This is a genomic window from Pseudomonas sp. PDM09, from assembly GCF_014852305.1.
GTDB lineage: Bacteria > Pseudomonadota > Gammaproteobacteria > Pseudomonadales > Pseudomonadaceae > Aquipseudomonas.
On sequence record NZ_JACVBI010000002.1, the window covers coordinates 227773 to 343115 of the forward strand.

Consider the following 115343-nt stretch of genomic DNA (forward strand, 5'->3'; position numbering starts at 1 on the left):
TCCTTCAAGCTGACCAAGCTGTCCGGCGCCTACTGGCGTGGCGATGCCAAGAACGAGCAATTGCAGCGCGTTTACGGCACCGCATGGGCGGACAAGAAGCAGCTGGCGGCTTACATCCAGCGCATCGAAGAAGCTGAAAAGCGCGATCACCGCAAGATCGGCAAGCGTCTGGGCCTGTTCCACACCCAGGAAGAGTCGCCGGGCATGGTGTTCTGGCACCCGAACGGCTGGACTCTGTACCAGGTGCTCGAGCAGTACATGCGCAAGGTTCAGCGCGACAACGGCTATCTGGAAATTAAAACTCCACAAGTCGTTGATCGCAGCCTGTGGGAGAAATCCGGGCACTGGGCCAACTACGCCGACAACATGTTTACCACTCAGTCGGAAAACCGCGACTACGCCATCAAGCCGATGAACTGCCCGTGCCACGTGCAGGTGTTCAATCAGGGCCTGAAAAGCTACCGCGAGCTGCCGATGCGTCTGGCCGAGTTCGGTGCCTGCCACCGTAACGAGCCGTCGGGTGCACTGCACGGCATCATGCGCGTTCGCGCCTTCACTCAGGACGATGCTCACATCTTCTGTACTGAAGAGCAGATGCAGGCCGAATCCGCTGCGTTCATCAAGCTGACCATGGACGTCTATGCCGACTTCGGCTTCAAAGACGTCGAGATGAAGCTGTCCACTCGTCCGGAAAAACGCGTCGGTTCCGACGAGCTGTGGGATCGCGCCGAAGCTGCACTGGCTGCAGCCCTTGATAGCGCTGGCTTGCCGTACGATCTGCAGCCGGGCGAGGGTGCGTTCTACGGTCCGAAGATCGAGTTCTCGCTGAAAGATTGCCTCGGCCGCGTCTGGCAATGTGGTACCCTTCAGCTCGATTTTAACCTGCCTGTCCGTCTGGGAGCCGAATACGTCTCTGAAGACAACAGTCGCAAGCACCCGGTTATGTTGCACCGGGCGATCCTGGGCTCCTTCGAACGTTTCGTCGGAATCCTGATCGAGCACTACGAGGGTGCATTCCCCGCGTGGCTGGCTCCGACCCAGGCAGTGATCATGAATATCACTGATAAACAGGCTGATTTTGCCGCTGAGGTTGAAAAAACCCTCAATGAAAGCGGATTTCGTGCCAAGTCTGACTTGAGAAATGAAAAGATCGGCTTTAAAATCCGCGAGCATACTTTGCTCAAGGTTCCCTATCTCTTGGTTATCGGAGATCGGGAAGTCGAGATGCAGACTGTCGCTGTGCGTACTCGTGAAGGTGCTGACCTGGGCTCGATGCCCGTCGCCCAGTTCGCTGAGTTTCTCGCGCAAGCGGTTTCCCGGCGTGGTCGCCCAGATTCGGAGTAATTATTATTAAGCGTGAAATGAGACAAGATAAACGAGCTGCACCGAAAGCCCCGATCAACGAGAATATCTCGGCACGCGAGGTTCGGTTAATTGGAGCTGAAGGTGAACAGCTTGGGATTGTGTCAATTGAAGACGCGCTTCTTAAGGCTGAAGAGGCCAAACTGGATTTGGTGGAAATTTCCGCCGATGCAGTACCCCCTGTTTGCAAACTGATGGACTACGGCAAATCGATCTTCGAGAAGAAGAAGCAGATTGCCGCGGCCAAGAAAAACCAGAAGCAGATTCAGGTTAAAGAAATCAAGTTTCGTCCAGGGACGGAGGAAGGGGATTACCAGGTAAAACTGCGCAACCTGGTACGTTTCCTGAGTGATGGGGACAGGGCCAAGGTATCCTTGCGATTCCGCGGCCGTGAGATGGCCCACCAGGAGCTGGGGATGGAACTCCTCAAGCGAGTTGAAGGTGACTTGCTCGAGTACGGTTCGGTCGAACAGCATCCTAAGATGGAAGGACGCCAGCTGATCATGGTCATCGCCCCGAAAAAGAAGAAGTAATCAATAGGGCACGGCAGGCCTTCTGATTATGTTTATCAACTGAATGCGGAGTATCCGAACATGCCAAAAATGAAAACTAAAAGTGGTGCTGCTAAGCGGTTTTTGAAAACTGCTAACGGTATCAAGCACAAGCACGCTTTCAAGAGCCACATCCTGACTAAAATGTCGACCAAGCGTAAGCGTCAACTGCGCGGTAGCAGCTTGCTGCATCCGTCTGACGTGGCAAAAGTCGAGCGCATGCTGCGCCTTCGTTAATTTTAGTCAAGAATAGAGGAAGTAACTCATGGCTCGTGTAAAGCGTGGCGTCATTGCCCGTAAACGTCACAAAAAAATTCTGAAACTTGCTAAAGGCTACTACGGCGCTCGCTCGCGCGTATTCCGTGTTGCCAAGCAAGCGGTAATCAAGGCAGGCCAATACGCCTACCGTGACCGTCGTCAGAAAAAACGTCAGTTCCGCGCTCTGTGGATCGCTCGTATCAACGCTGGTGCACGTATCAACGGTCTGTCCTACAGCCGTTTCATCGCCGGCCTGAAAAAAGCGTCCATCGAGATCGACCGTAAGGTTCTGGCTGATCTGGCAGTGAACGAAAAAGCGGCGTTTGCTGCGATTGTCGAGAAAGCTAAAGCCACCTTGGCTTAAGTACCCCCGACAGTCACCCGGCCTCACCTCTGTGGGGCCAGGTGTTAAACGTCATAAATAGGGGAAGAGCCTTCAAGCTCTTCCCCTATTTTGTATCTGGAGTCTGTACATGGAAAACCTGGATGCGCTCGTCTCTCAAGCACTAGAGGCTGTGCAAAGCGCTGAAGATATCAATGCCCTGGAGCAAATCCGGGTTCACTACCTTGGCAAAAAGGGCGAATTGACTCAGGTGATGAAGACCCTGGGGAATTTGCCGGCAGAAGAGCGCCCGCAAGTCGGCGCACTGATCAACGTTGCCAAGGAGCGTGTCACAGAGGTTCTCAATGCGCGCAAGGCACTGTTTGAAGAGGCCGACCTGGCCGCCAAACTGTCCGCCGAGTCCATTGACGTGACCCTGCCTGGCCGTGGCCAGACCTCCGGTGGTCTGCATCCGGTTACTCGCACTCTGGAACGTATCGAACAGTTCTTCACCCACATCGGCTACGGCATCGCCGAAGGCCCTGAGGTCGAAGACGATTACCACAACTTTGAAGCGCTCAACATCCCAGGCCATCACCCGGCCCGGTCGATGCATGACACCTTCTATTTCAATGCCAACATGTTGCTGCGCACCCATACCTCTCCGGTACAGGTCCGCACCATGGAATCGAAACAGCCGCCGATCCGCATCGTCTGCCCAGGCCGTGTGTACCGTAGCGACTCCGATATCACTCACTCCCCGATGTTCCACCAGGTCGAAGGCCTGCTGGTCGATCGCGATATCAACTTCGCCGACCTGAAAGGCACCATCGAAGAGTTCCTGCGCGTGTTCTTCGAAAAAGAACTGGCCGTGCGTTTCCGTCCTTCGTACTTCCCGTTCACCGAGCCTTCCGCCGAAGTCGACATGGAATGCGTGATGTGCAGCGGTAAAGGTTGCCGTGTCTGCAAGCAGACTGGCTGGCTGGAAGTCATGGGCTGCGGCATGGTTCACCCGAACGTGCTGCGCATGTCCGGGATCGACCCGGAAGAGTTTTCGGGCTTTGCCTTCGGCATGGGCGTTGAGCGTCTGGCCATGCTGCGTTACGGCGTGAACGACTTGCGTCTGTTCTTCGACAACGACTTGCGGTTCCTCGCGCAATTTCGCTAGTCGTAACGAATTCTTAGGAGAGCAGGATGAAATTCAGTGAACAATGGCTGCGTGGCTGGGTAAGCCCGCAGGTAAGTCGCGACGAGCTGGTTGCCCGTCTGTCGATGGCCGGTCTTGAGGTCGATAGCGTTACGCCGGCCGCCGGCGTATTCAGTGGCGTGATCGTGGGCGAGGTGCTGAGCACTGAGCAGCACCCGGACGCCGACAAGTTGCGCGTTTGCCAGGTCAGCAATGGCTCGGAGACTTTCCAGGTCGTGTGCGGTGCGCCAAACGTGCGCCCGGGCCTGAAGATCCCGTTCGCCATGATCGGTGCCGAACTGCCAGGCGACTTCAAAATCAAGAAAGCCAAGCTGCGTGGCGTTGAATCCAACGGCATGCTGTGCTCCCAGGCCGAGCTGCAAATCGGCGAAGGCAACGATGGCCTGATGGAATTGCCGGCCGATGCGCCGGTCGGTCAGGACATTCGTGAGTACCTGAGCCTCGACGACGCCAGCATCGAGGTCGATCTGACCCCGAACCGCGGTGACTGCCTGTCGCTGGCCGGTCTGGCCCGCGAAGTCGGTGCACTTTATGCTGCCCAGGTCGTGCGCCCGGCGATTGCCAGCGTTCCGGCCGTGCATGATGAAGTGCGTTCGATTGAAGTGCTGGCACCGGCCGCGTGCCCGCGTTACCTGGGGCGCGTGATCCGTAACGTCGACCTGTCCAAGCCTACGCCGCTGTGGATGGTCGAGCGTCTGCGTCGCGCCGATGTGCGCAGCATCGACGCCGCCGTCGACATCACTAACTATGTGATGCTGGAACTGGGTCAACCGCTGCACGCGTTCGATCTCGCCGAAATCAATGGCGGCATCCGCGTACGCATGGCCGAAGAAGGCGAGAAACTGGTTCTGCTTGATGGTCAGGAAGTCAGCCTGCGCAGCGATACGCTGGTGATTGCCGACCACGCTCGCGCGCTGGCCATTGCTGGCGTCATGGGTGGCGAGCACAGTGGTGTGTCCGCAACCACTCGCGATATATTCCTGGAAAGCGCGTTCTTCGACCAGATTGCTGTCGCTGGCAAGGCTCGTTCCTACGGCCTGCACACCGATGCCTCGCACCGCTACGAGCGTGGCGTGGACTGGAAGCTGGCCCGTGAAGCCATGGAGCGCGCCACTGGCCTGCTGCTGGACATCACCGGTGGCGAAGCTGGTCCGATCATCGAAACCGTCAGCGAGCAGCACCTGCCGTCGATCGCGCCGATCACCCTGCGTGCCCAGCGCATCACCCAGATGCTGGGCATGGAGATGGATTCGGCCGAAGTCGAGCGTCTGCTCAGCGCTTTGGGCCTGACCATTACCGTCGATGGGGCAGGGCAGTGGCGCGTAGAAGTGCCAAGCTTCCGCTTCGATATCAGCCTGGAAGTCGACCTGATCGAAGAGCTGGCCCGTCTGTACGGTTACAACCGTCTGCCGGTTCGCTACCCGCAAGCCCGTCTGGCGCCGCAAGCCAAGGCCGAAGCGCGCAGCGATCTGCCTGAACTGCGTCGTCTGCTGGTGGCTCGTGGTTATCAGGAAGCGATCACTTACAGCTTCATCGATCCGAAACAATTCGAGTTGTTTAATCCGGGTGTCGAGCCGCTGCTGCTGGCCAACCCGATTTCCAACGACATGGCTGCCATGCGTTCGTCCCTGTGGCCTGGTCTGGTCAAGGCGCTTCAGCACAACCTGAACCGTCAGCAGGATCGCGTCCGTCTGTTCGAAAGCGGCCTGCGCTTCGTCGGTCAGCTGGAAGGCTTGAAGCAAGAACCGATGCTGGCGGGTGTGGTGTGCGGTAGCCGTCTGCCGGAAGGCTGGGCGCAAGGTCGCGATGTCGTGGACTTCTTCGACGTCAAAGCCGATGTGGAAGCGGTACTGGGCTTCGCCGGCGCACTGGACTCGTTCACTTTCGTGCCGGGCAAACACCCAGCATTGCACCCGGGTCAAACCGCGCGCATCGAACGTGAAGGCCGTTTGGTAGGTTTCGTTGGCGCGATCCACCCTGAATTGTCGAAAACCCTCGGTCTCGACCGTCCGGTCTTCGTATTCGAGCTGGTTCTGGCCGAAGTGGCGTTGGGCAAAATGCCTAAATTCCAAGAGTTATCGCGCTTTCCTGAAGTGCGTCGTGACCTTGCACTGCTGGCGGATAAAGACGTTGCAGCCACTGCCGTACTGGACGTAATCCGTGAAAATGCAGGTGAATGGCTGACAGACCTCAGGCTATTTGACGTGTATCAGGGTAAAGGTATTGATCCGCATAGAAAAAGCCTTGCAGTTGGCTTGACCTGGCAGCATCCATCGCGCACTCTTAATGACGATGAGGTGAATACCACGACGCAAAACATCCTCACCTCGCTCGAACAAAGGTTGAACGCCACGTTAAGGAAGTGACGTATGGGGGCTTTGACGAAAGCTGAGATGGCGGAACGTCTGTATGAAGAGCTGGGCCTGAACAAGCGGGAGGCCAAGGAATTGGTCGAACTGTTTTTTGAAGAAATCAGGCACGCTCTTGAAGACAACGAACAAGTCAAATTGTCCGGTTTCGGCAATTTCGACCTTCGGGACAAACGCCAGCGGCCTGGCCGCAATCCGAAAACGGGAGAAGAAATCCCGATCACGGCTCGCCGTGTGGTCACCTTTCGTCCAGGGCAGAAGTTGAAGGCCCGAGTTGAGGCTTATGCTGGAACCAAGTCATAACGACGAGCTACCCGTCATCCCGGGCAAACGCTACTTCACCATTGGTGAAGTCAGCGAGCTATGTGCCGTAAAACCGCACGTGCTGCGCTACTGGGAGCAGGAGTTTCCTCAACTCAACCCCGTCAAACGCCGCGGAAACCGCCGGTATTATCAGCGCCAGGACGTGCTGATGATCCGGCAGATCCGCGCGCTTCTTTACGATCAGGGGTTTACCATCGGCGGCGCACGCTTGCGTTTGTCCGGTGATGAAGCCAAAGACGACACTACCCAATACAAACAAATGATCCGCCAGATGATCGCCGAGCTGGAAGATGTGCTGGTGGTTCTCAAGAAATAAATTCCTGCTTTTAAATACTTCCAGTTTTCAAAAGCTTGCGATATATTCTTGAGCGTTCCTCGAGATGAGGAACAGATTCAACGCCTAGTCGGGGCGTAGCGCAGTCCGGTAGCGCACTAGCATGGGGTGCTAGGGGTCGAGTGTTCGAATCACTCCGTCCCGACCATATTATTCAATGAATTAGGCCAATGTTCACAGCATTGGCCTTTTTCATGCGCGTGACATTTGCGTAACTTCTCGATTTCTCACGCCTGCTTCCGCCTCAAAATGGTCAACACCGGTCCACGCGAGTCGCTTGCTGACACCGTGTTCGCAGCTTCAATCAAATGTCCAAGCTCAGCGCCCGGGTATGACTGGTGATGCTGCCGGTCTTCTATTGGTACTGACAGCCTGAGAGAACGATTTAGCTATGGGGGGCTGACCTTCGCCCTTACATGGCTCCGCATTCAATACGACGGAACCAAGCCAGTCCACCAGCTCATCGAAGCTGCACTAGGGTGTGCTGCCCGTTATGAGTATGTGAGATCAATTCTGACCAAGGGAAGGTTGTCGGCATCGTATGTACAACGATAGGACTCTCCAATGCCAGCGCTAGTCTTGGGTAGCAGTTCGCAAAAGCGTGTAAGTAATGCCGCCATCCGTGACCGAAAAGCCTTTGACTGCTGCCTGTGGCGAGAGAGCCGATGTATCCGCAGAGCACATCTGATTCTCAGACACAAAGATGCGCAATCAATCGCTGGTGAAACGAAGTAATTCAATGTTGCTAACGTGGTGCCGATACTCCTGTATCCATATACCAACGGAGTGACAACGCATGGAAATCAGCAACACCCAAAGCGAGTACCAGAAGCCCAAAAATCTGGCTGGCCTGGGACGTCGATGGGGAGGACAAATGATTGACTCCATAACCACCTTCTTTCTGTTCTATGCCGTAGGGCGAGCAGCCGAGTTTGTTGGTTTACCGCCAACCGTGGTCGCCCTTCTGGCTTTAGGCGCAGGTGCTGCGTATTACCTGTTTTCCGATGCAATGCCCAACGGTCAAAGCTTGGGTAAAAAGCTGCTGGGGATGTCCGTGATTGATGAGCAAAGCTACCTTAACTGCAATCTCTATCAATCTTTTATGCGCAACATCACTACGCCGTTTCTGAATATTTTTGACTGGATATTTATTTTCTTTGGCTCACGAAAACGGCTTGGTGACATGCTCGCATCTACGATCGTGATCCGATCCAAGTAAAGGAAAATGCTACGGTCCCCACTTTCCGGGCGAGAAAGAATCATGCGGTTTTTTGTGAGAGTAGTAGGCGTTCCGGCTTTGGCATTGATGCTTCTGTCTTTGCATACGGGAGCGGAAACCATCAGGATTTCAGGGGGGGCGGGCGGGTGCGAGCAGCCTGCTTTGACGGCAGCTTACATAATGCATGGCAGGCAGTACGAGCTTCCCATTGAAGAGACTAAGTCGCTAATCCCCGACTACGATCCGATTAAAGATGAAACAGGACTGACCAAGAAAATGTTCTCTGCTGCTGAGCTTTATCCAGTGGAGGAAACAAGGGAGGGTAAGGAAGCCTCAGTGAAGCAGTTTTCCACTTTCTTTCGGGTCCTGTGCTTTGATGCTTATAGAAAAATGCAGCAGGCAAATCAAAAGCAGGGGAGCGGACAATGAACATGCGGATTTTGACAGGGATGGTGGTCTGAAACTCCGCATGTCCTGACGTGAAAAGCCCAGCCTAAATGCTGGTTTTTTGCTAAGTGCAGGACTCGGATGGAATCAAAACGACTAGATCCGTATCGCCTACGTCGACACCCGCCTGCGAAAACAGAGTTGTAACTTGGCCGCGATGATGGGTCTGATGGTTAAAAAAATGCATGACCAGGCTGTAAAAATCCTTAGCGGACACTACACCCTTCATGTTTGCATAATTGAAGGGGCTGTCTAAATCGGACTCCGTAATGGATTGAGCCCATTTGATGATTATTCGGTCGAGCCATTCTCGATACGCTGAGAGCTCTCGAATATTAGAGAACAACAATTGATCGAGGCTTTTCAGATCAGGAAGCTGCCTCACCGGCTCCAGTGCCAAGTGGTTCGTTGGGTGCTTGGCGAATCGCTTCAGCCAGATGGTATCTCCGACCGCTAAGTGGTTCAGAGTCCCGAGAATAGAGCCAAAAAAAGCTTTCCTGTCCGCCGAGAGCACTTCATCGGACAAGCCCCTGGCTGCTTCATAGACCTTGGCACTCATCCACTCGTTATAGGTTGCCATCAGACAGATATGGCTAGTGCGGCTCATCGTGTTCATCCTTTGAGTGGTTTGATAAGCGATCCTCGCTCATCTAAAAGCCCAGTCTAGTGCTGGGCTTTTGTATTTTGGCGGGCTGTATCAAGCCTGGGCGGGCCGGGCAAGATTTTAGCAGAGACGGTGTCCACATCGTTTGAGGTCCAACGCAACGACATCCCCGATGACGATTACTACGACGAGATCTTCGGTTGTGTCGACACCATCGGCCCGCTGGCTGGGGCACATTGCCCGCACCCGTCGGCTCGCTGACATTGACCGAGCAGACTCGTCAGCTCGGCAAGCGCTGGGCTAGGGAAAAACCCCGCAAAAACAGCCGCTTCCAGATGGATGGCTGGCTGTGTAACTTGTTGATACAAATATGAATCTGTATCATTTAGTTTCATATCAAGGGTGCGAGGGAGTGCATTGCCCATATAAAAATAAGGTCAAGGTAATGCTCAAAATGCTACTCGTGTATGGTCATCTGATTGCCACCTGTATTGCTCTGGGGAGGGTGTTACAGGCGGATCAAAAGCTATGGAGCTGGCGCAAGGATGTGTTGAGTGAGATACAGCGTGAGTATCTCGACGAGACCCAAAAAATCGTCACGCTCGCGCTATTGGCTCTTTGGGGAAGTGGCTTGCTGCTGGTGCTACAGGGTTACCTCTATGAGGGGAGCGCGTATCTGCTCAATCAAAAGCTCTGGGCCAAGGTGAGTGTTGTCGCGCTGCTTAGCCTCAATGGTGTTTTGTTGCATCGGATCGGTTTCCCGCTGCTGCAGAAGGCCCCCTTTGTCTTGTTACGCAACTCCGGCCGCACTCGCCTGGCTCTCTTGGGCGCTCTCTCTATGAGCAGCTGGCTATTTGCTGCTTTCCTGGGGGTAGCTCGAGCGTGGAATCACGTACTTCCTTACTTGCATGTGATGGGTGCTTTTGCTCTGTTCTCGTTGGTTGCCTGTGTAGTGGCGCTGATAGTCGCCAGTGCAGCGGGCGTCAGGGGAGATGAGTTGTCACGTACTGGCAGCAAGTGAAGCTTGGTTGTGCCGGCCGCCGCTAAGGCGGCACGGTGGATCAAGAGGTTGAATACTCGATATACAGTCTTTCGAGCGCCTCTTGAAACCACCGCGTCCGAGAGCCTGACTGACACCTCCAAATTCGACGTTTTTTAGCCCCAACCGCAGTGTCAAACAGCTCTTGCTGTTTGGGTCACAAATCATTTTGCAGGTAGTTGGCACCTTCTTGCTTGACCTGGTCTCAGGAAAGGCCCACCAGCTTTGGCTCCAGCGATCTGATCTCAAACCTTTTAGCGTGGCCCGGTGGGTGTCGAATCCGCTGCTAACTCATACTCTCACATTTCCCTTCACGAAATTTATGACAGCTTAGACCGCCGTACGTTGGCGGCAATCCAACTGGTTCGACAGACCTTGCGGCCCATTGATATTCAGGCCAGTCGTTTGGGGCATCGACAACCCTGTATTGGCTGTGGCGAACAAAAAAAATACTCGACTGATCCGTGGTGCAATTGACAACGGCCTGGCGGCGAGCAGATCGACGGACTAGTATCCGATGCCTGCTACTTCGGCCTCGATGATCGCCGCGCAGAAAAGGTCTTGCGTAATTCCCCTCGCCCGTGCTGTGACCTAAAGGATATCCGCACCCCAACAGGGCAGCACCAGGTTGTCAGCCGGCGCAATATTAGGTCGCTCACAACGGAGGCTCTACAGTAAACTGTAGAAAAATGAATGCGAAGTACCTTTGATGGATGTTGATTTGCCGAATCTAGAACCAGGTGAAGTAAGCAGGAAAACACCATCAGTTAGGAGGAAGGGGGGGAGGGATCCTGGGCTTTTTTGGTCTTTGCGTATTGGCTTTTTCTGCGATGAATGTCGCTACCACCTGCGAAAGCGATCCGGCGTTCCAAGCATAGGAAAATCTCATGGCTGCCCCAACCCAAGAAACCACTGACTCAGCACATGGCCGCTGAAGCTATCTCTTAGTTGTTATCTGTAGAAAAAGTCGCTATTGCTGTGCGATGCTTACTCAACTTGTAACTGGATGCACCATGACCTACCAAGGAAATTTTTTTTTACGATTTTCACTTGCGATTTTGACGGTTGGATTTATTGCACACATCGCCGGAATGCTATTCATTATTGATGGCAGTCGCCACACGACGATTTCCAATGCCACGTTGTTCATACCAGCATTGATTCTCTGTATTTTTGACAAGCCATTACGCGAAAGCCTAATCAGCAAAAAATACCTGCTCACGGGTCTTATGTTGATCTTTACAATTGCGGTAGCTTTGACTAACAGCGGGTCGGAAAACTCGGTGTTTGTACAGTTTAAAATAGCCTTATATGTAATTTTATACTTGGCTACCATTAATCTGTTGGTCAGGGAAGGTAGATTGGAGGTATGTCTTAATATTCTTTTTGTGACGGCGGGAATAACGGCTATAGCAAGCATTGTCGTGCAATCGATAATGCAAGATAAGAGTATTTTTGTGAGTGAAAACCGCCTGTACAGCTTAGGTTACGGAAAGTACGCCAATTTTCAGAACCCTATTATTGCAGCACTGTACTACGGCTTTTTTGGAGTTTACGGTTTTTCGCAGTTACTCACTAAACGATACTCTCAAAACACAATCCTGCTGTTCAGCGCTTGCGTATTGGGTTTGTCCTTGTTCGTCTACTGCACTTTCGCTCGTGGGGTCTGGCTGGGGTATGGTCTCGCGATTTGCACCACGGCTATTCTCCATCATAATGAACGGTCGAAAAAATGGCTCCTTGCGGCAGCAGCATTAATAGTGGTCATATCGATTTCGCTGTTGCCAATATTGATTAATCAGTATTCACGGGGGCTAAGTCTCAGAGACCTCATCTGGGAAGGCTGGCTTGAGCGTATTGAGAAGTTTTGGTTAACCGGTGCCGGTGCTGCTCGCAGATTTGAAATATGCCTCTCTGGCGACCAGTGCTACTCTCAAGCTCACAATCTGTTTTTACAGTTTTTTTATGAGTTTGGGATCGTTGGGCTTGTGTTAATGCTATCCATGCTCGTCGTTGTATTTCGTCAATCTATGAATCAACGTGCCTGGATGATGCCATTGGGTTCAATAGGTTTACCTTTGCTTATATTTGGTATTGTGACCGCCCTATTCGATTATCATACCGTCCTGAGCAGGCCTGGCGTCTACTGGATGATCTTCTGGCTACCCATAGGGATTGTTCTTTCTACTCAGTTGATAATGGATTCTAAAGATAAAAAGGATCTCGCATGACCGCTAGCATTCTTAGCGCGGCCAAGCGCTATTGGCATGTCGAAATCATTGGTAGCCTGGATAAGCCTTTCAGTTGGAGGCGGGTTTTTCAAAAGTGTCGTCGGAGCAATAGATATCGTTATATCTTCTGGTTTCGCCTTGCCTATGTTTTACATGCGCAAGGCAATAAATTCTTGAAGCGTCGAGGCAAACTTCTTAATGAAAAAATAAGTCGTGAATTTAATGTGGAGATCATGTTGGGCGCCACCATTGGTGAGGGTTTGTGGATTGCCCATCCTACCGGGATCGTGATTACATCACATGCAGAGATCGGCAAGAACTTTAAAATATGGCAGAACTGCACTATCGGCATCAAAGGGCAGAGCGATGATATAAAGCTGGTCATAGGTGATGGGGTTCGAGTTCACGCCCACTCCTGCATTATTTCGGACAACTTGGAGCTGGGGGATAATGTTGTTGTCGGTGCGGGTAGCTTTATAAATAAAAGCGTGCCTGCGGGTCACGTTGTGTTTAACTCGCGCGATGTAAAAGTTCAGGAATACGACGTAAAATTAATGGGCCGCCTTCAACAATAAGTAATGGTTTTTCCCTTTGGTGTTCACCCTCGAGGCGTTCTTTGAACGAGAAGGACTATCACGGCGGCGCTTGTTCGCATCTGTGGAGCTCCATTCAGAGATGATGGGAGCTTAGTCGCTCTCAATACGCGAACAATGTGCCGCCGCTAAGGCGGCACAGGTGGATCAAGAGGTTGAATACTCGATATACAGCCTTTCGAGCGCCTCTTGGTACTTATCTCCCTTTAACGTTTTTTTCAGCACTGCCAGTGCCTCAAGCGCTGAAGCAGCAGCCAGCGCCTCGTTTTCTCCCCGGTAGGCGGCGCGCAGTCTTGCTGCTGCAATTATCGATTCTTCAGTCGTTGGCATGTTATTGCCCTCGAAGGATTGAACCTCACTGATAGTCGCAACCCTCAACGATTTCAAGTCCAGGGTGAGAGCTCCACCGAAAGGCCTTGGCCTGTTCATGAGGGCGACCTCGATCAGCTTTGCACCGCACCCACCCCACCCATTGCCACCGATTTAATCCGCACGCTCCTATACAACACACTGGACACCATGAATCCAACAATGGCCAACAGGCTCATCAAGCTGAAGACATAGTTGTAGCCTTGCTGACCCGGGAAATGGTCGAGGATTGCGCCGTAGATGACGTAAGCGAACATACCCGGTGCGTAGCCGATCAGGCAGCCAATACCGAAGGCTGAACCGGTGATGTGCGAAGGGATGCCGACTTCACCCATGGGCGCCCAGAACACGCCGCGCATGGAAAACACAATCAGCGCGAAGGACAGCGTGGCGGCCATGCCTGCGTAGATAAAGCTCGGGCTTTTCGGGATCAGCAGGATGACGCCCATCAGCGGCAGCAAGGCCAGGAATGCCCATTTCAGATAGCGGCTGGTGCTCTTGAATTGCTTGTCGGCAATGAAGCCGCCGGCAGGGCCGCCCAGGATTTTGAGGAAGTACTGATTGATGATGCCGTAGGCGCCCACCAGTGCCACGGGCAGCTCGTACATTTCCTTGAGGTAGGGAATGAAATAGGTCAGGCCGCAGTAGACGATGTAGACCATGAACACATTGAGGCTGACCAGCCAGATACCCGGCACCTTGATGGCTTCGAGCAGGTTCGCCAAACCGTTCTTCGGCTTGGCAATCGACTGTGCGCTGCCGCCCTTGAGCAGGAACCAGGTCAGGGTTCCGGCCAGAATGTCGATGACCGAGTAGAAGAGGATGGCCGATTTCAGACCGGTTTCACCGGAGCCCATGGCGACGAAAACGCCCAGTGCAGAAAAGGCGACCAGGGTATCAATGACGCCACGCCCACCTTCCAACAGTCCAAACAACCGACCCTGTTCCTGATCGTCACCCAGATTGCGGATGGCTTTGAGCAGCGAGGGCCAAAAGAAGCAATCAGCGCAGACGGCCAGCAGGCTGAACACGATCAGCAGATTGCTGAAGGGCGGAAAGGTCGCCAGATACAGCCCTAGGCCGCCGGTACCGATCAGGCCGATGGGAATCATTTTGCGCGTGTCGTAGCGGTCGGCGAGCATGCCGCCGACGACAAACAGTGCGGTGGCGATGATGGCGTTGGCGCTCAGCAGCAGGCCGATTTCAGTGTGGCTCAAACCCATGAATTCTTGCATGGGGATATAGAAGGCGTCTTTGAGGTTCGCCAGTTTGTAGATGGTGCCACCACCGAGGATGAGAATCAGGAATCTGAGCCATTTGGCCTTGTCACGAGTTGTCATTATTGTTCTCCAGGCGTAATTGGGTAAGCAGTGCCGGTTGTCACGTCAGGTTCAGGCGTTTTCGTGGTTGGCCAGGATCAACTCGGCCAGGGTTCGGAATTCGGTCAGCAGGCTTCGTACATAGGCGACCTGGTTGTTCGCCCAACGGTGTTCGTCGGCGAGCATTCGTTCGAGCGAGTAGCCGTCCGGGAGTGGCGTGTCACTCATTTCCCGGTACGCAATGAATGGATCGGCAACCTCAAAGGTCTGGCGGAATGCCGGGGCGACGTAGTGGTTTTCCTGCTCAAGAATGAAGGCGATCACTTGCGGGGTTGAGTCGCCGAGCATCAACAGCTCGAACAGCATGCGGGCGCTCGGCAGGTCGTCATCGTCGCTGCCCTGCAGCACGCCGTAATGGCCGAATCCGTTTTGTTCGGGGACGATGCGCACACCCTTGAGATGGGTCTGGCGTATGTGCGGCGCCAGAGTTCGCAGCGCCGGCAGGGGCTGTTCGCAGGCGTTGATCATGTTGCCGAAGTCGAACAAGGCGTGCAGCCGAGGGTGGTTTAGCCGGCTCAGCAGTTGCGCGATCTCGGCGCTCTTGAGTTCCTCATGCTGCTCGAAATCAAAGAACAAGTCGTGCTCATCGGCCTGCTGCGCGAGGTAATGCAGGTCTGACTCGATCACGTCCATGACCCGGGACAGCGTCCCCTCGTAACGTGAGTAAACGCGGATGTTGCGAACCCCAAGCGCCTTGGCAATGGCGATCACCTGATCGACATCTTTTTTCAGCGTGCTGCTGATTTCCAGGTGCACATCCAGTGCGAGCGCATTGGCCTTGTCGGCAAACGCTTGCAACTGTGCGGGCGTCATTTGGCTCAGGCTGTTTTCTTCGCCGTCGAGCAAGTGCAGGCTCAGACCCTGCAACTCGTGGCGATAGGCGAAGTCCAGCAGGTCGGCAGGCGTGACACGGCCATGGGTGAGGTTGGTCAGCAAGGGATAGGCATGAGCAAACAAGCGCATCTGCCCAAGGCGGTCGAGCAGTTGGCGGGCCAGTGCCTCAGTCAGTAGGGGAGGTGTTCCATCCTGGGCAGCCTTGTGGCTGAGCAAGGCATTGAATCGCTCTTGGATCTTATTGTTCATTCGAGTCGTTCCTGGTCAGACGCCGGGTCTACCGGCGCAGCCTTTATCGCGCCAGTCAGGAACTCTCGATAGATCCATTATCAGTTAAATCATAAGACCACTTGTCTTGATTCAAGTGGCCTGCAGGTACCCCATTTTGCTCAAGGCCCGGGCCAGTGCTTCGACGCGCTCCTGCGCCTGGCTCTCAGGTGTACCGGCGAAACCGATGAGCAGCGCAGGTGGCAGGACATGCTCGAGGCAGTAGTCGCTCAGGGCATAGGTGTGGATGTTGTGCCGGGCCAGTTCCCTGGCGATCACGTCGTCATCAAGCGTGGGTGGCAGCCAGGCGATCAAGTGCATGCCGGCTTCCACCTGAGTGATATTGAAGAAGCCGCCCAGCTGTTGCTGAAGTTGCTCGAGCAGTGCTTGCTGGCGAGCCTGGTACAGCGCACGCATGCGGCGAATATGGCCGAGGAAGTGGCCTTCGCGCATGAAGTCCGCCGTCGTCGCCTGGAGCAGCGTGGGCGGGCTGCGATCCATCACCGCGCGCAGGGTACAGAAGGGTTCGACCAGGGCTTGCGGCAATATCACATAGCCCAGTCTTAGCGAGGGGAAGAGCACTTTGCTGAAGGTGCCGACGTAGATCACTCGCGCCATCCGGTCCATGGCGTAGAGCGCGGGGAGGAGGCGGCCGCTGTAGCGAAATTCACTGTCGCAATCGTCCTCGATGATCCAGCTCTGATACTGCGCGGCCCAGTCGATGAGTGCCTGGCGCCGCGCATAACTCATGGTCACGCCCAAGGGATGCTGGCGAGATGGCGTGGTGAACACCAGTCGGGCGTCGGGGCACTCGGCCAGGCCTTGCTGAATATCTATTCCTTGTTCATCGATCCGCAACGGGACCACCTGAGCCCCCTGGGCCTGCAACGCAATGCGCGCCGCGATGTGTCCCGGGTCTTCCATCCATACGCTGTCCTGCGGATTGAGCAACAGCATGCCTAACAGGTTGAAGGCTTGCTGGGCCCCAGAAACGATCACCACCTGCTCGGCACTGCAATCGATGCCACGGGCATCAAAGACGTACTCGGCAATCGCCGCGCGCAAGGCCTGTAAACCTTGCAGTTCGCCATAGCCAAGCATGGCCTTGGTCGGCTTGAGCAGGTGGCGGTTCATCAAGCGCCGCCACACAGCGAGGGGGAACGCGTCGTAGGTACTGTGGCTGGGCAGGAATGAGGTGGGAGTCGCAGGATCCCAATCGGTATAGGAAACCCCGCGAAAGTGACTGCTGCGCAGCGACAGCATGGATTGGCTCAGGTCGGACAGGCGCGGTGGCTGGCGCTGCTCTTCGTCGGCAATCCCTCGGCTCTCCCACTCATTGCCGACATAGGTGCCCGCCCCAGTGCGCGAGGCCAAAAAGCCTTCGGCAATCAACTGATCGAATGCATTGAGAATGGTGATCCGCGACAGCGCCAATTCTTTGCTCAGGGTCCGCGTCGACGGCAGGCGCACGCCTCCTTGCATCTTTCCGCTGAGAATCTGCTTGCGAATCTGCAAATAGAGTTGGCGGTACAGGGGGATGGCGCTGGTACGGTCCAGCTCAATAGCCGACAGCAGCAAACCTGCAGGGGATTTCATTACATGCTCGTCTGGAGGGAGGTGGTTTGACCTGGAACACCATCAGGTACCCGCAGGGTATCGAGAGGCACTGGATAAGTCATCCATGGCAGCTGTTGATGCAGTGCCCGCTGTCATGAAATGAAAAGCCATTGTCGCCTGATGAGAAGCGACTCACCAGGCGGCGTCCTACAGTCCAATCAGCGCAATTCGACGCAGCACGCCCAACTTGAGACTGGAGAATAAGAAAAATGGCCAAAGCCGTACGCTTCTACGAAACCGGTGGTCCCGAAGTCCTTCGTTATGAAGAGGTCGAAGTCGGCGATCCCGGTCCAGGCCAGGTTCGTCTTCGTCATGTGGCGGTGGGTCTGAACTATGCCGACACCTACTTTCGCAATGGCACTTACCCTATCCCGATGCCCAACGGCATGGGGGTTGAAGCGTCCGGTGTGGTCCAGGCCATCGGTGCAGGGGTGACCAACGTACAAGTCGGTGATCGCGTCACCTACACCGGTTTTCTCAATACATTGGGCGCCTACAGCACCGAACGTCTGATCCCGGCCGCGCCGCTGATCAAATTGCCGGAAACCATCAGTTTCGAGACTGCCGCAGCCATGACCATGCGCGGCTTGACGTCCTCGTACCTGATGCGGCGCATTTATGATTTCAAGGCCGGCGACAGCATTCTGTTGCACGCCGCTGCCGGTGGTGTGGGCCTGATCGTTTCACAGTGGGCCAAGCTGCTCGGCCTGAACGTCATTGGCACTGTGTCCACCGAGGCAAAGGGTGAAATTGCCCGGGCCCATGGCTGCGAGCATGTCATCAATTACAGCCATGAAGACGTCGCCCAGCGCGTTCGCGAGCTGACGGACGGTGTAGGGGTCAACGTGGTGTTCGACAGTGTCGGCAAGAACACCTTCATGGGTTCCCTGGACTCGCTCAAGCGCCGCGGCCTGATGGTCTGCGTCGGCACGGCATCCGGCCCGATCCCGGCTTTCGATCCGGTATTGCTGGCGATGAAAGGCTCGCTGTTCCTGACCCGTCCGGCCCTGGCCGATTACATCGCCGATCCGGCGGAAAAAGCCGCGTTGGCGGGCGAATTGTTCGATCATGTCGGCAGCGGCCGGATCAAGATCGAGATCAACCAGCACTATGCTTTGCAGGATGCCGTGCAGGCCCATCGCGACCTGGAATCACGCAAAACCACGGGCTCATCGATTTTCGTCATTTAAGGGAGTTGTCTGCCATGAAAGTCGAACAATTGACCTGCAACATTGGCGCGGAACTGGTGGGCGTCAACCTCGCCGATGCAGTCCATGACGACGGTCTTTTTGCCGAGATTCGTGCTCAGCTGCTCAAGCATCGGGTGGTGTTCCTGCGTGATCAGGACATCACACGCGAGGAGCATGTGGCATTCGCCCGGCGCTTTGGCGAACTGGAGGATCATCCGGTGGCCGGCAGTGATCCGGATCATCCCGGGCTGGTGCGCATCTACAAGAATCCAGACCAGCCGATGGACCGCTACGAAAACGCCTGGCACACCGACGCGACCTGGCGCGAGGCGCCGCCGATGGGCTGTGTGCTGCGTTGCGTAGAGTGCCCTCCGGTGGGCGGCGACACCATGTGGGCCAACATGGTCGAGGCCTATGCACGCTTGCCCGAAGACGTGAAGGTGAAGATCGCCGACCTGCGCGCGCGCCATAGCATCGAGGCGAGTTTCGGTGCCGCCATGCCGATCGAAAAGCGTCTGGCACTCAAGGCGATGTATCCGGATGCCGAGCACCCGGTGGTGCGCACCCACCCGGAAACCGGGGAAAAGGTGCTGTTCGTCAACGCCTTCACGACGCACTTGAGCAACTACCACACCCCCGAGCGGGTGCGCTTCGGCCAGGACGCCAACCCGGGCGCAAGCGAGTTGCTGCGCTACCTGATCAGCCAGGCCTACATCCCCGAGTATCAGGTGCGCTGGCGCTGGAAACCCAACAGCATCGCCATCTGGGACAACCGCAGTACCCAGCACTACGCCGTCATGGATTACCCGCCGTGCCATCGCAAGATGGAACGCGCCGGCATCATCGGCGACAAGACTTACTGATCGACCGCCACTGCATTCGCACTCGTAAACACGTCTGCCCGGCACGATCCCGGGTGGGCGGAACAATCATAAGAATAGGAGTAACTCATGCAATTCTTCGACGATTCCCTGCACCCGGAAAACATGGAAAAGGTGGTGATCACCGTGGCCCCGTATGGCCCCGAGTGGATGCCGGAAGACTTCCCCGAAGACATCCCGCTGACCATGGACGAGCAGGTGCAGAAGGCGGTTGAGTGCTATGAGGCGGGTGCAACGGTATTGCACCTGCACGTGCGTGAATTGGACGGCAAGGGTTCCAAGCGTCTGTCCAAGTTCAACGAGTTGATCGCCGGTGTGCGTGAAGCCGTGCCGGACATGATCATCCAGGTCGGTGGTTCGATTTCCTTCGCCCCCGAAAGTGATGGCGAAGCCGCCAAGTGGCTGTCTGACGATACACGGCACATGCTGGCCGAGCTGACGCCAAAACCGGACCAGGTCACGGTGGCCATCAACACCACCCAGATGAACATCATGGAACTGCTGTATCCGCAATACCTGGAAGGCACGTCCCTGGCCAATCCTGCCTATCAGGCGGCCTACAGCGAAATGACCGTACCGGCCGGCCCGGCCTGGGTCGCCGAACACCTCAAGCGTCTGATGGACAACGGCATCCAGCCGCATTTCCAGCTGACTGGCATGCATGCCATGGAAACCCTTGAGCGCCTGGTGCGCAAGGGCGTCTACAAGGGCCCGTTGAACCTGACCTGGATCGGTATCGGCGGCGGTTTCGATGGCCCCAATCCGTTCAACTTCTTCAACTTCATCCACCGCGCGCCAGACGGTTGCACCCTGACCTCCGAGTCGCTGCTCAAAAACGTGATGCCGTTCAACACCATGTCGATGGCCATGGGTATGCACCCGCGTGTGGGCAATGAAGACACTATTATTGATCACAAGGGCGATCGTTTCGGCTCGGTTGCGCAGATCAAGCAGACCGTACGCATCGCCCATGAACTGGGTCGCGAAATCGCCACGGGTAAAGAAGCCCGTGAGATCTACCGCATCGGTGTGCAGTACCAAAGCATCGAAGAAACCCTGTTGGCCAATGGCATGGCCCCCAACCGCAAGGCCGGGCAGAAAGGTGTGCCGCAACGCGGCTGATCGGCAGACGAAGCGGGGGGCAATGGCCTCCCGCTCGCTGCACTGCAACACGCTTGATAACAACAATAAAACGAAGCTTTGAGGAGGCTGCATGGCCTTTCACCCAATCGCCGCAGACGATGATGACTGCAGTGGCGTCGGCGTTGCGCGCAAGTACGCCTGGATCGTCTTTGCGCTGACGTTCGGTTTGTTGATTTCCGATTACATGTCGCGTCAGGTGTTGAACGCGGTGTTCCCGATGCTCAAGGGCGAATGGGCCCTGAGCGACGGCCAGCTCGGCCTGCTCAGTGGCATTGTCGCCCTGATGGTGGGGCTGCTGACCATTCCCCTGTCATTGCTGGCGGATCGCTTCGGCCGGGTCAAGAGTCTGGCGCTGATGGCTTTGCTGTGGAGCCTGGCGACGCTGGGCTGCGCATTGGCGCAGGACTATCAGCAGATGTTCATTGCACGGTTCATGGTCGGCGTCGGTGAAGCGGCGTATGGCAGCGTTGGCATCGCGGTGGTGATTTCGGTGTTTCCCAAACACATGCGTGCAACCCTGGCCAGTGCCTTCATGGCGGGTGGTATGTTCGGTTCGGTGTTAGGGATGGCGCTGGGCGGTGCAATCGCCGCCAAGCTTGGCTGGCGCTGGTCGTTTGCCGGCATGGCGCTGTTTGGCCTGCTGCTGGCGGTGCTTTACCCGGTCATCGTCAAGGAAGCACGCATTGCGCCGCAACGTGCCGCTCAGGCGGCGAACAAGGCAGCTGCCGCGGTCAAGCGTCCGTTGCGTACGCTGTTTTCCAGCCGTTCGGTGATCGCTGCCTACATCGGCAGTGGCTTGCAACTGTTCGTCGGCGGCACCGTCATTGTGTGGATGCCCAGTTACCTCAATCGTTATTACGACATGGCCACCGACAAGGCTGGTGGCCTCGCGGCGATCATCGTGCTGTGCAGCGGTGCGGGGATGATCCTGTGCGGCATGCTCAGTGATCGACTGTGTCGCCATTCGCCGGAGCGCAAAGTCGCTTTGGCCATCGCCTATTGCCTGGGCAGTTGCCTGCTGCTGTCAGCGGCGTTCGCTCTGCCGGCGGGGGCTGGACAATTGGTGCTGATCTGCCTGGGCATGTTGATTGCCGCCGGCACGACCGGCCCTTGCGGAGCCATGGTTGCCAACCTGACCCATTACTCGGTCCATGGCACGGCCTTCGCCACGTTGACCTTGGCCAACAATATGCTGGGGCTGGCGCCCGGGCCGTTCATCACCGGCAGGGTGTCCGACCTTATCGGCTTGCAGGCTGCTTTTCAGCTGGTGCCTCTGGTCAGCATCGCGGCTGCGGCCGTGTTCTTTTATGCCAAGTGTCATTACCACAAGGACATTGCCCGGCTTAAGGGCGAGCAAGTCCTCGATTCGATTGGCAAAGCGGCGTTAGAGGTGAAGTTGTGAGTGGTCGTTTACGTATTGATGTGTTTTTCGATTTCATCTGCCCGTGGTGCCTGATTGGCAAGCGTCAACTGGAGCGCGCGCAAGACCTGCTGCGCGTGCAGCAACCCGACGTGGAAATCACCACGGTGTGGCACGGGGTGCAATTGCTGCCGCAGCTGCCGGCACAGGGTGAACCCTTCGCCGATTTTTACCTCAAGCGTCTGGGCAGTCCTGAAGCGGTAGCGATGCGCCAGGCCCAGGTGCAGCAGGCGGCGATGGCGGTGGGCGTGCCCATCGATTTGAGCCGTATTCCCAACATGCCCAATACCGCCGACGCCCATCGCTTGCTGGAGCGGGCGAGGGCGCTGGGCAATAGCGCCCAATGCGATGTGTTGCTGGAGCGTTTGTTCGCGGCTTATTTCCAGTTTGGCGAAAATCTTGGCTGCCCGGACACCTTGCTGGTCATCGCCCGCTCGTGTGGCTTCAACGCTGCGGCGATGGCCTCCTTTCTGCAAGGTGACGGCGATCCTTACGTCGGCAACGAGGCGGGAGCGGCCAGCGGTGTACCCAGTTTTCAGTTCGACCAGCGCCTGATGGTGGTGGGCGCACAGCCTGCCGAAGCGCTGCTGGACGCGATGTGCGAAGCCTTGCTCGAAAGTGCTCGCAAGCGGCAACCGGCATGAGTCTTCGTATTCCCGTGCCTGCCGGAAAACTCCCGCAGGCGGGTGGTCGTGCGCTGTTCGAATTCGATGGCAAAAGCCTGGCGTTATTCAACGTCGAAGGTGACCTGTTCGCCATTGACGACAGTTGCCCGCATCAGGGCGCCTCGCTGTGTGGCGGGCGTCTTGAGGGGCGGGTGATTCAGTGCTGCGCCCATGGCCTGCGCTTTGATCTGCGCAGCGGTTACTTGCTCAATTCAACCCAGCTCAAAGTCGCCAACTACCCCGTCGAGATCATTGACGGCCAGGTATTCATCGTCATCGTTCCCGAGGAGTCCGTGCCATGAGCACTATCGCTCTCACCCGTATCCACAGCCGAACGCGCGAATTGGCGCCAGGTTTTGTCGTCAGTCTGATCGTGGCGGCGGCCGCGTCCTTTTTGTCCGAGCATTACGGCGCGCCGGTGATGCTGTTCGCCTTGTTGCTGGGCATGGCGCTGAACTTTCTGGCCGGTGATGGCGCCTGCAAGGCTGGCATCGAATTCACGGCACGTACGGTGTTGCGCATTGGCGTGGCGTTGTTGGGCATGCGCATCACGCTCGAACAGATTGCCGCGCTGGGCTGGAAGCCTGTGGCGCTGGTGGTGATTGTGGTGGTGGTGACGATCGGCGTCTCGGTGATCGCGGCGAAGGCGCTAGGGTTCCAGCGTTTGTTCGGCATGCTCACCGGTGGGGCCACTGCGATTTGTGGTGCGTCGGCGGCATTGGCGCTGGCGGCGGCATTGCCGAACCATCCGCAGAAAGAACGCGCAACGTTATTCACGGTGATCGGGGTGTCGGCGCTGTCGACCCTGGCGATGATCGTGTACCCGATGATTGCCAACTGGCTGTCGTTGTCGCCGCAAGTGGCGGGCGTGTTCCTGGGGGCGACCATCCACGATGTCGCGCAGGTGGTCGGCGCCGGTTACAGCATGTCGACCGAGACCGGCGATACGGCCACGGTGATCAAGCTGATGCGGGTTGCCATGCTGCTGCCCGTGATCGTCTGCGCCGCTATGATTACCCGCATGCAGGGAGCCGACCCGGCCGGCAAACGGCCGCCGCTGCTGCCATGGTTCGCCGTCGGATTTCTGATTCTGGCCTGTATCAACAGCACCGGCTGGATAGCCCCGGTGGTGCAGGGATCGGTCAATGACTTGTCGCGCTGGTGCCTGGTGGTTTCCATCAGCGCCCTGGGCATGAAAACCCAGCTCAAGGAGCTGGCGGCGGTGGGCATCAAGCCGATCCTGCTGATGGTGGGGGAGACGGTGTTCCTTGTCGTGCTGGTGCTGCTGTTGCTGCGCTGGGGTCTTTAAGCCCGTTAAAAAATACTGTCAGCCGTAATGCTATCCCGTAGGAGCTGTCGAGCCTGCGAGGCTGCGATCGGCCGTAGCAGCTGTCGAGCTCCAGCGAGGCTGCGTTCGGCTGCGAAGCAGTCGTAAAATCAGAGATTGCGGTACATCAGGCAGACCGCATCAGCCGGATTCACGACTGCTTCGCAGCCGAACGCAGCCTCGCTGGAGCTCGACAGCTGCTACGGGCGATCGCAGCCTCGCAGGCAGCTCCTACAGGGCCGGACCTCGCTCCACATTGCAGTGGGACTCCTCGGCCGGTGTGTCATAACACCGGTTCTTTTGCGGCGACTGTGCCAGCAGTCGCCGTTTTTTTTTGCATGCCCTGCCTCCGTTGCGTCCGGTTCAGGGTTCGCTGGAGCCGGGCAGGGTACTCAGGTCCGACGGTGCTTTGACGGGGTGCTTTTGCGCGCTGCGCCATGCGGCGGGCGGCATGCCGAACTGGGTGATGAACCAGCGTGTGAAGGAACTCGCCATCGAATAGCCGAGCATGTCGGCAATGCGTCCTAGCGAATAATTCGGGTTTTCCAGGTAGCGCAACACCAGATCGCGGCGCACGTCATTGATCAGGTCGTTGAAGGCGCAGCCGTCGTCTTTCAGGCGACGTTGCAGGGTGCGTACGTTCATGCCCTGGGTCTGGGCGATCTGCTCGATGGTGGCGCGTCCCATCGGCAGCAGCAGGTAGATGGCTTTGCGCACCTCGAACAGCATTGATGGGCCTTCATGGCTGAGCAGCGAGTCGAGGTAGCTCTGGGCGTAGCGTGCCATGGCCGGGTCGGCATTGGGGTTGGTCACGTCGAGGCTGGCGTCGGAGCAGACGATGCCGTTGAACTCGCTGCCGAACTCCAGCTTGCAACCGAACAGGCGCCGATGCAGTTGCAGGTTGTCGGGAGGCTGGTGCGTGAAGTTGACGCTGTAAGGGTGCCAGTGGGTGCCGAGCAGCGCGGCGCACAGGCGGAACATCACGCCGATGGCCAGTTCGGTGGCTTGCCGGCTGGGCATCGGCGATTCGGTGACCACCTCTTCGCGAATGATCACCATCTTGCCGGCCTCTTCAATGAAAATGGCCAATGAATCGTTCATCAGATGACGGTAATGCACCACGACCTGCAAGGCATCTCGCAGCGTTCGCTGGTGGCTGAGCAGCAGGCTGACCACACCGAAGTCCGAAAGCTGACGCGACTCGGCCATGCTCAGGCCGAAGCTCTGGCAGCCACTGGCGGCGGCCGAATCTTCCAGCAGGCGTACGGCGGCATCAATGGGGATGCGGTGTTCGGGCGCTTGCAGCAGCGCTTTGCTCAGGCCGACGCCGGCCAGCACATCACGTGGGTTGAACCCCAGGTATTGGGTGACCTCCAGGTAGTTGGTCAAGACAGCGGCGCGAACAAGCTTGGGCATGCGAAGGTCTTTCCTGGGCCAGTTGCGATTCGGATGAGCGTGGCGACTATATCCAGCACATCAGCAATTGAACAGTTGTGACGTTGTCGGGGGCGCTCGCCCGATTCTGTCCAGAAGCCCCTGCGTTGTTGTCGAGCAATCGACGCTCACCCATTGATTACAGTGACCCGCAGAGAAGCTGCGGGGTTTTTCGACCAATGGTCGGGGCACACCAGCATCTGCAAATCTGTCATGAAAAGAAAAGTGCCTGACGTCCAATGAAAAGCACCTCGGGTGGGGGCTCTTTAATGTCAGTCCTACAAAAAGCCCCTGGCGTATAGAGCCAGTCGAGTCATCGAGAAAGCGAAGGTGTTGAAGTGGACAAACTGCAAACTGCCGCCACCGTTCTGATCGTACCGGGTCTGCGTGAGCACGTTGCCGAGCATTGGCAAACGTTGCTTGAGGCAAGGCTCTGCAAAGTGCGCAGTGTGCCGCCGCTGGAAACCGACAAGCTCGATTGCGCCAAGCGGGTCGAAGCGATTCAGCGCGAGCTGGAGCAGATCGGCGGGCCGGTGATTCTGGTTGCTCACAGCGCCGGTGTGCTGATGGTCGCGCACTGGGCTGCGCAGCACAGTCGGCCGATCAAGGGCGCGCTGCTGGCCACGCCTCCGGATCTCGATGCTCATTGGCCACAAGGCTACCCATCTGCCGAAACCCTGCGTACCCAGGGTTGGAATCCTCTACCCAAAAAGCCACTGCCGTTCCGCAGTCTGGTGGCCGTCAGTACCAACGACCACCTCGCCAGCCTGGATGCCGCCACTCGCCTGGCAGAAGGCTGGGGCAGTGAACTGCTCAACCTGGGCGAGGTGGGTCATCTCAATCCGGCAGCAGGGTTTGGCCACTGGCCGCAAGCCGAAGCACTCATCCTGGAGCTGGATCGCTAGTTCAGGCGCCGGTTGGTTCCAGCCATCCGGTATTTGCCCTCACTCCTGAAAAACGCAAACCCCTGAAACAAGGGTGCGCGAGGGCGGCTGCGCTTAAAACAAATACAAAAAGGCGGAGAGACAACGCAATGCACAACAATAAGAGTCACGGGTTCGCACCCTCGCGTTACACCTTGTTGGCCTCGGCCATTCTGGCCGCCGCCGTGCCGGTCGCGCAGGCGGTCGAACTCGACACAGGTAACCCGGACTGGACCGTGCGTGTTGATAACACCGTGAAGTACAACTACGGCGTACGCACCGAAAGCGCCGACAAGCGCATGTTGGCGACACCGAACAACAACGATGGCGACTACAACTTCCGCAAGGCCGGGACCAACATCACCAACCGTGTTGACCTGTTGACCGAAATGGATGTGGTCTACCAGAACCACATGGGCTTTCGCGTCAGCGCCGCCAGTTGGTACGACAAGGCCTACGAGAACACCGGTTCCAATTCCAACCCGTTCGTCAACGGCAATGACGCACGGTCGGGTCTGGTTGCCAACGATCCGCGCCTGGCCGGGGTCACCGGCGACAATGTCGGCAATGGCAGCCCGCACCTGAGCAACTACGCCCAGCGTTACTACACCGGTCCTTCCGGCGAAATCCTTGATGCCTTCGTGTTCTACAGCACCGAAGTGGGCGAGGAGTCGCTGTTGAGCGTCAAGGCCGGTCAGCACAACGTGTTCTGGGGCGAGACCATTCTCAACCCGGTGCACTCGAACAGTTACGGCCAATCGGGCCTGGACCTGGCCAAACTGGCCGCCTCGCCGGGTACCGAAGCCAAGGAACTGTTCGTTCCGCGTAACCAGTTGTCGATGTCGTTCACCGTCAATCCCGAGTTGACCGTGGGTGCCCAGTATTTCCTCGATTGGGATGCTGCGCGCCTGCCTGAAGCAGGCACTTATTACGGCGGTTCCGATCTGGTCGGTTTCGGTGCGCAATCTTTCCTGCTGGGCAACACCAATGGCGTGGTGCCGGGCAGTCCGCTGGGTTGTGGTCTGGCGCCCTGCAATGGGCTGACCAATGTGCGTCGCGGTCACGATCTGACGCCGGACAAGCGCGGAGACTGGGGCGTGATGGCCAAGTGGTCGCCGGCCTGGCTGGATGGCACCCTCGGTGTTTACTACCGCGAAACCTCGGAAATCCTGCCGCAAGCCTGGCTGGATGCCAGAGGCCTGAGTTCGGCCAACCCCAACGGCACCCGGCCGGCAGGGCAAGTGCCTGCGGTGATCAACACGCTCAACTCGCTGAGCACCGCCACCTATCAAATGGCCTATGCCGACAACATCAAGATCGTTGGCCTGAGCCTGTCCAAGGACGTTGGCGGGGTGAGCGTCGGTTCGGACCTGAACATTCGTCACAACATGCCGTTGGCCAGTATTCCGGCGGTTGTCAGCACTAACAGCCCACTCGGTCTGGGCGCGGGTCTTGGCCTGTTGCCGGCGCGTACGGCTGCCACCGGTGTGGTTTATGACACCCCGCAGAAGGGCGACAGCATGGCCGCCACCGGTGACACCTTGCACTGGACGCTCAACGGCCTGATGACCTTCCCGAAAACCCCGGTGTTCGATTCGGCCAGCCTGCTCGCCGAGTTGTACTACAGCAACTTGCTCAAGCTCGATAGCAAGAACGAAGCGCTCTACAAGGGCAAGGACACCTACCGCGGCATCGACCAGCCGACCCGGGACAACTGGGGCATCGCGGTCAACTTCACACCGACCTGGTATCAGGTGCTTCCCGGTGTCGACCTCAACGCACCGATGTCCATCAACGTCGGCCTTGACGGCGTGTCACCGGTGTCCGGTGGCGGTGCCAAAGACACCGGCAACTATGCCGTGGGCGTGGGTGCTGTTGTGTACAACAAATACTTCATCGACCTGAAGTACGTGGACTCCTTCGGCAAGACCGACAAGTGCGACGCCAGCGGTCTGAGCACCGGCTCGGCCAATGCCGGCAGCGGCGACGGCTCCACCCCCAATGCCTTCAGCGGCAATGAAAACTACGCGTGTTATGGCGGCGGCTACTCGGCCTTCTCCGGTGGTGGGGCCACGACTGAGGACCGTGGCGCCGTTTACCTGACTATGAAAACCACTTTTTGATGCACCACTGATTTGCTCAATGCAAGCAGGAGAATAACAAGATGAAATTCGCAAAAACCGTGTTGGCCGCTTCGCTGGCCATGGTCCTTGCCGCCCAGGCACAGGCCGCTGTTTCCACTCAGGACGCTGCCAGGTTGGGCAGCAGCCTGACCCTGGTCGGGGCCGAAAAGGCCGGGAACGCTGATGGCTCCATTCCCGCCTATGACGGTGGCTTGACCACGCCGCCGGCCAGTTTCAAATCCGGTGACAGCATGCGTCCGGATCCCTTCGTCAACGAAAAACCGTTGCTGGTAATCGACGGCAAGAACGTCGATCAGTACAAGGGCTTGCTCAGTGCAACCACGGTGGAATTGGCCAAGCGTTTCCCAAGCTTCCACGTCAATGTCTACCCGACCCACCGCACCGTTTCGCTGCCAAAAGCCATCCTCGATAACGGCGTGAAGAATGCCAGCGGCGCCAAGTCCCTCGAAGGCGGTCTGGCCATCGATAACGTGCTGCCGGGCGTGCCGTTCCCGATTCCGCAGTCGGGCAACGAGGCGATGTGGAACTTCCTGTTGCGTTACCAGGGCGTCAACATCAACTCCAAGTACGACTCCTGGAACGTCGACTCCGCTGGCGTGCCGAGCCTGGCGACCACCGGACTGGCGTTCATTTCCTATCCGATCTACGAAAACCTCGCGCAGCCGATCAGCAGCGCCGACGTGTACTACCAGATGAAGCTGTCTTACACCGGCCCTGCGCGCCGGGCCGGTGAAGCGGTGATGCTCAAGGACGCCGCCAACCCGCTGCAGCAACCGCGCCGCGCCTGGCAATACTTGCCGGGCCAGCGTCGGGTCAAGCTGGCACCGAACCTGGCTTACGACACGCCTAACCCTGGCACCGCCGGTGCCGGCACCTACGACGATGTTTTCGTGTTCAACGGTGCACTGGACCGCTACGAATGGAAGCTGGTGGGCAAGCAGGAAATGATCGTGCCCTACAACACCTACAAGCTGACCTATGCCCAGGATCCCAAATCGCTGACCACCGCCAATCACCTGGCACCGGATTACGTGCGTTGGGAAAAACACCGGGTCTGGGTGGTGGAGGGCAACCTCAAGTCTGGCGCCCGGCACATCTATCAGAAGCGTCGCTTCTACCTCGATGAAGACAGCTGGACCGCTCTGGCCTCTGACCAATATGACGCCCGTGGTCAGCTGTACCGTGGCTCCTTCGCATTCCTCAGCCAGAGCTACGACAAGCAGATCCCGGACTCCACGCCTTTCATGATTTATGACCTGGTGGGTGGTTCCTACAACATCAACGGTGTGGTCGGCCCTTACGGCGGCATCAAGTACATCGATCCGCTCTCCAAGGCGCAGTGGTCGCCTGAGTCCCTGGCCGGTAACGGGATTCGCTAAGCAAACCGTGACAAAGCGTCCGTGCGGTCCACTGCCTGCCAGGCAGGGGGCCGCACGACGGTCGGCGCATGCCGATCGTTTCGGGCGCCAGGTTGGAACGTCAGGCACACGGACGTGTGTCCCGACGCGGTTTTCCGAAGAGGACGCGGTATGTGTTCGTACAAAAATTATCTGCAGTTGGCGCTCGGCGCCTTGCTTGCAACGTTGCAGGGCCTGAGCCAGGCGTCCGCTTATGTCGACGTGCTGGATCTGCCGGCCAGGGTCAGCGCCTTGGCCGTCAACAGCCCATTATCGGGCATGGCCCGCGCTGGCGAGCGTCTGGTTGCCGTCGGGCAGCGTGGCCACATTCTGTATTCCAATGATGCCGGTAAACACTGGCAGCAGGCGGCGGTGCCGGTCAGTGCCGACCTCAATGCCGTGAGCTTTCCTTCCGCCACCCAAGGCTGGGCGGTGGGCGGTGACGGCGTGGTGTTGCACAGCAACGACGCCGGTGCGACCTGGCGCAAGCAACTGGACGGCCGCGAGATCGGGGCCTTGCTGGTCAAGCATTACGGCGCGTTGGCCAGTGCAGAACCGGGCAACGAACAATGGCCACTGCTGGTCGCTGAAGGTGAGCGCCTGATGGCGCAGGGCGCCGACAAACCGTTGCTCGATGTCTGGTTCGCCAACGAGCGCCTCGGTTATGTGGTCGGGGTGTTCAACCTGATCTTGCGCACCGAAGACGGCGGCCAGAGCTGGACACCGTTGCAGGACCGCACCGACAACCCGCAGGGCTTTCACCTCAACGCCATCGCCTCCACTGGCGATGCGCTGTACATCGCTGGAGAGCAGGGGCTGCTGCTCAAGTGGGATGACACCCAACAGCGCTTCGCCGCCGTGCAGACACCCTATCAAGGCAGTTTTTTCGGTGTGCTCGGCAAGCCCGGGGAAGTGCTCGTCTATGGCTTGCGCGGCAATGTGCTGCGCAGCACCGATGGCGGTCTCAGCTGGACTCCGCTGGACACTGGCCTGCGCGTCAGCATTACCGCCGGCCTGGTCGATGGCCGTGGCAACTACCGCTTGTTCACCCAGGGCGGGCAGATGCTGGTCAGCCAGGGCACAGGCGCGCAATTGCATCTGGTTCTGCAACAGGCACCGACACCGGTGACCGGCGCCACTCAGTCCGCCGACGGTGCGCTGGTGGTGGTTGGCAGCCGTGGTGCACGGACGCTGTCCGTTGATAAGCCCTCGAACCCTTAGAGCGAGAACCCAGACATGGGCAATATCAAACAAGAAACCATGCCGGTGATCCGCGATCTGCGGGATTTCGACCGCCATTCCGGCAACCTGCTGGAGCGGTTGGTGTTCAACTACCGTCCGTTGTTCATGCTGCTGATGGCGCTGGCCACCGTGGTGTTGGGCTACATGGCCGCAACGCGCCTGGAGCTGCGCCCCAGCTTCGAAAAGATGATTCCGCAGAGCCAGCCATACATTCAGAATTTCCTGGAAAACCGCCAGTCGCTGCGCGGTCTGGGCAACTCGGTACGGGTGGTGGTGGAGAACACCCAGGGCGATATTTTCGATCCCGCTTATCTTGACGTGCTCAAACAGGTCAACGATCAGTTGTTCGTTACCGAAGGCGTCGACCGTGCCTGGATGAAGTCGTTGTGGAGCCCGGCGGTGCGCTGGACCGAAGTCACCGAGGAAGGTTTCCAGGGTGGCCCGGTGATGCCCGATACCTACCAGGGCAAGCCGGAAGAAATAGAACAGCTGCGCCAGAACATTTCCCGCGCCGGTATCGTCGGCAGTCTGGTGGCCAGCGACTACAAATCGAGCATGCTCATCGTGCCGCTGCTGGACAAGGCCACGGCCAGCGGTCAGCGCATCGACTATCACGCCTTTTCGCAGATGCTTGAAGAGCAGTTGCGCGACAAGATCGAATTCGCCGGTGACAGCGCTGCGCGCAAGGCCGGGGAGGAGGGCAAGGGCCAGTATAAAGTCCGGGTGATCGGTTTCGCCAAACTGATGGGCGACCTGATCGATGGCCTGATCCAGGTGATGATGTTCTTCGGCCTGGCCGTCGTCACTTCGCTGATCATCATTTACGCCTACACCCGATGCGTGCGCAGCACCTTGCTGGTGGTCGGCTGCTCGCTGATCGCGGTGGTCTGGCAACTGGGCATCGTCGCCTGGCTGGGCTATGCCATCGACCCCTACTCGGTGCTCGTGCCGTTCCTGATCTTCGCCATTGGTGTGTCTCACGCGGCGCAGAAAATGAACGGCATCATGCAAGACATCGCCCGTGGCACCCACAGACTCATCGCCGCACGCTACACCTTCCGCCGTTTGTTCATTGCCGGCGTCACCGCGTTGCTGGCCGATGCTGTCGGGTTCGCGGTGCTGATGCTGATCGATATTCCGGTGATCCGGGACCTGGCGATCACCGCCAGCATCGGTGTGGCGGTGCTGATTTTCACCTCGCTGTTGCTGATGCCGGTGGCGCTGTCTTATGTCGGCGTTGGCACCAAGGCGGCCGAGCGTGCGCTGAAAATCGACACCCGTGCAGACGGGCACAAAGGCTTCGGCAAACTGTGGGACTTGCTCGACCGTTTCACCACGCGTAAGTGGGCCACGGGTGCGGTATTGGTCGCGGTGCTGATGGGCATCGGCGGCTTCATGGTCAGCTTGCAGTTGAAGATCGGCGACCTGGAAAGTGGCGCACCGGAGTTGCGTGCCGACTCTCGCTACAACCGTGACAACGCCTACATCACCAGCCATTACGCGCTGTCCAGCGACCTGTTCGCGGTGATGATCAAGACCGCGCCGGAAGGCTGCTTGAACTACAAGACGCTGGTCCTCGCCGACCGTCTGGCCTGGGAGCTGCAGCAGTCTGCGGGCGTACAGGCCACGGCGTCATTGGTCAACGCGGTGCGCCAAATCACCGCCGGTACTTATGAAGGCAACCCCAAGCTCAACAGCATCCAGCGCAATCAGGACGTGCTGAACTACGCCGCGCAGCAAGCCTCGGTCAACTCCCCGGAGTTGTTCAACACCGACTGTTCGCTGATGCCGGTGATCACTTTCCTCAAGGACCACAAAGCCGAGACCCTGGATGCCGTGGTGGGCATCGCCGAAAAGTTCGCCCGGGAGAACAACAGCGCAGATCGCCAGTTCCTGTTGGCGGCCGGGTCGGCCGGGATTGAAGCGGCGACCAACATTGTGGTGCGCGAGGCCAATCGCACCATGCTGCTTTACGTCTATGCGGCGGTCACGCTGTTCTGCCTGATCACCTTCCGCAGCTGGCGCGCGACCCTGGTCGCCCTGTTGCCACTGGTCCTGACCTCGATCCTTTGCGAGGCGTTGATGGTGGCCATGGGCATTGGCGTGAAAGTCGCGACCCTGCCGGTGATCGCATTGGGCGTTGGCATCGGCGTGGACTACGCGTTGTACCTGCTCAGCGTGCAGTTGCATTACCAGCGCCAGGGCCTGCCGCTGAGTCAGGCTTACCGCAATGCCGTGTCGTTTACCGGTCGGGTGGTGGGCCTGGTGGGCATCACTCTGGCGGCCGGCGTGGTGTGCTGGGTCTGGTCGCCGATCAAGTTCCAGGCCGACATGGGCATCCTGCTGACCTTCATGTTCCTGTGGAACATGCTCGGCGCGCTGATCCTGATTCCAGCCCTGTCGTACTTCCTGTTGCGTCACCCCGTTCCGCAAGCCCAAGTGGCGCAAGCCACTGAAACCGACACCTCTCAACGCCAGGGTATGCCCCATGCCCTGACCACTTCCGAGTAAGCCAACCATGTCTGATTACAAAGCTCCTTTGCGCGATATGCGCTTCGTACTCAACGAAGTCTTCCAGGTGTCCCGGCTATGGGCCCAGTTGCCTGGCCTGGCCGAGGTGATCGATGAAGAAACAGCCGCTGCGATCCTTGAAGAGGCCGGCAAAATCAATGGCGAAGTTATCGCGCCGTTGAACCGCAGCAGCGACGAGCAGGGCTGTACCTGGAGCAACGGCGCGGTCCAGGCGCCGGACGGTTTTGTCGCGGCCTACCAGGCATTCGCCGAAGGCGGTTGGGTGGGTGTTGGTGGCGATCCACAGTTCGGTGGCATGGGCATGCCCAAGGCGATTTCGGCTCAGGTCGAGGAGATGGTCAACTCGGCGAGTCTGTCGTTCGGCCTGTACCCGATGCTGACCGCCGGTGCGTGCCTGTCGATCAATGCCCACGCCAGTCAGGAACTCAAGGAACGCTATCTGCCGAACATGTACGCCGGCACCTGGACCGGTTCCATGTGCCTGACCGAGGCGCATGCCGGCACGGACCTGGGCCTGATTCGCACCCGCGCCGAACCTCAGGCCGACGGCAGTTTCAAGATCAGCGGCAGCAAGATTTTCATCACCGGCGGCGAGCACGACCTGACCGAAAACATCATTCATCTGGTGCTGGCGCGGTTGCCGGATGCACCGGCCGGTCCCAAGGGGATTTCGCTGTTTCTGGTGCCCAAGATGCTGGTCAATGACGATGGCTCGCTGGGTGAACGCAACTCGCTGTCCTGCGGTTCCATCGAACACAAGATGGGCATCAAGGCCTCCGCCACGTGCGTGATGAACTTTGACGGGGCGACCGGCTGGATCGTCGATGCGCCAAACAAGGGCCTGGCGGCCATGTTCACCATGATGAACTACGAACGTTTGGGCGTGGGGATCCAGGGTCTGGCGTTGGGTGAGCGTTCGTACCAGAACGCCGTCGAATACGCCCGTGACCGCCTGCAAAGCCGTTCGCCGACAGGCGCGCAGAACAAGGACAAGGCCGCCGACCCGATCATCGTGCACCCGGATGTACGACGCATGCTGTTGACCATGAAAGCCTTGAACGAAGGCGGGCGCGCGTTCTCCAGCTACGTGGCCCTGCAACTGGATACCGCCAAGTACAGCGATGACGCGGCAACCCGCACCCGCGCCCAGGAACTGGTGTCGCTGCTGACCCCGGTGGCCAAGGCGTTCCTCACCGACATGGGCCTGGAAACCACCGTGCATGGCCAGCAGATCTTCGGCGGCCACGGCTACATTCGCGAGTGGGGCCAGGAGCAACTGGTTCGCGATGTGCGCATCACGCAGATCTACGAAGGCACCAACGGCATCCAGTCACTGGATTTGGCCGGGCGCAAAATAGTCGGAAGCGGCGGGGCGCTGTACCGGCTGTTCGCTTCGGAAATCCGCAACTTTACCGCCAAAGCCTGCGCTGACCTCGGTGAGTTCACCAAACCGTTGAACGCCGCCGTCGACACCCTTGACGAACTGACCGCATGGCTGCTGGACCGAGCCCAGAGCAACCCGAATGAAATCGGCGCGGCGTCGGTTGAGTACCTGCACGTGTTCGGCTACACCGCGTACGCCTACATGTGGACGCGAATGGCCAAGGCTGCCATGAGCACGCATTCCAAAGACGATTTCTACGCCAGCAAACTGGCCACCGCGCGCTTCTACTTCGCCCGTCTGCTGCCACGCATCCACTCGTTGAGCGCGTCGGCCAAGGCTGGCAGCGAATGCCTCTATCAATTGGATGCAGAGCAGTTCTGAGCCCACGTAAAAAGGACCGGGAACCCCAACCATGATGGCGACAAAAATAATTCCGCCCGCCGATGGCGCCTATGCCTATCCCTTGCTGATCAAGCAATTGTTGCTGTCCGGCGTGCGCTACGAACCGGGGCGGGAAATCGTCTACGCCGACAAACTGCGCTACAGCTACCAGACCCTCAACCAGCGGATCCGCAGGCTGGCCAATGCCTTGACCGCTGCCGGCGTCAAGGCCGGCGATACCGTGGCCCTGCTCGACTGGGACAGCCATCGCTACCTGGAATGCTTTTTTGCCGTACCGATGATCGGTGCGGTACTGCATACCGTGAACATTCGTCTTTCGCCGGATCAGGTGCTCTTCACCATGAACCATGCCGAGGACGACCTGGTGCTGGTGCATGATGATTTCCTGCCGCTGGTTGAACAGATTCACGGACGGCTTGAAACCGTCAAAGGCTACCTACAGCTCACGGACGACATAGCCACTCGCACGTCGCTACCGGTGCTGGGGGAATATGAAAACCTGTTGGCCGGAGCCGCAGACCAGTACGACTTTCCCGATTTCGATGAAAACTCGGTGGCGACCCTTTTCTACACCACGGGCACCACTGGCGACCCTAAAGGCGTGTATTTCACCCACCGCCAATTGGTCTTGCACACCTTGAATGCCGTGGGCACGTTGGGCGTCTATCAAGGCCTGCCGTTGCTGCGTTCCGATGATGTGTACATGCCGATTACCCCGATGTTTCACGTGCATGCCTGGGGTGTGCCTTATGTCGCCACCCTGATGGGGCTCAAGCAGGTGTACCCCGGCCGCTACGAACCCAACAGCCTGGTCAGGCTGTATCGTGAGGAGAAGGTCACTTTTTCCCACTGCGTGCCGACCATTCTGCAAATGATCCTGAGCTGTGAAGAAGCAGACCAGACCCGTTTCGATGGCTGGAAAATGCTTCTGGGTGGCAGCGCACTGACGCTGGGAATTGCCAGCGAAGCGAGTGCCAAAGGTATTCAGGTACACAGCGGTTATGGCATGTCGGAAACCTGCCCATTGCTGTGCCTGACCTACCTGCGTGATAAGGACCTCGAACAGTCCACGCAAGCCCAACTGGCCACCCGCATCAAGACTGGCACGCCGGTGCCGATGGTCGACCTGAAAATCATCGATGCCAATGGCAATGACGTTGCCCATGACGGCGAGTCTCTGGGCGAGATCGTGGTGCGCGCCCCCTGGCTGACCCAAGGCTATTTGAAGGAGCCCGAAAAGGGCGCCGAGCTGTGGCACAACGGCTGGATGCACACCGGCGATCTGGCCTCCATCGACGCCTTGGGAGGGGTGGAAATCAAAGATCGAATCAAGGATGTCATCAAGACGGGCGGGGAGTGGATCAGCTCCCTGGAACTGGAAAGCCTGATCAGCGAACACGCGGCGGTGATGTCGGTCGCGGTCGTGGGCATTGCCGATGAGCAATGGGGCGAACGGCCGATGGCGCTGGTGGTGTGCGAGCCAGGGCAATATCTCGACCGCAAGATCCTGGAGGTGCATCTGCAAGGGTTTGTCGAGCGTGGGCGCATCAACAAATGGGCGATCCCCAAGCAGTTCAAGTTCGTCGCCGAGATTCCTAAAACCAGTGTCGGGAAGATTGATAAGAAGCTGATCCGGCAAAGTGAATTGGGGTGAAAGACGCGGTGCCCCTGTGCCAATTTCGTCATCCCTCGCGCCCAATCCCATCAAGCCACATCTCTGCGGATAGACCACCCTGACCGGTCTGTCCAAGGAGATGAGCATGATCCGACTGACCCTGATCGAAGCCCGCGAGTTGGCCGAATCGATCCTGTTGCACAACGGTTTTAATCTGGCCCACGCGCAAGCGGTGGCGGCGACGGTGATCGCCGGCGAGCGCGATGGCTGTGCCTCCCACGGTTTGTACCGGATTCTGGGCTGCGTGAATTCCCTGCGGGCCGACAAGGTGTCGGCCGATGCCGAGCCGCAGGTGATCGACCAGGCGCCGTCGATCGTACGGGTGGATGCCGCTGGTGGTTTCTCGCAATTGGCGTTTCAGGCGGGGCTTGGGTTGCTGGCGGAGAAAACCCGGGCCAACGGGATTGCGGCGTTGGCGATCAATCGCTGTGTGCATTTCTCGGCGCTGTGGGTGGAGATCGAGCAGTTGACCGCTGCCGGGTTGGTGGCGTTGGCCTGTAATCCGAGCCATGCCTGGGTGGCACCGGCCGGGGGACGTGTGCCGGTGTTTGGCACCAATCCCATTGCCTTTGGCTGGCCCCGTGCGGGGCAGGATCCGTTTGTGTTCGACTTCGCCACCAGTGCGATTGCCCGTGGTGATATCGAGTTGCATCGGCGTGCCGGCAAGGCGATTCCCGAGGGGTGGGGCGTGGACGCTGAGGGCCGGTCGAGCACCGATGCCAACGTCGTGCTCGACAGCGGCGCGATGCTGACGTTCGGTGGGCACAAGGGCTCGGCGCTGGCGGCCATGGTGGAGTTGATCGCCGGGCCTTTGATCGGTGATCTGACCAGTGCCGAATCGCTGGCCTATGACGCGGGCAGCAAGTCATCGCCCTACCATGGCGAGTTGATCATCGCGCTGGACCCGCGACGTTTTCTGGGTGCGGCCACCGAGGAACATTTGGCCCGGGCCGAAGTGTTGTTTCAGGGCATTGAAGGGCAGGGCGCGCGCTTGCCGTCGCAACGGCGTTATGCGGCGCGGGCGCGCAGTATGGTGGAGGGAGTACAGATTCCCGAGACGCTGTACAACGACCTGAACGCATTGCTGGCTTGAATGCGATGAAAATCCTGTAGGAGCGAGGCTTGCCCGCGAAGGCGGTGTATCAGACGACATCAATGGTGAATGTCGAGACGCCTTCGCGGGCAAGCCTCGCTCCTACGGGAGGTCATGTTTTTACAGCGGTTCGCGGTGGCTGTTGCCATCAACCAGTCGCGTAATGCCCAACGGGTTGGCGTTTTTCAGGGCGTCGGGCAGCAAGGCGTCCGGGCAGTTCTGGTAGCACACCGGGCGCAGGAAGCGCTCGATGGCCAGGCTGCCGACCGAAGTGCCACGGGCATCGGAGGTCGCCGGATAAGGCCCGCCATGCACCATGGCATCGCAGACTTCGACGCCGGTGGGGTAGCCGTTGAACAACACGCGGCCGACCTTTTGCTCCAGCAGTACCAGCAGATCGGCGTGTTCCTTCAGGTCCTGTGCTTCGCCAATCAACGTGGCGGTGAGTTGACCGTGCAAACTGTTCAGCGCTTGTCGCAACTCGGCCTTGTCGGCCACTTCGATGACGAGGGTGGTCGGGCCGAACACTTCTTCCTGCAACAGCGGATCACCCTTGAACAGCAGACTGGCGTCGGCCTTGAACAGTTGCGGCCACGCTTGATTGCCGTGCTGATCCTGGCCCGCCAGGCGGGTTATACCCGGATGGTCGAGCAAGGCCTGCACGCCTTTTTCGTAGCTGCCGAGGGTGCCGGCGTTGAGCATGGTTTGCGCCGGTTGTTCGGCCATCAAGGCACTGAGCCGCGCGATGAAAGCGCTGAAGTGAGGGGAGCGCATACCGATCACCAACCCCGGATTGGTACAGAACTGACCGCACCCCTGGACCACCGACGCCACCAGTTCACCGGCGATTTTCTCGCCACGCGCGAGCAGGGCTTCCGGCAATACCAGCACCGGGTTGATGCTGCTCATTTCGGCGAACACCGGGATCGGTTGCGGCCGTGCGGCGGCCATGTCACAGAGAGAGCGACCACCTTTTAGCGAGCCGGTGAAACCGACGGCCTGGATTGCCGGATGCTTGACCAGCGCTTCACCGACACCCGCGCCGTAGATCATGTTGAACACACCTTTGGGCATGTCGGTTTGCTCGGCGGCGCGGATGATTGCATCGGCCACGCGTTCGGCGGTTGCCATGTGTCCGCTGTGGGCCTTGAACACCACCGGGCACCCGGCGGCCAGGGCGGCAGCGGTGTCACCGCCGGCAGTAGAAAAGGCCAGCGGGAAATTACTGGCGCCGAATACGGCCACCGGGCCGACGCCGATCCGGTATTGGCGCAGGTCGACCCGTGGCAGTGGCAGACGTTCGGGCAACGCGCGGTCGATGCGCGCACCATAGAAATCGCCCCGGCGCAGAACCTGAGCGAACAGGCGCATTTGGTTGCTGGTACGACTGCGTTCGCCTTGAATGCGCCCGGTCGGCAGGGCGGTTTCGCGGGTGACCAGAGCGACGAATTCATCATCCAGCGCATCCAGTTGCGCGGCGATCGCCTCAAGAAATTCTGCGCGGCGAGTTGCCGGTAGATTGCGCAAGGCCGGGTAAGCGGCAGCAGCGGCCTGGGCGGCGGCGTCCACTTCTTCCACGGTGGCTTGCATGAAAGAGAAGGGCAGCACTTCGCCGGTGCTGGCGTCGTGGCTGTGCAGAGTGATGCTGCCGGCGGCGCTGCGGGCACCGCCGATGTAGTTGTGGCCGATGATCTCGGGCATGGAAAACTCCTATCAAAAAAGTGATCGGGACCTGTAGGAGCGAGGCTTGCCCGCGAAGGCGGTGTGTCAGACGACATCAATGGTGAATGTCCGACCCCGTTCGCGGGCAAGCCTCGCTCCTACAGGGCTCAGGCCAATGAATCACCCCGGCGTGTGGCCGGCGCGGCGCTATCCAGGGCAGCAATGCGCGCAGCGGATTCGGCATCCACCAGGTGCAACGACTTGCCACGGGTTTCCCGGGTCAGGCCGACGGCCACGATGGAAATCAACGCGGCGCCCACCAGATACCAGGCGATGGGTGTCGAGCTGTGATATTTGTTGAGCAGGGTGATGGCGATCAACGGTGCCAGGGAACCGGCGAAAATCGGCGCCACCTGGTAGCACAGTGAAAGGGCGGTGTAGCGCACGTGGGTCGGGAACATTTCGGCCATCAGCGCCGAGTAGGGCGCATAGGTCATCGACTCGATACCCAGGCCCAGGATGATCGCCGCCATGATCAGCCAGTTGTTGCCGGTGTCCATCATCGGGAAACCGATAAAGCCCCAGAACGCGGTGAGTACCGCGCCGGTCAGGTAGATCGGTTTGCGCCCAACGATATCCGACAGATACCCCATCAACGGAATCAGGAAGAAGTGCACCAAGTGCGCGCCGAACATCAGCAGCAGAATTTCCGAGGTGTCCTTGTGCACCACCAGTTTCAGGTAGGTGATCGAAAAGGTGACCACGGTGTAATAGAGGATGTTCTCGGCAAAACGTGCGCCAATCCCCACCAGCACAGCGCGCCAGTGATGACGCAGCACTTCGATCACGCCCAGCTGTTGCTGCTTGGTCTGCGCCTGACGGGCCTGGGCTTCCTTGAAGATCGGCGCGTCATCGACGCTGGTGCGAATCCAGTAGCCGATCAGCACCACCACCGCCGAGAACCAGAACGCCACACGCCAGCCCCAAGCGAGGAATTGTTCTTCCGACAGGTTCGACGACAACAGCAATAGGGCGACGGTCGCCACCAGATTGCCGGCCGGCACCCCGGCTTGCGGCCAGCTGGCCCAGAAGCCGCGACGGTTGTCGGGGCAGTGTTCGGACACCAGTAGAATCGCACCGCCCCATTCACCGCCAAAGGCAAAACCCTGGATCAGCCGCAGCAGCACCAATAACACTGGCGCGGCATAGCCGATGCTGTCGAAGCCCGGCAGGCATCCCATCAGGAAAGTGGTGATGCCGACCACAATCAGGCTCAATTGCAGCAGGCGTTTTCGGCCGAATTTGTCACCGTAGTGACCGAACACCAGACCGCCCAATGGACGAGCGAGAAAGCCGACTGCGTACAGGGCGAAGGCGGCGATGATGCCGTCGATGGGGCTGTCGGTCTGGCGGAAGAACAACTGGCCGAAGACCAGTGCGGAGGCTGTGCCGTAGAGAAAGAATTCGTACCACTCGGCAACGGTGCCGGCCATGGCGGCGGCCACTAGGCGTTTGAGTCCCGAGGGGGTGGTTGCGCTTTGCGTGTGTAGAGGATTGGACATGCTGGCGTTTCCTGTAGGGGCGCAAAAACAGGCAGCCGGGCCGGGTCCGCAAAGACCCGCCCGGCAATCACTCAGAGACCGACGTCTGGCAACTCCGGACGATTGGCCAAGGCCTTGGCCATGATCTGCTCGACGAACACCCGATCAGCTTGCGGCAGTGCCAGGCGTGGCGGACGGGTCAGCGCGCTGCCGCGACCGGCGATGGCTTCACAGAGCTTGATGCACTGCACCAGGTCGGCACGGGCATCGAGGTGCAGGATCGGCATCAGCCATTCGTAGATCGGCATGGCTTCGGCAAAGCGACCGGCCTTGGCCAGACGGAAGATGGTTTCGCCTTCTTTCGGGAACACGTTGGACATGCCCGAGACCCAGCCCTCGGCACCCACCGCGATGCTTTCCAGCACCACGTCGTCGAGACCTGCGAACAGCACGAAACGATCGCCGACTTCATTGCGCACGTCGATGAAACGACGGGTATCGCCGGACGAATCCTTGAAGCACACCACGTTGTCACAGTCGGCCAGGGAAATCAGGATGTCCGGGGTGACGTCGTTTTTGTAGATCGGCGGGTTGTTGTAGACCATCAGCGGTACGTCGGCGTTTTTCGCCACGTAGCGGTAGTGCTCGGCGGTCTCGAACGGCTTGGAACCATAGACCAGCGCCGGCATCAGCATCACGCCGTCGACGCCGACCCGGCGCACGGCATTGGCGACCTTGGCCGCTTGCACGCTGGTGAACTCGGCCACACCGCAGATCACTGGCACGCGACCCCGGGAGGCGTCGACCGCGACTTCGGTCACGGCGATTTTTTCTTCGGCGGTCAATGAGGTGTTTTCCCCCACCGAACCGCACACCACCAGGCCTGAGACGCCGTCACGGATCACGTTGGAAATCACCTGATGGGTTTTTTCCAGGTTGATGGAAAAGTCATCGTTGAATTGAGTGGTCACCGCGGGGAAGACGCCACTCCAGTTAATACGTTTGCTCATTGTTGCCTCCAGTTCGTTTTTGTATTTCGTATACGATATTTTAAATGCCAGTGACTCGGCTAGTGTTTTTTTCAATTGGTCAGGGGTTTTTGGTAGCCGTTGGTCTGGGGGCGTTTCAGGCACCCGGCCAGGTGTCTGACAAGCGATAGCCCTGTGGCCATGGATCGCTTGGATCGAGCAGCAATTGGTGGGTGCCGGTGATCCAGGCCCGGCCGGCAATGCACGGGTAGATCGCCGGGCGTCCGGCCACTTCGGTCAGGGAATCGATGCGGCAGTGGAATTCGGAACCGATGATCGAGCGGCCAATAAAGCGCTCGCCCACTTGCATCAAACCCTTGGCCTGCAGCACCGCCATGCGCGCCGAACAGCCGGTGCCGGTGGGCGAGCGGTCGATCTTGCCGGGTTGAATCACCACGGCGTTGGCACCGGTGGCAATGCCGTTCTCCATGACGATGGGCGCGGCAATCTGGCAGAAGGAAATGTGTGACCACTCGGGGTTCAGCGGATGGACGAAGCCCAGCTGTTCATTGGCCGCGCGAGTGATTTTCAGCCCGACCGCCACCAGGTCGGCAGCCTCATCAGGACGAATGGAAAAGCCCAGGCGCTCGGCGTCGGCGATCACAAAGCTGTCGCCGCCATACGCGGTGTCGACCTGCAACGAGCCAAGGCCTTCGACTTCGATCCAGGCGTCTAGGCGGTCAGCGAAGGAGGGCACGTTCTTGATTTCTACCCGCTCGACCTTGCCATCACGGCAATCGGCCACGGCCTCGATCAGGCCGCCGGGCGCTTCGAGTATCAGTCGGGTTTGCGGTTCGGTCATCGGCAGGATGCCGCTGTCGAGCAGCACCGTGGCCACGCACAGCGAATTGGAGCCGGACATCGGTGGTGTGTCCGCCGGTTCCATGATGATCCAGGCCATCTGCGCCCGCGGATCCTTGGCCGGCACCAGCAGGTTGACGTGGCGGAACACGCCGCCGCGAGGTTCGTTGAGGACGAAGTTGCGCAGGGTCTGATCCTTGGCGATCCAGCGCGATTGCTCCCACACTGTGGCGCCCGGTGGTGGGGCGACGCCGCCGACGATCACATCGCCGACTTCGCCTTCGGCGTGACAGCTGACTACGTGAATGACTTTCGATGAGCGCATGGTTTGCTCCTTGTTTTGTCTGTCAGGGCCCTTTCGCGAGCAAGCCCGCTCCCACACTGGATCTGTGTCGCACTGAAGATCAAATGTGGGAGCGGGCTTGCTCGCGAAGGGGCCATCAGTTACTTCACCGATTTCAGAAACGCCGCAGTCTCCGCATGCACCGGATTACCGATCACCTGATCCGGCGAGCCGATCTCGTGCACCAGGCCATTGCGAAAGAACGCCACGCGGTCGGACACATCGCGGGCGAAGCGGATTTCGTGGGTCACCAGCACCATGGTCATGCCGTCTTCGGCGAGCATGCGCATGGTGTCCAGCACCTCGCCGACCAATTGCGGATCGAGGGCCGACGTGGCTTCGTCGAACAGCATGTAGTCCGGCGACATGGCCAAGGCGCGGGCAATCGCCATACGTTGTTGCTGACCGCCGGACAACTTGCCCGGGAAGGTCTTGAGTTTGTCGCCAAGGCCCACATGGGTCAGTTGCTGCACCGCCAGCTCCTCGGCCTCGCGCTTGCTTTTACCCAAGACTTTGCGCGGCGCCAGCATCACGTTTTCCAGCACCGTCAGGTGCGGGAAGGCATTCCATTGCTGGAACACGATGCCGATTTTCTGCCGCAGGCGATTGAGGTCGGTGGCATTGTCGTGGACCTCGACGCCGTCGACGCGAATGCTGCCTTTCTGGATCGGTTCCAGGCCGTTGATGCACATCAGCAGGGTCGATTTGCCGGAGCCCGAACCGCCGATGATCGACACCACCTCGCCCTTGTTCACTGTCAGGCTGACACCCTTGACCACGGCGAGGTCGCCGAAGGATTTATGTACGTTGTCGATCTCAATCATTTTCTTGCCACCTTCTTTCCAGACGAGCGCCCAGGCGTGCGACCACCAGGCTCATGACGTAGTAAATAAGGCCCGCGATGCACAGCACCAGCAACGGTTCCTGGATGCGGGTGACGATGGTTTGCGAGGCGCGCAGCAGTTCGACGATGCCGATCCACATCACCAGCGCGGTGTCTTTCATCACGCCGAGCACCAGGTTCAACCAGCCGGGAAAAGCCACCCGGGTGGCCATCGGCAGGACGATCCAGCGCAGGTCCTGCAGGAAGCTCAGGCCCAGCGAGCGACTGGCCCGGCGCAGGGTGAACGGCACCGACAGCACGCCAGCGCGCACGATCTCGGTGAAGTACGCGGCGGCGTAAACCCCCAGCACAATGCAGCCGACGCTGAAGGCGCTGATGTTCAAGCCGACGATGCTTTTGAGCGAGTTGAACAGCACGAACTGGATCAGCAACGGCACGCTGCGAAACACATCCAGCACCCAGGCCAGGGGCAAACTGGCCCGCGGCAACAAGGCCCGCAGCAGACCGAAGAGCAAGCCGGCGAGGGAGCCGAGCATGATCGACCAGAACGTCAGTTGCAGCGTGACCCAGGCGCCATTGAGCAGGAACAACAGGTCATTGGAGGAAAAACCGGTGGCAAACATGGACAGCTCCTCAGTAACGGAACAACCGCCAGGCCATCAGCCGGGCTGCCGCGACGATCGCCTTGGCAATCAGGTAATACAGCACCGCTGCAATGGCAAAGAACTCAAAGGTGCGGAACGTTTTGACGTTGTAATCCTGGGTCACGCCGGTCAGGTCATTGTTCAGCCCGACGATCACCCCCAGCGACGTCATCAGCACCGCCCAGACCATTTGATTCGTCAGTGGGTAGAAGACGATCCGCAGCAGCTGCGGGACGATGATCATTCGATAGGCCTGAAAGGCGCTCATGCCCAGCGAACGTGCGGCGCGCACTTGGGTGTCCGGGACGGCCTTGAGGCCACCGCGAAAGTTCTCCGCCAGATACCCGGCATTGTTGAAGGTGATCCCGGCCAGCAGGGCGAGCCATGAACTGACGTGCAGGCCCAGCGAGCCGAGGCCGAAGTAGAGGACGTAGATCTGGAACAGCGACGGGGTATTGCGCGCGATCGATACCCAGCCGTTGCCGATGCCGCGCAGCAGCGGGTTCTTGCTTTCGCGCATCACGGTCAGGGCCAGGGCGATCAGTACGCCGAAGATCATCGACAGTGCCGCGGTCTCGAAGGTGACCAGGGCACCGGCGAGCATGTCCGGCAGGGCGCGCAGCGCTGAGCGCCATTGGAAGCTGTAGTCAAACATGCGCAGGGCTCTCCAGTAGGGCGGCAGGTTGTAGCCACGCCGGCAGGCGCCCGCTGGCGGTGGCATTGCAGGCGGCATCGACGCATTCTTTGATGCTGGCGAAATGCACCTTGCGGCCCACCAGGCCGGGTGCGTAATGGGCGTATTTGCCGGAGTTGGTCATCAAGGTTTTTGCGGCCAGCGGGATCACCGGTTCGCCGAGCATGCACCAGCAGGTATCGGTGACCAGGATGGCGCCGAAAGCTTCGATCACGGCGATATGCCCGGCTTCGCGAGCCTGCTCCAACACGGCGCGGCCGCAGGTAATGGCGAGGACCACGTCAGGGTGTTTGTGCCGACCGAGGCACAGCCGCGCGAGGTGGGCGAACTCGCTGAGGGAAAAGTGCGGGTTGCCCAGCGAGACCACATCCACCCGGCTGTCGCGGGCACTGTTGAGTTCGCGCCAGCTGACCAGCAGATCCTTCAAGAGGATGTGTTCCACCGGCATCGGGTTATCCGTGTCCAGCACTTGCGACGGGTCGATGGCCTCCGGGGTTATCCCGGCAATATGGAACAAGGGCGCGGCGGACGTGGTGGCAAATGCCGCGCCGAACGCTTTGAGGTCGTCCAGGCTCGGCTTGCGGTTTTCCAACCCGCGCACCAGTGGAATCCGGCTGCCCGCCAACGCGCCGATGTGGTAACCGAGCAGCGGGTAGAAGGCGTCATCCAGTTCACCCAAGGCGGGCAACTCGACTTGCAGGCCAGCCTTGCGTTGCGCGTCCAGGTGGCAGCCGATCAACGGGGCGCGACCAGTCAGCGCGATGCAGATGTCCAGGTAGTCCGGGTACTTCAGGGTGCGTGCGCCGAGCACGCTGTTGGCGTAGACCACCGCGTTGGATTCGGCCCAGACGATCTGCTCGCCAGCCTTCGGCGCGCTGTCGAGCAGGTAGGGCGCGCAGGTGAAACTCAGCTGTGCACCCATCGCCATATAGGCATCGCCCAAGGCACTGGCCGGTTCACCGAGGGCCGGGTCGATGCCCAGCTCGCGCCAGCGGCGCTGGTCCACGGAAATCGAATTGAGGGTGGTGGGCACCCGCACTGTTGCTCCCCATTGCACCAACTGTTGGGCAAAACGCAGGCTCGCAGGTCCCGTGTAGATGCAGCCGTCGATGTGCGCCTGGGTGACATCCACCAGATGGCGGGCACCTTGCAGTTCGGCCATGCGCAGGACGATCTGCATCGCCACCTGCGCGGCCTTGCCATGCTGGCCGTCGAGCAACGCCCGGTCGTGTTCGGTGAGTTCGATTGCGGTGGCGATATTGGTGCTTGGCAAAGGGTTGTCGAGTGCCTGCCAGGCATTGCCCGGCAGATGCTCGAACAGGCTCAGCGTTGTGTCCTCGACCCGAGCGAAGGCCTTGCCGCGCAGGGCGGCGAAGGCCTCCCGGCCGATGCACAGCACCGGCAGGGAACGCTCGAAAATGGTCTGTGCCACGAGCACGCCCAGGGTCAGGATCTCATCGGGCTCGGCCAGCACCAGTGCGGCCGGTGCGTGACCGTTGCTGATCAGTTCCATCAACACGCTACTGCCGGTGCACGAGCCGCGACCGCTGGGGATGGCCAGCACGCGGCCGGCCAGGTATTCGCCACTGAGCGGGTGATGACGGTCAATGATCTCGCCGCTATACGGATCGACCCCGCCCCAGAAACTCAACCCGATATCGGCGAACAGCAGGGCGCCCTCGGCGGCGCCCGCGACCAGGCTGCGACCGGTCAGAGAAGTGGGCCTAGGCATGCCGGACACCTTAGTAGTAGACCTGTGGCACGGTCAGGTTGGTCGGCGAGATTTCGGTGCCGACCCATTTGACGAACAACTCCTTGTAACGACCGGTGCGCACCTGCTGGTTGACGAACAGGTTGAGGTAATTGAGCAGGCCATACTCGTTGCGCTTGGCACCGAGGGAAACGTAGTCGATCACGTACGGCGCATTACCGGCGACTTTCAGGTTTTTGTATTTGCCCGACTTGAGAGTGGCGGCAGCCACGGTGTTGGTGACCACGGTGGCGGCGATATGGCCTTGGGCGACGGCAAGCAACGTGTCGTTTTGCGACTGATAGGCGCGGAAGGTGCCGGTGCCCCAGCTCTTCACGTCTTTCTCCAGGGCGATGGCCTCATAAGTGCCGCTGGTGTTGCCCACGGGTTTGCCCTTGAGGTCATCGAAGCTATTGATGCCGGTGTCGTCGCGGGTCAGCACCACCATCTGGAAGGCAAAGTAGGGCACGGTGAGGCCGACGGTTTTGGCCCGTTCCAAGGTGTCGGAGGTGGAGGCGACGATCACGTCGGCCCGTCCGGAGACCAGCGCCGGAATGCGATCCGGGAACGGCGTCTCGACCACTTCGGCATCGACCCCAAGGATTTTCGCCAGATCATGGCAGTAGTCCACGTCGAAACCGGCGGGGTTGTTACCGGCATCGCGAAAACCCATGGGCGGGAAATCCAGGGTCACGGCGCAACGCAGCTTGCCCGAACCGATGATGTCATCGAGCTTGTCGGCCTGGGCGGTGGCGATAAAGGAGGTACTGAGAACAGCGCTGAGGGCTACGGCAAATGCGGGGTTTTTCATAGAGGCCTCGTTGATGTGAAGTGCTGTTGGATATCGTATTGGGGATTTCGTATACGATATTAACAATAGCAATCAACGTGCCCATTTCCAGGTTGAGGCGCGAATTTAGTGTCAGGGCTTGAAGTAGAGGTATTGCGGTGCGTCAGGCGTGGTGCCGTGAGGGTCGAGGTCCGCAATGGCGGGTGTTACAGATGGGAGCAAAAGGTGTGCGGGGCGCCCCTTTAAGGAACACCGGCACCCTGCTGCATTCCCACGCTCCGCGTGGGAATGCAGCCCGGGACGCTCCGCGTCCCATCTAAAGCCGAACGCGGAGCGTCCGTTGAGGCATTCCTTTGCTGCGCGTGGGAACGATCATCCTCGCTAGCCTCGCGGGTCGAGGTTATCCAGCACCCGGTTCACCGCCAGCTCCCCGAGCATGACCACCGATTGAATCCCCAACATCATGTTGCGATGTGGCATGTCCATCAATCCGGCGAACTCACTGAGCATCATGCTCGCTGACGCCAGGGATTCGCAGGCGTTGACCAGCAGGGTTTCGTTATCGACCTCGGTGCCGACATGGTAAATGGTGCTGGGTTTGCGCTTGGTGTCTTTGGGGATGGGGGGCTTGAGGTAGTAATCGAGGGCGCGGTCGGCGGCTTCGTTGAGTTTTTTGGAATCGAGGGATTCGTAGGGGGAGGTTGGATCGGTTTCAGGTGGGTTGGGTGTAGGTTTGAACATAGATGAAGCTCCAAATCAGAAAAGAGGAGCCATCACCCTCGCTACCAAACGAAGGGGTGGTGGCCATGCGAAGGTTGGTAGACCGGTGACTTGGAAAACCGGCGCGCCCGAAGGCGCCCTGCGCATGGCCACCATAAACGCAGGCCGAAAAGGCTCTGCATCAGGTGCGCTATGCACGCAAGTCAAACCGGGCTACCAAACCCGATCGCTGTTTTTCAGCGACAGGCAAACGATAGAGCCCGGCCCTTTGGCGTACAAGCCGGCGGATTCTGGCGTAGTCGTAGGCAGCGGCGCAAGGATGTGTAGCCTGGGTGAGTGTCTGGAAGTGTCGATTAAACAGTGCTTGTTTAGCGGTCTGACACCGAGCCTTGTGGTGGCTGTACCGGCCTCTTCGCGAGCAAGCCCGCTCCCACAGTTGATTTGTGTCGGTCACAAATAATGTGTTCACAGAAGATCCAGTGTGGGAGCGGGCTTGCTCGCGAAGAGGCCCGGAAGAACACCCTTTATCTCCCGGCCAAACCACCAGAAAATGAATCCGGAACAAAAAATTGCGCACCTCCACCTAGCGTGGATTATCGCGAAACTGGCTCGGTGACAGGCTGGTCAAGGCACGAAACTGTCGGCTGAAGGCACTGTGGTCGGTGTAGCCGCAGCGCAGGGCGATTTCGGTGATGGGCAGGTCGGTGTGCAGTAACAGCCGCGAACCTTCTTCCAGATCCGAACGTAGAGCGTCCATTGAGGCATTCCCACGCGGGAGTGGGGGAATGATCAAAACCTGCGATCTTTTCATTCGGCTAGTCCGTTGTGGGAATACACCTAATGTGGCGAGGGAGCTTGCTCCCGCTGGGCTGCGAAGCGGCCCCAAACCCGGCAGTCACGGTTTTTCAGATACACCGCATGCTCAGGTTTTGCGACTGCTGCGCAGCCGAGCGGGAGCAAGCTCCCTCGCCACAAAAGCCCTATGGCCTCAGATCAATGGTCAGGACGGCGGATCGAGGTTATCCAGCACCCGATTCACCGCCAGCTCCCCGAGCATGACCACCGATTGAATCCCCAGCATCATGTTGCGATGTGGCATGTCCATCAATCCGGCGAACTCACTGAGCATCATGCTGGCTGATGCCAGGGATTCGCAGGCGTTGACCAGCAGGGTTTCGTTATCGACCTCGGTGCCCACATGGTAAATGGTGCTGGGTTTGCGCTTGGTGTTTTTGGGGATGGGGGGCTTGAGGTAGTGGTCTAGGGCGCGGTCGGCGGCTTCGTTGAGCTTTTTGGAATCGAGGGATTCGTAGGGGGATGTCGGATCGGTTTCCGGGGGATTGGGTGTGGCTTTGAACATGGTGAAGCTCCTTGATGACTGGAGCTGCCGCCGTTCGCGGTCAAACGAACAAGGTGGCAGCTGTACGCGGGTTGACCGACCGGACATCAAGGAATCCGGCACACCCGAAGGTGTCCCGCGCACAGCCACCGCGACACGATATTTCAGACAATGCCTGAATGAGGTCTTGGACGCTGGCGCGCCTTGATTGATTCGGACGGTCAAATCCGATCGCTGATTCGTCAGCGACCCGGAAACGATAGAGCCCGGCCACAAGGCATACAAGCCGGCGGATTCTGGCGTAGTCGTAGGCAGCGGCGCAAGGATGTGTAGCCTGAGTGAGTGTCTGGAAGTGTCGATTAAACAGTGCTTGTTTAGCGGTCTGACACCGAGCCTTGTGGTGGCTGTACCGGCCTCTTCGCGAGCAAGCCCGCTCCCACAGTTGATTTGTGTCGGTCACAAATAATGTGTTCACAGAAGATCCAGTGTGGGAGCGGGCTTGCTCGCGAAGAGGCCCGGAAGAACACCCTTTATCTCCCGGTCAAACCACCAGAAAATGAATCCGGAACAAAAAATTGCGCACCTCCACCTAACGCTGATTATCGCGATACTGGCTCGGTGACAGGCTGGTCAGGGCGCGAAACTGTCGGCTGAAGGCACTGTGGTCGGTGTAGCCGCAGCGCAGGGCGATTTCGGTGATGGGCAGGTCGGTGTGCAGTAACAGCCGCGAGCCTTCTTCCAGGCGCGCCTTGTGAATCATCTGCCGTGGGGTGAGCTGGAATACCCGCTTGCAGTGACGCTCCAGTTGCGCCACGGAATAGCCGGCGATGGCGGTCAGTTCGGCGAGGCTGATGGGGCGGGCGAAGTGGCTGCGGATGTGCGCATCCACGGCGGCGAGTTTCTGGAACGCGGGGTGGTTGGACTGGGGGGATTGCAGGTCGCGGGAGATCCCGGCCAGGCCAACGATCTTGCCCTGTTCATCCTGCAAGGCGAGTTTGTGGGTCAGGCACCAGACCGGTTGATTGCCGTAATACAGGTGCAGTTCCAGTTGGTCGGCCAGTTCGCGGCCGCTGGACAATACCCGTCGATCTTGTTCGGTGTACAGCGGGCCGAAGCGCTCCGGGAAAACCTTGTCGGCGGTGAGACCCAGCAACTCCTCGGGATGCTTGAAACCGCAACGCCGGGCCAAAGTCTGGTTGACGAAGGCGTAGCGAGCTTCGCTGTCCTTGATGAAAAACACCACATCCGACAGGGTATCGAGCAGCGGCGCGATCGGCTGCAGGCTGTTCAGCAGCGTTGGCAGGTCGCAGGGTTTGAAGGTGCTGAGCGAGGGATACATGGCGCTGGGGTCTGAGGGCGACCCCGGGATCATAGAGGCTCGGCAGCGTGGCCGAAACCCCCGAGGGGGAATCAGGCTGGCGGGGTGTCGTCCAGGCACATCAAGGTTTCGATTCGCGCCGGGCTGAAGGGTGGGCGGGGCGCCGAAGGTTGCCAGCCGAACAGGTGCTGCACCGCACCGCCGCACACCCGGCCCTGACAGGCGCCCATGCCGCAGCGACTGGCCAGCTTGGCTTCGCGCCAGTCAGTGTGCCCGGCCAATGCGGCGTAGGGCACGTCTTCGCAGCGGCAGACCAGGGTGTCGGGTTGGGCCAGGGACTTGAGTGGCGGGGCGAGGGCGAATGCCTGATTCAGTGCCTTGGCGAAACCCTGCCAGCGTGCCCGGCGTGGCCACAATTGGCGGGCCGCTTCAAGGTTACCGACCGCCGCGTGACCAGCAATTGCACCTTCGACCAACGCCAGTTCACTGCCACCAAACCCGGTGCATTCGCCTGCCGCATAATGATCGGCACGGCTGCTGGCCTGCCAGGCATCCACCGCCAACGCCTGACCCTCGATGGCATAACCCAGTGCCTGGCCCAATTGAATGTTCGGGATCAAGCCGAAACCACAGGCCAGCCGATCACATTCCAGTTCGACGATTTTGCCTTGCTGTTGCAGGCGCACGCCTTCCAGTCGATCAGTGCCTAGGGCGGCCAGCACGTGAGTCGCGGTGCGGTAATGGCGATCGAGCAAGCTGAACGATTGCAACCATTTGGCGGGCCAGCGGGGCAGTTGCGCGGCGAAACCGGCGACGGCGGTGCGTGAGGCTTGCTCGGCGATGCGTTGTACTTGGGCGCCCTGTTTTTTCGCGGTGGCGGCACTCGCCAGTAATAGCGGGCCGCTGCCGGCGATCACCACGCGCTCACCCTGCACCGGCACACCCGCCTTGATCAGCGCCTGCAAGCCACCGGCCCCGGTCACGCCAGGCAACGTCCAGCCGGGGAAGGGCAGCAGCAACTCGCGGGCGCCGGTGCACAGAATCAGTTTGTCGTAACTGATCAACCAGCCGTCGTCATCATCTTCGACCAACAGTTGTTTCGGACCGGGACTGGCGATCACCCGGGTGCCGGCGTGATGGCGGATGTTGCTGCAAGCCTGCAAACGCTCACGCAGGCGACGGGCCTGATCGGGCACGTTGGCTTGAGGCCCGTCACGCCAGATTTGTCCGCCCGGTAGCGGGTTGTCGTCGAGCATGACAATGCGTGCGCCGCTGGGTGCGGCGGCAAGGGCGGCGGCCATGCCAGCGGGGCCGGCACCGATGATCAGCAGATCGGCGTATTCGTTCATGAACGTGTCTCCACCTGCATGCCGTCTCGGCACAAAGTCTGGCAGGCCAGGCGTCGCCGGCCGTCGATGGTCACCCGGCATTCCTGGCAGATGCCCATGCCGCACAGCGGTGCGCGGCGCTGACCACTGACCGACGTGCGCGTGCAGCCGTCGCTGCCCAACGCCAAGGCTGCGGCGACGCTGGTGCCCTCGGCCACCTTCAAGGCGCGGCCGTCCAGCAGCAATTCAGGCATAGACAGGTTCTCCGAGGAAACGCTGGGGCAGATAGGGTTGTGCGGCCAGTGGCGGGGTTTCGTCCAACAGTTGCGCCACCAGCAAGTCGGCGGTGCCGGGGGCCGTGGTGACCCCCAACCCTTCATGACCGACCGCCAGCCACAAGCCCTGGCGCTGTGGATGCTGGCCCACCAGCGGCAGGCCATCGGGGCTGGCGGCGCGAAAGCCGGTCCAGGCGCGGATGCCGTTGAGCCGGGCCAGCCCAGGCATGTACTCGGCGGCGCGCTTGAGCATTTTCGCCAGCATCCAGCCTTCGACTTGCGGGTCGGTGGTGCCGAATTGCCGCGAGGCACCGATGAACAATTGCCCGGTGGGGCGCGGCTGAATATTGCAGGCCGTCGACGGCCCGGTGGCGTTGTGGGCGCTGGTGACGTAACCCAGTTCGACCAAGGTGTGGGTGACGGTGCGGGGGTAGCGGTCGGTAATCAGCAGGTGACCTTTTTTCGGCTCGATGGGCAACTCCGGGCACAGTTCGTTGGCCTGAATACCGTTGGCCAACACCACCGCTTCGGCACTCAACCAGTGACCGTCATCGAGGCATACGCGATTGCCATCGACTGCGCTGACCCGCGCCCGGCGCTGACGGATGTTCGGCGTGTCGAGCATCCAGCTGGCCGTCGCCGGCGCATAAAGAATGCCGTCGCCATTGATCAGCAAACCGCCTTCCAGACCTTCGCGCAGTTCCGGTTCACGCTGGCGCAAGGCACTGGCGCTGATCAATTCGCACGCCACGCCCTGGGCTTTCAGGTTCAGGTATTTGCCATGGGCGACCGCCATTTCCTCGGCGTTGGCCGCCAGCCACAGCGTGCCGTTGTTGCGGTAGGCGCAGCCGTCGGGCAGGTCCGGCGCCAGTTCGTGCCAGCGTCGCAAGGAATATTGACTCAGGGCCAGTTCGGCCGGGTTGTCGTCGAGCACCAGCAGGTGGCCCATGCCCGCCGCCGTCGCACCGTGCAGGCCGGCGTCCAGCACCAGCACCTGCAAGCCACGACGGGCCAGCGCCTGGGCACAGGCGGCGCCGATGATGCCGGCGCCGATCACGATCACATCGGCCACAAGGCCCTCGTTCATGGACGAATGCCCCAAGCGAACGGGTCATCCTGTTCGATGATCAAACTGGCTTCGGCGCTGATAAAGGCCCGGCCGCGAATGGTCGGCACAACGCGCTCGCCCTGCCATTCGTAAGAGCCTTCGAACTCGCTGCCGATGACACTGGCCTGGCGCCAGATCTGCCCCGGTTGCAACTTGTCGTCCGCGGCCAGGCACGCCAGTTTGGCACTGGTGCCGGTGCCGCACGGTGAGCGGTCATAGGCCTTGCCGGGGCAGAGGACAAAGTTGCGGCTGTCGGCGTGATCGTCATCGCTGAACAGCTCGACATGGTCGATCAGCCCGCCGTCTTCGCCGCGAATACCCTGGGCCTCCAGCGCCTGTTGCACGGCGTAGGTGTAAGCGGTCAGCGCGTCGAGGTTATTGCCGGCCACCCGCAGGCCATGCTCGGCGATCAGGAAAAACCAGTTGCCGCCCCAGGCGATATCGCCGACCACCTGACCGATTCCCGGCACCTGCACCACCAGCGCCTTGCGGTAACGGTAGGCCGGCACATTGCGCACGCTCACCGAATGGTCTTCGTGCAGGGTCGCCTGCACCGTACCCACCGGCGTCTCGATGCGATGGACGCCGGGGCTGATTTTGCCCAGATGCGCCAACGACGCCACCAGGCCAATCGTGCCGTGGCCGCACATGCCCAGGTAACCGGTGTTGTTGAAGAAAATCACCCCGGCACACGCACTCGGGTCCACAGGTGTGCAGAGCAGGGCACCCACCAATACGTCGCTGCCACGGGGTTCCAGCACACAAGCGGCGCGCCATTGATCGTGATGTTCGGCGAGCAGCTTGCGGCGTTCGGCCATGCTGCCGGTGCCCAGGTCAGGGAAGCCTGCGGTCACCAGACGGGTCGGTTCGCCGCCGGTGTGGGAGTCGATCACAGTGATGCGTTTCATGGGAGGGCCACGTCCGTTCAGATGAGTGAACGAAAGAGTGGCCTGTGCAACGGGGTGTCGGCTTGATGGATTTATCCTGTGCCGATGACGAAATCAGCACAGCATCCTGAAGGCTCAGTGCGCGTGAGGCAGGTGCTCGAACAGGGTCTTGCAGACCCCGGCAATGTGCTCGTCCAACAGCTTTACCGCCAGATCCACATCCCCGGCACGACAGGCTTTGATGATCTCACGATGCTCGTGATCAGCCCGTTCCTTGCCGGCCGACAGGCTCATCTGCATGCGCAGGTAGCGTTCCAGCTTGTCGTTGACCGAACGAATCAGGCTGACCAGAAACGGCCGTTGCGCCGGCTCATAAAGGCAGGCGTGCAGTTCCCAATTGAGCTCGGCCCAGCGGCCCACATCGTCCTCGCCGATGAACTCCTGACAGATACGCTCGGCACGGGCGAAGGTTTCTTCGGTCATGTTGGGAATGGCCAGGCGCAGTATCTTGTCCTCCAGCAACATCCGCACTTCGAACATCTGCGCCAGTTCGGCATCGGAAACCCGCGTGACCATTGCCCCGCGATTACGCTGGAACATCACCAGCCCCTCGGCCTCCAGACGCTTGAGGGCCTCGCGCACCGGGATCTTGCTGACGTTGAACTGGCGGGCAATGTCATCCTGGCGAATCGGCTCATCTTCGGCAAAATGCCCGGCGACGATCGCGTCCCGCAAATGACGGGTGATGATTTCCGAGGTCGAAGGTGTATTGCCAAGGTCGGGAGCGTTGAGTTTGGGTAGGTTCACGGCAGCGGTCGTTTGGAGTGAGATGGCGATAGGGTATACGAAATTCTTTCGCTGCGAAGTTCCAGGCGATGGCCGCCCCGAAGAATAGGCATCCGCGAGCGCTACCCAGACGCTTCGCGTGGAATTTCACGGGCCTGAATAGTCATTCGGCAGCGCGTCGGCCCGGGTCTGGGCGGGATGGCCGAGTGGATATCTGCGCGAAGCCGATTATGCTTCAAGAAACCTTGCAGCGATGCGAGGCCGTCAGCCTGTTTGCATGCTTTGCGCAATCCGTAATCCGATGACATAGCCCTAGGGCCTGGGTGCGGTAAAAAGAGAGTGAGGTACTCCGGCCTACAACAAGAGCAAGACGGAGAAGACTCATGGCCGCAATCGACAACACATCCACGGGCAGCGCGCCCCACCACGGGATCACCAGGGAGGAACGAAAGGTTATTTTCGCCTCGTCCCTGGGCACCGTGTTCGAGTGGTACGACTTCTACCTGTACGGCTCCCTCGCCGCGATCATCGCCAAACATTTCTTCGCCGGCGTCAATGAGACAACGTCCTTCATCTTCGCGCTGCTCGCGTTCGCCGCCGGCTTCGCTGTAAGGCCCTTCGGCGCCATCGTCTTCGGCCGACTGGGCGACATGATCGGGCGCAAGCACACGTTCCTCATCACCATTGTCATCATGGGTATCTCCACTGCCGTAGTGGGCTTCCTGCCCGGCTATGCGACCATCGGCGTGGCGGCACCGATCATCCTGATCACCCTGCGCCTGTTGCAAGGCCTGGCCTTGGGCGGTGAGTACGGCGGCGCGGCGACCTACGTGGCCGAACATGCGCCGAAGGGCAAGCGCGGTTACTTCACCTCGTGGATCCAGACCACCGCGACCCTCGGCCTGTTTCTTTCGCTGCTGGTGATCCTCGCCTGCCGAACCATTCTCGGCACCGAAGCCTTCGAGGCCTGGGGCTGGCGGATTCCCTTCCTGCTGTCGATCCTGCTGCTGATCGTCTCGGTGTACATCCGCTTGCAACTCAGCGAGTCGCCGGTGTTCTTGAAGATGAAGGAAGAAGGCAAGTCGTCCAAGGCGCCGCTGACCGAATCCTTCGCCCGCTGGGAAAACCTCAAGATAGTAATCATGGCGTTGCTCGGCGGTACCGCTGGCCAGGCGGTGGTCTGGTACACCGGACAGTTCTATGCGCTGTTTTTCCTGCTGCAGACGCTGAAGATCGACCCGCAAACCGCCAACTATCTGATCGCCGGCTCGTTGCTGATCGGCACGCCGTTCTTCATCGTATTCGGCAGTCTGTCCGACCGCATAGGCCGCAAGGGAATCATCATGGCGGGCTGCATCCTGGCGGCGCTGACCTATTTCCCGATCTTCCATGCGTTGACCCAATACGGTAACCCCGACGTGTTCGCCGCGCAGGAGAAGAACCCGGTCACGGTGATCGCCGATCAGAGTAAGTGCTCGTTCCAGTTTGACCCGGTGGGCAAGGCCAAATTCACCAGCTCCTGCGACCTTGCCAAGACCGTACTGGCGAAGAGGGCCATACCCTACAAGAACGAGAAGGCTGAGCCAGGTGCAATCGCGCAGGTCCGCATCGGCGACAAGGTGATCCCGAGCTTCGAGGGCACCGGCATGCCGGCCGCGGACTTCAAGGCCCGCAACGATGCCTTCGTCGCTACCCTCGGCACCGCCCTCAAGGACGCCGGTTACCCCGAGAAGGCCGACCCGGCCAAGACCAACTATCCGATGGTGCTGCTGCTCCTGACCATCCTGGTGATCTACGTCACCATGGTCTACGGCCCGATCGCCGCCTGGCTGGTGGAACTCTTCCCGGCGCGCATTCGCTACACCTCGATGTCGCTGCCGTATCACATCGGCAATGGCTGGTTCGGCGGTTTTCTGCCCACTGTGGCGTTCGCCATGGTCGCGGCCACGGGGGATATCTACTACGGGCTGTGGTACCCCATCGTCATCGCCGTGATGACGGCCATTCTTGGCACGTTCTTCCTGCCGGAAACCAAGGATCGGGAAATTCATCACACATAAGATTGGCACCCGCCCTCTCCCGCAAGGGGGAGGGCAGTGTGCAGTATCAGGAAGCTTTGAGCGCTAGCGCTTACGACGATGGCCCGTGATCATCGACAGAGGCAGGTTTTCACGCAAGCGCAGGCTTTCCACCAACGCTGCGACGATATGCACACAAACCAATGCGAGCAGTGCATTGGCCATAAACTCGTGGACATCACGTAGCCAGTCTTCGCCCCAGAAATAGTCCACTTCTTCCATCAAGAAACCGCTGATACCCAGACCGGTCATCAACAGCAGCATGAGGACCATCACCAGTGCACCGATGGGCGAGTGCCCCATGCGGTGATAGCCCTTGCCGGAAAACAGCACCCGGCCATGCTGAACGACCCGCGTCGGCGTCGGCCAGAAGTCTGACCAACGCGCCGATGGCGGGCCGATGAACCCCCACACCACGCGCACCAGCACGACAGCTACGGCGTAATAGCCGAGCCAGCGATGCCAGCCGTCTCCTTCCTCATTGAGGAAGTAGTCGCTGATGAAGACAACCGCCAGGGACCAATGACAAAAGCGTACAAGGGGGTCCCAGAGGCGCAGGGTTTCAGCTTTCACGGGTAACCTATTCGATCTCTTCTTTCACGACTTTGCCGGTGACCGGGTCAAAGTAGATTTCGACTTTGCGCTTGTCTTTGTCCCAGCCGTAGATCTCGTAGCAATTGCCGCTCGTGACTTTGAACTTCTTGATGTTGTAGCCCTTGGCCTTGAGCTCTTCCTGAAACTTGGCCTGGTCCTGCCATTGGGCCTTGTCGGCTGTGGTGCATTGAGTCCCGGCGAAAGCCAGGGGGGAGGCGGCAAGAAGGGAGAGCAACAGAAGTTTACGCATGGGTTTTCCTCGACATATTGTTGTTGTCTGACAACGCGAGAGATTCTCATCACTCTCTGCGCGCTGAAGATTAGTTGAGCTTTGAATCGTTGTCACTGGTTGCGCTGGACTGCCAGGCGTTCGACTAGCGAAACCTGTGGGAGCGGGCTTGCTCGCGAAAGCGGTGTGTCAGGCGACATCAATATTGACTGTGCTGCCGTCTTCGCGAGCAAGCCCGCTCCCACAGGAATTTGCGCTTAACTGACCGGCATTGCGGTGTTGGATTTCAGGTTTCCACTCAGAACCGGTAGTTGGTGCTCAGCTCCAGAGTCCGTGGTGCTCCGGGGGTGATCAGGTCTACCGAGCCATGGGCCGAGGCGTAATAGTCCTTGTCGAAGACGTTACGCAAGCGCAGCGCCATGTCCCATTTCGGCAAGTTGTAGAGCAACGCCGCGTCGACGGTGGTGTAAGCGGGCATGACCACCCGGTTATCCAGGGCGGTGTAACGGTCATCGACATAGTTCGCCCCCATGCCTACGCGCCAGGTGTTGGTCAGCGAGCGCACCAGCCAGAGGTTGGCACTGTGACGCGGGGTCAACGTTGGTGTCTGGCCTTCGTTGGCGACGCCATTGGTTCGGTTGTTGGACTTGGTGATCTCGGCGTCCAGATAGGCATAGCCGGCATAGACCTGCCACTTGTCACTCAACTGCCCGCTGGCGGTCAGTTCAAGACCGTCGGTGCGCTGCTCGCCAGACAGGACCAGCTTGGTCGGGTTCGCCGGATCGGTCGTTTTCATGTTGGTGCGTTCCAGCCGGAACAGCGCCGCCGTCAACGCCAGGCGATTGTCGAGCAGGTCCCACTTGCCACCGATCTCGAAGTTGGTGGTTTGCTCCGGTTCAAGGTCCTGGTTGGTAGTGCTCAGGGCGAAGACTTCGGAGGAGGGTTGATAAGAGCGACTCACCGAAATGTAGTAGGACTGAACCTGATCAGGCTGATAGACCAGGCCTGCGCGCGGGCTCCAGGTGTTGTCGGTTCGGGACATCGAGGCGCCCGTCAAGTCATCCGAATACTCCTGATCGAACACGTCATAGCGCACACCCAGCAAAGCTTTCCATTGTGGAGTCAGTTCAATCAGATCCTGGACGTAGAAACCGGCCGTGTCCTGAGTAGTGGTGCCCTTGGCGGTTTGTCGGTTGGCCTGGAACGGCACGTCGACCAAGCCATCGCGGTACACCGGGACCCGCGCCACGTTGCTCTGGCTAAAGACGGATTGGTCCTTGACCTGACGCCCCAGTTCCACGCCATAGAGCAGGTTGTGGTTCATCCCGGCCAGCGTGGCCTGTTGCTTCAGTTCGGTCTGGTTGAACCAGCCGTCCTCCTTGCGCTGCACGTTGCCGCGATTGAGTTTGACCAGCAATTCGCCGTTGGGCGCGGTGACGAAACGTGTCGGGCTGGAGTCGGCGAGTGTGTTGTTGCGATCCAGATCGTAGTGGTAGTAGCGGCTGGTGTTGCTCAGGGTGAAGTCGTCGTTGATGCGGTAGTCGACGCCGGCCGTGAACGAAAACACTTCGCTGCGGGTGTAATCGTCATCCGGGTCGGCGGAACCGAAGCGCTTGTCCCGATCGACATCGACCGGGCGATCGCCCCGCGCGGGAATGCCGAAGTCGATCAAGCGTTTGTCGTAGAGGTACGTCGCTCCCAGGTTCAACTCAAGATCGTCGGAGAGTTTGAAGTAGGCCGAAGGCGCAATGGCCTTGCGATCGATATAGCCGTCATCGCGGAAGGTGTCGCTGTTTTCCAGCGCACCGGTCACCCGGAATGCCTTGTCGTTTTGCTGCTGATCGGCCCAGCCAGCGTCAAACTGTGTGCGCTTCTTACCTTCGCTGTCGAAGCTGACACCCACTTCCTGTTTGGGGGTGAAGTTGGGTTTCTTGCTGATGCTGTTGATCAGGCCACCGGATGAACCGCGACCATAGAGCACCGCTGCCGGCCCCTTGATCACTTCCACGCGCTCGACGTTGGACAGATCGCGGAAGTACAGCGCGTCGTCACGAACGCCGTCGACGTACATGTCGCCGATGGCACTGAAGCCGCGAATGGTGACCTGGTCGCGTTGGCCATCGCCATTGGAAAGACCGATGCCAGGGACGTTCTTCAACACGTCTTCCATCGACTGCGCGCCCTGATCCTTGATCACGCTCTGAGGGATCACGTTCACCGTTTGCGGGATATCCCGCAGCGGGGCGTCGATCTTCAGCGCACTGCGGCTGTCGGTCGGTTTGTAGCTCTGCTCGCTGTAATCACTGGTCACAGCGGTTGCAGGCAGGGCCAATGCCGATTGGGTTTGTGCTTGCAAATCAGGTACTGCAAAAAGCCCCAGCAGTGAGAGAGAGGCGGGGTAAATACGCGGTAAAGCCACCATGAGCTCCTTTTTTAGTTATGGCGCTAATGATAACGATTACCTTTTGTAAGTAAATAAATATCATTCACATGCGGAGTCGACACATTTGCCGTTGACCCGTACATGCGGGAAAACATATATTCGATAAAACGTATATGCCTGAATTCACCTTTGATGCGTGAACACCCAACGCTGAGAAACCAAATGGCTGACCACCTGACGCCGACCACTGTTTTCAAATGCCTGGCTGACGACAACCGGGTCCGCATGATGCTGCTTATCGCCCGTGAGGGAGAGCTATGCGTCTGCGAGCTGACCTGTGCGTTGAATGAGAGCCAGCCCAAAGTCTCCAGGCACCTGGCGCAATTGCGCACCTGCGGTTTGCTCTCGGATCGTCGCCAGGGCCAATGGGTTTATTACCGGCTGCACCCGGATCTTCCAGGCTGGGTGCATCAGGTGCTGACCGTGGTGCTCGAAGCCAACAAGCACTGGTTGAGCCCGGATGCCAAACGCCTTGAAGACATGGGTGACCGTCCCGAACGGGCAGGGGCTTGCTGCCCGGCTTGATGATTCCAGAAGCGCACCCCCTGACAACAGAAACAGAGCACACCAATATGACTATCAAAGTGGGCATCAATGGTTTTGGCCGCATCGGTCGCCTCGCTCTGCGAGCAGCCTGGCGCTGGCCAGAGTTTGAATTCGTGCAGATCAACGATCCGGCAGGTGACGCGGCGACCCATGCGCACCTGCTGAACTTCGACTCGGTGCATGGCCGTTGGAATGACCAGGCCGACTCCGAGGGCGACAACATCGTCATCGACGGCAAACGCATCAAGGTAACGGCCAACAAGGCGATTGCCGACACCGATTGGTCGGGCTGCGATCTGGTGATTGAAGCCAGCGGCAAGATGAAGACCGTCGCGGTGCTTCAGGCTTACCTCGACCAAGGCGTCAAGCGTGTGGTGGTCAGCGCCCCGGTGAAGGAGCAGGGCGCGCTGAACATCGTCATGGGCGTCAACCATCAGCTGTTCAACCCGGCGGAACATCGCATTGTCACCGCCGCGTCGTGTACCACCAACTGCCTGGCGCCGGTGGTGAAGGTGATCCACGAGAAACTGGGCATTCGCCACGGCTCGATCACCACCATCCACGACCTGACCAACACGCAAAGCATCCTCGACCAACCCCACAAGGATCTGCGCCGTGCCCGGGCGTCGGGCATGAGTTTGATCCCGACCAGCACCGGCTCGGCCACCGCGATTGCCGAGATCTTTCCCGAACTGCGTGGGCGTCTGAATGGCCACGCCGTGCGCGTGCCGTTGGCCAACGCTTCGCTGACCGACTGTGTCTTTGAAGTCGAGCGCGTCACCACCGTCCAAGAAGTGAATCAGTTCCTCAAGGACGCGTCCGAGAACGAACTGAAAGACATTCTCGGTTTCGAGGAGCGTCCGCTGGTGTCCATCGACTACCGCACCGACCCGCGCTCATCGATCATCGATGCGCTGTCGACCATGGTCATCAACGGCACCCAGGTCAAACTCTATGCCTGGTATGACAATGAATGGGGTTACGCGAATCGCACCGTCGAACTGGCCAGAATGGTCGGCCTGGCCGTTTAAGGCGCGGTGATGAAAGCGTTGTCAGCCCTCACGCCTCAAGTGCGGCAGTACCTGCTCGTGACGGGCAATTACTGGGCCTTCACCCTCACCGACGGTGCCTTGCGCATGTTGGTGGTGCTGCACTTTCACGCGTTGGGCTACAGCCCGCTGCAAATCGCGGCGTTGTTTCTGTTCTACGAACTCTTTGGTGTGATCACCAATCTGCTGGGCGGTTATCTCGGCGCTCGATTGGGCCTGAACCGGACCATGAACATTGGGCTGGGGATGCAGGTTGTGGCGCTGTTGATGCTCACGGTGCCAGTGGCCTGGCTGACGATTCCTTGGGTGATGGGCGCGCAGGCGTTGTCGGGCATCGCCAAAGACCTGAACAAGATGAGCGCCAAAAGCTCGATCAAGCTTCTGGTGCCCGATGGACAGCAAGGCACGCTTTACCAATGGATAGCCATCCTCACCGGCTCGAAGAATGCACTCAAGGGTGTCGGTTTCTTTCTTGGCGGGGCATTGCTCGCCCTGATCGGGTTCAAAGGGGCATTGCTGGCCATGGCGGGTGTTCTGGCGCTGATCTGGATCAGCAGTTTGGTCCTGTTGAAAAAGGATCTGGGCAAGGCCAAAGCCAAGCCCAGGTTTCGCGACATCCTGTCCAAGAGCCGGGCGATCAACATTCTGTCAGCGGCGCGGATGTTTCTGTTCGGTGCCCGCGATGTCTGGTTTGTCGTGGCCTTGCCGGTGTACTTGAGCAGCGTCTTTGGCTGGGACTTCTGGAAAGTCGGTGGATTCCTCGCGGCCTGGGTGATCGGCTACGGCATCGTGCAATCGTTCGCGCCGCGAATTACCGGCAAGAAACGGGGGCATGTTCCTGATGGTCGCGCTGCCTTTCTGTGGGCATTTGCTCTGGCAGGCCTGCCCGCGGCAATCGCTCTGGGACTGAACACCGGGTTGTCGCAACAGGGGGTGCTGTTAGGCGGATTGATGGTCTTTGGTGCGCTGTTCGCGGTGAATTCCTCGCTGCACAGCTACCTGATCGTGTCCTATGCCAAGGAAGACGGCGTGTCACTGGACGTGGGTTTTTACTACATGTCCAACGCCATGGGACGGCTGATCGGCACCGTGCTCTCTGGCTGGGTTTATCAGGCTTTCGGGCTGGGGGCGTGTTTATGGATATCCAGCGCATTTGTTATTTTCGCGGCATTGATCTCTGTGGCGTTACCCCGGCATGCCAAGGCGATTCAACTGCCCTGAAAGCCGCTGTTTCATGGGCTTTACACCAAGTAAGAAAGTTTAATTTCTAGTGTGCTTATTATGTGGGTGCCATTTTTCAGGCGTCAAATAGTTGAAGTTTCTTATATGGATCGAAAAGTAATTAGTCTTAGCGCAATTTATTCATACGCATTTATTAAAACTTAAGCCATAAATAAACGCACCAGACCAGGCTGCGAGGAAAACTACAAGAACCGGACAACCAAAAGTTTCGCCACAATAAAAATCCAATCCTCCTTATAAGTCGGTGATCATCATGATTAAATTCATGACCTACTTTTTAATAGGAGCTGTTCTTGCAGGATGCAACGGTATGGTAAAGCCCGACTTGTCGGGGCCTGCCAATGATTCATACTTTTCAGTCTTCTCGGGCTTTCCTTTGCCTTATCTGTACATGGCCTCGGCCGTGCAATGGAATGAAGACTATGCCGTCACCACTCGCCACACCCCCCTCATCCGCAACGTGAAATACAGCTGCAGCACTGGTTGCGACCTTGTTTTCATCCAGCACAAGGCCGACGGCCGCTACCCGTCATGGCGCGCACCGCGTGTGGGTGAACACATCACTGCCGTGGGGGCGAGCCCCTACATGACCACCGTCAGCGGGCAAGGCAAGGTGTATTCGGCGCCTTTCATCAATAGCAATGAAGGCAGCGGCGAACGCTATGCCATTCATGATGCCCCGATAATAAAGGGGATGTCGGGTGGTCCCGTCATCGCCAATGACGGTAGCATTGTCGGTATCAATGTCGGTTTTTTCTCCACCTCTTTTAATGATGTGAGTTTTCACCCTGGGTTAAAGGGGGCTGAGAGAGTCAGCGTCTTTATCCCTTACTCGATCATTCAGCGTGAATGGGAGTTGATGCAGGTGAAACTTAACGATCCGCACGGCGCGAAGTACGCGAAGAAGTAACGTTGAATTGTCGTCAATCAATTGACCGTCGGGATGGGGTTCATCGTAGTGGGTATGATGAACCCCATCATGGCTGGTTAGTTGAATCCAGGCGTATATTGATTGTGTCGATCCGGGTCATTGAGGCGATAGCAGATCGCTGGCGGTGCGACAGACGAGAGGCTGGGGGGCTAGCAGATATCCCAGAACGTTTGGAGGTGTGACATGAGCCAATATCAACGACTCTTTCTAATAGCCGGCCCCACCATGCGTCACACGCCGGCACTGCAGCGGGCCGTCGCCCTTGCCGAGGCCACGGGCGCAGCGCTGCATATCACGGTGTTAATCGAAGATTTCAACATCCTGGGTTTGATCCACGCCAGTGCGCGGTTTCGTGAGGCTTGCCAGCAAGAGAACGAAAAATGGCTCAACGATGAAGCCGATCTGATCCGTGGACGCGGAATCAACCTGAGTACCGAGGTGCTGTTCACTCGCGACGCGCTGCAAGAGATCCTTCAGCACGTGACAACAACGCAGGCGGATCTGGTGATCAAGGACGTGCAGCATGAGTCGGCGCTCAAACGCGTTTTCATCACGCCTCTGGATTGGCATCTGCTGCGTGAATGTCCGGTTCCCGTCCATCTGGTCAGCGAAGTCAGTTGTCCACTTCCACGCGTGATCGTGGCGGCCGTCGATCCGTCGCATCCAGAGACTCAGATCACCGGAATCAACGACCTGATCATCCAGGCTGCGAACGAATTGGCAACGCAATGCCATGCAGAAATGCATCTGCTGTATGCCTACGATCTATCGCAGACACATATATCCGATGCGGGCGCGGGGGCAGTGACGATGCCCGGCTTCAGCAGCGACGTGCGCAAGTCTTTGCATAAGTCATTCATCGCATTGGCCGATCATTACGGCGTGTCCACCGAACGGCAACACTTCGTTGCAGGGCCGCCAGGCAAAGCATTGGCCGATTTTGCAGCGCATCACCGGGCCGACGTGATCGTCATGGGCAATGCCCATCGCAAGGGGCTGGAAAAATGGGTGGGCAGTACCACGGAGCATGTTCTGTATCGGGTGCCCTGCAACATTCTCGCCGTCGCCGGGCAAGCGGATCAATGAATGGATCCGTTGTTAAGTGAGCTGGAAACGGGGCCTCGGCGGCCGCCTCGGGATTTTTTCAGGGCGCGTGCCGAGATATCCCGGAAGGTGTCACTGTCGGTCGCCGCGAGCAGCTTTGCACCGTCCTTCATTGTGGCCATAAAGGTCACCTCGGTGTTTTTTCCGGCGAGCAGATAGCCGGCGATGGCGCCGACGGGACCGAGCAACATGGCACCCGCGAGCCCCAGGCCTATGGCGGACTTTATATTCTTATTCGAATCAGTGTTCTGAACGGTTAGATCTTTAAACTCCGAGACTGGGAAGCTGGTTCCAAGCCGGGGTTTGAGGGACGTTTTGAGGGTGATGGTTCCAAGGTGATATTCCCCGTCGCACTGCGGGAAGTCACCAGCGAGTACTATGATCTTTGCCATATGGAATGTTCTCTTGGAGCGATCATTTTTGGGTAGAACATTGCGCGCGCCCAAAGCCGAAACGTCAACGATCCGACGATGAGTGGCATCCATGAATTCGCGATATACAAGTGCCGATTCTGCAAAAGAATTTCATACTCAGACGTTCTCGGGGCGAAGGGTATTTCAGGAGCCCCGACCCGGCGCTGCGACATGGACGTTTTATAACGTTTAGCTCAAGCAGGCAGAGAGTGCGCTTTAATCCTCCGCTGGTTCGACAGGTTTAATCGCGACCAGAATCAAATGTTCGGCATCATCAACAGACCTTTCAGCCGAGAGGGTTTAACGGGGGATTAATGGACTTCTGGACCACCACGCAGGTATCGATTCTAGGGTTGGTTGAAGGGCTCACAGAGTTTTTGCCCATCTCCAGTACGGGACACCAGATTATTGCCGCGGACTTGCTCGACTTCGGCGGTGAGCGAGCCATGGCGTTCAATATCATCATCCAGTTGGGGGCTATTCTGGCGGTCGTCTGGGAGTTTCGTCGCAAGATTCTGGATATCACGACCGGTTTGCCAACCCAGCGTAATGCGCAACGTTTCACTTTGAATTTGTTGATCGGTTTCTTGCCGGCGGTTGTTCTGGGTGTGATGTTCGCCGACAAAATCCATGAGTATCTTTTCAACCCGATCACCGTGGCCGTGGCGCTGGTGATAGGTGGAATTATCATGTTGTGGGCGGAGCAACGTGAGCATGTGGTGGTTATCGATCACGTTGATGAGATGCGCTGGACCGATGCCTTGAAAGTCGGTTGCGCACAGTGCCTGGCAATGATTCCCGGCACTTCGCGCTCCGGTTCGACGATTATCGGCGGGCTGCTGTTTGGCCTGTCACGCAAGACGGCTACCGAGTTTTCGTTCTTTCTGGCAATGCCGACGATGGTGGGCGCCGCGGTGTACTCGGGCTATAAGTACCGTGACCTGTTCCAGTCCGCAGACTTGCCGGTGTTTGCCCTGGGATTTGTCGCCGCGTTCCTCTTTGCGATGATTGCCGTGCGCGGTTTGCTCAAGTTCATCGCCAACCATAGTTATGCGGTGTTTGCCTGGTACCGGATTGCGTTCGGTTTGCTGATTCTTGCGACATGGTTTTTGGGTTGGATTGACTGGAATCATCTCTCGGAAGGGGCATAGGTTTTGTAGGGAACGGGCTCGCCCGCGAAGAGGGCGGCCCAGCCAGCATTGATGTCACCTGACAGACCGCTTTCGCAGGCAACCCCTGTAGGAGCGGGCTTGCCCGCGAAGACGGCAGCCCAGCCAACATTGATGTCGCCTGACACAATGCTTTCGCGGGCAAGCCCGCTCCTACAGATTTAAAGCTTGTTAACCCCCGCCAACGGCAGGCTGATGCGCTGTTCACGCTGCAGGAAATTCATCATCAACAGCACCCGTTCCTCGCCGTCCATGGCCAGGAACACCGCCTCAAGATCGGAGAACGGACCTTCAGTGATGCGCACCGTATCTCCGTGCCTCAACAACGTTGTCACGATCGCCTGACTGTCTCGCTCCTGGAGCTCGTCGATCAGCGCATCGCGGATCGGCAGTGGCTGACCGCCGAACCCGACGACTCGCGAAACGCCGCGGGTCGAGCGCAGCGGGCCCCAACTGTCCTGAAGGCTCAGTTGAATAAACAGATAGCCCGGAAACAGCGACTCGCTGATCACTCGACGCTGCCCGCGCAAAACGCGCTCACGCCGGTAGGTCGAACGAAAACAGGCGTAGCCCTGGCGCTGTAAATGCTCTTCGGCGCGTTCATCCTGTTTGGGCTTGCACTGAAGCAGGTACCAGGCTTTGTCGGTGTGTTCTGCAATCGCGTTCATTCGAATTCCCTCCCTGCATCGATTTGCCCCAGCAGTTCGGCGGTTTTGTGCTGCATGAGCACGCTGTCGCCGCGACTTTCCACGGTCAGGCAAGTCACGCAGCCGTCGTCCAAAAGACGCAAGCTGAGACGCCAGTCGGTAAAGACCAGGTTCAGCCCATCGCTCTCGTCGATGTCGAGGGCATCGGCGGCGTAACGCTGCCTGATGCTCGCCATTAACGCCGGACCATCCTTGACGTGGCGGCGGATTTCCCCGGAGGAGGGGAAGGCACCGATGCGTTCCACCAGCAGCACTGGCTGTTTCTGCACCCGGGGAAAGATCAGCTCCGACGCGTAGGCGCGCACGATGAGGTACGCGAGGTTGTTCTTAAGGTCAGCGCCATACGGGCGGCGACTGTCATCTGCCTTGAAACCGCTCAATGTCTTCATAGAGGCTTCGTCCATAGGGAAATAAAGACCATAAAATCAATTCGATAACGCACACGTTTGTCAGGGTACAGCGCCGTCACCAGGTGTTCTGATGCAGGTGCTCGAAACAGAAGTTGGTGGCTTCGATGTAACCTTCAGCGCCGCCGCAATCGAAGCGTTGGCCCTTGAACTTGTAGGCCAGCACGCAGCCATTTTGGGCCTGCTTCATCAAGGCGTCGGTGATCTGGATTTCACCGCCCTTGCCAGGCTCGGTGTCAGCGATCAGATCGAAGATATCGGGGGTCAGAATGTACCGGCCGATAATGGCCAGGTTGGATGGGGCGTCTTCCGGGCGGGGCTTTTCGACCATGCTGTTGACCCGGTAAATACCCTCGCGAATCAGCTCGCCGGCAATCACGCCGTACTTCTGAGTCTGCTCACGGGGCACTTCCTGAATGGCCACGATCGAGCAGCGGAACTGCTGATAGAGCTTGATCATTTGCGCCAGTACGCCATCGCCCTCAAGGTTCAGGCACAGGTCGTCGGCCAACACCACGGCGAATGGCTCATCACCGATCAACGAACGACCGCTGAGAATGGCGTGACCCAGGCCCTTCATCTCCACTTGGCGGGTATAGGAAAAAGTACAGGTATCGATCAGCTCACGAGTGCCTTCCAGGTACCGCTCTTTATCGGTGCCACGAATCTGGTGTTCCAGCTCGAAGCTGACATCGAAATGATCTTCCAGCGCTCGCTTGCCCCGGCCAGTGACGATGGCCATATGTTGCAGGCCGGCGTCACGCGCTTCCTCGACGGCGTACTGGATCAGCGGCTTATTGACGATCGGCAGCATCTCCTTCGGCATGGCCTTGGTGGCGGGCAAAAAGCGGGTCCCATAGCCGGCAGCGGGGAATAGGCATTTACGAATCATGGAAGCGTCCTTGAAAGTAGACAGATGGAATAGCTAATGGCAGTAGGAAAGGTTCGACGGGTTGTCGGAACCGGTAACGCTGGAGAGTGCGGGCTCTAAATGGCTCGTTCACTCGAGAAAAATGTTGGCAACGCTGCATGAGCAGCGAAAGGCCAGTACGCCATGTTTCTCGCAAGGCGCAGGCAGAGAGAAAGATCGCGCGGTCGCTTGGTCGGCGAGCATGCCTGGTTATTCCATCGCATGCTTCTGACGCAACCCGCTGTAAATAAAGTTATTGCCCAAGGCATCTCTTACCCAACTTCTAACCGAATGTCTGACGCCCTGGCAATTCACTAACGGAGCGACTATATATTAGCCACTCGCTATTTCGGTGTAATTTAGATTGAACGGTCGCGGGAAAACGGCAATTGTTAGAAATTGTCTGGATAAATTGTCGAACTGTTATTTTCAGTGTTCAAAGAGTGAAATGTTATTTTTTGTCTGAAGAAAAAGTTGGGGGCTGTTCAAACGTCATGGTAATAAATACGCACTGATGGTTTGAAAGTTTCAGCTGCAGTTACTGGGGTTATACATACCCGGATTCATTCGTAGTTTAAAGCTCTTATGTTCGGCAAGTGCTATGTCACCGCCAATGTTGACAAGACGGGGAATGTTATCTTGCTTAAAAGGGTTTTGATTGTCTGCGTCGGCAATATTTGCCGCAGTCCCACCGCGGAGCATCTGCTGCGCGGGGCACTCGTTCATTCCGATATCGAGGTCAGTTCGGCTGGTCTCGCTGCCTTGGTGGGCAAACCCATCGAGCCGACGGCACACGCCGTACTCAAAGAGCATGGTCATCTGCCCGATGGGCATGAGGCCGCTCAACTCACGCCTCAAGCCGTCAGCGAGGCGGACTTGATTCTGGTGATGGAGCGGCGGCATGTCAGCGGGGTACTCAACATTGCCCCTGAAGCGCGAGGCAAAGTGTTGCTATTGGGCAAATGGCAAGACGATCGCGAAATCAGCGACCCCTACCGTCAAGGCAAACCTGCATTTGTGCACGCTTATGCGTTGATCGAAGAAGCCGTACTCGCATGGGCACAGCGCCTGGCGCGCTGATGGCCACTCCTTTTTGAATCGTAATACAGGCAAAGAATCCGACTTATGCAGCAAGCACCGGTAGTTAACGTGCGGGACGACGACAATGACGAGATTGATCTTCTCGGCTTGTTTGGAACACTCATCGACCATAAATGGCTGATTGCCGCGGTGACCGGTGCCTTCATGGTGGCTGGGGCCGCGTACGCGGTGCTTGCGACCCCGGTATACCAGGCGAATGCGCTGTTGCAGGTTGAAGCGAAAAAGAACGATTTGTTGGGTTTCTCCGATGTCGGGAGCATGTTGGGGAAAGAGTCGCCTTCTGCGACCGAGATTGAACTGATCAAGTCTCGTGCGGTGATTGGTAAAACGGTCGATAACCTGAAACTTGATATCGTCATACAACCGATGTACTTCCCGGTGGTCGGTGAGTTCCTGGCTCGTCGATTCCAGAGTAAAAATCCCGGTGAAATAGCCGACCCCTTGTTGGGGTTGAACAGTTTCGCCTGGGGAGGGGAGTCGCTGAAAATATTCAAACTGGATCTTCCCGACTCGCAACTGGGCAAGAAGTTGACCCTGACCGCGGGTGAAAATGGTCATTACACCTTGGTGGACGAAGACGACAACCTATTGGCAGCCACCCAGACTGGGCAACTTTTCGAACAAAATGGCGTTGCGTTCCAGATTGAAGAAATGCACGCCAATCCTGGAACCCGCTTCAGAATCATCCGCAATTCTCGCCTGACCAGCATCCTCGACTACCAAGAGGATTTGGATGTATCCGAGCGCGGTAAAGAGTCGGGCATGATCGGGCTGGCGCTGGAAAGCACCGATCCGAATCAGGCCATTAAAACCCTCAATGAAATTGCCGCTATTTATGTACGGCAAAACGTAGAGCGTACTTCAGCTGAGGCAGCACAGAGCCTCGCGTTTCTCAAAGAGCAACTTCCGGTGGTCAAGAAGGACCTGGAAAAAGCCGGGAATGCCTTGAATGAATACCAGACGCGCAGCAAGTCCGTGGACATCACGCTCGAAACCAAAGCCATTCTCGATCAGATTGTCGGGCTGGATACCAGCATCTCAGAGTTGAAATTGCAGCAAGCCGAGATGGACCGTAAATTCACCCGTCAACATCCCGCCTATCGCGCCTTGTTGACCCAGATTGGTGAATTGACCAGCAAACAGAAAAGTTTGGCGTCCAAGGTGGAGGGGCTTCCCTCCACCCAGCAAGAACTGCTGAGTCTTACCCGGGATGTGGAGGTCGGTACCGCCATTTATACCCAACTGCTGAACAAGTCTCAGGAGCTGGATGTGATGCGCGCGGGCACCGTCGGTAACGTGCGTCTGATCGACACCGCGGATGTCAATTTTTTCAAACCGGTCAAACCGAAAAAAATCTTGATTGTATTGATCGCCACGATTCTTGGCGGCTTCCTGGCGGTGGTCCTGGTACTGGTACGCAAGGCACTTAACCGGGGGCTGGAAAGTCCGGAAGCCATCGAGCAACTTGGGTTGCCGGTCTACGCATCGATTCCTTACAGCATTCTGCAGAAAAGTGAAGAAGACAAAGTCTCTCGCGGACGGGGGCGTTCTGGCGCAGGTTCTACATTGCTGGCCGTCACTCATCCTACCGATCTGGCAGTCGAGGCGTTGCGCAGTTTGCGTACCAGTCTGCACTTCGCCATGCATGAGGCCGGCAATAACCGCCTGATGATTTCCGGGCCTAGCCCTCAGGTGGGTAAAACCTTCGTGTCGGTTAACCTCGCGGTGGTGATAGCACAAACAGGGTTGCGGGTATTGTTGATCGACGTCGACATGCGCAAAGGCTATCTGCACAAAGTGTTAGATGTTTCTTCAGACAATGGGCTCTCCGATATCCTGGCCCGGCGCTGCGATGTAGCCACCGCTATCCATAAGACCGAAATCGACAACTTCGATTTTGTCAGTCGAGGCCAAATCCCGCCCAATCCTTCCGAGTTACTGATGCACGCCAATTTCAGCGCGCTATTGGAGCAGGCGAGCGAGCTATACGATCTGGTGATTCTCGATACGCCGCCGATATTGGCAGTGACAGACGCGGCGATCGTCGGGCGCTTGTCCGGGACCAACCTGATTGTGACGCGCTACGGACTGAACCCGGCGAAAGAAATCGAGTTGACGGTCCGTCGGTTCTCCCAGAATGGCGTTTCCATTAAAGGTGCGATTTTTAACGGCGTGGAAAAAAAGGCCTCCAATAAATACGGCTACAGTGATTATGGTTATTACCACTATGCCTACGCCTCCGACAAAAATTGATGAGTGTTGAACGGGTCGCGTCATAAGTTCAAATTTTTGACGGCGTTGCTGTTGTTCTTGAGTGCTTGTCGTTATTGCTACGCGGGATCATGCCAATAGGCATGATCAAACCGATATTTCATGGAAACACCACGTCCTGAGGAAGATGACGAAAAATCCTGGGGCGGTAGCGTGTCAAATGACAACATCAGCATAAAGAATACCAAACCATGTTCTACCTGTTATCGCTTATCGCCCTGTCAGCGGGTTTGCTTGCAGTAAAAACCCCAAAATACTCAATTGTATTTTTGGGCATCATGCTATCTGTCATTCCCACCGGAAACTCCTACAGCGAAATAATATCGTTAAAAGGCCTCTATTTTTTTGATTTCTATATAGCAGGTGCACTGAGTGCATTGCTGACAAGACAGGTCGTGACACAAAAACTTCAATTAACAGTACCCGCCGGCCTTCTTTTTGGCTGTGGGCTCTATGTGGTACTACTCGCGTGCGGCCTGATAGGGTCCCCGAATAAGTACTTATTGAAAGATATCCGGCCTTTTATAATGATCCTGTCATTTATAGTGCTCACGAACATCGCCACGCTTGCAGCGAAAACCTTGACGCTACAAACGGTACTGAAAATATTGATTGCGATGACCGCTTTCAATGTGCTGGATATCGCTTGGTTACGATTGGGGCTGTACAGTTTTCAAGACGTCTACTATGAAGAAAACGCCTACAGGTACCTTGATGGTGGCACGTACGCAGCCGTTGCATATTTAATATACTACTTCATAGATCCTGGGCTATTTGAGAACAAAAAGAAGCTGGCGAGAATCTGTTTGATGACTTCATTCATCTGTTTGTTCATCGCCAATTCAAGATTCATTTTCGTTTCTGTTTTTGCCGCTATCATCATTCACCAATATACAAAGCCTGCTCGAATGATAGGCGTAATACTATTAGGTTCAGTCGTGCTACTGGCCTTCATTGGGGTCAGTAACATGATCGGTGCTGATCGAATCAATGACGCTTTATCATCTGAAGGCCTGGCGGTTCAGCTAACCACTCGCTTCAGCCCTGCGCTGGACTTGATACGCAACATGAATCCCATGCACTACTTCGTTGGTCTAGGGGCCGGAACTCCCTTTGAAATACCCTGGTTTGAATACCGTGGCCTCGATGACAAAAACTCGAATATCGACAGTGGCTACTTAACGTACTTTGTTAAATACGGGGTCATCGGCTTGTACTTGCTATTCGTATTCACTACGTCCATTACCCATCATTTAAAATCCCGGGTGGCGGTATCAATAGCCACCTTTCTGGCGCTGATGTTCATCGTATCGGCCACGCCTTATCAGCCGTACGCCATCGGAATCGCTTATAGCGCCATCATTTTACGCGTCGTCGCGGAGCACGCCGGCAGGCAACGTAAAAAAATACTGACATTTCATCAACCGCTGATAGCCCCATCCTTTCAGGTTAAAGCCAGATGAACAACGCACTGTTGAAAAAGTTCGTGTCCAGTACTGCATGGAGTTTCATTTCAGCCGTGGCCACGAAAGTCTCGGTTGTCATTACCGGCATCCTGGTCGCTAGAGTACTGGGTGCACAATCATTTGGAGAATATGGCCTGATACAAAGCGCCATTGTCATGCTCGCCAATGTCGCAGCCCAAGCCACAACGACAGCGACGGCTAAACATATTGGTCAATTTAAAGAAATTTCCCCCGAAAAAACGGGCAGAGGTATCGCTCTAACGCTGATATTTGCCTTATCTTTCAGTACCATGATCATTGGTATTGCTCTATTTTTTCCGCTTTTCTTCTCTAACATAATTCTTGGCTCCGACAATCTTAAATATGTATCACTGATTGTATTGAGTACCATCACCTTCATCATTCTATCTGGATGGACCCAAGGATGCTTAACCGGTTGGGGACAATATCGGTCTATTGCAACGATCAATGGAATTATCGCCATCGTCGCGATCCCGGGGACTTACTTCCTGACGACAAAATTCAGACTCAGTGGCGCCTTGCTGGGATTGGCGTGCTCTCAACTGTTAATTGTGTTTTTTAGCGCACTCGCGTGCTGGAAAACACTAAAGAAAAAGAACACAACGCTCAGTTTCAAAGGTGTAATGACTGAAAAGCATACCGTTCTTTCGGTCGGGCTCCCGGTCTTGCTGACAGGGTTGATGGTCGCCCCGATGAATTGGTTAGCGAATAAACTGCTAGCCGAAACAAGTAACGGACTCGCCGCGTTAGGAATGTACGCAGCCGCCATGCAATGGAATGCAATATTCTCACATGTTTCCGTGGTGTTAGGGTCCGTGCTCGTCCCAATGTTAGCCGCAACGTTGGGAGGTAAAAGCCGAAAGTTAGACGCCTTGAACTTTTTATCCGGCTGGTTAGTTGTGTTGATTGTTATACAGCCAGTTATCATGTTTCCCGAACTACTGGCAAAACTCTATGGGGATAGCTTCCTTGGTCGGGACTTTGAAATAACGTTGATTCTGGTTATTCTTGGTTCGCTGCTAAGTGCATTTAAATCCGGCATCTCAAGAAAAATGATCGTGATGGATTTGGCGTGGTACAGCGTCATGAGTAATATTCTATGGGGCGTATTATTCATATCAGGAGCTCTGCTTCTGAGGGAGGAGGGCGCTGTCGGCATTGCTAAAGCATTCATTGGCTCGCAATTAATACACTTCCTGCTTGGTCTGCCCTATTTCATATACAAAAAAATATTGCCCTTGGAATTGCTCATTTCTCCCAGAATTCTGGTTTTGTGGGCATTGCCTTTCGTTACTTTCCTGTCAAGCACGTACATTGAAAGTGTTCTGTATCGATCGGCGATAGTGGTCATGATATTCATGTACATTCTGGCAACAACGTTTACCTTGAATACTATGTTTAATGAATCCGCAGAGATTGGAAGCCCAGCATGAACTCCAGTAAGGTTTATATTCGGGGGGCTTACGGCCCTGGTAATTTAGGTGATGACATCCTGATGTTGTGCGTCATCAATATTCTGAAAAAGAGATTCCAGGAATCGGATATTGCAGTGGGGGTCGACCATCCCGCTATCGCCAAAAATTTTAACCCGCGCATAAAATGGTTGCATATCAAGGAGCCGGTTAAAGCTGATCTGGTAGTTTTGGGGGGCGGTGGTCAGTTTTTCTCGTTCATTCCACCCTCCAAGAAGGCCTCCAGCGTTTCGCTTAAAGTATCAAAGCTTTTTAAGAGTATAAAAGCTCAAACGGATCTGAAATCCACACTGTTACGTTTGTACGTGGGGATGCGCGGTGGCATAGACAAAATTTACTTCCATCGTCGTCTTGCGGCGTTTTGTATTGGCTTAGGTCCATTTGATGGGGGCGGGAAGTTGCTGACACGCGCCGTCAGTGTCATTAATCGGTGTGACTATATTTCCGTCAGAGATGGTACAAGCCAGCAGCATTGCAATACGTTTGGAAAATCTGATGTAGATGTGTATACCGATCCGACGCTACTTTCCGATCTGTGGATCTCCAGCAAAGATCTGAACATAAACAGCGCAAATAAAAACAAATACCTATCTTTTATTCTGCGCGATTGGCCGCATGACGTGAAGGGACAAAAATTCATCGAGGCAATGGTTCAGGCCGCTCATGAACTGTCCAAACGTGGTGAACAGGTTCGTCTGATATCACTTTATAAAGAACGTGACCAGCATCTTATCGATAAGCACCACACGTTTGAATGGTTGTGCTGGGATGCCGCAGTCGACACACCAGAGACGTTCATGGCGAAATTGATAGTTGAATCCGATGTCATTATCAGCGCCAGGGCGCACGGCGTGCTTCTGCCTGCCTCTTTAGGTTATCCAACCATCGCTGTTGAAATCGAAAACAAACTGAAAAAAGTGCATGAAATGCTTCCGCGTGGCACCAAACTGGTTAGCGCTCCTGACCATAACCTGATCATGGCGACCATTAGCGAATTCAGACAATCCAAAGAGCAAATGGCAGAGCACCTCAAGCAAGAGATTTCACAGAGATCATCCATCGCACAAAATGCTGTCGATGATTTTTTGAAATGGGTCGATAACAAATAAGATTCGAGGGGCTACTGACGTGAAAAAAAAAGGCTCGACGCTACTCACTTTAGCTTTTTCTCTGCATGTGGCTGCGAGCGGTGCGTCAGACGTAAAGGACAACTGCGAACAAAACATTGAAAACATCTATCCGTCACTTCCAGATGTTTCACAGACGTTTATCAGTCGTCAGGGCAAAGCCCAAGTACAGGACAGTATAAAAGGCAGTGCTAATTTAACCAACAAAGCCTACAGCAACGAAATTAAAGACATCACGGTACATTATCCCGCCGGGTCGTACGATCCAGGCTCGATGGTCCGGTTGGGTTTACCCTACGGGGGAATTGAATTCAAATCCAGGCTCAAGCAACCGGGTAGAGAATGCCTGATTCTTACTTATGAATTGAAATTCGATAAAAACTTTGATTTTGTAAAAGGCGGAAAACTTCCGGGTCTCTACGGCGGCACAGGTAATACAGGAGGGAAAATACCTAACGGCCATGATGGTTTTTCCACTCGCTACATATGGAAAGAAAATGGCGTTGGCGCAATCTATGCCTATTTACCCACCAGCAAAACATGGGGGACAGCAATAGGCTTGGGCTCCTGGACCTTTAGTGTCGGGCGGTGGCACGTATTAGAGCAACTCGTAAAATTAAATACTCCGGGTCAAGCCGATGGTGTGATTTCTATTTGGTACGATAGAAAACTGGTGCACTCTGAAACAGGACTGATATTTAGAGACACTAAAAACTTAACGATCGATGGTTTGCTGTTCTCTACTTTCTTCGGTGGAAACAATGCATCCTTCGCCACACCTGCCAGTACCAATATTCGGTTCAGGAATTTCGTGATGAGTTCACGTCGCATCGCTAATACATCAGGGCAGGGCGCAGGTAACTAGATGAAAAACTTGAAGCTTAATACCAAGAAGGTAGTGGTTGCCTTATTTAATACGGCGCTTAGCCTGGCTTTCTTTTTTAGCTTGAGACGTTCACTGCTAAGGGCAACGGGATGCCGCATTGGCACCAAAACTACTGTCCATAGAAGGGTTGTTTTTTTTTCATTTGGTAAATTCTCAATAGGAAAGAACTGCACGGTAAATTACAACTGCTACATGGATAATAGGGCTGGAATCAGCATCGGCGACAACGTCAATATCTCCCACAATACAAAAATTTATACACTGGGGCACGATATCGATGACCCCATGAGTAATACAGTCGGGAAGCCAGTTGTCATTGGAGATAACGCGTGGATCTTTCCCAATGTGATGATAATGCCAGGAGTCACAATAGGAAAAGGTGCGGTTATTTATCCCGGCAGCGTTGTTACGCGCAATGTTGAAGAGTATTCGATCGCGGGAGGAAACCCGGCTAAACATATTCGGTTCAGAAATCAAAGCATTCTGTACAGCGCCGACTTCCCTATTTGGTTTGCATTGTAATGCACTCAATTTTCCCGACTATCCCTTATGCAGGATTCTGAAGTGAAATCATTAATGATCGCATGGGTTGGCTATCAACGACGCGCCGACACAATGAAACAATATTGGGCATATGACATTCTGCACCTCCCGAATAGATTCAAAAAAAAATATACCCGGCCATTGGACTATTTGATTAAGTCTTTTCAGACGATCAAAGCGCTTTTCGTCGGTGCGCCTGAGGTTGTTTGGGTCCAGCTACCACCGAGCCCTGTGTTGCACATAGCACTGGCCTACAAATTCTTGGTGAACAGGCGTCTCAAGATTATCGCTGACGCACACAACAGCTTGCTGCGCAAACAATGGATAACTTTCCCGGGGACGGTGTCTTTACTCAACAAAATCGATGCTGTTGTAGTCCACAACTTCAAAGTCAAAGAAGAGTTATCTCACGCAGGCGTTAACTCAGAAAACATTTTCATCCTGGAAGATTTGCCGTGTGATTTTAAAGCCTCGCCCGCCAGTGATCATCAGACACCCTATGTGCTTTTCCCTTGTTCTTTTGACATCGACGAACCCATAGAGGTCGTTATTAATGCAGCCAGGGAGATGCCTCATATAGACTTTCTTATCACAGGGAAGCATGAGGGCAAGTTGTCGGAGGCGCTCATAGAGTCAATGCCAGCCAATATCAAGCTTACGGGTTTTCTGAGTAAATTGATTTTTGAACAACTGCTGTGCAATGCGAATGTCGTTCTCGGTCTGACAACGCGCGACAATGTTCAATTGAGTGTGGCCAACGAAGCGGTCAGTGCGGGCAGGCCGATGGCACTCTCGAACACCACGGTACTGCGATCATTGTTTTCGGACGCGGCCGTATTTGTTGAGACATTAGACCCCCTGTCAATAAAATTTGGGGTGTCTCAACTCATCGAAAATGAAGAACTCTATAAAGAAAAATCAGCCCAGTTAAAAGCCAAGCGAATAACACGCTGGAAGGGCCAGGCGGAGTTATTAAGAACAGCCGTTATCATCTAATGATGTCTATTAATCCTGACAGGAAGGGAACCGTCATGAGTCAATCGTATGATGTTTTACTGATTTGTTCCGGAGGTGGGCATTGGGTACAGATGAGCAAACTGCTTCCTGCTTTTGACGGGCAAAAGGTTAATATTGCCACCGTTGATATCAGTGTTCACTCGCAGTATCCACTTCACGATTTTGTTAAAGTTCCGGACTTTAATAGAAGTGAACCCTTGAAAATTATTAAGGGCTTCTATCAGATCTTCAATATCGTTTACCACAGCAAAGCAAAATACGTCATCTCTACGGGGGCTGCACCGGGTCTACTGGGTTTGATCGCAGCAAAGATCATGGGAAAAAGAACGCTCTGGATTGATAGTATCGCGAACCCAAAAAAAATCTCTCTGTCCGGCAGAATCGCTTCTTACTTTGTAGATGAATTGCTCACGCAGTGGCCCGCTCTTTCGGAGAACAGCAGGGCTCAATATAAAGGGAGGATTGTATAAATGATATTCTGCAGCGTTGGCACTCAAGCACCGTTTGAGAGAATGCTCAACTATTTAAGTGAATGGAGTCATGCAAACCCACATATCCCTATTGTTGCCCAAGTTGGCGATAACGAAAAGGACTTGGGCCGCATTACCGCGTTCAAGACAATAGCCGAACCTCTGTTTTCCAAAAACTTCAACACGTCAGCAGTCGTCGTCTCTCATGCGGGCATGGGTAATATCATTCGCTCGCTAGAACTGGGAAAACCAATAGTTATCGTGCCTCGGGATAGCAGCCGTGGTGAACACATTAATAACCATCAGTACGACACTGTCGAGAATTTTTCGAGCTTTCCGTCTGTTTTCATTGCCTATGATAAAGATGATTTTTTTTCGGCTATCGATTCAGCGCTTAATTACAGTAATGCAGAGAGTTCGTTGGACTTCACGGAAAGAGATCGTTTAATCGATTATATAAAGTCATTCACGTCTTAATTCTTCGCTGTTTGTCGACACTCTTTCATCACCCTTAATCATTGAGTAATCGCTATGATCCCAGTTATTTTGTCTGGCGGCTCAGGCACGCGCTTGTGGCCGCTTTCAAGAGCTCTCAAACCAAAACAATTTATATCGATACACGGTGATTTGAGCTTGTTTCAAGCCACTTTAGATCGAATAAAAAATCTCTCTACAGAGGGGGAGAGCCTAAGTCCTCCGATAATAGTTTGTAATGAAGATCATCGTTTCATCGTGGCTGAGCAAAGCAGATCGCTGGATATAAAGCCACAAAAAATCCTATTGGAGCCTTTTGCACGAAATACCGCTCCCGCTATAGCGGCCGCGACATTGGCAGCCCTGGAGGACGGGGATGATCCTGTCCTTTTGGTTTTAGCCGCAGACCATGTCATAACTGATATTAACGCTTTTCAAGCCTCCATTGCGTTGGCCAAGGTGGAAGTCAACAAGGGTCGAATTGTCACCTTCGGCGTTGTGCCCACTAAGCCAGAGACCGGTTACGGCTATATCCGTACGCAAATTGACACTGCCGAAGGTGCTGCGCACGTTGAAGCTTTTGTAGAAAAGCCCGACCTGGAAACAGCACAAAGCTACCTTGCCCAAGGAAACTATTTCTGGAATAGCGGAATGTTTATGTTCCGCGCCTCCGTCATGAAATCTGAATTGGAGCGCTTGAGTCCTGACATCGTTGTCGCCGCCGAACTTTCTCTCTCCAATGCGGCGCATGATCAGGACTTCACAAGGCTCAATCAGGTTGACTTCGTGAACGCGCCCAATGTGTCAATTGATTATGCGGTCATGGAGAAAACCAACATTGCGTCAGTCGTTATCCTCAACTCCAGTTGGAGCGATCTTGGTGCATGGGATTCGGTTTGGGAAGCAGGTCCGAAAGATGAAAATGAAAACTGCATACAAGGGGATGTATTGCTGCACGGCGTTACCAATAGTTATGTCCACTCCAGCCATCGTCTAGTCACTGTTCTAGGTCTAAGTGATGTCGTTGTCGTTGAGACGTCTGACGCAATATTGGTGACGACCAAGGAGCACTCTCAAGACGTCAAGAAAATAGTGTCTGAACTCACTAAGAACAATCGAGTCGAGGGCGCTAGCCATCGTGAAGTCTATAGACCCTGGGGGAAATATGACTCAGTAGACCAAGGTCATAGATACCAAGTGAAGCGAATCACCGTCAAACCAGGGCATAAACTTTCTGTTCAGCTTCACCATCATCGGGCAGAACACTGGATCGTGGTATCAGGCACCGCAAATGTTCAAATCGGTGACAAACAGGTGTTACTGAGCGAGAACCAATCCACCTACATACCCATTGGGGTTGTGCACTCCCTTGAGAATCCAGGGCGTATCCCCCTTGAGTTGATAGAAGTTCAATCAGGTTCCTACCTCGGCGAAGATGACATCGTTCGTTTTGAAGATCGTTATGGCCGCCTCGAGCTCGTTTAAAGGAGTATTAAAATGAATGTTACTGTTTTTGGAATAGGCTATGTGGGCCTGGTGCAGGCGGCTGTACTTGCTGACGCAGGGCATGACGTATGTTGCGTTGACGTCGACGCTATTAAAGTCGAAAACCTGAAGAGCGGAATTATTCCTATCTATGAGCCTGGATTAAGTGCCCTCGTAGAGAAATGCCATGAAGCAGGGCGTTTACATTTTACCACCGATGCAGCGCGCGGCGTGCATCATGGTGATATCCAGTTTATTGCAGTGGGCACGCCTCCAGACGACGATGGCAGCGCTGATATAAAATATGTGTTATCCGTTGCTGCGACCATCGCGCTCCACATGACGGAGACTAAAATTATTGTTAACAAGTCTACTGTACCTGTCGGTACCGCAGACAAAGTAAGAATGAAAGTTTCCGAGGTATTGAAGTCTCGGGACCTTGAGGTGGAATTTCACGTCATCTCGAACCCAGAGTTCCTGAAGGAAGGTTCTGCGGTAGCAGACTGTACTCGTCCCGATAGAATTATCATAGGCAGTGATAGTAGTTACGCCGTGGACCGGATGAGGGAGCTCTATGAGCCTTTCAACAGAAACCATGAAAAAATAATCACAATGGATATCAGAAGTGCCGAACTGACGAAGTATGCGGCTAACTGTCTATTGGCAACAAAAATTTCATTCATGAATGAAATGGCTAATTTCGCCGAGCGATTGGGTGCAGACATTGAGGCCGTTCGTAAAGGCATTGGCTCTGATCCAAGAATTGGCTACGACTTTATCTACCCTGGTTGCGGCTATGGCGGCTCCTGCTTCCCAAAAGATGTACAAGCCCTGGAGCGCACAGCGTCGTCGATCGGCTATAAAGCAACGCTTTTGTCGGCTGTCGAGGAAGTCAACAGACGGCAAAAGGAACATCTATTCGAGCATATTCAGCATCACTTCGATGGGCAGTTGGAGGGAAAAACATTTGCGATTTGGGGCTTGGCTTTCAAACCCAATACCGATGATATGCGAGAAGCATCGAGCCGCGTCTTGATTGAACAGTTGCGTAGCGTTGGTGCCAGAATGCAAGCCTTCGACCCCGAAGCTATGGCCGAAACACAACGAATTTATGGAATGAAAGAAGACCTGCTCTTAATGGGTACCAAAGAAGCCGCGCTTCAAGGCGCTGATGCTTTAATCATTGTGACCGAATGGCGCGAATTCAAAGCCCCTGACCTGGACTTGATAAAGGAAAAGCTGAGTACTCCTGTCATATTTGACGGCCGTAACATATTCGATCCTCACCGCATGAAAGCCAATGGATTCGATTATTATGGTATAGGGCGTGGCCTATCTGTAAGGCCGGTCATTTAATACTATCTAGGTCACCTCCAAGAAAAAGCCATAGTCCCTCTTTCATACTTGTCCGCGTCTTGGACGCGGACAAGTCCGTAGTCAAAAATTTGGGATAATGCTGGCTATAACTCTTCAGCGCGTTGGAAGGTTTGTACTCAACGATGAGCGCTGAGAAACGGCATTCTGCTAATTTCGTAGAAAGGTCGGCCCCATATGAAAGGCATCATTTTGGCGGGAGGCTTCGGCGCCCACTTGTACCCCATTCCTCGTGGCGTATCCAAACAACTGCTTCCGGTCTACGGCCAGCTTTGGTTATCGGCCGCGGAACAGGATAAACAAGCCATCGCGTTACTCAAAACCGGTTACGGCCAATACTTGGCACGGGTGCTGACTATGGAGCCTGCGAGATGAATGTCATCAACACTCGGTTGCCCGGCGTACTGATTGTCGAGCCTAAAATCTTCGGTGATGGCCGCGGGTTCTTCCTTGAGAGCTATCACCAGCAGCGTTATTGCGATGCCGGCATCGAATTGCCTTTCGTACGGGACATTCACTCACGTTCGCAATATGGCGTGCTGCGGGGTTTGCACTTCCAGCGAACCAAGCCCCAAGGCAAGTTGGTGCGTGTCACCCAAGGTGCGGTGTACGACGTAGTAGTGGACATCAATCCCCAATCGCCCACCTGTGGTGAGCATGTGGGCGTCAAATTGACCGCTGACAACCATCTTCAACTATGGGTGCCGCCGGGTTATGCCCACGGTTTCTGTGTGCTCAGTGATACCGCTGATTTTCAATACAAATGCACCGATCTGTATTACCCCGAGGACGAGGGTGGTCTGCTCTGGAATGACCCGGAGCTGGACATTGCCTGGCCGTTGGAGTCGCCTTTACTCTCGGAAAAAGACTTGCGCAACCCGCGCTTGCGCGCGGTGTTGAGTGGGGAATGACGGATTATAATGGTCTATAGTTAACATTAACTATTTATGACCAATGTATGAGCCTTGGATATTCAATCACATAGAACTTTGCGGGATAAGAATTCGGGAAAATCCTGACTAATAATAACAATCGGCGTCAGGCATGAGGTGTTCAATGTCGTGAGTTTGTGCCGAAAATATCTTATTGGGTAGTGAACGTCTTGAAAAATCTCCTTTTCGTCAAAGCGTCCTGCCCTGCGCAAGCGCTTTTGAGGATGAGGTGAGGAGGCTCGGCATATGGCATGCAATGCCTATAAATGACATCCTCCAAAGGAGGCAATGTGCATGAACTGTCTCGTTCAATATACGGGTGTCAGTTCTATTCACCTGCTGTTCATTCCCGGTCCCTAGTATCAAATCTAATGCATAGTTAATGTCGAGAAGGAGTCTGATATGAAGAAACTACTTACGGCCGGCTTGCTGGCTGTCATGAGTACCGCGGCGTTGGCAGCGGATGAACCAGTGAGCAAGACGGTGAGCGAAAGCGAGCCACTGTCGTTGAGCACCCCGCTGGTCGGGGATGTGACGGTCGCCGAAACTGTTGTGATCGGCGCGGCTATCGCTGGCGCTGCCGTGGCCGCTTCAAACTCCGGTGGCAGTTCCAATGGCGGTACCTCCGGAACAGGCGGCACCACCGGCACCGGTGGTACTACCGGTACCAACTAATACCCCGCGAAGTGTGTTGTTCAAGATCACTCAGAACTTTCTGGGTGATCTTGTTTTAGATTTGCCCTCGACTAGCGTAGTGCCATTATGATCCGTAGATTATCTGTTGTTATGCTGGCAAGTATCAGCTTGCACGGCTGTATGTTTTCGCCTGGTCAACACATGGACACCAGTCAAATGGTCAGTGACGGCTCTTCGGAAAGTAGCCGGGTGGAACTTATTCCCATCACTCCTAAATTGATTGCCATGGATGTCGCCACGAAAGTTCGCGAATCGGTCCCCTCGGCGTTGTTGTCTTATGCTCCGGGTGGCTATCGCGTGGGCGCCAATGACCTGTTGTTTATCACGGTCTGGGATCATCCCGAGTTGACGGCGCCTTCAGGGCCGCAACAGCAACTCGATGCCAACGGTCGCCTGGTGCGTCCGGACGGTACGCTGTTTTATCCCTATATCGGCAATATTCCGGCCGCCGGTAAAACCATCGAAGAGTTGCGAGCCTTTATCGCCGAGCGCTTGTCGCAATTTGTCGAAAGCCCGCAGGTCGATGTCAGCGTACTGCGCTTCGCCAGCCAGACCGTGGTGGTTTCCGGTGCGGTGATCAAAGCCGGCCAGCAACCGATCACCACCACCCCGTTGAGCGTAGTGGAGGCTATTGGCGCGGCCGGGGTGGACCCGACGAATGCAGACCTGTCAGGCCTGACGCTGACTCGCGACGGACGCGAGTACAAGCTGGATCTGGACACGCTCAATCGCCGGGACTCACAGCTGCAGGGCGTCTACCTCAAGGGTGGCGACCGGTTGTACTTGCCTTATAACGACCAAAAGCGAATCTATGTCATGGGTGAGGTCAACCAGCCTCGCGCGCTGAGCTTCAAGAGCAAATCGATCAACCTGACCGATGCTCTGGGCACGGTGGGTGGCTTGAACCAGACCACCTCCAATGGCAATGCGGTGTACGTGATTCGCGGTGCGGACAACCTGGAAACCGAACCGGCCAAGGTATTCCAGCTTGATGCAGAATCGCCTTCCGCTTTGGTGCTGGCCACCCGTTTCGACTTGCAACCGCAAGACATCGTCTATGTCGGCCCGGCCGGCGTGACGCGCTGGAACCGTCTGATCACTCAGCTTCTGCCTACCGCCAGTGTCCTGGGGACCGGTGCCAGCTCAGTTAACGACCTCAGCGAAGCCAACAGCAGATAAGGCTCTATCCCGCCGTGAAAATTTTGCCTACCTGTGCCTGTCTGTCGATGGCGCTCTTGCTATGCGGGTGTAACCCGTTGATGAAGGCCTCCTGGTACACCCTGGAATCCTCCATCACAGGACCTGCCTCCATCAACCTGACCCGCGCTCAGGTCGACGCTGTGCCTTATCCGCAAATCCTGGTCACCACCATCTCCAGCGAGGGGGTGATGGCCAGGGCCCGTCGGCGGGGCGATCTGGAATTCTGGGTCGCTTCCGGCAAGCAAGTGCTGATGATGCGCGACGGTCTGGTGGTGCGCACCGTCGGGCTGGGTGTTTCCCTGGATGGCACTCGCTTCGATGATGAGTCGCCGTTCAAGCGCGGCCTTCAGCATTTGCCTGATGGCTATACCAGCACGCGCTGGATCGACATCTATGACGGCAACCGTATCGGCATTGCGGTCGACAGCCGTTTCAGCACCCATGGCATCGAGACCATCAGCATTCTGGACAAGGATTACGCCTTGCTGCGCATTGACGAGCAGGTGGATGCACCCACCCTGAATTTCCGCGCTACCAACCGCTACTGGGTCGACCCCCAGGACGGTTTCATCCTGCGCAGCGAGCAACATCTGACGCCGCAGCTGTTCCTGAACATCGTGCAGTTACGCCCTGATCGGGGGGCTGCCCGGTGAAGTGTCCGAACCTTTTATTGTTGGGTTTGTTCTTGATCGGTCCGGGCATGAGCCAGGCAGCCGTGACAGTCAGCGGTGATGTGCTCAGCCCCGGTTCCATCGACGTCAAGCCCGGTGCGCGTTTGATGGACGTCATTCAAGGCGCCCAACCCAACCCCGAAAGTTACTGGCTGGGTGCAGCGTGGCTGCACCGCTCATTAGAAGTTCAGCAAGCGCGCTTGAAGGCCGGCGTCTTGTTCGATCTGAAATTGGTGCAACGGGGTGCCTTGCTGGATGGCAAGGGCACGCGAGCAGATTTGAGTGCGCGCCTGTATGAGCAGATCGGGCGGCTGCCGGTCACTGGGCGCCAGGTTGCAGTGCTCGACCCGATCGCGGTGGAAGTGGGGTTCGCCCGTAACGCTTTGCTGGATGATGGTGACCGACTTATTTATCCCGCGCGGCCGTCCACTGTTGAAGTCCTTGGGGCAGTCGCGCAGCCCTGTCATGTGCCTTATCGCGCCTTGCAGGAAGTCCATGCCTTTGCCCGGCAATGCACCATCCTGGACGATGCCGAGCGTGATTATCTGTGGCTGATCCAGCCTGACGGCAAGATTCGACGCGTGGGTGTGGCGGCATGGAATCGTGAGGAGGGCATCGTGGCGGCCCCGGGCAGCAGGATCCTGGTGCCGATCCGCAACGATGATCTAGAGCTGCCGACGCCTGATCTCAATCAACAAATGGCTGAGTTTCTCGCCACTCAACCCCTGGCTGAGGTGGCCCCTTGAAGTTGCGTTTTGCTGTTGTATTGCTCCTGCCCTGTGGATTGGCTCATGGTGAACCACGCTACACCCAGAATGATTTTGGTGGCGTCGGACTGTTGCAAACGCCTACCGCGCGCATGGCTCCCGCAGGGGAGTTGAGCGCCACGGCCAGTCGTACCGATCCTTACACCCGCTATAGTTTTTCCCTGCAGCCGTTCGATTGGCTAGAAGGCTCGTTTCGTTACACCGCGATCACCAACCGCAGGTACGGCACCGAAGAATTGAGCGGCGACCAGAGCTTCAAAGACAAGGCCATTGACGTCAAGGCGCGGCTTTGGGAAGAAAGTCGCTGGGCACCGCAGGTTGCTGTCGGCGCCCGGGACATTGGCGGTACCGGGCTGTTTTCCAGCGAATATTTCGTCGCCAACAAGCGTTATGGCGACCTGGATTTCAGCCTCGGCATTGCCTGGGGCTATTTGGGTAATCGAGGGGATTTCAGCAACCCGCTGGCGGTATTCGGCAGCAAGTTCAACGACCGTCCGGAGAGCTCTGCGGTTGTCGCCAGGGCAGGGGACGTGAACACCAATGCTTACTTCAGGGGCCACCCTTCGTTGTTTGGCGGGATCGCCTATCAAACGCCGTGGGCGCCGCTGAGCCTGAAGCTCGAGTACGAGGGCAACGATTACAAGAATGAACCGCTGGACAACTCGATCAAGCAAGACCTGCCGATCAACATCGGCGTGGTCTACAAGCTGGCCGACAGCGTCGATCTGAGTGCTGGCTGGGAGCGTGGCAATACGGCAATGTTCGGCATCACCCTGCACACCAACTTTGTCAGCCGCAAGGCACCGGCCAAGACGTACGACCCTCCCGCCGAGCCGTTGCCGGCGCAGGAGCCGTCGACTCCGGCTGACCAGGTCAACTGGGCCGATGTCTCCGACCGGCTACAGGAAAATGCCGGCTACAAGGTGAAACGCATCACCCAGCGTGGCTCCGAGCTGATGGTCTATGGCGAGCAGTCTCGCTATTTTTATCCGTCCAAAGCCGTCGGGCGAGCCAGCCGGATTCTCGATAACAGCGTCAATCAGGACATCGATTGGTTCACCTTGGTGAATCAGCGTTATGACATGTCCATCGAGGAAACCAGCGTGCCGCGCGAAACGTTCCGCGCGGTTGTGAACAATGACCAGCCGCTGAAGGATTTGCACCGTACGACCGAGGTCAACCCGGCGATGGCGCACCGGGAAACCACGCTCTACACCCAGGCGCTGGAACCATTCACCTATGGCCTCGGCCTGGGCTACAAACAGAACATCGGCGGCCCTGATGGATTGCTTTATCAGTTCACTGCCGATGCCGACGCGGAGTACCGTTTCACCCGCAATACCTGGTGGAGCGGCTTGCTCAGTGTCAACCTGCTGAACAACTACGACAAGTTCACCTACGATGCGCCGAGCGGGCTGCCGCGAGTGCGCACCGATTTGCGTCAATACATGACCACCTCCGATGTGATGATGCCGACGTTCCAGTTCAACCATGCAAAACAGCTGGATCAGGACTTGTATGGCATGGTCTACGGCGGCTATCTGGAATCCATGTACGCTGGCGTTGGCAGCGAAGTGCTGTATCGACCCACGGGGAAACGCTGGTCGGTGGGCGCTGACCTGAACTTCGTGCGCCAGCGCGATTATGATCAGGGCTTTGGCCTGCGTGACTACAAGACCGTGACGGGTCATGTCACCAGCTATACTGAACTGCCCAATGACATGCTTGCAGCGGTCAGTGTCGGGCGTTATCTGGCGCGGGACTGGGGCACCACCGTCGACTTGTCGCGGGTGTTCAAGAACGGTGTGAAGTTTGGCGCTTGGGTCACCCTGACTAGCGCCTCGAAGGAGGAATATGGCGAGGGCAGCTTCGACAAAGGGATCTATGTTTCCATCCCGTTCGACGAACTGATGAGTACCTCCACCATGCGTCGGGCCAACATCGTCTGGGCGCCACTGACCCGCGATGGCGGTGCACGCCTGAATCGTGCCTACTCGCTGCAGACCATGACCGACGGACGTGATAGCGACCTGTTCTACAACAACTTCGAGAAAATTACCGAATGATCACGTGGCTCAAGGGCTTGGTCGAATTACCATTCTGGCTCCGGGGCCTGGTCTTTGCCGCGGTGACCGTGATTCTGCTATTCGCAGGTTTGCGCTCTCAGCCGATCCCGGAGCTGTTTGTCGAAGAGGACAAGCTCCATCACTGGATTGGCTTTCTGGTATTTGCGTGCAGTTGCCGCCTGGCCTTTCCCTATGTGAAATTTCGCTGGATCGCCGTGGGGTGTTTGCTCACCGGCGTACTCATCGAGGCCGTGCAAGGTTTGATGCCACTGCGCACGGCTTCGCCCTACGACATGCTGGCAAATACTGTCGGCGTGTTGATGGGGTTATTGATTTCAAGGTATTGGGTGCGCTGAAAAGACGCGACGTACCAAGCAGTCTCCCGGCATGTTGCACTCTAGATCCTCTCTCTATTCCCCTCCAGCAATACCTCTCTTGCCGATGGCGCGAGTACGGTCGACCTGCTCGACCTGCTCGACGTTTTCGGCAATGAGTATCCCATCCGGCTAATGCCAGTCAGTCAATCCATCATGCGATCTGTAGCAGGGCGAAGCATGCGTTAGGCAATGTAGTAGTCGTGAGTCCGGCTGATGTGGTCTGCCTGATGCAACGCACGTTCTGTGCTTTAAGACGGCTACGCAGCCGAACGCAGCCTTCGCCAGCGGCTACAAAAAGAGTGCGCGACTGAAATTGCGTAACTGACTGGCATTGCCCAATCCTACCGTTCAATTTTATACCCCGCGTTTATCTTGCCGGCCAGGCACTGGCTGGTCGGACGCGGTGCGGATGCTTTCATCTGCACTGCCATCGACGAAACGACGCTACAGGCCGGCAGATGACTGGACGCAAGGATCAACGTGGAATGGGATATGAGGCGGTGGGGGCGAGGTGTTTGGGGCAGTCAGAAACCTGACTACCCCAGACTACAACCTTGTCAGCAATACGCTGAAGAATAGAAAGGGGACGAACATCGCAGCGGTTAATAGATGTCCTTGGAAAACAGCGTAAAAGGGGTCTTGATCAGGATCTTGATGTCGAGCCACAACGACCAGTTGTTGATGTAGTTGAGGTCGATCTCCACACGCTTTTGCATCTTGTCTAGGGTCTCGGTTTCGCCACGGCAGCCGCTGATCTGGGCCAGCCCGGTGATGCCCGGTTTGATTCGATGGCGGGCCATGTAAGCCTGGATCTTGCCGGTGTAGTAGTCGTTATGGGCGACCGCATGTGGCCGTGGCCCGACCAGCGCCATATGGCCTTGCAGCACGTTGAAGAACTGCGGCAGTTCATCGATGGAGGTGCGTCGAATGAAGCGGCCGACCGCAGTAATGCGTGGGTCTTCACGGCCGGCCTGGCGGACCTGGTGGTCGTCGTGCAAGCGCATAGAGCGGAACTTCCAGACTTTGATGATCTTGCCGTTCCAGCCGTGCCGTTCCTGTTTGAAGATGATCGGGCCCGGGGAAGAAATCTTCACGGCGGCGGCGATCACCAAAAGCAGCGGGCTGAAGCCGATCAGCGCGAGGGCGGCGAGGCTTCTGTCCAGCAAGGTCTTGCTCAGCGCGGCTGTCGGGTAACTGGTCAGCGGGCTTTCATTGAGGTGGATGGCAGGCAGGCCGTCCAGTTCGCTGATGGAGTGATTGAGCAGCGTCATGCTGCCCAGGTCGGGAACCCAGACCACATCGACATTGGCGTCGAGCAGGTCGATGTACAGCGCCTCGACCTGTTTGGCTTCGCTCAAGGGCAGCGCGATGTACAGCCGCCGGACGTCGTGCACCTGGATCAGCTCACGCAGTTCCTGCAATGGGCCCAAAACCCGGTGGGCATTGACCTGGGTAGACAGCTCGTTTGGATTTGAGCTGATCAGGCCTACCAGCGGCGGGTACTCGGTTTTGGTCAGTTTGTCTGCCAGATTCACCGCCAGTTGATCGGTGCCGATAATCAGGGTGTTGTACTGGCTGTGCAATTGCCGCTGGTAGTGCTTGGAAAAACTGTGCAATGGCAGGTACAGCAAGGCCTGAATGCAATAACCGGCCGCAGCCCAGACCACGATGATTTCCCGGGAGAACAATTCGCTGGTCTTGCTGAAAAAACCAATACTGGTCAGTCCGGCCAGCAGCAGCAGCCATCCCAGTAGCAGGCGCGCCAAGCCACTGAGGTAACTATGCTGCTTGTGATAGACCAGCAGCAGGGAGTAGGAAGGGACCGAACCGAGGAATGTGAGTACTGCAAGCACACGATAATGGGCTTCGATTTCTCCTGTCTGGTACAACGCCAGACCAAATAACAATGTATTGACCGAAGTGATGGCAATTATCCATTGCCCCCAGAAGGTCAGTCCTTTGGTTATGTTATTTCGATTAATACGATTATGTACCATCGCGGTGTCCCTCGGGCCTGCGCCACGTTGTGTATCAGTCGACGGTTAATAAATGGCAGCCACGCACAAAGGCTGAGCGAGCGCGTCAGTCAGGAAATGTTTTTATTATTAGAAGGGAATAACGGGGCTTATGGCTGCCATCCAGGCTTTGTTTTAAAGTCAGCTGATACGGTTGTCTCAGTGTCTGGTTTTATACTAGTACCTAAATCTTCGTGGGTGTCTGACGAATTATAACGGCCACTCTTTTAGAGGCCTTGTTATAAAAGGTCGTGCTGTTTTGTTAGGAGGATATCGCTCAATCATCTATATAATTGCGGCATTCGAAAAACGTTTGCCGGCTAGGCGAGGGGAAAACGGAGCGTGCGCCATAGGAGAGTTTATGGCGATAGTCAGGATATGCAGTGCGAAGAGGCAGGGTGGTGGGTGTGGGTGGTGTATCAAGTGGAGCGGAGAATCGCGTTTATTGTCATTGTTTTTTGCGATCCTTCGCTCAGTAGGCGACTCTTATCCTCTGTGCCAGGCAGTAACCACGGTTTCTGACCGAGCGAACCAGCCGTTCGCCATTAGCTGCAGTCTTGAACTTTTTCTGTAACCGGCTCAAGCACATTTCAAGTCCGCTATATTGGTCCGGGTCTTTATCGATGCGTAGAATAAGATCATTTTTGCTGAGTACTCGTCGATCGCTGAGGACCAATTGAGTGAGCATTAACGATTCGGTACCGGTCAATGGAATAGTGATGTCTTCTTTGAACAACTTTCGATCGTCGGCATTAAACCACCAGATATCAGGATTGCCCTGGGACTCTTTAACCCGACTGACTGCCGAGATGAACTCTTCGTCAGCCACCGGCTTCTTGAGAAAGCCATCAACACCGAAGTGCGAAAAGTGATGGAGTTCTGAAGATTCAGAGTTGGGTGTTATGAGGATGATTTCCGCATCTTTTTGATTTTTACGGATGAAACTGACATCGCTTAGCGATATGTCCGCCTGGTCGAGCAGGATGTGCGTGAATCGACTCTTTCGGATGCGTTCGCTGCTGAGTTTACCTGACTCGATTTCAAAAGATAAATACAGGCGTTGCGCGAGAAGCGATTCGATTGCTTGTCGTGCCAGTTGATCCCGGGTGAAAATCAGAAAGCTGTTATTCGGTGTGTTCACAATAAGGTTCCTTCCTAGTCTGGTGAAGTTTTCAAAACTTAAATGAGCTCAGTCGGCGAGTAGTACCTCCCCTGAAAAAAGTCGAAGGGCATGCTGCGAGCCAGTGTGTGTAACGCTTTGTGCTCCACCCTGTCCGCCACGAATTTGATCTTGCTGTCATGGATCATGCCGCTTAGGCAGTCATAAGACCTGTTGAAAAAATCCTGGCTGTTTTCGACCATGATGTCGAAATTGGATTTGGTCAGGTCCACTTTTATGTAATCGAAGAGGGCCAGGCTGATCAGTTTTTCGGTGCTGTCGTCGCTTAAATCATAGCCATCGAAAGCGATCTCGATACCATTGTCTTTCAATAAGTGAATATGATTGATAATAGTTCTTTTTTCTTTCAGGTTGAACGACAGGAACGAGCTGCTGTTAATGCTGGGGATTAGCTGTTGCTCATGTTTTTTGAGTATCGCTTGAGCATCGTTCATTTCCTTGATCAGCGCTTTATCCAATAAAGCAGATTGATTCATGGTCATGAACAGTTTGTTTGGCGCCGGTACGGAATGGGAAGGTGTCGCCTCAATCTGTGAGAGGGCATTCAATTGGATCCGTGTCAGGACTTCGTAATAAGTCGCCAGTGGATGATCGGAATGCAGTTGTTGATACCCCTTGTTCAGAGGTGTCTCCTGTTTGGTCGCCTTGGCATAGATTTCGCTGCCGAACAGTTCATCGTTTCGTTTCAGAATCGATTGCCTGAAGAATACCAATGCGAAGTTTTCGTGCGCTATAGCTTGCCTGCCGGGCTCCATTTCCTAGTCCTTTAAGAGTGAAAATTTGTTTGATTGACGGAGACGACCCCTCGAAGCAGTCGATAACCATAACCACGTACACTGTGAATGATGTTAATGCCAAAGTGTTTTTTGATTTTATTTCGAAGCCGGCTTATGGATTTCTCCAGGACGCGTGAGTCGTAGAGTTTTATATTCAAACCCATGGATTCGGCCATGCAATCATGGTGCAGGATATTGCCCTCTGCGTTGATAAGCGCATCCAGGGCTTTCATTTCCTGATAGGCCAGATCCAGTTTGTATTCATCGTTGTATAAGTGCAGGCATGTTTGGTCCAGAGTCAACTTTATGCTCGGCTGCCATTCAGGGGTTTCGAGCAACTCTGAGAGTAACCTGGCTTTTTCATCCTGATCGTTAGGTACATTGATGCAGTGATTGGCTCCGGCCAGGTAACATTCAATTTTAGCGTGCGGAGAGCGATAGTTGATTGCAACGATAATGGCCAGTTCTGTCGGATTCGTACGTAACTTCTTGATCAGTGCCAGGCAGTCATTAAATATGGAGGGACTTTCAATATCGATCAGTACGGTATCGAGTGTTTGCGTTTCGATATCCATGTTTGGCGGGTTTGGATAATCTAATGTATAAACATGTGTGAGATTAGGTACAAATAGTTGGCGAAGTTTCTCTGTCGAGCGCCAAGTGCGCCCAATAGCGAGAATACCTCTCTGGCTATTTTCGATTTTGCTCTCAGTACTCATCGTGCAAATTACTCATATGTGCTGGCGTTGCAATCTTAATACACAAAATACTGACGTTATCTGACTTTTTATAACATTTCCCGTCTGGAACACACGTCACTCCATGCCCTGTAGTTTTAGCTGATTCAATGACATAGGCAAATGCCGAGGCTTAAGCCCATTGGTGTTTGTGATCGAAATTAGTTGGTGGCCCCTTTCAGTCGGACTAGGCTTTTTAGGTTGACTTTTCCATGAGAAGTACAGATGCGATGGCTAATTGCCCATCTGGCTGCAGAACGAAGCACAACTGCGGAGTCTTGCGTATGAACGGTGCGGATGTCCGCATTTTTGAAAACTGGAGTTGATTTATAAGGATATTCCACGGTGTTCTAGGGTGATGTAGGTGCATGTTGGGGTGGCGATTAGTACAGCGACCGCCTCTTTTTAGGGCGAATGACCATATTAATTGAGGCTTTTCGCATTATATTAGTAATATTTATGTCCGAAAGGGTAATTGTCAGCGGGTAGTTATTCTGTTTGGCTATTGAAAAAAATCCAAAAGTTGATATTAAAGCGCCATTAAATTTTATGTACTAACCGGGGGGAGCCCGATCCTTTTTGCAATTAACCATCCACGCAACGCCAAACCGATCGACCAGCATTGCGAAACGGACCGCCCAGAACGTCGCCTCCAGCGGCAGCAAAAAACCGTTCTGCTTCCACCACACTGTCGACATTTTCGTATAAGCGGCCTCGCAGTTGAAGATCAGTCAGTTATTGAGGGGGGACGTTCAGGTTCGTGCTCGAATGCCGATGGGCATTGACTCCAGATAGCAAAGCGCTAAAACCTGGCGAGCGGTGGTATTTTTCAGGTGTTTTTCTATGGGCCAAGCGAGGCTTATCGCCTTGTGATGGCTTGTTTCACGTACTGTAGAACCGCCGCGCTTCTCTGACATCTGCCAGCGAGTCCATCGTCCTATGCCCGTCTTGACCCGCTTCGCCTCTTTGCTCGATCAGGCGAGACGTGCCTTGTTGCTGGTCTGGGGAACGTCCCGCGGGCTGTTTCTGGGATTGGTGCTGGCAACTCTGGTTGCCGGTGTGCTGCCGGCGCTGGCGGCCTGGTTGGGGCAGCGGATTGTTGATGCCGTAGTCACGGCCATGCAATTGCACGCCCAACAGGGCAGTGCGCCATTATGGCCGGTTGTGCGGTATGTGCTGTTTGAAGCAGGCGTGCTTGCGTTGCTGTCCGGGACACAGCGTGCATTGTCGGTTCAGCAATCGCTGTTGCGGGTGCAGTTGGGGCAGAAGGTTAACACGATGATTCTGGAGAAGGCCCAGACGTTATCGTTGGTGCAGTTCGAGAATTCCGAGTTCTACGACAAGCTGGTACGGGTGCGACGCGAGGCATCGACCCGGCCGCTGGCGCTTGTGATGAAGTCGCTGGGGCTGATCCAGAACCTGATCGTGTTGATCAGCTTCGGTGTATTGCTGGTGCATTTTTCGCCGTGGGCGCTGGTGCTGCTGGTAGTTGGGGCGCTGCCGGTGTTCTTTGCCGAAGCGCATTTTTCCGGGGATGCCTTTCGCCTGTTCACGCGCCGGGCGCCGGAGAGTCGGCAGCAGAATTACATCGAGACGCTGCTCTCCCATGAGGGTTACATCAAAGAGGTGAAACTGTTCGGTTTCGCGCCGCTGCTGTTGCAGCGTTATCGGGACACGTTTGCGCGTCTCTACGCCGAAGACCGGCGCCTGACATTGCGTCGTGATGGCTGGGGATTTGTACTGGGACTGCTGGGCACCGCTGCGTTTTATCTGGCCTACGCCTGGGTCGTGGTCGATACCGTTCACGGCAATATCACCCTTGGGCAAATGACCATGTACCTGGTGCTGTTCAAGCAGGGGCAGGCCGCCGTGAGCAGCAGTTTGAGCGCGATCAGTGGTCTTTACGAGGATGGCCTTTACCTGTCGAGCCTCTACGAGTATTTGGCCGAACCGGTTATTGCCGATAGCGGAAGCCTTACCGTGGGCGCGGTGCCCGGCGACGGTTTGCGTTTCGAGAACGTCGGTTTCCGTTATCCGGGAGCGAGCCGCGCCGCTTTGCGGGGTATCGATCTGCACCTGATGCCTGGACACAGCGTCGCCCTGGTGGGGGAAAACGGCTCGGGCAAAACCACGCTGATCAAATTGCTGACTCGGCTGTATCGCCCCGATCAGGGTCGTATTTTGCTGGATGGCAGCGATTTGCAGTCCTGGGACGAAGAAGCGCTGAGACGACGCATCGGCGTGATCTTCCAGGACTACATTCGCTACCAGTTCTCCGTGGGCGAGAATATCGGCGTGGGCGATACATTGGCGTTCAACGATGAAACGCGCTGGCAGCAAGCAGCCGCGGAGGGCATGGCCGCGCCCTTCATCGAGCGTCTGGATCGCGGTTACGCCACGCAATTGGGGCGGTGGTTTGCCGGTGGGCAGGAGTTGTCCGGCGGGCAATGGCAAAAAATCGCTTTGTCTCGCGCCTACATGCGCCGCGACGCCGATATTTTGATTCTGGATGAGCCGACCTCGGCCCTGGACCCGGCGGCGGAAGCGGCGGTGTTCGAGCATTTCAGTCAACACACCGAAGGCCGCATGACGTTGCTGATTTCTCATCGGTTCTCCAGCGTGCGCAATGCCGATCACATCATCGTGCTGGACCAGGGTTCGATCCTTGAGCGAGGCGATCACGACAGCCTGGTCGAGGCGGGCGGGCGGTATGCGCAGTTGTTCAACGTACAGGCTCGTGGTTACCGGTAGCGCCTTAATCCCCTGTGGGAGCGGGCTTGCTCGAGAAGGCGGTGTGTCATTCAACATTGATGCTGGCTGACCCGACGCCTTCGCGAGCAAGCCCGCTCCCACAGGGATTGCGTTTAACTGACCAGCATTAGCCCGCAGGCTTTTTTGCGCATTGAAACACCGGCTTCACGGCATCTGCGGCAATTCCTGCGGCCGCAAATCAAACACCAGCACCTCGGCATCCACGCCGTTGCTCAACGTCAGCACCTGCTCCTCACGGACCCGCACACCATCGCCTTCCTGCAACTGCATGCCGTTCAACTCGACACTGCCACGCGCCACATGCACATAGGCGTAGCGATCAGCAGCCAGTTCCAGCGTGGCGCTTTCCTTGCCATCGATCAGGCCGGCATATACCCGCGCATCCTGGCGAACTTTCAGCGAACCGTTCGCCCCATCAGGGGAGATGATCAGCTGCAAGCGCCCGCGTTTTTTCTGCGTGCTGAAGTGTTCTTGCTGATAACGCGGTTTGGCGCCGCTAACCTCGGGCACGATCCAGATTTGCAGGAAGTGCACCGGTTTGTTCGTCGAATGGTTGAACTCGCTGTGAGCCACGCCGCTGCCAGCGCTCATCAATTGCACATCACCGGGACGGATCACCGAACCGGTGCCTAAGGTGTCCTTGTGTTCCAGGGCACCTTCGAGCACATAGGAAAAAATCTCCATGTCGCGGTGAGGGTGCTGGCCAAAGCCTTTGCCAGCCGCCACGCGGTCGTCGTTGATCACCAGCAGGTCGGAAAAACCCTGCTCCCGAGGGTTGCGGTAGTTGGCGAAGGAGAAGGTATGGAACGACTTCAACCAACCGTGATTGGCCGCGCCGCGATCCGAAGCTTTACGAAGGGTCAGCATGATGAAATCTCCTGTCAGGACGTGAATTCGTCCGAGTGAGGAGAAGGTTAATGTTTACCGTTTGGTGCAATAAGTAGATGAAAATTGAAATACTGTCTCTTTCAGGTTGACAGTTTTTGGTGCTGGTTCGCGTATCCTTGTTGTTACATTTGGCCATAATGCTCAGCACTGCTGACGCTATTTTCCTTCTTCTCTGATATCAGTGATGTCCAATCCATGAAAACCGTGGCAATGGTGCTGTTCCCCGACTTTCTTCTGCTCGACATGGCCGGTCCCATGGAGGTGTTTTCCATCGCCAATCGTTATCTGGATTCGGCGGACCGTTACGAGCTGTCGACCATCGGCACCGAGCCGGGCGCGCTGCGAGCCTCAAACGGCGTTAACGTTCTGGCCGATTTGCACATCGATCAGGCGAACGAGCGCTATGACTTGTTGCTGGTGCCGGGCGGGCCGGGAGCCTACAACGAAAAACATCCGTCATTGCTCGCCTGGCTTCAGGGCGCTGTCAGCCGGGCGAACCGTTATGGGTCGATCTGCACCGGCGCATTTGTGCTCGGGCATGCCGGGCTGCTGGACGGCTATCGCGTGACCACTCACTGGCATTACACCGAACGTCTGATCAAAGGCTTCCCCAAGGCCACCGTCGAGACCGATCAGATCTACGTACAAGACCGCAATCTCATCACCTCTGGCGGTGTCACCGCTGGCATCGACCTGGCGCTCGCGGTGGTTGCCGAAGACCATGGCAAGAAGGTCGCCCAGGACGTCGCCAAGGTGTTGTTGGTGGTAATGAAACGCCAGGGCGGGCAGGCGCAGTTCAGCCCGTTGATGGCGGCAGTGGCACCCCATGAAACGCCGATCACCCGGGTGCAGAACCATGTGCTCGAACACCTTGATGAAGCGTTCAGCATCGAACGCATGGCCAGCCTGGTGAACATGAGTGCGCGGCACTTCGCCCGGGTTTTCGCCAGGGAAGTGAGCATGACGCCCATGGAGTTTTTGCAAAGTGCGCGCATCGATTGCGCCAGGAACCTGCTGGAAACCAGCGACCTGCCGCTCAAGACCGTGGCCTATAAAAGTGGCTTCGGCAGCGTGCGGCATATGCGTTTTCTGTTCAGTGAAAAGCTCGGCCTGACCCCCACTCAATACCGCGAACAGTTCAGTTAGGGGGCGTTGTCTGTCAAGCGCACCGTGATGGCCGTGATGCTCCTCCCGTGGCCGTTGTACCGTCACCCATGCCTGCCAAGATACCCATGAACTCTTTGCCATGGAGGTGCGGGAACCTGGATGGAGCGGTGCGATGGATTTTTCAGTACCTTGAACCGGGCCAGGTTTTCAGCGCATGAACGTGCATGAACAGCCTCAGCAATATAAACAGCGATGCGGTGCTGCGATTCGGGCCCTACGCGTTCCACCTGCATCAGCGACTGATCCTGGACGGTGATCGAGCGCTGCGCATGGGCGGGCGGGCCCTGGATATTCTGCAGGTTTTGGTCGAACGCGCCGGCTCAGTGGTGAGCAAGGATGCCCTGATTGCCCACGTCTGGCCGACCTCGGTGGTCGAGGAAATCAACCTGCGTGTGCACATCGCCGCCCTGCGCCGGGCACTTGGCGATGGCCAGAACGGGCAGCGTTACATCGTCAATATTCCCCAGCGCGGCTACAGCTTCATCGCCCCGGTACAACGCGACGGGACAGGCTCGCCGGTGCCGGTCGAGACGGAACACAAGCCTCAGCACAACCTGCCTGCGCGGCTCACACCGGTGACCGGTCGCGACTCGATCGTCGGCAGTGTGGCCCGGCAGTTGCCGGTTCGACGTCTCATGACTTTGATTGGTCCCGCCGGCATTGGCAAAACTACCGTGGCGCTGCGCGTGGCCGAGTTGCTGTTGCAGCACTATCAGGACGGTGTCTGGAGGGTTGATCTGGCGGCCATCGATGACCCGGGGCAACTCGTCGAGCATCTGTCGCGCACGCTGGAACTGGACGTCGGCGGGGCGGCGCTGGAGCAGCGGCATGCCTTGGTGGTGCTCGACAATTGCGATCACCTGCTCGAATGCTGTCGGGCAGTGGTAGACAATCTGTTGGCCTCGGCGCCACGGCTGTCGATCCTGGCCACCAGCCGCGAACCCCTGCGAGCGGCGGGAGAAACGCTGCTGCATATACCGGCCCTGGCGGTGCCGCCGGCCTCAGCGATATACAACGTGGCCGAGGCCATGGGTTATTCGGCGGTGCAGCTGTTGGTCAGCCGCGCCCGAGCCCGTCAGCAAGGGTTTGCCTTGCGCCAACAGGACCTCAAGGCCGTGCGCGAAATCTGTCGGCGCCTGGATGGCCTGCCCCTGGCCATTGAACTGGCGGCGGCGCAGATCGATGCGTTGGCGTTGGTGGGGTTGCAAGCGCAACTGGGTAACTGTTTTCAACTGCTGACACAGGGGCGGCGCACTGCCGTGCCACGGCATCAGAGCCTGAAAGCCGCACTGGACTGGAGCTATGAACAGCTAAGCCCGTTGGAGCAAACCGTGCTGCAGCGGCTGGCAGTGTTCAAAATGGCGTTCACCCTGGACGCGGCAATTGGCGTGATCAGTTGCGCGGTGCTGTTGCCTGCCAGTCTGGTTAAAGGGGTGGAAAGCCTGGCGCGCAAATCGCTGCTGTCGGTGGAGCAGAGCAGCGGCGTGACCCGTTACCGTTTCCTCAACACCACCCGCGCCTATGCCCTGGAAAAACTCGACGACAGTGGCTACTTGCGCGCCTGTGAACTGCGTTATGAGGGCTACATCAGCCGGGCACGCTGGACATCAGCCGGGCAGGTGTCGCTGCAGCTCGTCGAGTAGCCGACGGACTTTCGTCAAGTCCGGTGTGGCAAAGCCTTCGGTGAAGCGCTGGTAAATCGGCGCCAACAGCTCATAGGCTTGCTGAAAGTGACCCTGACGCTGCCATAGTTGGGCCAATGAGGTGGCGCTACGCAGTTCCCAGGCCAGCGCTCCCTGGGTTTTTGCCACGGCTAAAGCTTTGAACAGCACCGCCTCAGCCGCACTGACCCCGGTCGGGCAATCCTCGGTCAGCAACGCGTCGGCCCGGGCTCGCAGAATTTCCGCGGTGCTCCAACCCGCCGTGCCGTTTTCGGCCCGTTCCAGCAGCGCATCATCGATGAGGCGGCTGTCCAGCGTGACCATGATTTCCTTGATCAACCCGCTGTTTGCTTGCGGCGAGGAGGGCGCATCGGCCCCCTCGATCACCTGCGCGTAATGTTTGGCCCACGTGTAGAACAGCAGCACCGAGTGTTTCTTCGCCTGTTCAAGCAGCAGGTTCAGGAGCTCGCGGGCGACCGGGGTGTCGCCGTTGTAGTGAGCGATCAGGCAACCGGCCAGCGCCAGGGTGTAGCAGATGGACGTGCCATGATTGATCTGCATCGCGATGTCGAGTGCTTGTCGTGCGGTGTGCCAGGCTTTTTCCGGGTGCCCTTGTAACCAGAGAATGCGCGCCAGAATCGTCAGGGCTGCGACGCTTTGATCGTACTGCACACCAAAACAGTAGGTGAAGCGGTTGAGTTGACCGCTCTGGGCCAGGCATTGAATAACCTGTTCGACATTCTCCCGCGCCAGAGCCTGATCCCCCGCAAAGTGCAGCGCCAGAACCCGCAAGCGTTGGGTGCTGAGGGCCAACACCGCATCACCGTGCAGCCCCAACTGCTCAAATTGTCGACTCTGCTCCAGGGCCTGTTGGTAGTGGCCGCAACTAAGATCAACCGCCAAGTGCCCGGAAATCGCTTTGAGCTGACCGGCCACATCGTTGCAGTGTTCGGCCAGGTGTTTGGCGCTGACGAACGCTTCGACGGCTTCGTCGCTGCTGCCCAGGGTGTGGTAGCAGGAACTGCCGAGGGCAAGCTTGAGGGTCATGGTCACACGCGGGCAGGGCTGAGGCGTCGCTTCGAGCAACGCCAAAGCTTTGCGCACATATACGCCGTGCTCCTTGAGCAGCGACAGTTCCTGCCAGAGCGGCGTCGAGGTTGCAGCGAGGCGGATCGCCAAGGCCTGCGGCCCTTGAGCGTTCAACCCCCAATCAAGTGCAGAACGAATATCTTCCAGGTTGCGGGCGTAACGCTCGGTCCAGCGCTCGCTCGAGATCTGCTCCCAGTCGTCCCGGGCTTGCTGCATCAAGGCCAGGCAGCGTTCGGCGTGGCGCTCGCGGGTGTCCGGCAATTCCTGGGCCTGGGCGAGTTTTTCCAGTGCATAGCCACGTGTGGTGTCGAGCAGCCGGTAGAACACTTCTTCGTCGCCGACTTCCACGTTCAATAATGACTTGGCGACCAGTTGGGTGATTGAACCGAATACCACATCGGGCTCGAGGTGTTCGCCGACGATCACGGCGGCCGCCGACTCCAGGGTGAAGGCGCCCCGAAAAATACCCAGTCGACGCAGGCAGATTTGCTCGCAAGCACTGAGCAGTTCGAAGCTCCAGTCCAGCGTCGCGCGCAGCGTCTGATGGCGGCCCAAGGTCGTTTGGCAGCCTTGGGTGAGCAGGCGAAAGTTGCCTTGCAGCTGCAACAGCAACCCACTCAAACCCAGGCTGCCCACTTGCGCTGCCGCCAGTTCGATGGCCAGCGGTATGCCGTCCAGACGCCGGCAGATTTCAATGGCCAGCGGTAGTTCGGCTTCGCTCAGTTCGAAACTGTCGTGGCTGGCCATCGCCCGTTCGACAAACAATTGCAGCGCCGAAAACGTCAGCGCCTGAGCGCGGTCGAGCACGGCGATGGGCGGTGGGCAGTCCAGCGATTCCAGGCGCTGCACGAACTCGCCTTCGGCCCGCAGGCTCTCGCGGCTGGTGGCCAGAATGTGCACTTGGGGCGCCGCGCGCAGGATGCTTTCACTGAGCAACGCAATGGCATCGATCAAGTGTTCGCAATTGTCGATGACCAGCAGCATCTGCCGTTCGCGCAGGAACGTGGCGAGACCGCTCATGGGTTCGGCGTCATGCAAGGATAAATCCAGCAGCGTTGCCAAGTGCGTGGTGATCATCAAAGGGTCGTTGATCGGTGCCAGGTCCAGCAGGCGAATGCCGTCTCGGTAGCGGCCGATCAATTGCTCGGCGACGCGCAGCGCCACCGTGGTCTTGCCGATTCCGCCGGGGCCCACGAGGGTGATGAAACGCTGGCGCGTCAGTTGCGTTATCACGCTGTCGACCAGAGCCTGACGACCAATCATGCGGGTCCGACGGATCGGCAGGTTATGCCGGCTCGATCCATTTTCAGCGCTTTTCGGGCTTTGCTCGATGTGCTCCACAGAGAACGGCGCGACAAAACTGTAGCCGCGCTGAGCAACGGTGATGATGTAGCGCTGGCCGGCCTGACCGTCGCCGAGGGCTTTGCGCAGCGCCGCCATGTGCACCCGCAGGTTGATGTCTTCCACCACGCTTTTGGGCCAGACCCGGGCGATCAGTTGCTGCTTGCTCACCACCTGCCCGGCGTGTTCCAGCAGGATCAACAGAATGTCCATGGCCCGCCGACCCAGACGCAAGGGCTGGTCGGCCTCCATCACCAGGCGCTGTCCGGGGTAAATCCGGTAAGGGCCGAAATGAATGGCCTGTTCGGGAGAAAGGGTCAACGGGTCGCTCCTGCTTGCATCCGTCTATCGCACGGTATCGGGGCATATTCCTCAGGTTTTTTCGGCAGTGCAATGCTCTGTCGTGCACCTCGTCGGTGTGTGCATCGGCTGCTGGATTCCCGTCAGCGCTTGTCGATCCCGTATTTATTGGGTGCGGTGTTGGCCGGGTGCGTGGGCGCCCCGTTGAAAATTAACAACGTTTAACTCGTCGTGTGTCCGGTCTACGCTCAAAAATCCATCCCTTCAAGTTCAACCGAAGGCACCGGCCTTCTTGCAACAAAAAGCGTGCCGCAAAAAGGATGAACCCTTCTGGAGGAACCGGAATGAGCAACGTGGTGGTTGTCTATCACAGTGGCTACGGGCACACCCGGGTCATGGCCGAGGCCGTGGGCCAGGGTGTGGAACGGCACCTGGGCAGCACCTGTCGGCTGATTCCGGTCGAAGAAGTGGACGATCACTGGGAACGCTTGCACCGCGCCGATGCAATCATCTTTGGCGCCCCGACCTACATGGGCAGTGCTTCGGCAGCCTTCAAGGGCTTCATGGACGCTACCGCCTCGTTCTACCTGGCCCAGCCCTGGCGCGACAAACTTGCCGCCGGCTTCACCAACTCAGGCTGCCTGTGCGGCGACAAGCTCAACACCTTGCAGCAGATGGCAGTGTTCGCCGCCCAGCACTCGATGATCTGGGTCGGCCTCGACCTGCTGCCGGCGCGCAGCAGCATTGGCCTGTTCGATGGGCAGTTGAATCGGCTCGGCAGTTCGCTGGGAGCCATGGCCCAATCGAACGTCGAACAGTCCCCCGACCTTGCACCGCCGCCCGAAGACCGCCGCACTGCCGCGCATTTGGGCGAGCGGGTGGCGCGCCTGGCTGAACGAATGGTTCGCACCTCTTATTAACCGCCACAAAAACCATGCATGAGGAGACATCACCATGAGCACCTTTACCACCCGAGACGGCACCGAGATTTACTACAAGGACTGGGGCACAGGTCAGCCAATCGTCTTCAGCCACGGTTGGCCATTGAACGCTGACAGCTGGGAGTCGCAGATGATCTTCCTGGCTTCGAAAGGTTACCGGGTCATTGCCCATGATCGCCGTGGTCACGGTCGTTCGAGCCAGCCGTGGTTCGGCAATGAGATGGACTCTTACGCTGATGACCTGGCGCAGCTGATCGAGCATCTTGACCTGCAAAACGCCGTGCTGTTCGGCTTCTCCACCGGCGGTGGCGAAGTGGCGCGTTACATCGGTCGCCACGGCACTGGACGCGTGGCCAAGGCCGGGCTGATTTCCTCGGTGCCGCCGTTGATGCTCAAGACCGAGGCGAACCCTGGCGGCTTGCCGCTGGAAGTGTTCGACGGTATTCGTCAGGCGTCCCTGGCCGACCGTTCGCAGCTGTACAAGGATCTGGCCAGCGGTCCGTTCTTCGGCTTCAATCGCCCGGGTGCCAAGCCGTCCCAAGGCATGATCGACTGGTTCTGGCTGCAGGGCATGATGTCCGGCCACAAAAACGCGTATGACTGCATCAAGGCGTTCTCCGAAACCGACTTTACCGAAGACCTGAAGAAGTTCGACGTGCCGACCCTGGTGGTGCATGGCGACGACGACCAGGTGGTGCCGATCGAAGCCGCCGGTATCGCTGCGGCAAAACTGGTCAAGGGCTCCATCTTGAAGGTCTACCCGGGAGCACCCCACGGCCTGACCGATACCCACAAGGATCAACTCAACGAAGATCTGCTGGCGTTCATCAAGGGCTGATCAAGATCAAAAGATCGCAGGCTGCGCCAGCGCCTACAGGGTTAAGTGAACTCCTGTAGGCGCTGCCGAAGGCTGCGATCTTTTGCTGTTGAGAGAGGGAAGAGAACGCACAGTTCGACAGCGCCAGGCAAACGGTGAAACGCCTTCGCTGCGGGTGAAGATATGGGAAAAATGCGCCTGATCGCAGAAGCCGCATTCCAGGCTGATTTGCGTCAGGGTCAGGTCGGTGTCCTGGATCAGCTGCTTGGCCCGGGCGATGCGTTGCCGGCGAATCCAGTCTTGCGGCGAGAGGCCGGTGCTGCACTTGAACGCACGGGAAAAATGACTGCGTGACAGGGCGCACGCCCGTGCCAGTTCAGTCACTTCCAGGGTTTCATCGAGATGGTCGAGGATCAGCTGCTTGGCCAGATGTTCACGCCAGGGGCTGAGCCCGCCAGTGGTTTTTTTTTGTGTTTGAGTGGCTGACGCGCTGACCGCGTTCTGCTGGAAGTGAGCCATGACAAATGTCCGTGTCGGTGGGAGCGCGCTGGTGCACTGCACGGTGGATCAGCACGTTCCCTTTTCTGAAAAAAACAGGTCTGCGCAGAGGGTTTCATTCTTGGTCGTGGGGGCTTTGGCTTGCGAGTTAAACGTTGTTAATTTCTCGATTGGCATGGGCCGTCTCGAGTACAGTCAGCCACACTCGTTAACCCCCGTGCCGGGCTGAAAACACCATGGGATTGTGCTTATGAACCGTAACGATCTGCGCCGCGTCGACATGAACCTGCTGGTGATTTTCGAAGCCCTGATGTTCGAAAAAAACCTGACCCGGGTCGCCGAAAAACTCTTCATGGGCCAACCCGCGGTGAGCGCTGCGCTGGGGCGGTTGCGTGATTTGTTCGACGATCCGTTGTTGCTGCGCAACGGTCGCGGGATGGAGCCGACCGCGCGGGCGCTGGCGATTCTCAAGGAACTGCAACCGGCGATGGACACCATCTCGGGGGCGGTCAGCCGCGCCAAGGAATTCGACCCAACGACCAGCTGCGACGTGTTTCGCATCGGGCTGTCGGACGATGCCGAGTTCGGACTCTTTCCTCCGTTGTTGCGCAAACTGCAAGAAGAAGCGCCGGGGATTGTGGTCGTGGTGCGCCGCGCCAATTATCTGCTGATGCCGGCGTTGCTCGCGTCTGGCGAGATTTCGGTGGGGGTGAGTTACACCACCGACCTGCCGGCCAATGCCAAGCGCAAACGCCTGCGCGACATTCCCTGCAAAGTGCTGCGCGGTGACGATCGTCCAGGGCCGCTGACCCTCGACGAGTATTGCGCACGGCCGCACGCGATGGTGTCGTTCTCCGGTGACCTGAGCGGCAACATCGATATGGATCTGGCCAAGGTCGGCCGCTCTCGCCGCGTGGTGCTGGGCGTGCCGCAATTCAGTGGCTTGCGGGCGTTGTTGGCCGGTACCGAGATGATTGCCACGGTGCCGGATTACGCTGCGTGTGCGCTGGTCGAGGGATGTACCTTGCGCGCCGAAGATCCGCCGTTTCCTATCGACGCCGCGCAGTTGTCGATGGCGTGGAGCGGGGTGCATGACAACGATCCTGCCGAAAAATGGCTGCGCTCACGGATCAGTCAGTTCATGTCCGAGCCCCTGAACATACCAACCCCGTAGGCGCTGCCGAAGGCTGCGATCTTTTGAGACGACCCATCTTGCATACCCACACCGTCCAACTGTGGGAGCGGGCTTGCTCGCGAAGGCGTCGGGTCAGTCGACATCACCGTTGAATGACCCACCGCCTTCGCGAGCAAGCCCGCTCCCACAGGGGAATGTGTGTTGATTCGAGGGCTGTGTTTAATGGTGTTTAGCGTTACTTCCTGAAAGCTACAGATCCTTGCGCCGTTGCCTACGACTGCGCCAGAATCCGCCGGCTTGTGCGCTTTGGGCCTGGTCTTTATCGTTTCCGCATCGCTGCCAATCAGCGATCGGGTTTAGCGACTTGAACAGGTATAAGCGCAACAACACTCCGTCATATTGCAGGCATTCCATGTCTGCAGTTTCGATATGGTGGCTGTGCGCGGGAGGCCCTCGGGTCTGCCGGGTCTTATACCTCTCGGTTCGCTAACCTGCGTACAGCCGCCACCCTTACTTGTTTAGCGACAGGTACTGGTGGTTCCATCAGGTATAACGGAGATCCATCATGTTCAAAGCCACACCTAACCCGCCAGGAACCGACGACGTTTCCCCCTACGATCCCCTCGATCCCAAAAAACTCAACGAAGCCGCCGAGCGTGCTCTCGATCACTACCTCAAACCGTCCGCCGCCAAGACTTCGCGCAAACCGAGCACGATTTACACCGTCGCCCCGGGCATCGACATCGAAGAGCTACTGGCCAATGCCTGCGAATCCTTTGCCTCGGCCAAGGTGATCGCCAGTGACTGTGCCGGGTTTCTGGAGGGGTCGCAGCGCAATACGATACTGGGCGTCGCGCAGCTCATCATGCTGGGTGAACTGGCTGTGAGTCGGGCGCTGGATAGTCTGGAATTGAAGGCAGCCCCGGCCGTCTGACCGGATTGAATACGAAACGGCCTTCGGGCCGTTTTTTGTGCTTGAGCAGTAAGTGAACACGCACAAAACCCTGTGGGAGCGGGCTTGCTCGCGAATGGGGTGTGTCATTCAACAGTGATGTCGACTGACCCACCGCCTTCGCGAGCAAGCCCGCTCCCACAGGGTTTTGTGTCATTCGGGCGTTCAGCGTGTTGAGCAAAGAGAGCACGTACATTCAATTTTTCCCTACCCCGTCACTGCATTATTCAGGGCAATGATTGATCAAGGGTAGGGGCCATGAACGCTTCGCAATGGAATGAACGGGCTCAAGACTTCGGGCTGCTGTTTTTGCGGGTCAGTGGTGGTCTGTTTCTGCTGTGGGTTCACGGCTTGCCCAAGCTGCTGGACTTCAGTGCGCAGCTGCAACTGATCGAAGACCCTTTCCACCTCGGTGCCCACCTCACCCTGAGCCTGGCGATCTTCGCTGAAGTGCTGTGCCCGTTGTTGATTGTCGCCGGTGTGCTGGTGCGTTTGGCGTGCTTGCCTATTCTCTTTGTGCTGCTGGTGGCGATGCTGATTGTGCATCCGCAATGGAGCGTGGCCGAAGGGCAGTTCGGCTGGTTGCTGTTGATCCTCTTCACCAGCATTTTCATCGCCGGGCCCGGACGGCTGGCGCTCAATGTTCGTCTCGCTGGAGCCCTCCGTTATGCCTGATTCCAATCGATTCGAAGAAGTCGTGACGCTGATCGTCAAACATAGGGTCAAGGCCGGTTTTGAAGCGGCCTATGAAGCCTGGCTGCGCAACATCGTCAGCGTGGCCGGGCAACGCGAAGGACACTTGGGCGTGGATGTGATTCGCGGCAAGAGCGGTGGCCTCGACCTGTTCACCTGCGTGCTGCGGTTTTGCTCCACTGACGCGATGCAGCGCTGGCTCGACTCGCCGCAACGCCAGGCGCTGGTCGACGAAGCTGCGCCGATGCTGGCCGACGGCGACCAGACCGAGGTCAACCCGGTCAATGAGTTCTGGTTCTCACCGCTGGCTGAAGCCGGTTCGCCACCGCCGCGCTGGAAGCAGGCCGTGGTGACGTTGTTGGTGATTTTGCCGCACACCTTGCTGGTGCCGCTGATCTGGGGGCCGTTGTTGCAGCTCAATGCCTTCCTGTCCAACTACGTGGTCGCCACTTTCCTGATCACCCTGACCATTGTGCTGTCGGTGGTGTACGTCTGTATGCCGCTGGCCACGCGCCTGTTCGCGCCGTGGCTGGAAGCCGGCCAGTCCCATTCCACACAGCCTTAAGGAAACGCGATGAACGCCGATCTGATTCTGTTCAATGGCCAGTTCCATACCGTTGACCGTGAAAAGCCCCTCGCCAGCGCCGTGGCGATCAGCGACGGCCGCTTCGTCGCGGTTGGTACCGATGCCGACGCCATGGCCCTGCGCGGTTCGGGCACACAGGTCATCGACCTCAAGGGCCGTTGCGTCATCCCCGGTCTCAACGACTCGCACTTGCACCTGATCCGCGGTGGTTTGAACTACAACCTCGAACTGCGCTGGGAAGGTGTGCCGTCCCTGGCCGATGCGTTGCGCATGCTCAAGGATCAGGCCGACCGCACGCCCACGCCGCAGTGGGTGCGGGTGGTGGGTGGCTGGAACGAATTCCAGTTCGCCGAAAAGCGCATGCCGACCCTGGAAGAGCTCAACCAGGCCGCACCCGATACGCCGGTGTTCGTGCTGCATTTGTACGACCGCGCCTTGCTCAACCGCGCCGCGTTGCGTGTTGCCGGTTACACACGCAATACGCCGAACCCGCCGGGTGGCGAGATTGTGCGCGATGCCAACGGTGAGCCGACCGGCATGCTGGTGGCGCGGCCGAACGCGATGATTTTGTACTCGACCCTGGCCAAGGGGCCGAAGTTACCGCTGGAATATCAGGTCAACTCGACCCGCCAGTTCATGCGCGAACTCAATCGCCTCGGCCTGACCAGTGCCATCGACGCCGGCGGTGGTTTCCAGAATTATCCGGACGACTACGCGGTGATCGAGCAGTTGGCCAAGGACCAGCAACTGACCGTGCGCATCGCCTACAACCTGTTCACCCAGAAGCCCAAGGAAGAACTGACCGACTTCAAGAACTGGACCGGCAGCGTCAAGCTGCATCAGGGTGACGACTTCCTGCGGCACAACGGCGCCGGGGAAATGCTGGTGTTCTCGGCGGCGGATTTCGAAGACTTCCTCGAGCCGCGTCCTGACTTGCCGCAAACCATGGAAGATGAGCTGGAACCGGTGGTCCGCCACCTCGTCGAGCAGCGCTGGCCGTTCCGTTTGCATGCGACCTACAACGAATCCATCAGCCGCATGCTTGATGTGTTCGAGAAGGTCAACCGCGACATTCCCTTCAATGGTTTGCCATGGTTCTTCGACCACGCTGAAACCATCACCCCGCAGAACATCGAGCGGGTGAGGGCGCTGGGCGGTGGTATCGCGATCCAGGATCGCATGGCATTCCAGGGTGAATATTTCGCCGAGCGCTATGGCGCCAAGGCCGCCGAAAACACGCCACCGATCAAGCGCATGCTGGCCGAGGGTGTACCGGTCGGCGCCGGTACCGATGCGACTCGAGTGTCCAGCTACAACCCTTGGACCTCGTTGTACTGGATGGTCAGCGGTCGCACCGTCGGTGGGCTGGCGCTGCACAGCGAAGGCCTGCCCCGGCAGACCGCGCTGGAACTGTTCACCCACGGCAGTGCCTGGTTTTCCTCCGAACAAGGCAAAAAAGGCCAGATCAAGGTCGGGCAACTGGCCGACGTGGCGGCATTGAGCGCGGACTTTTTCAGTGTCGAGGAAGAAGCCATCAAGTGGATCGAATCGGTGTTGACCGTGGTTGGCGGCAAGGTGGTGTACGCCGCCGGCGAATTCGAAAAGCTTGGACCACCTAGCGTGCCGGTGCTGCCGGACTGGTCGCCGGTGGTCAAGGTGCCGGGTCACTGGCGTCCGGCTTCACCGATGCAGGCACAGGTTCACCAGTGCAGCGGGCCGTGCGCGGTGCATTCCCACAGCCATGAGCGGGCGCGTTTGTCGAACGCGCCGGTCAGCGATTTCCAGGGGTTCTGGGGCGCGTTTGGCTGCTCGTGCTTTGCCTTCTAGTGATTAAACAATGCGCCGGCCTGGTGTGTCGGCGCCCCTGAGGTAAGTCCATCCCCCGAGGAGTTTCACATGAGCAACGTTCCTTACAAACGTCTGAACAAAGATGATGCAGTGGTATTGCTGGTTGATCACCAGACTGGCCTGATCTCGTTGGTGCAGGATTTCTCGCCTAACGAATTCAAGAACAACGTGCTGGCCCTGGGCGACATCGCCAAGTTCTTTAACCTGCCGACCGTCCTCACCACCAGTTTCGACAGCGGCCCGAATGGCCCGATCGTGCCGGAACTCAAAGAGCAGTTCCCGGACGCTCCGTTCATTGCACGCCCGGGCCAGATCAACGCCTGGGACAATGAAGACTTCGTCAAAGCCGTGAAGGCCACCGGCCGCAAGCAGCTGATCATTGCCGGTGTTGTAACTGACGTGTGCGTGGCGTTCCCGACGTTGTCGGCACTGGCTGAAGGGTTTGAAGTGTTCGTGGTAACCGACGCCTCCGGCACCTTCAACACTACGGTGCAACAAGCGGCGTGGGCTCGCATGTCGGCTGCCGGTGCGCAACTGCTGAACTGGTTCTCCGTGGCCTGCGAGTTGCAGGGCGACTGGCGCAACGACATGGAAGGCCTGGCCAACCTGTTGTCCCAGCGCATCCCGAACTACCGCAACCTGATCAACAGCTACACGACGTTCACCGCGAAGTAAGTGGTAATGGCTGCCGGTCTCGGCCGGTCGCTTGAAAAGATCGCAGGCTTCGCCAGCTCCTACATGATTGGGTACACCCGCCTGTACTCAATTCCCGTAGGAGCGGGCGAAGCCTGCGATTTTTTGATCTTTAGATTTGGGGAGTCAGAAACGAAAAAAACGGCTATAAAGCGTTTGGCTGTCAATCAGGGCGCGACAATGAATCCGTTCGAAGATATGCGTATGTTTTGCCAGGTCATGGACTCTGGCAGCTTCACGGCGGCAGCCGATCAACTAGGGTTGTCCAAGCAGTTCGTCAGCCGCCGCCTGATGCAACTGGAAGAGCGCCTCGGCGTGCGCCTGCTCAACCGTTCGACCCGGCGGTTGGACGTTACGCCGCTGGGGCAGAGTTATTACGAATCAGCCCTGCGCCTGCTCAGCGAAGTCGAGCAAGTGGAGCAGGGCATCGCTGGCCAGACCACCGAGCCTCGCGGCACCATTCGCCTGAGCGCACCGTTGTCGTTTGCCGTGGCGCATCTGGGCTGTCTGTTACCGGAGTTTTTGCAGCGTTATCGCGAGGTCACCGTGGAAGTCGACCTGAGTGATCGACCAGTGGACTTACTCGGTGAGGGCTACGATTTGGCATTGCGCATTGGCGTGCTGGAAGACTCGACACTGATCGCCCGACGTCTCGCCTCCATCGAGCGGCTGTACTGTGCCAGCCCGGTGTATCTGGCCGAGCGGGGTACGCCGCTTAAACCCGAGGATTTACACACCCATGATTGCCTGCCTTACGGCCACGGTCGTCAGGTGCAATGGCGTTTCGAGGGGCAGGGCAAGCCGCAGAACGTCAACGTCACTGGGCGGATGCGGGTCAACAATGGTGAGTTGCTCAAGGACGCGGCCATCGCCGGTATGGGCATCACGTACCTGCCGACCTTTATCGTCGGTTCAGCCCTGGAGGACGGCCGACTTGTGCCGGTGCTGGATGATTTGCGCCCCAAGCCGCTGACCTTGTCGGCCGTCTACCCGCAGCATCGCCAGAGGTCACGACCGGTGCAGGCGCTGATCGAGTTCTTGCGTGAGCGGTTGAATCAAGGCGAAGAGGTTTCGCCCCACCGGTGATTACAAGATCACAACAAAGCTCGAATGGTAGTTTTTCTGATGCTGATCCAGACTCGTGCCGGCCAATCAACGGCCTGAATTCTGGAGTGTGCAATGGAAATGCCGACAAAAGAAAAAGCCATCGCCAGCAATCGCGATGCGTGGAATGACTCCGCCCAACACCACAAAGACACCCCGGAGTGGCGGGCCTGTTTGAGTGCCGTGAGCCATGGCGATTTTTCCTGCCTGGATGACACCCTCACCGGGTTGCTTCAACAGGTCGGCGTCGACGGCAAGGATGTGGTGCAGCTCGGCTGCAACAACGGACGCGAAAGTCTTTCGCTGTTTGCCCTGGGGGCCCGTCGTGTCGTCGGCATTGACCAGTCGGAGGCCTTTCTCGATCAGGCCCGGGAGCTGGCATCCCGTTCGCCCCATGAGCCCGAATTCATCGAGGCGGACATCCATCACCTGCCGACTGATCTTCACCAGTGCTTCGATGTGGCGCTGATTACCATCGGCGTATTGAACTGGATGCCGGACATCGCTGAATTCTTGCGCCATGCCGCGCAAACCCTCAAGCCCGGCGGTGCTCTGGTGGTGTACGAAACCCACCCGTTCCTGGAAATGTTCGACCCCGAGTCAGCCGATCCCTATCGCCCGGACAGTTCGTATTTTCGCAGTGAACCTTTCGTCCAGAACCAGCCGATCGTTTACGAGGGCAAAGTCGAACAGCCCGCCTCAGCGTCTTACTGGTTCGTCCACACCCTGGGTGCCATCTTCACCGGTGCCGTTGAGGCGGGGTTGCAGATCAGCCACTTCAAGGAATACCCGCATTCCAACCGCGAAGAACTCTACGATCGGTATCAGCAGCAAAAGGCGCAGTTGCCGTTGTGTTACACGTTGGTGGCGGTGAAGCGCTGAGTGTCGGATCTGAGAAATGAGTTGCATTGACTGATGCTATCGCGGGCAAGCCCGCTCCCACAGGGAGATGCGGTCAAATGTGGGAGCGGGCTTGCTCGCGAAAGCGGTTTGCCAGACAACATTAATATCGACTGACACGCCCTCTTCGCGAGCAAGCCCGCTCCCACATTGGTCTGAGTCGGACGCAAAACCAATCACGCCTGCGCCGCAGTCACTGTCTGCTGTTCCGGTTTGCGCAGCGCAGTCAGCCGCGAGCCGTTGTAGTAGGTTTCGCGGAAGAAGCGAAAGCGGCCGAACAGGTCGTAGACGTGGGTGATTCGCCCCTGTTCCTGGTAGTCCATGCGCAGGTGCATTTTCATGGCCTGGATGTTGCGGACATCGCAGACGTCCATGACCTTGTCGCAACCTTGGTCCCGCATCGCACCCCAGATATTGTACTGGGCGTCCACCGACAGGCTGGAGCCGAAGTAGAGAGGGATCATTTCACCGCCGAACTGGAAAAATTCACCCGGTTTGACCCTGAACCAGCAGCCGTAATAGTGCTGGTCAAAGTAGTCACTGAGGCTGCCCCAGATGAATCCGATGGCATCACCTGCCTCGTCCACATACATGTGGCCGGTGTGACCTTCGGAGGCGATCTGGGCCATGGCCTTGACGCGGTTACCGTAATACTTGGTGAAAGCGATGGCGTTCTCCTGGGTAATCGTCACCCGCTTCAAACCCGTATAGGGCCGTAGTTTGTGCGGCGCCACCGGGGTGACCAGATCGCGCCCCAGCCACAACAGTTCTCGGTGGAAGTACACATAGCGCTTCCAGAGCGTCTGGAGCGTGTGGAGCAGGCCTTTTTGTTTGATTCGTTCGCGAAGCTTGGCGATGGCGCTCATGAAGTCCTCCGTGGCTGAAGCCAGGGTTGGGTGGGGAACGTTTTTTTCAATGGCGATTAATCAAGGTTGCAACGGGCGTAGCTCAATCGGGTACTGCTGTTCGTCTTTGA

107 protein-coding genes, 1 tRNA gene and 5 pseudogenes (2 of these 113 only partly in view) are annotated in these 115343 nt (G+C 57.2%); 70 read left to right on the top strand and 43 right to left on the bottom strand.

Features of this window, described 5'->3' with window-relative positions; all coding sequences use genetic code 11:
• The 9 genes from thrS to IB250_RS05755 all read left to right on the top strand — a co-directional run.
• On the top strand, window positions 1–1344 hold the 3' portion of the coding sequence (gene thrS, locus IB250_RS05715; RefSeq protein WP_123498780.1) for a threonine--tRNA ligase. It extends 579 nt beyond the left edge of the window; only the last 1344 of its 1923 coding nucleotides appear in the window; the start codon falls outside the window, past its left edge; its stop codon occupies window positions 1342–1344.
• A complete protein-coding gene (gene infC, locus IB250_RS05720) occupies window positions 1344–1895 on the top strand; it encodes a translation initiation factor IF-3 (protein WP_172435341.1) in 552 nt (183 codons plus the stop codon). The genes thrS and infC overlap by 1 nt, the downstream gene beginning before the upstream one ends.
• Before the next feature lie 60 nt (window positions 1896–1955).
• Window positions 1956–2150, top strand: coding sequence for a 50S ribosomal protein L35 (gene rpmI / locus IB250_RS05725; RefSeq protein WP_002553160.1), 195 nt, complete (start codon window positions 1956–1958; stop codon window positions 2148–2150).
• 28 nt (window positions 2151–2178) lie between these two features.
• A complete protein-coding gene (rplT, locus tag IB250_RS05730; RefSeq protein ID WP_007905879.1) occupies window positions 2179–2535 on the top strand; it encodes a 50S ribosomal protein L20 in 357 nt (118 codons plus the stop codon).
• A 109-nt stretch (window positions 2536–2644) separates the two neighbouring features.
• Window positions 2645–3661 carry a phenylalanine--tRNA ligase subunit alpha gene (pheS, locus tag IB250_RS05735; RefSeq protein WP_007905876.1) on the top strand — a complete coding sequence of 339 codons (1017 nt, stop codon included), beginning with the start codon at window positions 2645–2647 and terminating at the stop codon, window positions 3659–3661.
• A gap of 26 nt (window positions 3662–3687) precedes the next feature.
• Window positions 3688–6066, top strand: a complete 2379-nt coding sequence (gene pheT / locus IB250_RS05740; RefSeq protein WP_192343343.1) for a phenylalanine--tRNA ligase subunit beta — start codon at window positions 3688–3690, stop codon at window positions 6064–6066.
• A 3-nt stretch (window positions 6067–6069) separates the two neighbouring features.
• Window positions 6070–6372: an integration host factor subunit alpha gene (gene ihfA / locus IB250_RS05745; protein WP_002553164.1), complete on the top strand. Its 303-nt coding sequence runs from the start codon at window positions 6070–6072 to the stop codon at window positions 6370–6372.
• Entirely contained in the window at window positions 6353–6709 is a 357-nt protein-coding gene (locus tag IB250_RS05750; protein ID WP_003179985.1) for a MerR family transcriptional regulator, read from the top strand. The genes ihfA and IB250_RS05750 overlap by 20 nt, the downstream gene beginning before the upstream one ends.
• Window positions 6710–6798: 89 nt before the next feature.
• Window positions 6799–6875 (top strand) — tRNA-Pro (locus IB250_RS05755).
• A 79-nt stretch (window positions 6876–6954) separates the two neighbouring features.
• Here the strand turns inward: IB250_RS05755 and IB250_RS29005 are convergent.
• Window positions 6955–7082: pseudogene (locus tag IB250_RS29005) on the bottom strand (site-specific integrase); the annotation flags it as partial.
• 441 nt (window positions 7083–7523) lie between these two features.
• On the opposite strand from IB250_RS29005, the gene IB250_RS05760 reads away from it, so the two are divergent.
• Both IB250_RS05760 and IB250_RS05765 read left to right on the top strand, forming a co-directional pair.
• Window positions 7524–7946 (top strand): RDD family protein, encoded by a 423-nt coding sequence (locus IB250_RS05760; RefSeq protein ID WP_192343344.1) that lies wholly within the window; start codon window positions 7524–7526, stop codon window positions 7944–7946.
• 42 nt (window positions 7947–7988) lie between these two features.
• Window positions 7989–8375, top strand: a complete 387-nt coding sequence (locus tag IB250_RS05765) for a hypothetical protein (protein ID WP_192343345.1) — start codon at window positions 7989–7991, stop codon at window positions 8373–8375.
• An 82-nt stretch (window positions 8376–8457) separates the two neighbouring features.
• Here the strand turns inward: IB250_RS05765 and IB250_RS05770 are convergent, their stop codons facing one another.
• Window positions 8458–9000 (bottom strand): DinB family protein, encoded by a 543-nt coding sequence (locus IB250_RS05770; protein ID WP_192343346.1) that lies wholly within the window; start codon window positions 8998–9000, stop codon window positions 8458–8460.
• Window positions 9001–9129: 129 nt separating this feature from the next.
• Between IB250_RS05770 and IB250_RS28805 the strand changes: the two genes are divergently transcribed.
• The 4 genes from IB250_RS28805 to IB250_RS05785 all read left to right on the top strand — a co-directional run bounded on the left by IB250_RS28805 (window position 9130) and on the right by IB250_RS05785 (window position 12842).
• The gene (locus IB250_RS28805) at window positions 9130–9258 is read left to right on the top strand and encodes a hypothetical protein (protein WP_256349037.1); all 129 of its coding nucleotides are present in this window, start codon (window positions 9130–9132) and stop codon (window positions 9256–9258) included.
• Between the two features lie 184 nt (window positions 9259–9442).
• Complete coding sequence (locus IB250_RS05775) at window positions 9443–10018, top strand: hypothetical protein (RefSeq protein ID WP_192343347.1); 576 nt, start codon at window positions 9443–9445, stop codon at window positions 10016–10018.
• Between the two features lie 1031 nt (window positions 10019–11049).
• The gene (locus IB250_RS05780) at window positions 11050–12267 is read left to right on the top strand and encodes an O-antigen ligase family protein (RefSeq protein ID WP_192343348.1); all 1218 of its coding nucleotides are present in this window, start codon (window positions 11050–11052) and stop codon (window positions 12265–12267) included.
• Window positions 12264–12842, top strand: coding sequence for a serine O-acetyltransferase (locus IB250_RS05785; RefSeq protein ID WP_192343349.1), 579 nt, complete (start codon window positions 12264–12266; stop codon window positions 12840–12842). Before IB250_RS05780 ends, IB250_RS05785 begins: the two co-directional genes overlap by 4 nt.
• 165 nt (window positions 12843–13007) lie before the next feature.
• Here the strand turns inward: IB250_RS05785 and IB250_RS28610 are convergent, their stop codons facing one another.
• From IB250_RS28610 to IB250_RS05805, 4 genes are all read right to left on the bottom strand, one after another.
• Window positions 13008–13289: a hypothetical protein gene (locus IB250_RS28610; RefSeq protein WP_225603320.1), complete on the bottom strand. Its 282-nt coding sequence runs from the start codon at window positions 13287–13289 to the stop codon at window positions 13008–13010.
• Window positions 13290–13303: 14 nt separating this feature from the next.
• Complete coding sequence (locus IB250_RS05795; protein WP_192343350.1) at window positions 13304–14569, bottom strand: MFS transporter; 1266 nt, start codon at window positions 14567–14569, stop codon at window positions 13304–13306.
• Window positions 14570–14620: 51 nt separating this feature from the next.
• The gene (locus IB250_RS05800; protein WP_192343351.1) at window positions 14621–15691 is read right to left on the bottom strand and encodes a sugar phosphate isomerase/epimerase family protein; all 1071 of its coding nucleotides are present in this window, start codon (window positions 15689–15691) and stop codon (window positions 14621–14623) included.
• Between the two features lie 111 nt (window positions 15692–15802).
• A complete protein-coding gene (locus IB250_RS05805) occupies window positions 15803–17305 on the bottom strand; it encodes a PLP-dependent aminotransferase family protein (RefSeq protein ID WP_192343352.1) in 1503 nt (500 codons plus the stop codon).
• 230 nt (window positions 17306–17535) lie between these two features.
• Here IB250_RS05805 and IB250_RS05810 point away from each other — a divergent pair, with 230 nt between their 5' ends.
• From IB250_RS05810 to IB250_RS05840, 7 genes are all read left to right on the top strand, one after another.
• Window positions 17536–18516: a quinone oxidoreductase family protein gene (locus IB250_RS05810; RefSeq protein WP_123497787.1), complete on the top strand. Its 981-nt coding sequence runs from the start codon at window positions 17536–17538 to the stop codon at window positions 18514–18516.
• A 14-nt stretch (window positions 18517–18530) separates the two neighbouring features.
• The gene (locus IB250_RS05815) at window positions 18531–19379 is read left to right on the top strand and encodes a TauD/TfdA dioxygenase family protein (RefSeq protein ID WP_192343353.1); all 849 of its coding nucleotides are present in this window, start codon (window positions 18531–18533) and stop codon (window positions 19377–19379) included.
• 87 nt (window positions 19380–19466) lie between these two features.
• Entirely contained in the window at window positions 19467–20519 is a 1053-nt protein-coding gene (locus IB250_RS05820; RefSeq protein WP_192343354.1) for a 3-keto-5-aminohexanoate cleavage protein, read from the top strand.
• A gap of 91 nt (window positions 20520–20610) precedes the next feature.
• Complete coding sequence (locus IB250_RS05825) at window positions 20611–21942, top strand: MFS transporter (RefSeq protein WP_192343355.1); 1332 nt, start codon at window positions 20611–20613, stop codon at window positions 21940–21942.
• Window positions 21939–22604, top strand: a complete 666-nt coding sequence (locus tag IB250_RS05830; RefSeq protein ID WP_192343356.1) for a DsbA family oxidoreductase — start codon at window positions 21939–21941, stop codon at window positions 22602–22604. The genes IB250_RS05825 and IB250_RS05830 overlap by 4 nt, the downstream gene beginning before the upstream one ends.
• On the top strand, window positions 22601–22927 hold the full coding sequence (locus IB250_RS05835) for a Rieske (2Fe-2S) protein (protein ID WP_008072378.1): 327 nt from the start codon (window positions 22601–22603) through the stop codon (window positions 22925–22927). The genes IB250_RS05830 and IB250_RS05835 overlap by 4 nt, the downstream gene beginning before the upstream one ends.
• Window positions 22924–23934 carry a YeiH family protein gene (locus IB250_RS05840; RefSeq protein ID WP_008072377.1) on the top strand — a complete coding sequence of 337 codons (1011 nt, stop codon included), beginning with the start codon at window positions 22924–22926 and terminating at the stop codon, window positions 23932–23934. The genes IB250_RS05835 and IB250_RS05840 overlap by 4 nt, the downstream gene beginning before the upstream one ends.
• A 381-nt stretch (window positions 23935–24315) precedes the next feature.
• On the opposite strand, the gene IB250_RS05845 is transcribed toward IB250_RS05840, so the two are convergent.
• Window positions 24316–25368, bottom strand: a complete 1053-nt coding sequence (locus IB250_RS05845; RefSeq protein ID WP_123497773.1) for an AraC family transcriptional regulator — start codon at window positions 25366–25368, stop codon at window positions 24316–24318.
• 356 nt (window positions 25369–25724) lie between these two features.
• Between IB250_RS05845 and IB250_RS05850 the strand changes: the two genes are divergently transcribed.
• From IB250_RS05850 to IB250_RS05885, 8 genes are all read left to right on the top strand, one after another.
• Complete coding sequence (locus IB250_RS05850; RefSeq protein ID WP_192343357.1) at window positions 25725–26291, top strand: RBBP9/YdeN family alpha/beta hydrolase; 567 nt, start codon at window positions 25725–25727, stop codon at window positions 26289–26291.
• Between the two features lie 128 nt (window positions 26292–26419).
• Entirely contained in the window at window positions 26420–28432 is a 2013-nt protein-coding gene (locus IB250_RS05855) for a DUF1302 domain-containing protein (protein WP_192343358.1), read from the top strand.
• A gap of 41 nt (window positions 28433–28473) precedes the next feature.
• The gene (locus tag IB250_RS05860) at window positions 28474–29832 is read left to right on the top strand and encodes a DUF1329 domain-containing protein (RefSeq protein ID WP_192343359.1); all 1359 of its coding nucleotides are present in this window, start codon (window positions 28474–28476) and stop codon (window positions 29830–29832) included.
• A 150-nt stretch (window positions 29833–29982) separates the two neighbouring features.
• A complete protein-coding gene (locus IB250_RS05865; protein ID WP_192343360.1) occupies window positions 29983–31071 on the top strand; it encodes a WD40/YVTN/BNR-like repeat-containing protein in 1089 nt (362 codons plus the stop codon).
• A 15-nt stretch (window positions 31072–31086) separates the two neighbouring features.
• Window positions 31087–33603, top strand: coding sequence for an efflux RND transporter permease subunit (locus IB250_RS05870; RefSeq protein ID WP_192343361.1), 2517 nt, complete (start codon window positions 31087–31089; stop codon window positions 33601–33603).
• 7 nt (window positions 33604–33610) lie between these two features.
• Entirely contained in the window at window positions 33611–35389 is a 1779-nt protein-coding gene (locus IB250_RS05875; RefSeq protein WP_192343362.1) for an acyl-CoA dehydrogenase C-terminal domain-containing protein, read from the top strand.
• A gap of 31 nt (window positions 35390–35420) precedes the next feature.
• The gene (locus IB250_RS05880) at window positions 35421–37064 is read left to right on the top strand and encodes a fatty acid--CoA ligase (protein WP_192343363.1); all 1644 of its coding nucleotides are present in this window, start codon (window positions 35421–35423) and stop codon (window positions 37062–37064) included.
• Between the two features lie 106 nt (window positions 37065–37170).
• Window positions 37171–38178, top strand: coding sequence for an Ldh family oxidoreductase (locus tag IB250_RS05885; protein WP_192343364.1), 1008 nt, complete (start codon window positions 37171–37173; stop codon window positions 38176–38178).
• A 120-nt stretch (window positions 38179–38298) separates the two neighbouring features.
• On the opposite strand, the gene IB250_RS05890 is transcribed toward IB250_RS05885, so the two are convergent.
• The 18 genes and pseudogenes from IB250_RS05890 to IB250_RS05975 all read right to left on the bottom strand — a co-directional run bounded on the left by IB250_RS05890 (window position 38299) and on the right by IB250_RS05975 (window position 56057).
• Complete coding sequence (locus tag IB250_RS05890; RefSeq protein ID WP_192343365.1) at window positions 38299–39879, bottom strand: aldehyde dehydrogenase (NADP(+)); 1581 nt, start codon at window positions 39877–39879, stop codon at window positions 38299–38301.
• A 128-nt stretch (window positions 39880–40007) separates the two neighbouring features.
• Window positions 40008–41402, bottom strand: a complete 1395-nt coding sequence (abaF, locus tag IB250_RS05895; protein WP_192343366.1) for a fosfomycin efflux MFS transporter AbaF — start codon at window positions 41400–41402, stop codon at window positions 40008–40010.
• A gap of 71 nt (window positions 41403–41473) precedes the next feature.
• Window positions 41474–42391 carry a dihydrodipicolinate synthase family protein gene (locus tag IB250_RS05900; RefSeq protein WP_192343367.1) on the bottom strand — a complete coding sequence of 306 codons (918 nt, stop codon included), beginning with the start codon at window positions 42389–42391 and terminating at the stop codon, window positions 41474–41476.
• 115 nt (window positions 42392–42506) lie between these two features.
• Window positions 42507–43535: a trans-3-hydroxy-L-proline dehydratase gene (locus IB250_RS05905; protein WP_192343368.1), complete on the bottom strand. Its 1029-nt coding sequence runs from the start codon at window positions 43533–43535 to the stop codon at window positions 42507–42509.
• Window positions 43536–43654: 119 nt separating this feature from the next.
• Complete coding sequence (locus IB250_RS05910) at window positions 43655–44377, bottom strand: amino acid ABC transporter ATP-binding protein (RefSeq protein WP_192343369.1); 723 nt, start codon at window positions 44375–44377, stop codon at window positions 43655–43657.
• Window positions 44370–45020 carry an amino acid ABC transporter permease gene (locus IB250_RS05915; RefSeq protein WP_007903724.1) on the bottom strand — a complete coding sequence of 217 codons (651 nt, stop codon included), beginning with the start codon at window positions 45018–45020 and terminating at the stop codon, window positions 44370–44372. Before IB250_RS05915 ends, IB250_RS05910 begins: the two co-directional genes overlap by 8 nt.
• 10 nt (window positions 45021–45030) lie before the next feature.
• A complete protein-coding gene (locus tag IB250_RS05920) occupies window positions 45031–45696 on the bottom strand; it encodes an amino acid ABC transporter permease (RefSeq protein ID WP_007903733.1) in 666 nt (221 codons plus the stop codon).
• A complete protein-coding gene (locus IB250_RS05925; RefSeq protein ID WP_192343370.1) occupies window positions 45689–47467 on the bottom strand; it encodes an aconitase X in 1779 nt (592 codons plus the stop codon). The genes IB250_RS05920 and IB250_RS05925 overlap by 8 nt, the downstream gene beginning before the upstream one ends.
• Window positions 47468–47477: 10 nt before the next feature.
• The gene (locus tag IB250_RS05930; protein ID WP_007903735.1) at window positions 47478–48296 is read right to left on the bottom strand and encodes a transporter substrate-binding domain-containing protein; all 819 of its coding nucleotides are present in this window, start codon (window positions 48294–48296) and stop codon (window positions 47478–47480) included.
• Between the two features lie 360 nt (window positions 48297–48656).
• Entirely contained in the window at window positions 48657–49016 is a 360-nt protein-coding gene (locus tag IB250_RS05935) for a DUF6124 family protein (protein ID WP_192343234.1), read from the bottom strand.
• Window positions 49017–49578: 562 nt separating this feature from the next.
• Window positions 49579–49740 (bottom strand): annotated as a pseudogene (locus IB250_RS05940) (helix-turn-helix domain-containing protein); the annotation flags it as partial.
• Window positions 49741–49995: 255 nt separating this feature from the next.
• Window positions 49996–50355 (bottom strand): DUF6124 family protein, encoded by a 360-nt coding sequence (locus IB250_RS05945; RefSeq protein WP_192343371.1) that lies wholly within the window; start codon window positions 50353–50355, stop codon window positions 49996–49998.
• 568 nt (window positions 50356–50923) lie between these two features.
• Window positions 50924–51673 (bottom strand): AraC family transcriptional regulator, encoded by a 750-nt coding sequence (locus IB250_RS05950; RefSeq protein WP_192343372.1) that lies wholly within the window; start codon window positions 51671–51673, stop codon window positions 50924–50926.
• Window positions 51674–51744: 71 nt separating this feature from the next.
• Window positions 51745–53001 (bottom strand): FAD/NAD(P)-binding oxidoreductase, encoded by a 1257-nt coding sequence (locus tag IB250_RS05955; protein ID WP_192343373.1) that lies wholly within the window; start codon window positions 52999–53001, stop codon window positions 51745–51747.
• Window positions 52998–53234, bottom strand: coding sequence for a (2Fe-2S)-binding protein (locus IB250_RS05960; protein ID WP_063340377.1), 237 nt, complete (start codon window positions 53232–53234; stop codon window positions 52998–53000). The genes IB250_RS05955 and IB250_RS05960 overlap by 4 nt, the downstream gene beginning before the upstream one ends.
• Complete coding sequence (locus tag IB250_RS05965; RefSeq protein ID WP_192343374.1) at window positions 53227–54342, bottom strand: NAD(P)/FAD-dependent oxidoreductase; 1116 nt, start codon at window positions 54340–54342, stop codon at window positions 53227–53229. The genes IB250_RS05960 and IB250_RS05965 overlap by 8 nt, the downstream gene beginning before the upstream one ends.
• Window positions 54339–55271, bottom strand: a complete 933-nt coding sequence (locus tag IB250_RS05970) for a 4-hydroxyproline epimerase (protein ID WP_192343375.1) — start codon at window positions 55269–55271, stop codon at window positions 54339–54341. The genes IB250_RS05965 and IB250_RS05970 overlap by 4 nt, the downstream gene beginning before the upstream one ends.
• A 114-nt stretch (window positions 55272–55385) precedes the next feature.
• On the bottom strand, window positions 55386–56057 hold the full coding sequence (locus tag IB250_RS05975) for a GntR family transcriptional regulator (protein WP_007900901.1): 672 nt from the start codon (window positions 56055–56057) through the stop codon (window positions 55386–55388).
• A 362-nt stretch (window positions 56058–56419) separates the two neighbouring features.
• On the opposite strand from IB250_RS05975, the gene IB250_RS05980 reads away from it, so the two are divergent.
• The gene (locus tag IB250_RS05980; RefSeq protein ID WP_192343376.1) at window positions 56420–58096 is read left to right on the top strand and encodes an MFS transporter; all 1677 of its coding nucleotides are present in this window, start codon (window positions 56420–56422) and stop codon (window positions 58094–58096) included.
• A 63-nt stretch (window positions 58097–58159) separates the two neighbouring features.
• Here the strand turns inward: IB250_RS05980 and IB250_RS05985 are convergent, their stop codons facing one another.
• The 3 genes from IB250_RS05985 to IB250_RS05995 form a co-directional block, all read right to left on the bottom strand.
• Window positions 58160–58687, bottom strand: coding sequence for a cytochrome b/b6 domain-containing protein (locus tag IB250_RS05985; protein WP_192343377.1), 528 nt, complete (start codon window positions 58685–58687; stop codon window positions 58160–58162).
• A gap of 7 nt (window positions 58688–58694) precedes the next feature.
• Entirely contained in the window at window positions 58695–58958 is a 264-nt protein-coding gene (locus IB250_RS05990) for a PepSY domain-containing protein (protein ID WP_192343378.1), read from the bottom strand.
• 277 nt (window positions 58959–59235) lie between these two features.
• Window positions 59236–61359, bottom strand: a complete 2124-nt coding sequence (locus IB250_RS05995; protein WP_192343379.1) for a TonB-dependent receptor — start codon at window positions 61357–61359, stop codon at window positions 59236–59238.
• Window positions 61360–61542: 183 nt separating this feature from the next.
• On the opposite strand from IB250_RS05995, the gene IB250_RS06000 reads away from it, so the two are divergent.
• The 5 genes from IB250_RS06000 to IB250_RS06020 all read left to right on the top strand — a co-directional run bounded on the left by IB250_RS06000 (window position 61543) and on the right by IB250_RS06020 (window position 66234).
• A complete protein-coding gene (locus tag IB250_RS06000) occupies window positions 61543–61905 on the top strand; it encodes a metalloregulator ArsR/SmtB family transcription factor (protein ID WP_192343380.1) in 363 nt (120 codons plus the stop codon).
• Between the two features lie 47 nt (window positions 61906–61952).
• Window positions 61953–62957 carry an ArsJ-associated glyceraldehyde-3-phosphate dehydrogenase gene (locus IB250_RS06005; RefSeq protein ID WP_192343381.1) on the top strand — a complete coding sequence of 335 codons (1005 nt, stop codon included), beginning with the start codon at window positions 61953–61955 and terminating at the stop codon, window positions 62955–62957.
• 9 nt (window positions 62958–62966) lie between these two features.
• A complete protein-coding gene (arsJ, locus tag IB250_RS06010; protein WP_192343382.1) occupies window positions 62967–64196 on the top strand; it encodes an organoarsenical effux MFS transporter ArsJ in 1230 nt (409 codons plus the stop codon).
• A gap of 331 nt (window positions 64197–64527) precedes the next feature.
• A complete protein-coding gene (locus tag IB250_RS06015; RefSeq protein ID WP_192343791.1) occupies window positions 64528–65127 on the top strand; it encodes a S1 family peptidase in 600 nt (199 codons plus the stop codon).
• Between the two features lie 204 nt (window positions 65128–65331).
• Window positions 65332–66234 (top strand): universal stress protein, encoded by a 903-nt coding sequence (locus IB250_RS06020; protein WP_192343383.1) that lies wholly within the window; start codon window positions 65332–65334, stop codon window positions 66232–66234.
• Here the strand turns inward: IB250_RS06020 and IB250_RS06025 are convergent.
• Entirely contained in the window at window positions 66228–66644 is a 417-nt protein-coding gene (locus IB250_RS06025; RefSeq protein WP_192343384.1) for a hypothetical protein, read from the bottom strand. The two genes, IB250_RS06020 and IB250_RS06025, sit on opposite strands and share 7 nt — an antisense overlap.
• Before the next feature lie 335 nt (window positions 66645–66979).
• Here IB250_RS06025 and IB250_RS06030 point away from each other — a divergent pair, with 335 nt between their 5' ends.
• The gene (locus IB250_RS06030; protein WP_192343385.1) at window positions 66980–67816 is read left to right on the top strand and encodes an undecaprenyl-diphosphate phosphatase; all 837 of its coding nucleotides are present in this window, start codon (window positions 66980–66982) and stop codon (window positions 67814–67816) included.
• A 179-nt stretch (window positions 67817–67995) separates the two neighbouring features.
• Here IB250_RS06030 and rfaH read toward each other — a convergent pair whose 3' ends face one another.
• The 3 genes from rfaH to galU all read right to left on the bottom strand — a co-directional run bounded on the left by rfaH (window position 67996) and on the right by galU (window position 69840).
• Window positions 67996–68502: a transcription/translation regulatory transformer protein RfaH gene (rfaH, locus tag IB250_RS06035; RefSeq protein WP_192343386.1), complete on the bottom strand. Its 507-nt coding sequence runs from the start codon at window positions 68500–68502 to the stop codon at window positions 67996–67998.
• Window positions 68499–68930: a phosphomannomutase gene (locus tag IB250_RS06040; protein WP_192343387.1), complete on the bottom strand. Its 432-nt coding sequence runs from the start codon at window positions 68928–68930 to the stop codon at window positions 68499–68501. The genes rfaH and IB250_RS06040 overlap by 4 nt, the downstream gene beginning before the upstream one ends.
• A 76-nt stretch (window positions 68931–69006) precedes the next feature.
• Window positions 69007–69840, bottom strand: a complete 834-nt coding sequence (gene galU / locus IB250_RS06045) for a UTP--glucose-1-phosphate uridylyltransferase GalU (RefSeq protein ID WP_008074716.1) — start codon at window positions 69838–69840, stop codon at window positions 69007–69009.
• A 657-nt stretch (window positions 69841–70497) separates the two neighbouring features.
• On the opposite strand from galU, the gene IB250_RS06050 reads away from it, so the two are divergent.
• The 20 genes and pseudogenes from IB250_RS06050 to IB250_RS06145 all read left to right on the top strand — a co-directional run bounded on the left by IB250_RS06050 (window position 70498) and on the right by IB250_RS06145 (window position 90253).
• Window positions 70498–70938, top strand: a complete 441-nt coding sequence (locus tag IB250_RS06050; protein WP_225603321.1) for a low molecular weight protein-tyrosine-phosphatase — start codon at window positions 70498–70500, stop codon at window positions 70936–70938.
• Window positions 70939–70983: 45 nt separating this feature from the next.
• Window positions 70984–73212 carry a polysaccharide biosynthesis tyrosine autokinase gene (locus tag IB250_RS06055; RefSeq protein WP_192343388.1) on the top strand — a complete coding sequence of 743 codons (2229 nt, stop codon included), beginning with the start codon at window positions 70984–70986 and terminating at the stop codon, window positions 73210–73212.
• Window positions 73213–73421: 209 nt separating this feature from the next.
• Window positions 73422–74693, top strand: coding sequence for a DUF6369 family protein (locus IB250_RS06060; RefSeq protein WP_192343389.1), 1272 nt, complete (start codon window positions 73422–73424; stop codon window positions 74691–74693).
• Window positions 74690–76150 carry an oligosaccharide flippase family protein gene (locus IB250_RS06065; protein ID WP_192343390.1) on the top strand — a complete coding sequence of 487 codons (1461 nt, stop codon included), beginning with the start codon at window positions 74690–74692 and terminating at the stop codon, window positions 76148–76150. Before IB250_RS06060 ends, IB250_RS06065 begins: the two co-directional genes overlap by 4 nt.
• Window positions 76147–77298 carry a polysaccharide pyruvyl transferase family protein gene (locus IB250_RS06070; protein WP_192343391.1) on the top strand — a complete coding sequence of 384 codons (1152 nt, stop codon included), beginning with the start codon at window positions 76147–76149 and terminating at the stop codon, window positions 77296–77298. The genes IB250_RS06065 and IB250_RS06070 overlap by 4 nt, the downstream gene beginning before the upstream one ends.
• Before the next feature lie 19 nt (window positions 77299–77317).
• A complete protein-coding gene (locus tag IB250_RS06075; RefSeq protein ID WP_192343392.1) occupies window positions 77318–78181 on the top strand; it encodes a polysaccharide lyase in 864 nt (287 codons plus the stop codon).
• Entirely contained in the window at window positions 78182–78724 is a 543-nt protein-coding gene (locus IB250_RS06080; RefSeq protein WP_192343393.1) for an acyltransferase, read from the top strand.
• A 42-nt stretch (window positions 78725–78766) separates the two neighbouring features.
• Window positions 78767–79741 carry a glycosyltransferase gene (locus IB250_RS06085; RefSeq protein WP_318652631.1) on the top strand — a complete coding sequence of 325 codons (975 nt, stop codon included), beginning with the start codon at window positions 78767–78769 and terminating at the stop codon, window positions 79739–79741.
• Window positions 79742–79776: 35 nt separating this feature from the next.
• Window positions 79777–80232, top strand: coding sequence for a polysaccharide biosynthesis protein (locus IB250_RS06090; RefSeq protein ID WP_225603322.1), 456 nt, complete (start codon window positions 79777–79779; stop codon window positions 80230–80232).
• Window positions 80233–80709 carry a glycosyltransferase gene (locus IB250_RS06095; RefSeq protein WP_192343394.1) on the top strand — a complete coding sequence of 159 codons (477 nt, stop codon included), beginning with the start codon at window positions 80233–80235 and terminating at the stop codon, window positions 80707–80709. It begins immediately after the preceding gene.
• Between the two features lie 54 nt (window positions 80710–80763).
• Window positions 80764–82191, top strand: a complete 1428-nt coding sequence (locus IB250_RS06100) for a mannose-1-phosphate guanylyltransferase/mannose-6-phosphate isomerase (RefSeq protein ID WP_192343395.1) — start codon at window positions 80764–80766, stop codon at window positions 82189–82191.
• Between the two features lie 12 nt (window positions 82192–82203).
• Complete coding sequence (locus IB250_RS06105) at window positions 82204–83547, top strand: UDP-glucose dehydrogenase family protein (RefSeq protein WP_192343396.1); 1344 nt, start codon at window positions 82204–82206, stop codon at window positions 83545–83547.
• A 195-nt stretch (window positions 83548–83742) separates the two neighbouring features.
• A pseudogene (locus IB250_RS28615) lies at window positions 83743–83829 on the top strand (sugar phosphate nucleotidyltransferase); the annotation flags it as partial.
• A gap of 107 nt (window positions 83830–83936) precedes the next feature.
• Complete coding sequence (gene rfbC / locus IB250_RS06115) at window positions 83937–84476, top strand: dTDP-4-dehydrorhamnose 3,5-epimerase (RefSeq protein ID WP_192343398.1); 540 nt, start codon at window positions 83937–83939, stop codon at window positions 84474–84476.
• A gap of 423 nt (window positions 84477–84899) precedes the next feature.
• Window positions 84900–85172, top strand: coding sequence for a hypothetical protein (locus tag IB250_RS06120; protein ID WP_192343399.1), 273 nt, complete (start codon window positions 84900–84902; stop codon window positions 85170–85172).
• Between the two features lie 87 nt (window positions 85173–85259).
• A complete protein-coding gene (locus IB250_RS06125; protein ID WP_192343400.1) occupies window positions 85260–86372 on the top strand; it encodes a polysaccharide biosynthesis/export family protein in 1113 nt (370 codons plus the stop codon).
• A 14-nt stretch (window positions 86373–86386) separates the two neighbouring features.
• Entirely contained in the window at window positions 86387–87046 is a 660-nt protein-coding gene (locus tag IB250_RS06130) for a YjbF family lipoprotein (protein ID WP_318652632.1), read from the top strand.
• On the top strand, window positions 87043–87810 hold the full coding sequence (locus IB250_RS06135) for a capsule biosynthesis GfcC family protein (protein ID WP_192343402.1): 768 nt from the start codon (window positions 87043–87045) through the stop codon (window positions 87808–87810). The genes IB250_RS06130 and IB250_RS06135 overlap by 4 nt, the downstream gene beginning before the upstream one ends.
• Window positions 87807–89897 (top strand): YjbH domain-containing protein, encoded by a 2091-nt coding sequence (locus IB250_RS06140; RefSeq protein WP_192343403.1) that lies wholly within the window; start codon window positions 87807–87809, stop codon window positions 89895–89897. Before IB250_RS06135 ends, IB250_RS06140 begins: the two co-directional genes overlap by 4 nt.
• Entirely contained in the window at window positions 89894–90253 is a 360-nt protein-coding gene (locus IB250_RS06145; RefSeq protein WP_192343404.1) for a VanZ family protein, read from the top strand. Before IB250_RS06140 ends, IB250_RS06145 begins: the two co-directional genes overlap by 4 nt.
• A 623-nt stretch (window positions 90254–90876) precedes the next feature.
• Here the strand turns inward: IB250_RS06145 and IB250_RS06150 are convergent.
• The 5 genes and pseudogenes from IB250_RS06150 to IB250_RS29010 all read right to left on the bottom strand — a co-directional run.
• On the bottom strand, window positions 90877–92271 hold the full coding sequence (locus tag IB250_RS06150; protein ID WP_192343405.1) for an undecaprenyl-phosphate glucose phosphotransferase: 1395 nt from the start codon (window positions 92269–92271) through the stop codon (window positions 90877–90879).
• Window positions 92272–92761: 490 nt separating this feature from the next.
• Window positions 92762–93430, bottom strand: a complete 669-nt coding sequence (locus IB250_RS28890; RefSeq protein ID WP_192343406.1) for a winged helix-turn-helix domain-containing protein — start codon at window positions 93428–93430, stop codon at window positions 92762–92764.
• 38 nt (window positions 93431–93468) lie between these two features.
• Complete coding sequence (locus IB250_RS06160) at window positions 93469–94224, bottom strand: EAL domain-containing protein (protein ID WP_192343407.1); 756 nt, start codon at window positions 94222–94224, stop codon at window positions 93469–93471.
• A gap of 11 nt (window positions 94225–94235) precedes the next feature.
• Entirely contained in the window at window positions 94236–94964 is a 729-nt protein-coding gene (locus IB250_RS06165; RefSeq protein WP_123497665.1) for a winged helix-turn-helix domain-containing protein, read from the bottom strand.
• 572 nt (window positions 94965–95536) lie between these two features.
• Window positions 95537–95681: pseudogene (locus IB250_RS29010) on the bottom strand (VOC family protein); the annotation flags it as partial.
• Between the two features lie 240 nt (window positions 95682–95921).
• Here IB250_RS29010 and IB250_RS06170 point away from each other — a divergent pair.
• The gene (locus IB250_RS06170; protein ID WP_192343408.1) at window positions 95922–97733 is read left to right on the top strand and encodes an ABC transporter ATP-binding protein; all 1812 of its coding nucleotides are present in this window, start codon (window positions 95922–95924) and stop codon (window positions 97731–97733) included.
• Window positions 97734–97898: 165 nt separating this feature from the next.
• On the opposite strand, the gene IB250_RS06175 is transcribed toward IB250_RS06170, so the two are convergent.
• Complete coding sequence (locus IB250_RS06175) at window positions 97899–98621, bottom strand: pirin family protein (protein WP_192343409.1); 723 nt, start codon at window positions 98619–98621, stop codon at window positions 97899–97901.
• Window positions 98622–98837: 216 nt separating this feature from the next.
• Here IB250_RS06175 and IB250_RS06180 point away from each other — a divergent pair, with 216 nt between their 5' ends.
• Window positions 98838–99788 (top strand): GlxA family transcriptional regulator, encoded by a 951-nt coding sequence (locus tag IB250_RS06180; RefSeq protein ID WP_192343410.1) that lies wholly within the window; start codon window positions 98838–98840, stop codon window positions 99786–99788.
• Between the two features lie 185 nt (window positions 99789–99973).
• Window positions 99974–101452: an ATP-binding protein gene (locus IB250_RS06185; RefSeq protein ID WP_192343411.1), complete on the top strand. Its 1479-nt coding sequence runs from the start codon at window positions 99974–99976 to the stop codon at window positions 101450–101452.
• Here IB250_RS06185 and IB250_RS06190 read toward each other — a convergent pair.
• Window positions 101417–104221, bottom strand: a complete 2805-nt coding sequence (locus IB250_RS06190; RefSeq protein ID WP_192343412.1) for an ATP-binding protein — start codon at window positions 104219–104221, stop codon at window positions 101417–101419. The two genes, IB250_RS06185 and IB250_RS06190, sit on opposite strands and share 36 nt — an antisense overlap.
• A 323-nt stretch (window positions 104222–104544) precedes the next feature.
• On the opposite strand from IB250_RS06190, the gene IB250_RS06195 reads away from it, so the two are divergent.
• Complete coding sequence (locus tag IB250_RS06195; protein ID WP_123497653.1) at window positions 104545–105120, top strand: flavodoxin family protein; 576 nt, start codon at window positions 104545–104547, stop codon at window positions 105118–105120.
• A 34-nt stretch (window positions 105121–105154) separates the two neighbouring features.
• A complete protein-coding gene (locus tag IB250_RS06200; RefSeq protein WP_192343413.1) occupies window positions 105155–105979 on the top strand; it encodes an alpha/beta fold hydrolase in 825 nt (274 codons plus the stop codon).
• Between the two features lie 33 nt (window positions 105980–106012).
• On the opposite strand, the gene IB250_RS06205 is transcribed toward IB250_RS06200, so the two are convergent.
• On the bottom strand, window positions 106013–106477 hold the full coding sequence (locus IB250_RS06205; protein WP_192343414.1) for a helix-turn-helix domain-containing protein: 465 nt from the start codon (window positions 106475–106477) through the stop codon (window positions 106013–106015).
• 229 nt (window positions 106478–106706) lie between these two features.
• Here IB250_RS06205 and IB250_RS06210 point away from each other — a divergent pair, with 229 nt between their 5' ends.
• Window positions 106707–107630, top strand: a complete 924-nt coding sequence (locus tag IB250_RS06210; protein WP_192343415.1) for a LysR family transcriptional regulator — start codon at window positions 106707–106709, stop codon at window positions 107628–107630.
• Window positions 107631–108156: 526 nt separating this feature from the next.
• Window positions 108157–108525, top strand: a complete 369-nt coding sequence (locus IB250_RS06215; RefSeq protein ID WP_192343416.1) for a DUF6124 family protein — start codon at window positions 108157–108159, stop codon at window positions 108523–108525.
• 70 nt (window positions 108526–108595) lie between these two features.
• On the opposite strand, the pseudogene IB250_RS28625 reads toward IB250_RS06215, so the two are convergent.
• Window positions 108596–108700: pseudogene (locus IB250_RS28625) on the bottom strand (metal ABC transporter ATP-binding protein); the annotation flags it as partial.
• Window positions 108701–108801: 101 nt separating this feature from the next.
• Here IB250_RS28625 and IB250_RS06220 point away from each other — a divergent pair.
• The 6 genes from IB250_RS06220 to IB250_RS06245 all read left to right on the top strand — a co-directional run bounded on the left by IB250_RS06220 (window position 108802) and on the right by IB250_RS06245 (window position 114349).
• Window positions 108802–109218 (top strand): DoxX family protein, encoded by a 417-nt coding sequence (locus IB250_RS06220; RefSeq protein ID WP_192343417.1) that lies wholly within the window; start codon window positions 108802–108804, stop codon window positions 109216–109218.
• Entirely contained in the window at window positions 109211–109801 is a 591-nt protein-coding gene (locus IB250_RS06225; RefSeq protein ID WP_192343418.1) for an antibiotic biosynthesis monooxygenase, read from the top strand. Before IB250_RS06220 ends, IB250_RS06225 begins: the two co-directional genes overlap by 8 nt.
• 9 nt (window positions 109802–109810) lie before the next feature.
• A complete protein-coding gene (locus IB250_RS06230) occupies window positions 109811–111649 on the top strand; it encodes an amidohydrolase (RefSeq protein ID WP_192343419.1) in 1839 nt (612 codons plus the stop codon).
• 69 nt (window positions 111650–111718) lie between these two features.
• The gene (gene ycaC / locus IB250_RS06235) at window positions 111719–112345 is read left to right on the top strand and encodes an isochorismate family cysteine hydrolase YcaC (RefSeq protein ID WP_007900772.1); all 627 of its coding nucleotides are present in this window, start codon (window positions 111719–111721) and stop codon (window positions 112343–112345) included.
• A gap of 198 nt (window positions 112346–112543) precedes the next feature.
• Window positions 112544–113449 carry a LysR family transcriptional regulator gene (locus IB250_RS06240; RefSeq protein WP_192343420.1) on the top strand — a complete coding sequence of 302 codons (906 nt, stop codon included), beginning with the start codon at window positions 112544–112546 and terminating at the stop codon, window positions 113447–113449.
• Window positions 113450–113542: 93 nt separating this feature from the next.
• On the top strand, window positions 113543–114349 hold the full coding sequence (locus tag IB250_RS06245; protein ID WP_192343421.1) for a class I SAM-dependent methyltransferase: 807 nt from the start codon (window positions 113543–113545) through the stop codon (window positions 114347–114349).
• Window positions 114350–114543: 194 nt separating this feature from the next.
• On the opposite strand, the gene IB250_RS06250 is transcribed toward IB250_RS06245, so the two are convergent.
• Together IB250_RS06250 and IB250_RS06255 are read right to left on the bottom strand one after the other, a co-directional pair.
• A complete protein-coding gene (locus tag IB250_RS06250) occupies window positions 114544–115233 on the bottom strand; it encodes an N-acetyltransferase (RefSeq protein WP_192343422.1) in 690 nt (229 codons plus the stop codon).
• A gap of 60 nt (window positions 115234–115293) precedes the next feature.
• Window positions 115294–115343: the final stretch of a ChbG/HpnK family deacetylase gene (locus IB250_RS06255; protein ID WP_192343423.1), read on the bottom strand. The gene runs 763 nt beyond the window's last position; only the last 50 of its 813 coding nucleotides appear in the window; the start codon falls outside the window, past its right edge; it ends in the stop codon at window positions 115294–115296.

Coding starts and splice junctions, on each gene's coding strand:
- rpmI (WP_002553160.1), top strand. CDS start 1,956: ATGCCAAAAATGAAAACTAAAAGTGGTGCTGCTAAGCGGTTTTTGAAA.
- rplT (WP_007905879.1), top strand. CDS start 2,179: ATGGCTCGTGTAAAGCGTGGCGTCATTGCCCGTAAACGTCACAAAAAA.
- pheS (WP_007905876.1), top strand. CDS start 2,645: ATGGAAAACCTGGATGCGCTCGTCTCTCAAGCACTAGAGGCTGTGCAA.
- pheT (WP_192343343.1), top strand. CDS start 3,688: ATGAAATTCAGTGAACAATGGCTGCGTGGCTGGGTAAGCCCGCAGGTA.
- ihfA (WP_002553164.1), top strand. CDS start 6,070: ATGGGGGCTTTGACGAAAGCTGAGATGGCGGAACGTCTGTATGAAGAG.
- IB250_RS05750 (WP_003179985.1), top strand. CDS start 6,353: ATGCTGGAACCAAGTCATAACGACGAGCTACCCGTCATCCCGGGCAAA.
- IB250_RS05760 (WP_192343344.1), top strand. CDS start 7,524: ATGGAAATCAGCAACACCCAAAGCGAGTACCAGAAGCCCAAAAATCTG.
- IB250_RS05765 (WP_192343345.1), top strand. CDS start 7,989: ATGCGGTTTTTTGTGAGAGTAGTAGGCGTTCCGGCTTTGGCATTGATG.
- IB250_RS05770 (WP_192343346.1), bottom strand. CDS start 9,000: ATGAGCCGCACTAGCCATATCTGTCTGATGGCAACCTATAACGAGTGG.
- IB250_RS05775 (WP_192343347.1), top strand. CDS start 9,443: ATGCTCAAAATGCTACTCGTGTATGGTCATCTGATTGCCACCTGTATT.
- IB250_RS05780 (WP_192343348.1), top strand. CDS start 11,050: ATGACCTACCAAGGAAATTTTTTTTTACGATTTTCACTTGCGATTTTG.
- IB250_RS05785 (WP_192343349.1), top strand. CDS start 12,264: ATGACCGCTAGCATTCTTAGCGCGGCCAAGCGCTATTGGCATGTCGAA.
- IB250_RS28610 (WP_225603320.1), bottom strand. CDS start 13,289: ATGAACAGGCCAAGGCCTTTCGGTGGAGCTCTCACCCTGGACTTGAAA.
- IB250_RS05795 (WP_192343350.1), bottom strand. CDS start 14,569: ATGACAACTCGTGACAAGGCCAAATGGCTCAGATTCCTGATTCTCATC.
- IB250_RS05800 (WP_192343351.1), bottom strand. CDS start 15,691: ATGAACAATAAGATCCAAGAGCGATTCAATGCCTTGCTCAGCCACAAG.
- IB250_RS05805 (WP_192343352.1), bottom strand. CDS start 17,305: ATGAAATCCCCTGCAGGTTTGCTGCTGTCGGCTATTGAGCTGGACCGT.
- IB250_RS05810 (WP_123497787.1), top strand. CDS start 17,536: ATGGCCAAAGCCGTACGCTTCTACGAAACCGGTGGTCCCGAAGTCCTT.
- IB250_RS05815 (WP_192343353.1), top strand. CDS start 18,531: ATGAAAGTCGAACAATTGACCTGCAACATTGGCGCGGAACTGGTGGGC.
- IB250_RS05820 (WP_192343354.1), top strand. CDS start 19,467: ATGCAATTCTTCGACGATTCCCTGCACCCGGAAAACATGGAAAAGGTG.
- IB250_RS05825 (WP_192343355.1), top strand. CDS start 20,611: ATGGCCTTTCACCCAATCGCCGCAGACGATGATGACTGCAGTGGCGTC.
- IB250_RS05835 (WP_008072378.1), top strand. CDS start 22,601: ATGAGTCTTCGTATTCCCGTGCCTGCCGGAAAACTCCCGCAGGCGGGT.
- IB250_RS05840 (WP_008072377.1), top strand. CDS start 22,924: ATGAGCACTATCGCTCTCACCCGTATCCACAGCCGAACGCGCGAATTG.
- IB250_RS05845 (WP_123497773.1), bottom strand. CDS start 25,368: ATGCCCAAGCTTGTTCGCGCCGCTGTCTTGACCAACTACCTGGAGGTC.
- IB250_RS05855 (WP_192343358.1), top strand. CDS start 26,420: ATGCACAACAATAAGAGTCACGGGTTCGCACCCTCGCGTTACACCTTG.
- IB250_RS05860 (WP_192343359.1), top strand. CDS start 28,474: ATGAAATTCGCAAAAACCGTGTTGGCCGCTTCGCTGGCCATGGTCCTT.
- IB250_RS05865 (WP_192343360.1), top strand. CDS start 29,983: ATGTGTTCGTACAAAAATTATCTGCAGTTGGCGCTCGGCGCCTTGCTT.
- IB250_RS05870 (WP_192343361.1), top strand. CDS start 31,087: ATGGGCAATATCAAACAAGAAACCATGCCGGTGATCCGCGATCTGCGG.
- IB250_RS05875 (WP_192343362.1), top strand. CDS start 33,611: ATGTCTGATTACAAAGCTCCTTTGCGCGATATGCGCTTCGTACTCAAC.
- IB250_RS05880 (WP_192343363.1), top strand. CDS start 35,421: ATGATGGCGACAAAAATAATTCCGCCCGCCGATGGCGCCTATGCCTAT.
- IB250_RS05885 (WP_192343364.1), top strand. CDS start 37,171: ATGATCCGACTGACCCTGATCGAAGCCCGCGAGTTGGCCGAATCGATC.
- IB250_RS05890 (WP_192343365.1), bottom strand. CDS start 39,879: ATGCCCGAGATCATCGGCCACAACTACATCGGCGGTGCCCGCAGCGCC.
- abaF (WP_192343366.1), bottom strand. CDS start 41,402: ATGTCCAATCCTCTACACACGCAAAGCGCAACCACCCCCTCGGGACTC.
- IB250_RS05900 (WP_192343367.1), bottom strand. CDS start 42,391: ATGAGCAAACGTATTAACTGGAGTGGCGTCTTCCCCGCGGTGACCACT.
- IB250_RS05905 (WP_192343368.1), bottom strand. CDS start 43,535: ATGCGCTCATCGAAAGTCATTCACGTAGTCAGCTGTCACGCCGAAGGC.
- IB250_RS05910 (WP_192343369.1), bottom strand. CDS start 44,377: ATGATTGAGATCGACAACGTACATAAATCCTTCGGCGACCTCGCCGTG.
- IB250_RS05915 (WP_007903724.1), bottom strand. CDS start 45,020: ATGTTTGCCACCGGTTTTTCCTCCAATGACCTGTTGTTCCTGCTCAAT.
- IB250_RS05920 (WP_007903733.1), bottom strand. CDS start 45,696: ATGTTTGACTACAGCTTCCAATGGCGCTCAGCGCTGCGCGCCCTGCCG.
- IB250_RS05925 (WP_192343370.1), bottom strand. CDS start 47,467: ATGCCTAGGCCCACTTCTCTGACCGGTCGCAGCCTGGTCGCGGGCGCC.
- IB250_RS05930 (WP_007903735.1), bottom strand. CDS start 48,296: ATGAAAAACCCCGCATTTGCCGTAGCCCTCAGCGCTGTTCTCAGTACC.
- IB250_RS05935 (WP_192343234.1), bottom strand. CDS start 49,016: ATGTTCAAACCTACACCCAACCCACCTGAAACCGATCCAACCTCCCCC.
- IB250_RS05945 (WP_192343371.1), bottom strand. CDS start 50,355: ATGTTCAAAGCCACACCCAATCCCCCGGAAACCGATCCGACATCCCCC.
- IB250_RS05950 (WP_192343372.1), bottom strand. CDS start 51,673: ATGTATCCCTCGCTCAGCACCTTCAAACCCTGCGACCTGCCAACGCTG.
- IB250_RS05955 (WP_192343373.1), bottom strand. CDS start 53,001: ATGAACGAATACGCCGATCTGCTGATCATCGGTGCCGGCCCCGCTGGC.
- IB250_RS05960 (WP_063340377.1), bottom strand. CDS start 53,234: ATGCCTGAATTGCTGCTGGACGGCCGCGCCTTGAAGGTGGCCGAGGGC.
- IB250_RS05965 (WP_192343374.1), bottom strand. CDS start 54,342: ATGAACGAGGGCCTTGTGGCCGATGTGATCGTGATCGGCGCCGGCATC.
- IB250_RS05970 (WP_192343375.1), bottom strand. CDS start 55,271: ATGAAACGCATCACTGTGATCGACTCCCACACCGGCGGCGAACCGACC.
- IB250_RS05980 (WP_192343376.1), top strand. CDS start 56,420: ATGGCCGCAATCGACAACACATCCACGGGCAGCGCGCCCCACCACGGG.
- IB250_RS05990 (WP_192343378.1), bottom strand. CDS start 58,958: ATGCGTAAACTTCTGTTGCTCTCCCTTCTTGCCGCCTCCCCCCTGGCT.
- IB250_RS05995 (WP_192343379.1), bottom strand. CDS start 61,359: ATGGTGGCTTTACCGCGTATTTACCCCGCCTCTCTCTCACTGCTGGGG.
- IB250_RS06000 (WP_192343380.1), top strand. CDS start 61,543: ATGGCTGACCACCTGACGCCGACCACTGTTTTCAAATGCCTGGCTGAC.
- IB250_RS06005 (WP_192343381.1), top strand. CDS start 61,953: ATGACTATCAAAGTGGGCATCAATGGTTTTGGCCGCATCGGTCGCCTC.
- arsJ (WP_192343382.1), top strand. CDS start 62,967: ATGAAAGCGTTGTCAGCCCTCACGCCTCAAGTGCGGCAGTACCTGCTC.
- IB250_RS06015 (WP_192343791.1), top strand. CDS start 64,528: ATGGTAAAGCCCGACTTGTCGGGGCCTGCCAATGATTCATACTTTTCA.
- IB250_RS06020 (WP_192343383.1), top strand. CDS start 65,332: ATGAGCCAATATCAACGACTCTTTCTAATAGCCGGCCCCACCATGCGT.
- IB250_RS06025 (WP_192343384.1), bottom strand. CDS start 66,644: ATGGCAAAGATCATAGTACTCGCTGGTGACTTCCCGCAGTGCGACGGG.
- IB250_RS06030 (WP_192343385.1), top strand. CDS start 66,980: ATGGACTTCTGGACCACCACGCAGGTATCGATTCTAGGGTTGGTTGAA.
- rfaH (WP_192343386.1), bottom strand. CDS start 68,502: ATGAACGCGATTGCAGAACACACCGACAAAGCCTGGTACCTGCTTCAG.
- IB250_RS06040 (WP_192343387.1), bottom strand. CDS start 68,930: ATGAAGACATTGAGCGGTTTCAAGGCAGATGACAGTCGCCGCCCGTAT.
- galU (WP_008074716.1), bottom strand. CDS start 69,840: ATGATTCGTAAATGCCTATTCCCCGCTGCCGGCTATGGGACCCGCTTT.
- IB250_RS06055 (WP_192343388.1), top strand. CDS start 70,984: ATGCAGCAAGCACCGGTAGTTAACGTGCGGGACGACGACAATGACGAG.
- IB250_RS06060 (WP_192343389.1), top strand. CDS start 73,422: ATGTTCTACCTGTTATCGCTTATCGCCCTGTCAGCGGGTTTGCTTGCA.
- IB250_RS06065 (WP_192343390.1), top strand. CDS start 74,690: ATGAACAACGCACTGTTGAAAAAGTTCGTGTCCAGTACTGCATGGAGT.
- IB250_RS06070 (WP_192343391.1), top strand. CDS start 76,147: ATGAACTCCAGTAAGGTTTATATTCGGGGGGCTTACGGCCCTGGTAAT.
- IB250_RS06080 (WP_192343393.1), top strand. CDS start 78,182: ATGAAAAACTTGAAGCTTAATACCAAGAAGGTAGTGGTTGCCTTATTT.
- IB250_RS06090 (WP_225603322.1), top strand. CDS start 79,777: ATGAGTCAATCGTATGATGTTTTACTGATTTGTTCCGGAGGTGGGCAT.
- IB250_RS06095 (WP_192343394.1), top strand. CDS start 80,233: ATGATATTCTGCAGCGTTGGCACTCAAGCACCGTTTGAGAGAATGCTC.
- IB250_RS06100 (WP_192343395.1), top strand. CDS start 80,764: ATGATCCCAGTTATTTTGTCTGGCGGCTCAGGCACGCGCTTGTGGCCG.
- IB250_RS06105 (WP_192343396.1), top strand. CDS start 82,204: ATGAATGTTACTGTTTTTGGAATAGGCTATGTGGGCCTGGTGCAGGCG.
- rfbC (WP_192343398.1), top strand. CDS start 83,937: ATGAATGTCATCAACACTCGGTTGCCCGGCGTACTGATTGTCGAGCCT.
- IB250_RS06120 (WP_192343399.1), top strand. CDS start 84,900: ATGAAGAAACTACTTACGGCCGGCTTGCTGGCTGTCATGAGTACCGCG.
- IB250_RS06125 (WP_192343400.1), top strand. CDS start 85,260: ATGATCCGTAGATTATCTGTTGTTATGCTGGCAAGTATCAGCTTGCAC.
- IB250_RS06145 (WP_192343404.1), top strand. CDS start 89,894: ATGATCACGTGGCTCAAGGGCTTGGTCGAATTACCATTCTGGCTCCGG.
- IB250_RS06150 (WP_192343405.1), bottom strand. CDS start 92,271: ATGGTACATAATCGTATTAATCGAAATAACATAACCAAAGGACTGACC.
- IB250_RS06160 (WP_192343407.1), bottom strand. CDS start 94,224: ATGGAGCCCGGCAGGCAAGCTATAGCGCACGAAAACTTCGCATTGGTA.
- IB250_RS06165 (WP_123497665.1), bottom strand. CDS start 94,964: ATGAGTACTGAGAGCAAAATCGAAAATAGCCAGAGAGGTATTCTCGCT.
- IB250_RS06170 (WP_192343408.1), top strand. CDS start 95,922: ATGCCCGTCTTGACCCGCTTCGCCTCTTTGCTCGATCAGGCGAGACGT.
- IB250_RS06175 (WP_192343409.1), bottom strand. CDS start 98,621: ATGCTGACCCTTCGTAAAGCTTCGGATCGCGGCGCGGCCAATCACGGT.
- IB250_RS06180 (WP_192343410.1), top strand. CDS start 98,838: ATGAAAACCGTGGCAATGGTGCTGTTCCCCGACTTTCTTCTGCTCGAC.
- IB250_RS06185 (WP_192343411.1), top strand. CDS start 99,974: ATGAACAGCCTCAGCAATATAAACAGCGATGCGGTGCTGCGATTCGGG.
- IB250_RS06195 (WP_123497653.1), top strand. CDS start 104,545: ATGAGCAACGTGGTGGTTGTCTATCACAGTGGCTACGGGCACACCCGG.
- IB250_RS06200 (WP_192343413.1), top strand. CDS start 105,155: ATGAGCACCTTTACCACCCGAGACGGCACCGAGATTTACTACAAGGAC.
- IB250_RS06205 (WP_192343414.1), bottom strand. CDS start 106,477: ATGGCTCACTTCCAGCAGAACGCGGTCAGCGCGTCAGCCACTCAAACA.
- IB250_RS06210 (WP_192343415.1), top strand. CDS start 106,707: ATGAACCGTAACGATCTGCGCCGCGTCGACATGAACCTGCTGGTGATT.
- IB250_RS06215 (WP_192343416.1), top strand. CDS start 108,157: ATGTTCAAAGCCACACCTAACCCGCCAGGAACCGACGACGTTTCCCCC.
- IB250_RS06220 (WP_192343417.1), top strand. CDS start 108,802: ATGAACGCTTCGCAATGGAATGAACGGGCTCAAGACTTCGGGCTGCTG.
- IB250_RS06225 (WP_192343418.1), top strand. CDS start 109,211: ATGCCTGATTCCAATCGATTCGAAGAAGTCGTGACGCTGATCGTCAAA.
- IB250_RS06230 (WP_192343419.1), top strand. CDS start 109,811: ATGAACGCCGATCTGATTCTGTTCAATGGCCAGTTCCATACCGTTGAC.
- ycaC (WP_007900772.1), top strand. CDS start 111,719: ATGAGCAACGTTCCTTACAAACGTCTGAACAAAGATGATGCAGTGGTA.
- IB250_RS06240 (WP_192343420.1), top strand. CDS start 112,544: ATGAATCCGTTCGAAGATATGCGTATGTTTTGCCAGGTCATGGACTCT.
- IB250_RS06245 (WP_192343421.1), top strand. CDS start 113,543: ATGGAAATGCCGACAAAAGAAAAAGCCATCGCCAGCAATCGCGATGCG.
- IB250_RS06250 (WP_192343422.1), bottom strand. CDS start 115,233: ATGAGCGCCATCGCCAAGCTTCGCGAACGAATCAAACAAAAAGGCCTG.